This is a genomic window from Marinobacter salexigens (assembly GCF_018860765.1).
Classification (GTDB): Bacteria; Pseudomonadota; Gammaproteobacteria; order Pseudomonadales; family Oleiphilaceae; genus Marinobacter; species Marinobacter salexigens_A.
In genome coordinates, this window is record NZ_JAHKPV010000001.1 from 115,375 (window position 1) to 230,717 (window position 115,343).

At 52.8% G+C, this 115,343-nt stretch carries 101 protein-coding genes, 1 tRNA gene and 2 pseudogenes (2 of these 104 only partly in view); 52 read left to right on the top strand and 52 right to left on the bottom strand.

Features of this window, described 5'->3' with window-relative positions:
• Nucleotides 1-221, top strand: the 3' portion of a protein-coding gene (locus KO508_RS00550; protein WP_216006411.1) for a hypothetical protein. 97 nt of this gene lie to the left of the window's left edge; only the last 221 of its 318 coding nucleotides appear in the window; its start codon lies off the left edge, out of view; it ends in the stop codon at nucleotides 219-221.
• 181 nt (nucleotides 222-402) lie between these two features.
• Here the strand turns inward: KO508_RS00550 and speE are convergent, their stop codons facing one another.
• A complete protein-coding gene (speE, locus tag KO508_RS00555; protein ID WP_216006412.1) occupies nucleotides 403-1,284 on the bottom strand; it encodes a polyamine aminopropyltransferase in 882 nt (293 codons plus the stop codon).
• Nucleotides 1,285-1,488: 204 nt separating this feature from the next.
• On the opposite strand from speE, the gene speA reads away from it, so the two are divergent.
• From speA to KO508_RS00585, 6 genes are all read left to right on the top strand, one after another.
• Nucleotides 1,489-3,399, top strand: a complete 1,911-nt coding sequence (gene speA, locus KO508_RS00560) for a biosynthetic arginine decarboxylase (RefSeq protein ID WP_216006413.1) — start codon at nucleotides 1,489-1,491, stop codon at nucleotides 3,397-3,399.
• A gap of 136 nt (nucleotides 3,400-3,535) precedes the next feature.
• On the top strand, nucleotides 3,536-4,135 hold the full coding sequence (locus KO508_RS00565; protein WP_216006414.1) for a sigma-70 family RNA polymerase sigma factor: 600 nt from the start codon (nucleotides 3,536-3,538) through the stop codon (nucleotides 4,133-4,135).
• The gene (locus tag KO508_RS00570; protein ID WP_216006415.1) at nucleotides 4,132-4,770 is read left to right on the top strand and encodes a ChrR family anti-sigma-E factor; all 639 of its coding nucleotides are present in this window, start codon (nucleotides 4,132-4,134) and stop codon (nucleotides 4,768-4,770) included. The genes KO508_RS00565 and KO508_RS00570 overlap by 4 nt, the downstream gene beginning before the upstream one ends.
• Before the next feature lie 149 nt (nucleotides 4,771-4,919).
• Nucleotides 4,920-6,542: an acyl-CoA dehydrogenase gene (locus KO508_RS00575; protein ID WP_216007271.1), complete on the top strand. Its 1,623-nt coding sequence runs from the start codon at nucleotides 4,920-4,922 to the stop codon at nucleotides 6,540-6,542.
• Between the two features lie 185 nt (nucleotides 6,543-6,727).
• Nucleotides 6,728-7,519, top strand: a complete 792-nt coding sequence (gene tcdA / locus KO508_RS00580; RefSeq protein ID WP_216006416.1) for a tRNA cyclic N6-threonylcarbamoyladenosine(37) synthase TcdA — start codon at nucleotides 6,728-6,730, stop codon at nucleotides 7,517-7,519.
• A gap of 21 nt (nucleotides 7,520-7,540) precedes the next feature.
• Nucleotides 7,541-9,451: a cation:proton antiporter gene (locus KO508_RS00585; protein ID WP_216006417.1), complete on the top strand. Its 1,911-nt coding sequence runs from the start codon at nucleotides 7,541-7,543 to the stop codon at nucleotides 9,449-9,451.
• A 10-nt stretch (nucleotides 9,452-9,461) separates the two neighbouring features.
• Here KO508_RS00585 and KO508_RS00590 read toward each other — a convergent pair whose 3' ends face one another.
• From KO508_RS00590 to KO508_RS00605, 4 genes are all read right to left on the bottom strand, one after another.
• A complete protein-coding gene (locus KO508_RS00590; protein WP_216006418.1) occupies nucleotides 9,462-10,445 on the bottom strand; it encodes an NADP-dependent oxidoreductase in 984 nt (327 codons plus the stop codon).
• A 94-nt stretch (nucleotides 10,446-10,539) separates the two neighbouring features.
• Nucleotides 10,540-11,004 carry an acyl-CoA thioesterase gene (locus tag KO508_RS00595; protein WP_216006419.1) on the bottom strand — a complete coding sequence of 155 codons (465 nt, stop codon included), beginning with the start codon at nucleotides 11,002-11,004 and terminating at the stop codon, nucleotides 10,540-10,542.
• The gene (locus KO508_RS00600) at nucleotides 11,001-12,086 is read right to left on the bottom strand and encodes an SMP-30/gluconolactonase/LRE family protein (RefSeq protein WP_216006420.1); all 1,086 of its coding nucleotides are present in this window, start codon (nucleotides 12,084-12,086) and stop codon (nucleotides 11,001-11,003) included. Before KO508_RS00600 ends, KO508_RS00595 begins: the two co-directional genes overlap by 4 nt.
• 33 nt (nucleotides 12,087-12,119) lie before the next feature.
• On the bottom strand, nucleotides 12,120-12,923 hold the full coding sequence (locus KO508_RS00605) for an alpha/beta fold hydrolase (protein ID WP_216006421.1): 804 nt from the start codon (nucleotides 12,921-12,923) through the stop codon (nucleotides 12,120-12,122).
• A gap of 401 nt (nucleotides 12,924-13,324) precedes the next feature.
• Between KO508_RS00605 and KO508_RS00610 the strand changes: the two genes are divergently transcribed.
• From KO508_RS00610 to KO508_RS00620, 3 genes are all read left to right on the top strand, one after another.
• Nucleotides 13,325-14,374 (top strand): AraC family transcriptional regulator, encoded by a 1,050-nt coding sequence (locus tag KO508_RS00610; RefSeq protein ID WP_216006422.1) that lies wholly within the window; start codon nucleotides 13,325-13,327, stop codon nucleotides 14,372-14,374.
• Entirely contained in the window at nucleotides 14,374-15,804 is a 1,431-nt protein-coding gene (gene cls, locus KO508_RS00615) for a cardiolipin synthase (protein ID WP_216006423.1), read from the top strand. Before KO508_RS00610 ends, cls begins: the two co-directional genes overlap by 1 nt.
• Before the next feature lie 95 nt (nucleotides 15,805-15,899).
• A complete protein-coding gene (locus tag KO508_RS00620) occupies nucleotides 15,900-16,583 on the top strand; it encodes a GntR family transcriptional regulator (protein ID WP_216006424.1) in 684 nt (227 codons plus the stop codon).
• On the opposite strand, the gene KO508_RS00625 is transcribed toward KO508_RS00620, so the two are convergent.
• Both KO508_RS00625 and KO508_RS00630 read right to left on the bottom strand, forming a co-directional pair.
• A complete protein-coding gene (locus KO508_RS00625) occupies nucleotides 16,580-18,664 on the bottom strand; it encodes a patatin-like phospholipase family protein (RefSeq protein WP_436836608.1) in 2,085 nt (694 codons plus the stop codon). The genes KO508_RS00620 and KO508_RS00625 overlap by 4 nt on opposite strands.
• A gap of 169 nt (nucleotides 18,665-18,833) precedes the next feature.
• On the bottom strand, nucleotides 18,834-19,427 hold the full coding sequence (locus KO508_RS00630) for a hypothetical protein (protein ID WP_216006426.1): 594 nt from the start codon (nucleotides 19,425-19,427) through the stop codon (nucleotides 18,834-18,836).
• 225 nt (nucleotides 19,428-19,652) lie between these two features.
• Between KO508_RS00630 and KO508_RS00635 the strand changes: the two genes are divergently transcribed.
• Nucleotides 19,653-20,018 carry a hypothetical protein gene (locus KO508_RS00635; RefSeq protein ID WP_216006427.1) on the top strand — a complete coding sequence of 122 codons (366 nt, stop codon included), beginning with the start codon at nucleotides 19,653-19,655 and terminating at the stop codon, nucleotides 20,016-20,018.
• A gap of 41 nt (nucleotides 20,019-20,059) precedes the next feature.
• Here the strand turns inward: KO508_RS00635 and KO508_RS00640 are convergent, their stop codons facing one another.
• The 8 genes from KO508_RS00640 to KO508_RS00675 form a co-directional block, all read right to left on the bottom strand.
• Complete coding sequence (locus tag KO508_RS00640) at nucleotides 20,060-22,843, bottom strand: ATP-binding protein (protein ID WP_216006428.1); 2,784 nt, start codon at nucleotides 22,841-22,843, stop codon at nucleotides 20,060-20,062.
• 15 nt (nucleotides 22,844-22,858) lie between these two features.
• Nucleotides 22,859-24,295 (bottom strand): GGDEF domain-containing protein, encoded by a 1,437-nt coding sequence (locus KO508_RS00645; RefSeq protein ID WP_216006429.1) that lies wholly within the window; start codon nucleotides 24,293-24,295, stop codon nucleotides 22,859-22,861.
• The gene (xerC, locus tag KO508_RS00650; RefSeq protein WP_216006430.1) at nucleotides 24,295-25,218 is read right to left on the bottom strand and encodes a tyrosine recombinase XerC; all 924 of its coding nucleotides are present in this window, start codon (nucleotides 25,216-25,218) and stop codon (nucleotides 24,295-24,297) included. The genes KO508_RS00645 and xerC overlap by 1 nt, the downstream gene beginning before the upstream one ends.
• A gap of 52 nt (nucleotides 25,219-25,270) precedes the next feature.
• Nucleotides 25,271-26,017 carry a DUF484 family protein gene (locus KO508_RS00655; protein WP_216006431.1) on the bottom strand — a complete coding sequence of 249 codons (747 nt, stop codon included), beginning with the start codon at nucleotides 26,015-26,017 and terminating at the stop codon, nucleotides 25,271-25,273.
• A 19-nt stretch (nucleotides 26,018-26,036) separates the two neighbouring features.
• Entirely contained in the window at nucleotides 26,037-26,972 is a 936-nt protein-coding gene (gene dapF / locus KO508_RS00660; protein WP_216006432.1) for a diaminopimelate epimerase, read from the bottom strand.
• Nucleotides 26,969-28,219, bottom strand: a complete 1,251-nt coding sequence (gene lysA, locus KO508_RS00665; RefSeq protein WP_216006433.1) for a diaminopimelate decarboxylase — start codon at nucleotides 28,217-28,219, stop codon at nucleotides 26,969-26,971. The genes dapF and lysA overlap by 4 nt, the downstream gene beginning before the upstream one ends.
• A 40-nt stretch (nucleotides 28,220-28,259) precedes the next feature.
• Complete coding sequence (lptM, locus tag KO508_RS00670; protein ID WP_216006434.1) at nucleotides 28,260-28,439, bottom strand: LPS translocon maturation chaperone LptM; 180 nt, start codon at nucleotides 28,437-28,439, stop codon at nucleotides 28,260-28,262.
• A 96-nt stretch (nucleotides 28,440-28,535) separates the two neighbouring features.
• A complete protein-coding gene (locus tag KO508_RS00675) occupies nucleotides 28,536-31,400 on the bottom strand; it encodes a class I adenylate cyclase (protein ID WP_216006435.1) in 2,865 nt (954 codons plus the stop codon).
• 118 nt (nucleotides 31,401-31,518) lie between these two features.
• Here KO508_RS00675 and KO508_RS19000 point away from each other — a divergent pair, with 118 nt between their 5' ends.
• The gene (locus KO508_RS19000; RefSeq protein WP_216006436.1) at nucleotides 31,519-33,996 is read left to right on the top strand and encodes an EAL domain-containing protein; all 2,478 of its coding nucleotides are present in this window, start codon (nucleotides 31,519-31,521) and stop codon (nucleotides 33,994-33,996) included.
• A gap of 50 nt (nucleotides 33,997-34,046) precedes the next feature.
• Here KO508_RS19000 and argH read toward each other — a convergent pair whose 3' ends face one another.
• Nucleotides 34,047-35,450: an argininosuccinate lyase gene (argH, locus tag KO508_RS00685; RefSeq protein ID WP_216006437.1), complete on the bottom strand. Its 1,404-nt coding sequence runs from the start codon at nucleotides 35,448-35,450 to the stop codon at nucleotides 34,047-34,049.
• A 125-nt stretch (nucleotides 35,451-35,575) separates the two neighbouring features.
• Here argH and KO508_RS00690 point away from each other — a divergent pair, with 125 nt between their 5' ends.
• The 6 genes from KO508_RS00690 to KO508_RS00715 all read left to right on the top strand — a co-directional run bounded on the left by KO508_RS00690 (nucleotide 35,576) and on the right by KO508_RS00715 (nucleotide 41,518).
• Nucleotides 35,576-36,592, top strand: coding sequence for a sensor histidine kinase (locus tag KO508_RS00690; protein WP_216007272.1), 1,017 nt, complete (start codon nucleotides 35,576-35,578; stop codon nucleotides 36,590-36,592).
• Nucleotides 36,589-37,356, top strand: coding sequence for a LytR/AlgR family response regulator transcription factor (locus KO508_RS00695; protein WP_216006438.1), 768 nt, complete (start codon nucleotides 36,589-36,591; stop codon nucleotides 37,354-37,356). Before KO508_RS00690 ends, KO508_RS00695 begins: the two co-directional genes overlap by 4 nt.
• Before the next feature lie 71 nt (nucleotides 37,357-37,427).
• Nucleotides 37,428-38,369 carry a hydroxymethylbilane synthase gene (hemC, locus tag KO508_RS00700; RefSeq protein WP_216006439.1) on the top strand — a complete coding sequence of 314 codons (942 nt, stop codon included), beginning with the start codon at nucleotides 37,428-37,430 and terminating at the stop codon, nucleotides 38,367-38,369.
• Nucleotides 38,350-39,162 (top strand): uroporphyrinogen-III synthase, encoded by an 813-nt coding sequence (locus tag KO508_RS00705; protein WP_216006440.1) that lies wholly within the window; start codon nucleotides 38,350-38,352, stop codon nucleotides 39,160-39,162. Before hemC ends, KO508_RS00705 begins: the two co-directional genes overlap by 20 nt.
• 8 nt (nucleotides 39,163-39,170) lie before the next feature.
• Nucleotides 39,171-40,280: a uroporphyrinogen-III C-methyltransferase gene (locus KO508_RS00710; protein WP_216006441.1), complete on the top strand. Its 1,110-nt coding sequence runs from the start codon at nucleotides 39,171-39,173 to the stop codon at nucleotides 40,278-40,280.
• Nucleotides 40,277-41,518 (top strand): heme biosynthesis HemY N-terminal domain-containing protein, encoded by a 1,242-nt coding sequence (locus KO508_RS00715; RefSeq protein ID WP_216006442.1) that lies wholly within the window; start codon nucleotides 40,277-40,279, stop codon nucleotides 41,516-41,518. The genes KO508_RS00710 and KO508_RS00715 overlap by 4 nt, the downstream gene beginning before the upstream one ends.
• Before the next feature lie 40 nt (nucleotides 41,519-41,558).
• Here the strand turns inward: KO508_RS00715 and KO508_RS00720 are convergent, their stop codons facing one another.
• The 3 genes from KO508_RS00720 to rho all read right to left on the bottom strand — a co-directional run bounded on the left by KO508_RS00720 (nucleotide 41,559) and on the right by rho (nucleotide 45,580).
• Entirely contained in the window at nucleotides 41,559-42,563 is a 1,005-nt protein-coding gene (locus KO508_RS00720) for an FAD-binding oxidoreductase (RefSeq protein ID WP_216006443.1), read from the bottom strand.
• A gap of 1 nt (nucleotide 42,564) precedes the next feature.
• Nucleotides 42,565-44,052 carry a 4-hydroxy-3-polyprenylbenzoate decarboxylase gene (gene ubiD / locus KO508_RS00725; RefSeq protein ID WP_216006444.1) on the bottom strand — a complete coding sequence of 496 codons (1,488 nt, stop codon included), beginning with the start codon at nucleotides 44,050-44,052 and terminating at the stop codon, nucleotides 42,565-42,567.
• 265 nt (nucleotides 44,053-44,317) lie between these two features.
• Nucleotides 44,318-45,580, bottom strand: a complete 1,263-nt coding sequence (rho, locus tag KO508_RS00730) for a transcription termination factor Rho (RefSeq protein ID WP_216006445.1) — start codon at nucleotides 45,578-45,580, stop codon at nucleotides 44,318-44,320.
• Between the two features lie 362 nt (nucleotides 45,581-45,942).
• Between rho and moaB the strand changes: the two genes are divergently transcribed.
• From moaB to KO508_RS00750, 4 genes are read left to right on the top strand one after another with little or no spacing between them, the layout of a single operon-like run.
• Nucleotides 45,943-46,515 carry a molybdenum cofactor biosynthesis protein B gene (gene moaB / locus KO508_RS00735; RefSeq protein ID WP_216006446.1) on the top strand — a complete coding sequence of 191 codons (573 nt, stop codon included), beginning with the start codon at nucleotides 45,943-45,945 and terminating at the stop codon, nucleotides 46,513-46,515.
• A gap of 20 nt (nucleotides 46,516-46,535) precedes the next feature.
• Nucleotides 46,536-47,747, top strand: coding sequence for a molybdopterin molybdotransferase MoeA (locus KO508_RS00740; RefSeq protein WP_216006447.1), 1,212 nt, complete (start codon nucleotides 46,536-46,538; stop codon nucleotides 47,745-47,747).
• A gap of 1 nt (nucleotide 47,748) precedes the next feature.
• Nucleotides 47,749-48,009: a molybdopterin converting factor subunit 1 gene (gene moaD, locus KO508_RS00745; RefSeq protein WP_216006448.1), complete on the top strand. Its 261-nt coding sequence runs from the start codon at nucleotides 47,749-47,751 to the stop codon at nucleotides 48,007-48,009.
• Between the two features lies 1 nt (nucleotide 48,010).
• On the top strand, nucleotides 48,011-48,475 hold the full coding sequence (locus KO508_RS00750) for a molybdenum cofactor biosynthesis protein MoaE (RefSeq protein ID WP_216006449.1): 465 nt from the start codon (nucleotides 48,011-48,013) through the stop codon (nucleotides 48,473-48,475).
• A 163-nt stretch (nucleotides 48,476-48,638) separates the two neighbouring features.
• On the opposite strand, the gene mobA is transcribed toward KO508_RS00750, so the two are convergent.
• Entirely contained in the window at nucleotides 48,639-49,229 is a 591-nt protein-coding gene (gene mobA / locus KO508_RS00755; RefSeq protein ID WP_216006450.1) for a molybdenum cofactor guanylyltransferase MobA, read from the bottom strand.
• A gap of 71 nt (nucleotides 49,230-49,300) precedes the next feature.
• Entirely contained in the window at nucleotides 49,301-49,627 is a 327-nt protein-coding gene (trxA, locus tag KO508_RS00760; protein WP_008169901.1) for a thioredoxin TrxA, read from the bottom strand.
• Between the two features lie 212 nt (nucleotides 49,628-49,839).
• Between trxA and ppx the strand changes: the two genes are divergently transcribed.
• A complete protein-coding gene (ppx, locus tag KO508_RS00765; RefSeq protein ID WP_216006451.1) occupies nucleotides 49,840-51,366 on the top strand; it encodes an exopolyphosphatase in 1,527 nt (508 codons plus the stop codon).
• Between the two features lie 14 nt (nucleotides 51,367-51,380).
• On the opposite strand, the gene KO508_RS00770 is transcribed toward ppx, so the two are convergent.
• Nucleotides 51,381-53,360 (bottom strand): ATP-binding cassette domain-containing protein, encoded by a 1,980-nt coding sequence (locus KO508_RS00770; protein ID WP_216006452.1) that lies wholly within the window; start codon nucleotides 53,358-53,360, stop codon nucleotides 51,381-51,383.
• A 40-nt stretch (nucleotides 53,361-53,400) separates the two neighbouring features.
• On the opposite strand from KO508_RS00770, the gene KO508_RS00775 reads away from it, so the two are divergent.
• The 3 genes from KO508_RS00775 to KO508_RS00785 all read left to right on the top strand — a co-directional run bounded on the left by KO508_RS00775 (nucleotide 53,401) and on the right by KO508_RS00785 (nucleotide 55,227).
• Nucleotides 53,401-53,967 (top strand): TIGR02444 family protein, encoded by a 567-nt coding sequence (locus KO508_RS00775; RefSeq protein WP_252737746.1) that lies wholly within the window; start codon nucleotides 53,401-53,403, stop codon nucleotides 53,965-53,967.
• Nucleotides 53,961-54,344 (top strand): DUF4124 domain-containing protein, encoded by a 384-nt coding sequence (locus tag KO508_RS00780; RefSeq protein ID WP_216006453.1) that lies wholly within the window; start codon nucleotides 53,961-53,963, stop codon nucleotides 54,342-54,344. The genes KO508_RS00775 and KO508_RS00780 overlap by 7 nt, the downstream gene beginning before the upstream one ends.
• A 148-nt stretch (nucleotides 54,345-54,492) precedes the next feature.
• On the top strand, nucleotides 54,493-55,227 hold the full coding sequence (locus KO508_RS00785; protein ID WP_216006454.1) for an FKBP-type peptidyl-prolyl cis-trans isomerase: 735 nt from the start codon (nucleotides 54,493-54,495) through the stop codon (nucleotides 55,225-55,227).
• A 99-nt stretch (nucleotides 55,228-55,326) separates the two neighbouring features.
• On the opposite strand, the gene rsd is transcribed toward KO508_RS00785, so the two are convergent.
• Entirely contained in the window at nucleotides 55,327-55,806 is a 480-nt protein-coding gene (gene rsd / locus KO508_RS00790; RefSeq protein ID WP_216006455.1) for a sigma D regulator, read from the bottom strand.
• 102 nt (nucleotides 55,807-55,908) lie between these two features.
• Nucleotides 55,909-56,415 (bottom strand): disulfide bond formation protein B, encoded by a 507-nt coding sequence (locus tag KO508_RS00795; protein WP_216006456.1) that lies wholly within the window; start codon nucleotides 56,413-56,415, stop codon nucleotides 55,909-55,911.
• A gap of 114 nt (nucleotides 56,416-56,529) precedes the next feature.
• Here KO508_RS00795 and KO508_RS00800 point away from each other — a divergent pair, with 114 nt between their 5' ends.
• Nucleotides 56,530-56,973: a flagellar basal body-associated FliL family protein gene (locus KO508_RS00800; RefSeq protein ID WP_216006457.1), complete on the top strand. Its 444-nt coding sequence runs from the start codon at nucleotides 56,530-56,532 to the stop codon at nucleotides 56,971-56,973.
• 17 nt (nucleotides 56,974-56,990) lie between these two features.
• On the opposite strand, the gene rmf is transcribed toward KO508_RS00800, so the two are convergent.
• The 4 genes from rmf to KO508_RS00820 all read right to left on the bottom strand — a co-directional run bounded on the left by rmf (nucleotide 56,991) and on the right by KO508_RS00820 (nucleotide 63,088).
• Nucleotides 56,991-57,209, bottom strand: a complete 219-nt coding sequence (rmf, locus tag KO508_RS00805; RefSeq protein ID WP_216006458.1) for a ribosome modulation factor — start codon at nucleotides 57,207-57,209, stop codon at nucleotides 56,991-56,993.
• A 146-nt stretch (nucleotides 57,210-57,355) separates the two neighbouring features.
• A complete protein-coding gene (gene gshA, locus KO508_RS00810) occupies nucleotides 57,356-58,909 on the bottom strand; it encodes a glutamate--cysteine ligase (protein ID WP_216006459.1) in 1,554 nt (517 codons plus the stop codon).
• Nucleotides 58,910-58,977: 68 nt separating this feature from the next.
• Nucleotides 58,978-61,302 carry a Tex family protein gene (locus KO508_RS00815; RefSeq protein WP_216006460.1) on the bottom strand — a complete coding sequence of 775 codons (2,325 nt, stop codon included), beginning with the start codon at nucleotides 61,300-61,302 and terminating at the stop codon, nucleotides 58,978-58,980.
• A gap of 49 nt (nucleotides 61,303-61,351) precedes the next feature.
• The gene (locus KO508_RS00820) at nucleotides 61,352-63,088 is read right to left on the bottom strand and encodes a putative bifunctional diguanylate cyclase/phosphodiesterase (protein WP_216006461.1); all 1,737 of its coding nucleotides are present in this window, start codon (nucleotides 63,086-63,088) and stop codon (nucleotides 61,352-61,354) included.
• Between the two features lie 146 nt (nucleotides 63,089-63,234).
• On the opposite strand from KO508_RS00820, the gene rep reads away from it, so the two are divergent.
• Complete coding sequence (gene rep / locus KO508_RS00825) at nucleotides 63,235-65,253, top strand: DNA helicase Rep (protein WP_216006462.1); 2,019 nt, start codon at nucleotides 63,235-63,237, stop codon at nucleotides 65,251-65,253.
• A gap of 63 nt (nucleotides 65,254-65,316) precedes the next feature.
• Here the strand turns inward: rep and KO508_RS00830 are convergent, their stop codons facing one another.
• Complete coding sequence (locus tag KO508_RS00830) at nucleotides 65,317-65,730, bottom strand: c-type cytochrome (RefSeq protein ID WP_216006463.1); 414 nt, start codon at nucleotides 65,728-65,730, stop codon at nucleotides 65,317-65,319.
• Between the two features lie 198 nt (nucleotides 65,731-65,928).
• Here KO508_RS00830 and KO508_RS00835 point away from each other — a divergent pair, with 198 nt between their 5' ends.
• Nucleotides 65,929-66,267, top strand: coding sequence for a hypothetical protein (locus tag KO508_RS00835; RefSeq protein ID WP_216006464.1), 339 nt, complete (start codon nucleotides 65,929-65,931; stop codon nucleotides 66,265-66,267).
• Nucleotides 66,268-66,280: 13 nt separating this feature from the next.
• A complete protein-coding gene (locus KO508_RS00840; protein ID WP_216006465.1) occupies nucleotides 66,281-67,405 on the top strand; it encodes a phospholipase A in 1,125 nt (374 codons plus the stop codon).
• Nucleotides 67,406-67,603: 198 nt separating this feature from the next.
• On the opposite strand, the gene KO508_RS00845 is transcribed toward KO508_RS00840, so the two are convergent.
• From KO508_RS00845 to KO508_RS00900, 12 genes are all read right to left on the bottom strand, one after another.
• Complete coding sequence (locus KO508_RS00845) at nucleotides 67,604-68,956, bottom strand: phosphomannomutase (RefSeq protein ID WP_216006466.1); 1,353 nt, start codon at nucleotides 68,954-68,956, stop codon at nucleotides 67,604-67,606.
• Between the two features lie 8 nt (nucleotides 68,957-68,964).
• The gene (gene bfr / locus KO508_RS00850; protein ID WP_200362995.1) at nucleotides 68,965-69,441 is read right to left on the bottom strand and encodes a bacterioferritin; all 477 of its coding nucleotides are present in this window, start codon (nucleotides 69,439-69,441) and stop codon (nucleotides 68,965-68,967) included.
• 167 nt (nucleotides 69,442-69,608) lie between these two features.
• Nucleotides 69,609-69,815 (bottom strand): bacterioferritin-associated ferredoxin, encoded by a 207-nt coding sequence (locus KO508_RS00855; RefSeq protein WP_216006467.1) that lies wholly within the window; start codon nucleotides 69,813-69,815, stop codon nucleotides 69,609-69,611.
• Nucleotides 69,816-69,912: 97 nt separating this feature from the next.
• Complete coding sequence (gene pepQ / locus KO508_RS00860; protein ID WP_216006468.1) at nucleotides 69,913-71,205, bottom strand: Xaa-Pro dipeptidase; 1,293 nt, start codon at nucleotides 71,203-71,205, stop codon at nucleotides 69,913-69,915.
• The gene (locus tag KO508_RS00865) at nucleotides 71,198-72,112 is read right to left on the bottom strand and encodes a LysR family transcriptional regulator (protein ID WP_216006469.1); all 915 of its coding nucleotides are present in this window, start codon (nucleotides 72,110-72,112) and stop codon (nucleotides 71,198-71,200) included. Before KO508_RS00865 ends, pepQ begins: the two co-directional genes overlap by 8 nt.
• 113 nt (nucleotides 72,113-72,225) lie before the next feature.
• Nucleotides 72,226-73,236, bottom strand: a complete 1,011-nt coding sequence (locus KO508_RS00870) for an ABC transporter ATP-binding protein (RefSeq protein ID WP_216006470.1) — start codon at nucleotides 73,234-73,236, stop codon at nucleotides 72,226-72,228.
• Nucleotides 73,233-74,243, bottom strand: coding sequence for an ABC transporter ATP-binding protein (locus KO508_RS00875; protein WP_216006471.1), 1,011 nt, complete (start codon nucleotides 74,241-74,243; stop codon nucleotides 73,233-73,235). The genes KO508_RS00870 and KO508_RS00875 overlap by 4 nt, the downstream gene beginning before the upstream one ends.
• Nucleotides 74,244-74,249: 6 nt before the next feature.
• Nucleotides 74,250-75,182 (bottom strand): ABC transporter permease, encoded by a 933-nt coding sequence (locus KO508_RS00880; RefSeq protein ID WP_216006472.1) that lies wholly within the window; start codon nucleotides 75,180-75,182, stop codon nucleotides 74,250-74,252.
• The gene (locus KO508_RS00885; RefSeq protein WP_216006473.1) at nucleotides 75,179-76,228 is read right to left on the bottom strand and encodes an ABC transporter permease; all 1,050 of its coding nucleotides are present in this window, start codon (nucleotides 76,226-76,228) and stop codon (nucleotides 75,179-75,181) included. Before KO508_RS00885 ends, KO508_RS00880 begins: the two co-directional genes overlap by 4 nt.
• Before the next feature lie 92 nt (nucleotides 76,229-76,320).
• Nucleotides 76,321-77,883, bottom strand: coding sequence for an ABC transporter substrate-binding protein (locus KO508_RS00890; protein WP_216006474.1), 1,563 nt, complete (start codon nucleotides 77,881-77,883; stop codon nucleotides 76,321-76,323).
• Nucleotides 77,884-78,052: 169 nt separating this feature from the next.
• Nucleotides 78,053-78,775, bottom strand: a complete 723-nt coding sequence (locus tag KO508_RS00895) for an LrgB family protein (RefSeq protein WP_216006475.1) — start codon at nucleotides 78,773-78,775, stop codon at nucleotides 78,053-78,055.
• Nucleotides 78,768-79,133, bottom strand: coding sequence for a CidA/LrgA family protein (locus KO508_RS00900; RefSeq protein ID WP_216006476.1), 366 nt, complete (start codon nucleotides 79,131-79,133; stop codon nucleotides 78,768-78,770). Before KO508_RS00900 ends, KO508_RS00895 begins: the two co-directional genes overlap by 8 nt.
• Nucleotides 79,134-79,208: 75 nt before the next feature.
• On the opposite strand from KO508_RS00900, the gene KO508_RS00905 reads away from it, so the two are divergent.
• Nucleotides 79,209-79,748: a YaeQ family protein gene (locus KO508_RS00905; protein ID WP_216006477.1), complete on the top strand. Its 540-nt coding sequence runs from the start codon at nucleotides 79,209-79,211 to the stop codon at nucleotides 79,746-79,748.
• A 99-nt stretch (nucleotides 79,749-79,847) separates the two neighbouring features.
• A tRNA-Arg gene (locus tag KO508_RS00910) sits at nucleotides 79,848-79,924 on the top strand.
• A 747-nt stretch (nucleotides 79,925-80,671) separates the two neighbouring features.
• Here KO508_RS00910 and KO508_RS00915 read toward each other — a convergent pair.
• Nucleotides 80,672-80,944, bottom strand: a pseudogene (locus KO508_RS00915) (transposase); the annotation flags it as partial.
• A 127-nt stretch (nucleotides 80,945-81,071) separates the two neighbouring features.
• Between KO508_RS00915 and KO508_RS00920 the strand changes: the two are divergent.
• Nucleotides 81,072-82,169 (top strand): IS110 family transposase, encoded by a 1,098-nt coding sequence (locus KO508_RS00920; RefSeq protein ID WP_216006478.1) that lies wholly within the window; start codon nucleotides 81,072-81,074, stop codon nucleotides 82,167-82,169.
• Nucleotides 82,170-82,210: 41 nt separating this feature from the next.
• Here the strand turns inward: KO508_RS00920 and KO508_RS00925 are convergent, their stop codons facing one another.
• Nucleotides 82,211-83,083: a LysR substrate-binding domain-containing protein gene (locus KO508_RS00925; protein ID WP_216006479.1), complete on the bottom strand. Its 873-nt coding sequence runs from the start codon at nucleotides 83,081-83,083 to the stop codon at nucleotides 82,211-82,213.
• Nucleotides 83,084-83,372: 289 nt separating this feature from the next.
• Between KO508_RS00925 and KO508_RS00930 the strand changes: the two genes are divergently transcribed.
• From KO508_RS00930 to KO508_RS00950, 5 genes are all read left to right on the top strand, one after another.
• Entirely contained in the window at nucleotides 83,373-84,389 is a 1,017-nt protein-coding gene (locus KO508_RS00930) for a TRAP transporter substrate-binding protein (protein WP_216006480.1), read from the top strand.
• 152 nt (nucleotides 84,390-84,541) lie between these two features.
• Nucleotides 84,542-84,949: a TRAP transporter small permease gene (locus KO508_RS19005; protein ID WP_354668006.1), complete on the top strand. Its 408-nt coding sequence runs from the start codon at nucleotides 84,542-84,544 to the stop codon at nucleotides 84,947-84,949.
• 1 nt (nucleotide 84,950) lies between these two features.
• Nucleotides 84,951-86,252: a TRAP transporter large permease gene (locus KO508_RS00940; protein ID WP_216006482.1), complete on the top strand. Its 1,302-nt coding sequence runs from the start codon at nucleotides 84,951-84,953 to the stop codon at nucleotides 86,250-86,252.
• Between the two features lie 198 nt (nucleotides 86,253-86,450).
• Nucleotides 86,451-87,833, top strand: a complete 1,383-nt coding sequence (locus tag KO508_RS00945; RefSeq protein WP_216006483.1) for an amidase — start codon at nucleotides 86,451-86,453, stop codon at nucleotides 87,831-87,833.
• Between the two features lie 20 nt (nucleotides 87,834-87,853).
• Nucleotides 87,854-88,636, top strand: a complete 783-nt coding sequence (locus KO508_RS00950) for a maleate cis-trans isomerase family protein (RefSeq protein ID WP_354668007.1) — start codon at nucleotides 87,854-87,856, stop codon at nucleotides 88,634-88,636.
• A 326-nt stretch (nucleotides 88,637-88,962) separates the two neighbouring features.
• Here KO508_RS00950 and tnpA read toward each other — a convergent pair.
• Nucleotides 88,963-89,361, bottom strand: a pseudogene (gene tnpA / locus KO508_RS19105) (IS66-like element accessory protein TnpA); the annotation flags it as partial.
• A 239-nt stretch (nucleotides 89,362-89,600) separates the two neighbouring features.
• Complete coding sequence (locus KO508_RS00960) at nucleotides 89,601-91,370, bottom strand: 7TM diverse intracellular signaling domain-containing protein (protein ID WP_216006485.1); 1,770 nt, start codon at nucleotides 91,368-91,370, stop codon at nucleotides 89,601-89,603.
• A 538-nt stretch (nucleotides 91,371-91,908) separates the two neighbouring features.
• Between KO508_RS00960 and KO508_RS18760 the strand changes: the two genes are divergently transcribed.
• The 3 genes from KO508_RS18760 (at nucleotide 91,909) to KO508_RS00975 (ending at nucleotide 95,366) form a co-directional block, all read left to right on the top strand.
• On the top strand, nucleotides 91,909-93,357 hold the full coding sequence (locus KO508_RS18760; RefSeq protein WP_252737749.1) for a fibronectin type III domain-containing protein: 1,449 nt from the start codon (nucleotides 91,909-91,911) through the stop codon (nucleotides 93,355-93,357).
• A 380-nt stretch (nucleotides 93,358-93,737) separates the two neighbouring features.
• Nucleotides 93,738-94,079 (top strand): DUF805 domain-containing protein, encoded by a 342-nt coding sequence (locus tag KO508_RS00970; RefSeq protein WP_216006486.1) that lies wholly within the window; start codon nucleotides 93,738-93,740, stop codon nucleotides 94,077-94,079.
• A gap of 207 nt (nucleotides 94,080-94,286) precedes the next feature.
• Complete coding sequence (locus KO508_RS00975) at nucleotides 94,287-95,366, top strand: DcaP family trimeric outer membrane transporter (protein ID WP_216006487.1); 1,080 nt, start codon at nucleotides 94,287-94,289, stop codon at nucleotides 95,364-95,366.
• 103 nt (nucleotides 95,367-95,469) lie between these two features.
• On the opposite strand, the gene KO508_RS00980 is transcribed toward KO508_RS00975, so the two are convergent.
• Both KO508_RS00980 and KO508_RS00985 read right to left on the bottom strand, forming a co-directional pair.
• On the bottom strand, nucleotides 95,470-97,563 hold the full coding sequence (locus KO508_RS00980; protein ID WP_216006488.1) for a 3-hydroxyacyl-CoA dehydrogenase NAD-binding domain-containing protein: 2,094 nt from the start codon (nucleotides 97,561-97,563) through the stop codon (nucleotides 95,470-95,472).
• A 149-nt stretch (nucleotides 97,564-97,712) separates the two neighbouring features.
• Nucleotides 97,713-98,540, bottom strand: a complete 828-nt coding sequence (locus tag KO508_RS00985) for an IclR family transcriptional regulator (RefSeq protein ID WP_216006489.1) — start codon at nucleotides 98,538-98,540, stop codon at nucleotides 97,713-97,715.
• A 508-nt stretch (nucleotides 98,541-99,048) separates the two neighbouring features.
• Between KO508_RS00985 and KO508_RS00990 the strand changes: the two genes are divergently transcribed.
• Complete coding sequence (locus KO508_RS00990) at nucleotides 99,049-100,218, top strand: acyl-CoA dehydrogenase (RefSeq protein WP_216006490.1); 1,170 nt, start codon at nucleotides 99,049-99,051, stop codon at nucleotides 100,216-100,218.
• A 118-nt stretch (nucleotides 100,219-100,336) separates the two neighbouring features.
• On the opposite strand, the gene KO508_RS00995 is transcribed toward KO508_RS00990, so the two are convergent.
• The 4 genes from KO508_RS00995 to KO508_RS01010 all read right to left on the bottom strand — a co-directional run bounded on the left by KO508_RS00995 (nucleotide 100,337) and on the right by KO508_RS01010 (nucleotide 102,295).
• The gene (locus KO508_RS00995) at nucleotides 100,337-101,302 is read right to left on the bottom strand and encodes an arsenic resistance protein (RefSeq protein ID WP_216006491.1); all 966 of its coding nucleotides are present in this window, start codon (nucleotides 101,300-101,302) and stop codon (nucleotides 100,337-100,339) included.
• A gap of 24 nt (nucleotides 101,303-101,326) precedes the next feature.
• Nucleotides 101,327-101,716 carry a DUF6858 family protein gene (locus KO508_RS01000; RefSeq protein ID WP_216006492.1) on the bottom strand — a complete coding sequence of 130 codons (390 nt, stop codon included), beginning with the start codon at nucleotides 101,714-101,716 and terminating at the stop codon, nucleotides 101,327-101,329.
• A 147-nt stretch (nucleotides 101,717-101,863) separates the two neighbouring features.
• Complete coding sequence (locus KO508_RS01005; protein ID WP_216006493.1) at nucleotides 101,864-102,004, bottom strand: hypothetical protein; 141 nt, start codon at nucleotides 102,002-102,004, stop codon at nucleotides 101,864-101,866.
• Nucleotides 102,005-102,058: 54 nt separating this feature from the next.
• Nucleotides 102,059-102,295 (bottom strand): hypothetical protein, encoded by a 237-nt coding sequence (locus tag KO508_RS01010; protein WP_216006494.1) that lies wholly within the window; start codon nucleotides 102,293-102,295, stop codon nucleotides 102,059-102,061.
• Between the two features lie 131 nt (nucleotides 102,296-102,426).
• Here KO508_RS01010 and KO508_RS01015 point away from each other — a divergent pair, with 131 nt between their 5' ends.
• Both KO508_RS01015 and KO508_RS01020 read left to right on the top strand, forming a co-directional pair.
• Nucleotides 102,427-105,681: a CHASE domain-containing protein gene (locus tag KO508_RS01015; RefSeq protein WP_216006495.1), complete on the top strand. Its 3,255-nt coding sequence runs from the start codon at nucleotides 102,427-102,429 to the stop codon at nucleotides 105,679-105,681.
• A complete protein-coding gene (locus tag KO508_RS01020) occupies nucleotides 105,668-106,579 on the top strand; it encodes a GGDEF domain-containing response regulator (RefSeq protein ID WP_216006496.1) in 912 nt (303 codons plus the stop codon). Before KO508_RS01015 ends, KO508_RS01020 begins: the two co-directional genes overlap by 14 nt.
• Nucleotides 106,580-106,712: 133 nt before the next feature.
• Here KO508_RS01020 and KO508_RS01025 read toward each other — a convergent pair whose 3' ends face one another.
• The gene (locus tag KO508_RS01025; RefSeq protein ID WP_216006497.1) at nucleotides 106,713-107,303 is read right to left on the bottom strand and encodes a phenylacetic acid degradation protein PaaY; all 591 of its coding nucleotides are present in this window, start codon (nucleotides 107,301-107,303) and stop codon (nucleotides 106,713-106,715) included.
• 464 nt (nucleotides 107,304-107,767) lie between these two features.
• On the opposite strand from KO508_RS01025, the gene paaG reads away from it, so the two are divergent.
• The 8 genes from paaG to paaC all read left to right on the top strand — a co-directional run.
• Complete coding sequence (paaG, locus tag KO508_RS01030) at nucleotides 107,768-108,559, top strand: 2-(1,2-epoxy-1,2-dihydrophenyl)acetyl-CoA isomerase PaaG (protein WP_216006498.1); 792 nt, start codon at nucleotides 107,768-107,770, stop codon at nucleotides 108,557-108,559.
• A gap of 3 nt (nucleotides 108,560-108,562) precedes the next feature.
• Nucleotides 108,563-110,083, top strand: a complete 1,521-nt coding sequence (gene paaH, locus KO508_RS01035) for a 3-hydroxyacyl-CoA dehydrogenase PaaH (RefSeq protein WP_216006499.1) — start codon at nucleotides 108,563-108,565, stop codon at nucleotides 110,081-110,083.
• Nucleotides 110,080-110,538 (top strand): hydroxyphenylacetyl-CoA thioesterase PaaI, encoded by a 459-nt coding sequence (paaI, locus tag KO508_RS01040; RefSeq protein ID WP_216006500.1) that lies wholly within the window; start codon nucleotides 110,080-110,082, stop codon nucleotides 110,536-110,538. The genes paaH and paaI overlap by 4 nt, the downstream gene beginning before the upstream one ends.
• Entirely contained in the window at nucleotides 110,535-111,782 is a 1,248-nt protein-coding gene (gene pcaF, locus KO508_RS01045; RefSeq protein ID WP_289851815.1) for a 3-oxoadipyl-CoA thiolase, read from the top strand. Before paaI ends, pcaF begins: the two co-directional genes overlap by 4 nt.
• A gap of 95 nt (nucleotides 111,783-111,877) precedes the next feature.
• A complete protein-coding gene (gene paaK / locus KO508_RS01050; RefSeq protein ID WP_216006501.1) occupies nucleotides 111,878-113,185 on the top strand; it encodes a phenylacetate--CoA ligase PaaK in 1,308 nt (435 codons plus the stop codon).
• Between the two features lie 275 nt (nucleotides 113,186-113,460).
• The gene (gene paaA / locus KO508_RS01055; protein WP_216006502.1) at nucleotides 113,461-114,456 is read left to right on the top strand and encodes a 1,2-phenylacetyl-CoA epoxidase subunit PaaA; all 996 of its coding nucleotides are present in this window, start codon (nucleotides 113,461-113,463) and stop codon (nucleotides 114,454-114,456) included.
• 15 nt (nucleotides 114,457-114,471) lie between these two features.
• Nucleotides 114,472-114,753 (top strand): 1,2-phenylacetyl-CoA epoxidase subunit PaaB, encoded by a 282-nt coding sequence (paaB, locus tag KO508_RS01060; RefSeq protein ID WP_071267358.1) that lies wholly within the window; start codon nucleotides 114,472-114,474, stop codon nucleotides 114,751-114,753.
• A gap of 10 nt (nucleotides 114,754-114,763) precedes the next feature.
• On the top strand, nucleotides 114,764-115,343 hold the 5' portion of the coding sequence (paaC, locus tag KO508_RS01065; protein WP_216006503.1) for a 1,2-phenylacetyl-CoA epoxidase subunit PaaC. Its footprint extends 185 nt past the window's final position; the window shows 580 of its 765 coding nt (coding positions 1-580); the start codon lies at nucleotides 114,764-114,766; the stop codon falls past the right edge of the window.

Below are 115,343 nucleotides of genomic sequence, written 5' to 3' on the forward strand. Positions count from 1 at the left end.
ATGACCAAACGGGTCGTAGCATCGAACTCACAATGATTTACACGAATAATAATGATGGTAGTAAAACGGTGATCAGGCTGGAGCCTCAGGAAAAAATTAAGACCTTTTTTGATCAAGCGTGCAAAAAAGAAGAAGGCCCAAACTCCCACTTCGTAGAACCAAATGGCAATCTTCGGCTCAGTGGAACTGCCAGCTTTTCCTATACCTGCCACACCGAATAGCGACATCCAAAACCTAAGAAGTCCCGCAAGTGCTGGCTCTGGAGTGAAGGCAAAAGATGAGCTGTCGAGCATCAACAAGCGGCTCATCTAACTTGGTAGGCTTAGCAGGCATACATGCCAATTTTACCCAGACATACTGAGGTACCAGCGGGTCTGGATCGTGGAGGACTAATCGCTTGATCTAACCCTCGCCCGGCCGAACCTCGTCTTTCAATGCATCAATCATAAACTGCGGCATAGCCAAGGCACCGTGATGGGTGCCAACGTTATAGTACCGGGTTACGAAGGGTCGGTTGTTTGCATCGTCTTCACGGAAGTACTTTATTGGATTGTCTTTGCTGGCCATGGTGCAACTCCACCAGCCGGTAGGATAAACAGGCTGGGGAAATGGCAGGGTTTGCACGTGATCGAAGCCAGCTTTACGCATGTCTTCGTGAATGTCTTTTATGATGGTGTTGGTGTGCAACAGTGGCGATTCACTCTGCTGCACGATAATTCCGCCCTCACCCAGCGCCAGCATGGCGTCGCGGTAAAAATCTAGCGCGAACAAGCCCTCGGCCGGGCCTACTGGGTCGGTGCTATCAATGATAAGAATATCGATGCTGCCGGGGTCCACTTCCCGCATCCACTGAATGCCGTCACCAAAGAAAAAGTTGGCCCTCGGGTCGTTGTTGGACTCGCACAACTCGGGGAAGTACTCCTCAGACATGCGGGTAACTCGCTCGTCGATTTCAACCTGCCAAGCTTCTTCCACATCGGGATGCTTTAACACTTCTTTCAATGTGCCGCAGTCGCCACCACCAACAATCACAACCTTCTTTGGATTTTTATGAGTAAAAAGCGCGGGGTGCGTCATCATCTCGTGGTAAAGGAAGTTGTCTCGGGTAGTCAACATTACGCAGCCGTCTAGCACCATCAAATTGCCGAAGGTTTCGGTTTCGTAGATGTCCAGCTTCTGAAACGGCGTTTGCTCTTCATGCAGTTTCTTTTTTACCTGCAGGGAAAATGCCGTCCCCTGATCCTGAAAAATCTCGGTAAACCAATGGTCGTTCAGCGTTGTCATGATGCTCTCCTGAGAAATCTAGGTGCTATGCCCAAAAGGCGTATTGTAGAGGTGCCAAGCAAACAGCCAAAGCCTTTGTTGGCAATTGTTGCGGTTTGCTGCAATCAACATTCTTCAAGCCTTTCAGGTGCCAAGATCAAGCCCTACAATACCAGCCATTGAGTCGGCCTGCCCGACCCCAGCTTTTCCAGAAGGACAGCAGCCATGAGCAACACCAACACCTCCCCGGCCCACAAGATTTACAACATTACGCAATGGAGCGATGGCTACATTGGCGTTAACCCGGAGGGTGAAGTTGTTATCCGGCCAAACCGTGGCAAGAGCGAAGCTGAGATCAATTTGCCGGAACTCACCCGATCACTGGTGGAATCCGGGCTTCAGCTGCCTGTGCTAGTCCGCTTTACGGACATCCTTCATGATCGGGTGAACAAACTGTGCAACGCGTTTAACAAAGTGGCCGCAGAGCATAGCTATAAAGGGCAATACACGGCTGTCTACCCCATTAAGGTAAACCAACAGCGCCGGGTAGTTGAAGAATTGATCGCAGCAGAGCCTGCAGCCAGTAATAAGCAAATCGGTTTAGAGGCTGGCAGCAAACCGGAGCTAATGGCGGTGCTCGCTCTGGCCAAGCAGTCGGGCTCGGTCATCGTTTGCAACGGGTACAAGGATAGGGAGTACATCCGGCTGGCGCTGATTGGCCAAAAGTTAGGCCACAGAGTGTTTATTGTGGTGGAAAAGCAGTCTGAGTTGCCGCTTATCCTTGAGGAAGCTAAAAAGCTGGAGGTTTCTCCGCTGATTGGTGTACGAGTTCGTCTTGCCACCATCGGCAAGGGTAACTGGCAGAATACCGGCGGTGAAAAATCCAAGTTTGGATTATCGGCCAGTCAGGTTTTGGATGTGGTGAGTACCCTACGCAAAGCCAATTCACTGGACACGCTTCAGCTTCTGCACTTTCATCTTGGTTCGCAGATCGCGAATATTCGCGATATTCAGACCGGTTTGCGGGAGTGCGCGCGTTTTTACAGCGAGCTGCGCCAGATGGGTGCCCCGGTGAATACGGTTGATATCGGTGGCGGCCTTGGCGTTGATTACGAGGGCACGCGTTCTCGTAGCGCCTGCTCGATGAACTACAGCATGCATGAATATGCCTATAATGTAGTGCACGTATTACAAGCTGAATGCGATCGCTACGAGCTTCCGCACCCAGACCTGATCAGCGAATCCGGCCGAGCGCTGACGGCACACCACTCAGTGTTGGTAACGAATGTGATTGACCACGAGGAGCCGGAAGAACGCCCGACCAAGCAACCCAAGCAAAATGCACCAGCCCCACTACAAGATCTATGGCGCGATCTGGAAAGTCTGGAAGACCCTGAATCCCCGCGCTCGTTAGCCGAAATCTACCACGATGTGTTGCACGCCATGGCTGATGTACACGGCCAATTTGCCCATGGAACGCTCTCTCTGCAGGAGCGCGCGAATTCAGAGTTACTCTATATTCGCTGCTGCCGCTTACTGCAGACCCAACTCGACAAAAACAGCCGGGCTCACCGTGAAATCATTGATGAGCTGAATGAAAAACTAGCCGCCAAGTTGTTCGTCAATTTCTCGCTCTTCCAATCGTTGCCTGACGTTTGGGGTATTGACCAGATATTCCCGGTCATGCCCGTGAACGGCCTGAACCGCCCACTGACCCGGCGCGCAGTGATTCAAGATATAACCTGCGATTCAGACGGTCGCATCGACCGTTACGTAGATGGTCAAGGCACGGAAACTACGTTACCACTGCCAGAAGAAGTGCCCGGCGAACCCTTACTGATGGGCTTTTTCATGACCGGAGCCTATCAAGAGATTTTGGGCGACATGCACAACCTGTTTGGTGACACCCACTCGGTGGATGTGCGCCTGAACAGCACCGGAGGCTACGATACCAGCGCCCCCATCATTGGCGACACGGTTGCTCATGTACTCAGGTATGTTAATTTCGAGCCCAAGACTCTACTGAAAGCCTACCGCAACAAATTTACAGCAAGCAGTTTGCCAGAAAGCATACAAACAAACCTTCTGGAAGAACTGACCGCTGGGCTTGAGGGTTACACCTACCTCGAAGAATAACCTAGAACTTTCTTTGTTGGCCGGCTGATCCGCACTGACCAAGCGCCCGTAAGTAACAGAACTGACAAACTCGGGGCGAGTGCATAGAATGAACAAGGTAACGAATATAAATCATGCGATTGTCAAGGAGCGTCCGGTGACCACACTGGATCAAAAGCCAGCACGTGCCGAGGGCCGAAAGGACCCTTGGAGCCAGTTGTTGGTGAAGGTGGGTAAAGACCAGGATCGCCAAGCCTATCATTCTTTATTTGAGCACTTTGCGCCGCAACTCAAGTACTACGCCATGGCGAATGGTATGGCCAGTCATGCGGAAGAGCTTGTTCAGGAAGTGTTTGTTTCGATCTGGCGCCGGGCCTGCTTGTACGACTGGCAAAAAGCCGCAGCTTCTACTTGGATTTTCACCATTGCACGTAACCAGCGCATCGATATGCTGCGCAAAATGCGTCGCACCAGCGCCGAAATGCCGGTGGAAACTGAAGATTTATGGCAAATTCCCGGTGAAGACGACAATCAACCGATAACGTCACTACACCGTCTTATGTCTGAACGCCGAGTGCGGGAATCTCTGAGCCAGTTGCCAGAAGATCAGATTACAGTAATTGCAAAGGTGTACATGGAACAAAAGTCCCACCAAATGGTGGCTGACGAATTAAACATTCCACTCGGTACGGTGAAAAGCCGGGTACGCCTTGCACTGAGCAAATTGAAAGTGATTTTGCAGGATCAGAACGTATGACACGGCATCATCCTGATAGCCTAACCCTGATGGAGTACAGTGCGGGCAACTTGAGCGAGCCTCACGCCCTGTGCATTCGCCTCCATCTCGACAAATGCAGCCATTGCCGCAGCCGGGTCGACACGCTCGATAGTCTAGGCGCTGTAATGATGGAGCAGCAGCCAAAAGTCAGCGTTTCCGAGACTATGTTTGACGATATTCTTGCAAAAATAGACAGCGTTCCTGCGCTAGAACAGCCAACAAAAGCAGTGCCGAAAATTAGCCTACTGCAAAAACTGCTGGGTGAAGATATCAACAACTTACCTTGGAAGCGGCAGCTAGGCGATGTCAGCGTGCTGGATATTACTGAAAAGTTTCCGGGCCAGAAGGAGCAGGTTGTTCTGCAAAAACTGGTAGCGGGAGGCAAGGCACCGGCTCACACCCATCGCGGAACGGAAACAACCGTAGTGTTGCAAGGTGCCTTTTCCGATCAGAAAGGTGTATTTAACCAGTGGGACTTTGTAGTTTTGACCGACCAAGACGAACACAAACCTGTCGCTGTGGGCTGTGAAGACTGCATCACGCTTTCTGTATTAAGCGCCCCGGTCAAGCTGACCGGAACGTTCACCCGAATGCTGAATCCTTTTATACGCTGAGTTTGCTTGCCGATTGCTGCCTGTTACTAAGGCAGCGATGCCCCAACCCATCGCACGATACAGCCGCTATCCTTCGGCGTTAGCCTTTCTATAACTGACTGTGACTGCGCAGAGACTCAGGTGCTGTCAATGGGTCGCGACAAAGCCCGATTACTATCGTTGTCTCGTCTGATATCTCGTCCGATTCCGCATCGCGGGCCAAACATGCCGCCGATGCCACACCGGATCTTATTTCTGCAGTGATAGATGAAGCGGGAAAACTGGCGGCGGAAGTCATTCAGCCAACCAACCAAAATGGCGACCGTGAGGGCTGTCACTACAATCCGGACACTCACGAAGTGAAAACGCCGGAGGGCTTCAAAGAGGCTTACAAGAAGTTTGTTGAAGGTGGCTGGACAGCGTTGGACGCGCCCTTGGAATTCGGCGGGCAAGGTCTACCCCATACTTTGAAGTTTGTCGTGGATGAAATGGTGTGCTCCACCAACCTGTCGCTTGGCATGTACCCGGGACTGACCCACGGTGCAATCAGCGCACTACATGCCCACGGTTCCAATGAGCTCAAACAAACGTATTTGGAAAAACTGGTTTCCGGTGAATGGACCGGCACCATGTGCCTCACTGAACCCCAGTGTGGTACAGATTTGGGCATGATTCGCACCCGCGCCACGCCAAATGACGACGGCAGCTACGCCATTGAAGGCACAAAAATCTGGATTACTGGCGGTGAACACGACCTGACCGACAACATTGTGCATCTGGTATTGGCCAAATTACCCGGCGCGCCAAACACCACAAAAGGTATTTCCCTGTTTATCGTTCCCAAGTTTCTTTCGGAATCCGGTGAGCGCAACCCCGCGTTCTGCGGCGGCTTAGAGCACAAAATGGGTATCAAAGGTTCTGCCACCTGCGTTATGAACTTCGAAGGTGCTAAAGGCTGGCTGGTAGGTGAGGCCAACGACGGTATGCGTTCCATGTTCACCATGATGAACGAAGCCCGCTTGATGGTTGGAATGCAAGGTCTTGGCCTTGCCGAGATGGCCTATCAGGAGAGCCTTGCGTTTGCCAAGGAGCGCCTACAAAGCCGCTCCTTAAGCGGGCCGAAGAACCCGAACGGCCCCGCCGATCCCATCATTGTACACCCGGATGTACGCCGCATGTTGATGCGCCAGAAGGTTCTGAACGAAGGCATGCGCGCGCTCGCATTGTTCACCGGGCATCAACTGGACCTCTCGGTTGCCCATCCGGACGAATCCGCACGTGCATCGGCTGATGATTTGGTGCAGCTACTCACGCCCGTGGTCAAAGCATTCCTGACCGATGAAGGCGCCAACAATGCCAACACCGGCCTGCAAGTACTTGGTGGCTCCGGCTTCACCACCGACTGGCCACTGGAACAGCTGGTTCGTGACGGTCGTATCGCCCGCATCTACGAAGGCACAAACGGCATTCAAGCAATGGATCTGGTAGGCAGAAAACTGAGCCTAAAAGGCGGACAGCTTGTGCGCACTCTCTTTAGAGTGCTCTCCGGCTACCTGAAAGGCAACCCGGAAGCGCCTCATCGAGAAGAACTAAAGGGCGCCATGGGTGCGCTAGAGAAAGCGACCATGTGGCTGGCAACCGGAGAAGGCAACAAGCCTCTGCTGGAAAGCAAGCTCGTGTCTGCCCGCTTCTATTTTGAAAAGCTGCTACCGGAAATTCATTGGCTACTGAGCGACATCGTCAGCGGAAAGGACAGTATGATGGATATGGGAGATGACCACTGGGCTGCCTGAGCCTTAACAGAAATGGTCATGAAACCGGGTGCGGCTCCGCAACATCGCAGCTCGTACCCGAGCAACACCTTTAAAGCTGCGCTCTGCGTGGCTTTTTACAGGCATTTTCTGTCTGATCCGGCACTGGGGTATAATCGCGCCTTTGATTTTCTCCGGTCTTGTGTCCGGATCCAAACGGAGATTCCATGAACGCCGACGATTATGCCTTCCGCTTTGGCGGCATAGAACGGCTGTACGGGCGCCGCGCCCTGCATGCTTTTCGCGATTCCCATATTGCTGTCATCGGTCTGGGTGGCGTTGGTTCATGGGCAGCGGAAGCGCTGGCGCGGAGCGGCATTGGCACCATTACGCTGATTGATATGGATGATATTTGCGTGTCCAACACCAACCGCCAGCTGCATGCTATCGAAGGCCAATACGGACGCACCAAAACCGATGCCATGGCAGATCGACTCAGAGCCATAAATCCCCATGCAGATATCCGGACTCATTTCGGTTTTCTCACGCTGAAAAATCTCACGGAGCTGGTCACACCGGATATAACAGCCGTGGTTGATGCCATCGACAGCGTAAAACCAAAAGCGGCCCTGATTGCCCACTGCCAACGGGCAAAGATCCCCATCGTTTGTGCTGGAGGTGCGGGCGGCCAAATGGACCCCACCAAGATTCTGGTAGCGGATCTCAGCAAAACCACCCAAGACCCTTTGTTAGCCAAGGTTCGCAACCTTCTGCGCAGAGAGCACGGTTTCTCACGCAATCCCAAGCGACGCTTCGGCGTTGAGGCCGTATACTCAACAGAGCAGCTCACGTACCCTGCCGAAGATGGCGAAGTTTGCCTGCAAAAGCCCGCAACCGCTGGCCCCTCGCGGCTTGATTGCGCATCAGGCTTTGGCGCCGCCTGCCCGGTAACGGCCAGCTTTGGACTGTTCGCAGCCTCTCGGCTGTTAAATCGCATTGCAAAACGCACCAACCGATAACCACACGAGTATTAAACGTTTATGCCAGCCAGCACAGTCCTGATTCTCGCCAGCATTGGTGTCCTCTCACTGTCGTTTCAGTGGCTTGCTTGGCGCATGCGTGTGCCCGCGATTCTATTTCTATTGGCAGGCGGCATTTTGGTGGGCCCAGTACTGGGGTTTCTGAAACCAGACGAGGTCTTCGGCGACTTGCTGTTCCCGCTGGTGTCTTTGGCCGTTGCGGTCATTCTGTTTGAAGGTAGCCTAACTCTGCGCTTTGACGAGATTCGTGGACACGGCAAAATGGCCCGCAATCTGATACCCGCCGGCTCCGTTGTTACCGGCATTATCGGCACATTGGCGGCACACTGGGTTCTGGATATCTCTTGGGCAGTGGCTCTACTCTTCGGTGCTATCTCCATAGTCACGGGCCCCACAGTTATCGCACCCTTGCTGCGTTCTGTGCGCCCAAGCGCAAAACTGGCCAACATTCTGCGCTGGGAAGGCATCATTATAGACCCGGTAGGCGCCTTGCTGGCCGTTTTGGTGTTTGAGGGCATTGTGTCTTGGGGGCAAGGCAATGTTTTCGGCCATTCTCTATATATTTTTGGCAAAACCCTACTGATCGGCTTTGTTACTGGCGCTGTAGCCGGCTATTTGAACGGTTTGGTGCTACGCAAACACCTTATGCCGCAGTACCTGCACAACGCCGCCACACTCACCTTCATGCTAGGTGTTTATGCCCTGTCCAATGAAATGGCTCACGAATCCGGCCTGCTTACCGTAACGGTTATGGGCATTTGGATGGCCAACATGAAACAGGTATCTGTCGACAGCATTCTTGAATTCAAGGAATCCCTAAGCGTACTGCTGATTTCAGCGCTGTTTATTATTCTGGCGGCACGAGTGGAATTCGCCGCTATTGCTGATTTGGGCTGGGGCTTAGCAGTGGTGCTGGTGGTTTTGATGCTGGTCGCCCGGCCGCTAAGCGTATTTCTTTCCGCCATAGGCACAGACCTAAACTGGCGGGAGAAAGTGTTTTTAAGCTGGATTGCCCCCAGAGGCATTGTTGCTGCGGCGGTTTCCGCACTTTTCGCATTCCAGCTCCAAAATCTGGGTTACGAAAGTGCTTCTGCCCTTGTGCCCATGGTGTTCGTACTCATTATTGCGACAGTGACCCTGCAAAGCCTAACCGCACGGCCTATTGCCCGATTATTAAAAGTCACCGAACCGGCGGAGTATGGCTTCCTGATTTTGGGTGCGAATCCCGTTGCCCGCATGATTGCGCAAGCACTCAAAAAGCATGAAGTACCCGTTGCCTTAACGGACACCAACTGGGAAAACGTGCGCCAGGCACGAATGGACAACTTGAAAGTGTACTTTGGCAATCCGGTTTCCGAGCACGCTTCAACCCACCTTGACCTGACAGGGATTGGTAACCTGCTGGTTATCTCCCCTTACAAACACATGAACTCGCTGGCGACTTACCACTTTTTGGATTGGTTCGGCGACACCAGTGTATTTAGCCTTTCGGAAGGCGATCAAGATCAAAAAGCACGGCACCAAACGGCCGGAAAAATACAGATGACCCGAGGCGTTTTTGACGGCGTAAGCTATGCCAAACTTGCCAGCTTGGCCAGCCAGGGGTATTCAATAAAAACCACCCAGCTCAGCGAAGAATATGGCTACAATGACTTTTTGGAGACATACCAAGGCCAAGCTATAGTGCTGTTTGTGTTTGACAGCAAGAGCCGAATCAACCCAGTCCACAGTATGGACAACCTGAAACCGGATGACGACTGGATACTGATCAGCCTAGTGCCACCCCAAAACCGTAAAGAGCGAAAAAACAAGGAAAGTAATGGAGAGGGGGCAGAGCCTTCGGCCATGGGGAAAGAAACCTCAGCCACCGGCAAAGGTCCCTCTCCCGAAAGCTCCTCACCAAGAAGCTAAAAACTGAGGGCTAGCTGCAATCCAGAACCAGCTTACCCCGCACATGCCCACCTTCGAGCAGTTCGTGGGCTTGTGCCACCTGATCCAGCGTAAACGCTTTCTCAATGTGTACCTTCACATCGCCATCTTCAATCAGCTCCGCAATTTCTTCAAGATGGAAGACATCCGGGCGAACTGTCATACCGTGAGCCCTTAAACCCTGTGTTTCGGCAGCACTGACCACCTCATCGGCAGTAACCGTAGGAATGGTTACCAGCATGCCGCTGTCTCCCAAGGTGCGCAGTGAACGTTTACCCGTATCACCGCCGACCAAGTCCAGCACCACATCCAGCCCAAAACACTCTTCCGCAAAATCTGTGGTGTTGTAATCAATGACCTCATGAACCCCTAGCTCGGCAAGGAAGTCGCGGTTACCGGCAGAGGCCGTTGCAATAACATGGGCCCCCCGCGCCAGAGCAAACTGCACAGCAAGGTGGCCAACCCCGCCAGCACCAGCATGCACAAGGATTTTCTGGCCAGCTTCAAGCTCGGCTACTTCAAACAAGGCCTGCCAAGCTGTGAGTGCCGCCAGCGGTAAAGCGCCCGCAGTTACCAAATCAAGTTCCTCGGGAACTACGGCCAACTCGTCTGCAGCTGTCAGCGCATACTCTGCATAGCCCCCGCCATTCAGCGGAAAACCAACCAATCCCATCACCCGGTCTCCCGGCACCAAAGTGGTTACGCCGTCTCCAATGGCAACCACCTCTCCAGCCACATCGTAGCCTGGCGTCCATGGCAAGGCGTTTTCAATCTGCTGCGCCACAAACCCGAAGCCGTTGCGGGTTTTCCAGTCAATCGGGTTGAGCCCAGCACCGTGAACACGAATCAGTACCTCGCCTTCTTGTGGTGAAGGAATGTCCGAGCTCGCAACTTCCAAAACATCGCGTTCACCAAACTGGTTATAGACCACTTTTTTCATAGACAATTCCGAGTTCCGGTCAATGGGCGTATCCATGGGTATCTCCGAGAAGGGACGCTGATTAGCAACTGTTTGGTGTTGGGGCTTCTATTCTTTCTTCAGGTTACCAGAAAGCGCCTGTAATAGTGACTTACAGACCTTTTCCTCCGGGCACACAAGCCGCCTTCATGATATCGGCAAATTCTTTTGGTGCGCGGGAGGGCCGCTGGGTTTTCAAGTCCACACAGGCGTGGGTTGATACCGCCCTAACTAGAGTTTTTCCATCTTTAGGGCGCACCAGCTGGAATTGTCTGGCTGAACGGAAGCGACCGTCAAAACCGGTAAGCCAGGTACCCATCACCAGCCGATCCCCGGGGTTTGCAGCCGCAAGATAATCAATCTCTGTACGGGTGATCGCGAAGGCTTTGCCTGTGGCTTCATTCAGCTCCCAAGTCATGCCCAAGCTCTTGACGTGCGCCCAACTGATGTCTTCCAGCCAGCGCACATACACAACGTTGTTGGCATGCCCCAGCTCATCGGTATCTTCTTCAACCACCAAAATTTCAAGGGTAAAAGGGCCAGGTAGATCCCACTGTATTGGTTGTTGTTCGGTCATTTTTGCTCCTCAAGGCCCGAGATAGCCTGCAAGGCTATCCGCCCGATACGATCATTGTGCAAAGAGCCAAAGTACAGGTGCCCACCGTGCGGGTTAACCGAGGTAATTTCCTGCAAATGCTCTCCCTGCGTGTCGTGCAGACTGGTGATTACCGCTCCGTCGCTATCAAACGCTATGGCTAAACCGTACTCTTGTGGCGCAGGCTGGAAGCTCTTAGGTAATTTAGCGACCAACTCTTTGAGCCAGGGTTTTGGGTGCAAGGTATCAATACTTGCATTACGAAGCGTGGGAAAGGCCACCCAGTACCGGCCTTTTTTATCCACCGCCAAATTGTCGGGAAAGCCCGGCAGGTTATCCACGAAAATTTCCGCTTGCCCAGCTTTCGGTCCGTTTATCCAATAGCGCTGAATGCGGTATTTCCAGGTTTCATTAACCAGCACATAATCGCCGCTAGGTGCCACTGCAACGCCGTTGGCAAAATGCAGGCCGCTGAGCAAAACCTCGGTTTCACCTGTTTTTGGAGAATAGCGCAAGAGGCGGCCGTGGGGCCGCATTTCCAGCAAATCGAGCTGGTAATCCGGTTGGTAGAAACGTGAGCTGGCATCACTGAAATAGATCCGGCCATCAGCGGCAATATCAAGATCGTCGGTAAACCGGAAAGGAACGCCCTCTGCCTCACTGGCCAGTACCGTCGTTTCGCCTTCCGGGGTAATTGATATCAGCCCTTTCCAGGCGTCGGCAACAATAAGGTTGCCACTCTGGTCAAACATCATGCCTAGAGGGCGACCTCCGGTGGACAGCCAGTTTTCAACCCGGCCGTCCGGGTATACCCGCACAATGTACCCATCTTGGGTGCCCGCAAAAACCACACCATCGGAGTTAACCGTTGTGTCTTCCGGCCCATACACCTGCCCTTTTGCAAGCAGTTCTGCTTGGCGCAATTGCTCGTTCGGAGCCAACAACCCCGTCATGGCTTTCGGGCTCGGTGGCAGCCAGGCGCTGGCATCAATAGGGGATGGCGCCATAAAAAAACCGCCTAACACAATAAACAAAACCAGAAATCCGCCCGTCAACCACTTCATACGCTCAACCCGCTTGCTTGTTATTTTGAGTACTTATTCGGCATTTTGCCCGGTGAGAAACTGCTGACACAGAGCAACGAAGGTATCCGTTTCTTCGGCATGCAGCCAATGTCCAGTACCCTCAATAACTTGAATCTGGGCTTTCGGGAACAATCGGTTGATCTCTGCCTTGTGTTTTTCTTGGATGTAAGCTGAGTCAGCCCCTTTCAAGAACAGCACCGGGCCATTGTACGGCGCATCCGCAACCGGTGCGGCGGCCAGGTTGGCATAGCAGTCATCAATGGCTTTCAAGTTCAAACGCCAACGGTACACCGGGCCATCCTTTGATTGGGTTTCGTTCGGAATCCGTTCGAGGTTCATGAGCAAGAATTGCCGAACACCAGGCGTCTCCACAAACTCTGCCAGCTGCTTATCGGCATCACGACGGGAACGAACACTAGCGAGATCAACTTGCATCATGCCCTCTAGAATAGCGTCGTGGTGCGCGTTGTAGGTCACCGGGGAGATATCGGCAACAATAAGCTTTTCAACCCGCTCTGGAGCTTGCAATGCGACCTGCATCGCAACCTTGCCGCCCATTGAGTGCCCCAGCAGGCAGGCCTTGTCGAGTCCCTGTTTGTCCATATACTCAAGCACATCTCCCGCCATGCTTGGGTAATCCATAGCATCCGCGTGGAAAGAGCTACCATGATTACGCAGATCCAAGGCGTGCACCTGCCATTGAGTATGGAACTGCCGGGCGATAGCGCCCAAATTTTCTTGGGCACCAAACAAACCGTGCAGCAGGATCAGTGGGGCACCTTCTCCGGTAATTCTGTGATTCAGCATTTCACTCATGCGCGGGCCGTCTCCGTCAGGATTCATGTTATTAACGATGCCGATACATTAACACTGCCAGTCAAACGAGCAAGGGGAGGACAGTAAACGACCACTTTTTACGGCCCAAAAAAAACCGGGCATTGCCCGGCTAAATTGGTCATAGTCTTCTTCACTGCGGCTTTTAGCAGTAGTAGATATCGCCTAGATATTCTGCCAATGCCATTACGTTTTTACGCTCAAGCTCGGTTTGGGGTACAAAAATTTCGTTGCTCATCAAACACCTCCTGGTGCGTTTTCCATTACTTCAACCTGTGGGTTAAATGCTATCGTTGTACAAAACAGAAACCGTTGACAGACTGTCCCACTCGTTTGACATTTTGTATCAGCATCCATGACAACTCGTTAATGGGCCAGCTAACGTGACATCTGCACCTACGGACAACACAACAGCACCTCTCATTGCAGCATCGAGCACTCTTGCACTGGTGCACTACCTGAAGCGTCAGGGTGTTCTGGACAGGCGGCGGGTTGAACAGCTCACTGGCGTAGGCATTTCGGCACTTGAGGACCCCGACCTGCGCGTACCTGCCCATGCCCACTACGAGCTTTGGGATCACGCCGAAAAAGTGACCGGCGACCCGGCGATAGGCCTGAACGCGGGTCAGGTTATTGATCCAGACCGTATGGGGCTGGTCGGTCACGTTTTTTTCAATTGCGACACGCTTGGCGAAGCCGTAACCCAGTACGTGCGCTTGCACCGGCTGATCAACGAATCGGTCACCCTGAGCTTCGAGCAAACAGGTGATCAAGCTATTTTGACCTGGCAGGCGGACTCTCTGGAGCACTACTGCCGTCAGGATATGGACCGCACTTTGGCTGCCGCTTTGTGTAGAACCCGGCACTTTATCTATCCGGGGATACACGCTGAATGGGTAGAAGTTGCCCATGCGCGCCCGGACTATGCCGATAAGTATGAAAAGCTGCTAGGAGGGCCGGTGGCCTTCGGGGCCGCCGCAACACGTCTTGCATTCGACAGCCGCCACATGAGCCATCCGATTCCGCATCGCAACCCTTATGTGTATTCAGCGGTTTTGAAGCAGGTCAACGGCCTGCTGGCTCGCCTGCAAACCCGGCGCTCATTCGGCCGCAAGATCCGCCGGCTGATATCGCGCCAAATGTCGACCGACAAGATCGATGCGGACACTCTTGCCCGACAATGCCACATGAGCCGTCAAACCCTGTACCGAAGGCTCAAAAAAGAGGGCCTGAGCTTTCACGGGCTTGTGGAACACGTACGTAAAGACAAAGCCCTGCGCTATGTTGCGTCTGATCGCTACGCTCTGGGGGAAATCGCCTTTCTTTTGGGATTCTCCGAATTGAGCGCGTTCAGTCGGGCTTTCAAGCGCTGGACCGGCACGGCTCCTGCCCAGTATCGAGCACAGCATCTTAATCGGGAAGCGGATGAATAATGCCTGACACCTCACTAGTGGCCATAGCGATCAGCCTACTTTATTTGGGCTCGGTGGCCTGTATCTATCGCATTCTTCTGACCTATCGCACAACCCAAGGCGCTATCGCTTGGATTATCGGCTTGCTTGGCCTGCCGTATTTGGCCGTACCTATGTTCCTTGTCTTCGGCCGTTCGCGCTTTGGTGGCTATGTAAAGGCGCGGCGAATGGGGGACCAAGCTCTAACGGCCTTGCTTAACCGGTTTGAGCGGCAGACCACCTCCCTATCCATGCTACAACAACAACACCTTGATAGGCCGCTGCAAGTGCTTTGTAAGCTCGGCCGCCAGCCCTTCACAGAGGGTAACCGATGTGATCTGTTAAAAGATGGCGAGGCCACGTTCGACGCCCTGATTAAAGCGATGGAAAACGCAACGTCTTATATCCTTCTTGAGTTTTATATCGTCCGTTCAGACAAAATTGGTCAACGTATCAAAACCACACTTGAGAAAAAGCTCTCGGAAGGCGTGCAGGTATGGTTTTTGTATGATGACGTGGGCAGTTTCGGTCTGCCACGCGCCTACTTGAAAGAGCTCGCAAAAGCCGGTGCCAAGGTTGCTTCATTTGGCGACGGCAACATCCGGCGGCGCCGCTTTCAGATCAATTTCCGCAATCACCGGAAACTGTTGGTCTGCGATGGCAAGATCGGTTTTGTTGGGGGCATTAATCTGGGCAATGAGTATCTGGGCACCGTTATGGACCAAGAGCCTTGGCGAGATACCCATTGCCGCATAGAAGGCCCTGCGGTGATCGGGTTGCAACTGGCTTGGCTGGAGGACTGGAACTGGGCCAGTAACGAGTTCCCCAATCTAGATTGGTCGCCGAAGGAGAAGATGCCGGGCGACGAGCAGGTTTTGGTACTACCCACAGGCCCGGCGGACACTTGGGAAACCTGCACTTTATTTTTTCTGAGCTGCATCAACAACGCTCAATCCCGCATTTGGATTGCGTCGCCGTATTTTGTTCCAGACGTGCAGATTGTGAATGCTCTGCAATTAGCCGCGCTTCGGGGAGTGGACGTGCGAATCATGATTCCCGAAAAGTCAGACAATCTGTTCGTTGGCCTTGCAGCCTATTCCTATCTAGTCCAAGCCAGTCAGGCGGGCATTGGTATTTATCGGTATCAACCTGGCTTTATGCATCAGAAAGTCATCTTGGTTGATGACCACTATGCCGCTGTCGGCACCGCGAATTTGGACAACCGCTCCATGCGCCTAAACTTCGAGATTATCGCCATCAACACCTCGACAACTTTTGTGACCGAAGTGGACGCCATGCTCACAAAAGACCTAGCCCACTGCCGCAGAATGACGGAAGAAGACTATCAGGATCGCTCCATCATGTTCCGCCTGACATGTCGCGCAGTTCGCCTGCTTGCTCCTTTGTTATAGTCGGGCTTTTAGCTTCTCAGACACTGGCTCCATAATGGTTGAATATGCGACTATTCTCTCTACATTCTCTCAATCAAGCCTAGTGAACCTCGCCCATGAAGGCCTTCGAACCCAAAGTAACACTCACCGAACAAGTAGCCCGCCACATCGAGAATCAAATCGTTTTCGGCCAGTTCGGGTCAGGTGAACGTATTTACGAAGGCACAATGGCAAAGCAGCTGGAAGTTAGCAACGGCTCCATTCGGGAAGGTTTATTGTTACTCGAAAAGCGTCATTTAGTGAAGAACGTGCCGCGAAAAGGCGCCTTCGTTACAGAACTGGACGACTTTTTTGTGCGCAGCCTCTACGAAACGCTGGAGCTGTACCTGTCCCACACTGGGCGAAAACTGGCCCGACAGTGGCAACCAGAGGACTTGGACCGGATGGAGCGGCTTTATGAGCAGATGGAAGATCACTTCCATAATAATAATCTGATGGAGTTTTTTGCACTAGGTGTTGAATACACTAAGGCCTCCCTCGCCTACGCCAATAATTATTTTATTACCGCAGCAATTGAAGACCTATGGCCCTCGGCCAGACGCTGCGCCTTCGTCGCTTTTAAGCGCGGTGGCAAGCGAGTGTTGGAAGACAATCTTGCACACATGCGCGAATCCATCAGCGCACTTCGAGACAGGGATGAAGAAAGGCTGGCTTCGATACTCCACCACTACGCCATTCAGCAGTGTCAGCAGGTTTGTGAAGCTACAACAGCGCTCAGTTCGCTTGCTGAAACGCCTTAATAAAACAGCTGGGTAAACGAGAAACCGATATTTAGATAAGCCGTCCACTTGTCCTCATTGTTGTAGGCAGTTGCTAGCTGTACTGGGCCCAAGAAGGTGTCCACTCCGGCAAAGGCACTCCAGGACTTTACTGAACTGTGCCATCCTGCATCACTCAGTGATTCCCAAGCATTACCAGCCTCTAACCCCATGCCTGCGAACCAAGGCGTAATAGGCCCTCCAAACACTTGGCGGGCGTAAACAGATGCCATCCCCGCACTGTCGCCCGTGATCTGTCCGGGCGCATACGCGGATAGCCGCCGAAAGCCCCCAAGCCGTATTCTGTTTTCAATACCTGGATCGCCCCGGGTCACCGTATGGGCATAGAGCAGCCCCGTCAGGGTAAACTTTCTCCAACTACCTGTGCCCAAAGCCATAGCTGTTACAGCATCAAAGTGTCGGTCTGACCCTAAATCTTCGCGCTCCGCACGACCCCGAACTCCGGCAAAAGCACCACTACGGGGAAAGAACGCATCATCCAGAGAATCGTGCACCAACTGCAGGCTAACGCCGCCCTGATGCACCGCTTCTCTGGGCGCTACTGCTACGCCAACCTGTTTATCCACCGTGGCGTATCCGCGAGTGTAGGTTAAGCGTGTTTCAGCGTTACCACCCAGTTCCATCCCCAAACCAAGATCAAAATGCCGGAAGGTAACATCAAGCTCAGCAACACGCGCGCCTTCAGGGTCGTAAACACTGATGGTGTCCCGAGAGTATTCGGCTCCAGCCACCATAAAACGCTCATAACCATAATCAAGCGGTTGATACCACTGGGTGCGAATACGCGGCTCGGTACCAAGCTGCAAGCCCGTTTGCCACTCTCCCCCCAGAGCATTCAATTCAGTCACACGCAGGGAAGAGGTAAGATTGAAGCGGGTATCACCATCGAAGTTATCCTCGTAGTTGAGCCCGAAAGACAAATAGTTAGGCCCCCAGCTTTTTTCCTGCGCTTTGATAACTAACTGTGTTCCGTCAGCTGACGGGGACTGGGTGTAGGACACGGTTTCATAATAGCCAAGCCCGTAGATCCGTTTGAGATCCGCTTCCAAGACTTCTACATTTAAAGGCTCGCCGGTTTCCTGGCGTATACGCTCTCTAAGAAAGGCCCCACTCAGGCGACGGCCATATTCAACGTCAATACTTGCAACCACACCCTCTGCACCAAGGTTTGCAGAAGCCAATCGCGACCTGTATGCCTGCCACACCTCACTTGGTACAGTCAGTGGGCGTAGTTCCACTGCATGCTCCCGGGCTCCGGCGGCTCCCAGCTCAAACAACGCTGGCGCATCATAGAAGTCTGCTGAGCCGTAGTCTTTTAAATCCGGACGGATGAGGACATCTTTCTCGCCAAGCAAATCGAGCTGCTGGTCGGTATTGCGTCGGGTCATGATGGTGGTGAGTTGGCGAAACACCGAAAAAGCTTCTTGCAGCTCATCCGAGCTTACCAAGGCATCGGTAATATCAACGGCAATGATAATGTCTGCGCCCATTTCACGGGCGACACTCACGGGTAAATTATTCGCGATGCCGCCGTCTACCAGCAAGCGGCCCTCAAGGTTGACCGGGGCGTAAACGCCGGGAATGCTCATACTTGCCCGCACCGCGGTAGCAAGATTACCCTTACTAAGCACCACTATATCACCGGTTTCCAAATCGGTTGCCACCGCTCGGAAGGGTATAGGCAAACGGTCAAAGTCCTCGACCAGAGCAACATTATGGGTAAGCCCGTTGAGGATAAAGCCAAGGTTTTGTCCGGCGATGATACCTGCGCCCAGATGTAAACCGTCCAGACTAACGCCAAGGCCCGGCGTAACGGGAAAGCGCCACTCTACTTGTTTCCGGCGGACAGGCTTGTATGCCCGGCCGGGGTCATCCCGAAAGCTCGATAACCAGTCCAAATCAATAAAGCGCTGCTCAATTTCCGCGACCGACATACCCGAGGCATAGAGTGCACCCACCGCCGAACCAGCACTGGTACCCACCACCAAATCCACCGGGATATTCATTTCTTCCAGCACGCGAAGCACGCCTACATGGGCCATGCCTTTTGCACCACCACCGCTAAGCACGAGACCAACCCGAGGGCGATCATCGCCAGATGTGTCGCTAGCAGCTGTCGCGAGTGTTTCTGGGGCCGCTAAAATCAAATAGGTGAGTAATACTAACGAGAGCCACTTCAAAACCTAACAAATCCTGTGCACTCCGCGCTCATTATTTCTTTGACTCGTCATCTGCCAATGAAAGGTGCGACACATCCGGTACCATGGGTGGTGGCAAGTCCCGCTCGACGCCGATATCGCTGCCGGCAGGAGCCAGTGTCCAGTCGTCAAGATGTTGAAACATGGGCGGCTCCGCTTCCTCAGGTTCCACCAGAGTCACACCTACCGGGTCGAGCCCAAGCGCCGACCTGGCAAGAATCTCATCGACTTTTTCTCCCGCTACCGGCAAGCGATCACCCGGTTCAACACTCGGGGTGTTGGAGCTAGGCTGCGAACTTGCAGGTTGGGAGGCCGTTTTTACGGCACTGGGTGCGGTGCCAGTGGGCTCGGGGGCAGGCGCCGGCTTTTCCGGCGGCTGGCTGCCCGGCATTGGCTGAACATAGGCAACCATGCCGTGCTTGTTCAGCACCAGTCGATATTTTTCGGCCTGTTCTTCATCAAGCTTGTTGCGGATCACCACCGGACTGCCGCTGAACATGCGCTCTATCTGTTCAACACTGGCCTTGAACAAGGCGCGGGCATTGTTTCGCGCGGTGGTCATATCTGTGTCAGGGGCGCACTCGCCCTTGAATACGAGCTGAAACATGGGCAAGTCTCCTGCCGTCAGTTTTGGTTTCATAATAGTTGATAGGCGACTTTCATGGGAGCCCTTTGCAATCGAGTCAAAACCCCTAATGCATGCAAACTGCAAACAATTGAAAAAAACGGACCTAATACCACGCAATAAGCGACAGTTTTTGCAATAATCCCCGTAACGAAAAATTACAATCCGTTACAAGCATCCGGAACTTTATTCGGGGAGCAAGCCTACATGAACATCAAGAGCCTGGCCCACACCGTAACATTTGCAGCTGTACTTGCTACTCAAACTGCCCACGCGGAGAATCTGGATATCGTGATGAGCCAGGTGTTCCCGAAGGATCAGGCAACCTACATTGGCTACGAGAGTGTTGAGCGTGAAGATATTCCCGTGACCTCTGCCGTAGACCGCAAGTATCTCATCGTCGACTTCCGCCTTACGGCCAACCAGCAGGCATCGGAACAGCTTCAAGCCAGCGTTCACAAAGTCTGTATGGCTTTGTTAAAAGACCGCGAACTGATCCGCAACCTGTCTGACTCCGGCTACGATATGGTTTCTGTGGCCTTTGACCGCCGCTCCCAGTTTGATTGCCTTTAGGCGTTTGTGCCAGCTCTGAATTATGGAAGCGCCAGTTCAACTCATTCTTCACGGCCCAACAATTTAGGAAACATATCCAGCGCGCTGTTAACCGAATCGAGATTGAACGCCTCAACGTCCACCAGCAACTTCTCACCAAAACGCGTTACTGACCGAGAGCGATAACGCTCCCCCCACGCCAACACGCGGCGGGCAAAATCTCTCATTTCTTCCGGATCACCACTTTCCCGCACAGCCTCCCACTCGTCACCAAAATCTGCCGTCAGCTGCTCTCGCAACCAGCCGCGCTCTTGAATACTCAGTGTCTGTGCCAACAAGCGTTCGGATTCCTTGGTTTCACCTTCATCTTCAGCCTGCTCACCGGTCGATTGAACGTTGGGCAACGTAAGCGTAAAAACAGATCCGCTATTCGGCTCACTTTCTACTTCCAATTCGCCCCCCATCATCCGGGCCAGCTTACGACTGATGGCGAGGCCTAGCCCTGTACCACCATAACGGCGAGTGTTCTGCCCTTCCTGTTGCTCGAAAGCGTCAAAAATACGGTCACGTTGGTCGGGAGAGATCCCGATACCTGAGTCATTTACTTTGACCGTGAGCTGGTAATTTTGGTGTTCTGGCGCTTCCCCGGATTCATCTTCAACCGGTTCGACGGTTGCCCGCACCGACACGCCGCCTTCGTGGGTGAACTTAATAGCGTTACCCACGAGGTTGAACAATACCTGCCGAAAACGGGTTTCATCCAGCATCATTGCCACCGGCATGTTGGAGCCAACGCTTACTTCCAGAGTGATGCCTTGTTCCCGTGCACGCAGATCAAAAATATGCCGAACATCATCCAGCAGTCTACGCACGGATACCGGCGAATAGTCCAGTCGCATTTTGCCAGCTTCAATTCGGGAGAGATCAAGAATATCGTTGATCAACATCAGTAGGCTGCGGCTCCCGGCCCGGATGGCGTCCAAGTAGTTACGCTGTTGGGGGTCAGTCACACTGTTGCTGAGCAAATCACTGTAGCCGATGACCGCATTCATGGGTGTTCGGATCTCGTGGGACATGTTGGCGAGAAACTCACTCTTGGTGCGGCTTGCAGCTTCTGCCTCCCGGGCTAAGCGCTCCGCCTCCAGTTTAGCGGCCCTCAATTCATCTTCGCTCCGGCGCAAAGCGTTTTCAGAACGAATTCGCTCGTCCACCTCCCGCGACAGTTTGCGGTTCCAGTAAAGAAAGATCAGCACCACCACAATGGCGATCAGAACAACTCGCCGCACCACGGTGTAGTCTGCTTCCTGTTCAATATCGAGGTGAATCCACCGATTGTAGATGGCCTCTGTGTCGGTAGGCTTCAGGCTGCCCAGAGCCTTGTTAAGAATGCGATGCAGTTCTGGGCTGTCTTTAGAGACCGCTAGCCGCAGGTCATATTGGTAGGGTGTAATGCTGGTAATTCGAAGATTGGAAAGACCAAGCCTGGCTACGGTATAGCTGACTGCCGGAATATGGGTCACCATGACATCAAGGTCGCCATTAGACAGCGCTAACAGCCCATCCTCAACCGTTGCCACAGGATAAAGGTCCAGATTTGGATGGTTAATCAACAGATAGTCGTGTGCCGCATGGCGGTTTACCACACCCACGCGCTCACTCCTCAGTTCCCGCAAATCTCCGATAAAGCGCCCGTCATCCCGGATAGCCAAAGCAATTGGCACGTTCACATAGGCTCGAGTAAAGAGAAACGACTCTTGGGTTCGCGGTGTGCGGGACAAGCCAGGCAGAATATCCACGTCTCCGGAAACCAGCGCCTGCTCTGCGGTCACCCGGTCTTCCAGTATTTTCCTTTCAAACCTGACACCCAACTGGCTCTCAAGGCGCGCAACCAGATCCGGCACAAGGCCCGTGGGGCGGCCGTCCTGTGCGTACTCGAACGGTGGCCAGTCGGAGCGATAAGCGACTGAAAGTTCAGGGTGGCGTTTAAGCCAATCAACATCAGAAGCTGACAGTTCAACCCCGCTCTGCTCCAACGCAGAAAGATCCACCTGTAGCCAAGACTGCCGAATAACCCGGTGCTCGTTGTGGGTGATGGCCCCTACAGTCTGATCCAGCACTCGGAACAAAGAGCCATTGCTTTCATCCACCTGAAACACCACATCGACAGATTTCTGATCAAGCAGCAACGAGAGACCAATGCCGTTTATCATGGCTGATTGTAGGTAATCCGACACCACTGGCACCGGCCCGAGAAAGGCATCGGCTTGACCCGACAACACACGGCTAACGGCTTCACCAAGGCTCTGTACCGGCACTGGTGTAAAACTCTCGACAGAATCAAGCATGTCATACTGGTTGGGGTCGCCCTCTACAACCGCTATGCGACCATTCTCAAGGTCTGCCAATGAACGGATTGCGGCATCGCCTGCACTGACAAACAGGCCATAGGTAAGTGTCATTAATGGGCTGGTGAACCGGATGCCATTCGGCACAGGTGTTCCCGGAATTCTTGTAGTTAGCAAAGCATCGATGTTGGGCTGCGCAAGCTGTGGTTCGGCATTATCGCCGGTGCTCGCTACTACTGGCTCAATTGGTAGGCCGAGCTTGCTGGAGAGGCGGGCAAGGTAGTCAATATAGGTCCCTGCAAGGTCGCCGTTGCCGGTGTCGAAAACGAGAGGCACTTGCTCGGCGCGCACACCAATTCGGAGTATTTCCTGTTCGCCGACCCAGCTCAGGTCTTCATTGCCCAATACCGGCGCAGGTGATGTCTGGGGCGGGTCTGCCTGTGCCGCAGGCTGGCAGGTTAGAAGCAGCCAGAAAGCTAAAATAAAAGGGGTGACCTTCACGGGATATCCTCAGATCTAACCGATCTTAATACAGTTCCGGCCATTGTCCTTGGCAACATAGAGTGCCTTGTCGGCTCTATCAAAGACCGATTCCTCAGTGTCATCGGGGTTGAAGGCCGCCAAGCCGCTAGAGAAGGTGATGGTTACAGGCTCGCCGCCAAAGTGGAACGGCAGCGCGCTGACATGGGCACGCAGCTTGTCCAGTACTGCGCGAGCATCTTCAGCGTGTGTTTCCGGGAAAAGCAGTGCAAACTCTTCGCCACCAAAGCGCGCAACGAAATCCGTTTCGCGCAACCGCTTTTTGATTTCTCTAGCCACCAGTTGGAGCACCCTATCGCCAGCTTTGTGTCCATAGGAGTCGTTCACACGTTTGAACAAATCGATATCCAAAACCCCAATGGTTAGTGGATACTGATAACGCCTCCAGCGATTGAATTCAAAAGACAGGCGCTCTTGCCAGGCTTCACGATTGGGCAGCTGTGTAAGCAGATCGGTAATGGCTCGCGCACGTTCCTTTTTTACCTGCCCCTGCATTTGTTCAGAGTGTGCTTCCATGGCCGCCATTTTTTCCTGCATAGCCGCGAGCTGTTCAGACAACACTTTTTCCCGTTCCGTTTCTTCAACCCGGAAACGTCCGACGGCTTGACCAATAGACTCTAAGTGGCTAGTGACAGACTGTTTTAGCTCGTTAAGGTCGCCACCTGCTTCAATGTGCCGCCCAACCTGCTCGATCTCATCACGGATATTGCGGTCCAAGGTTTCGGCTGCCGCCTGACGGCTAGACTGCGCCGATGATTGCTGGAAAAAATGCTCCTGCAAGGACTCAAGTCGCTCATCAAGGCGCTTGAGAAAGGCTTCAAACTCGCGCTGACTGCGGGTTACAGCGGCCACAATCAAGTCTGCCACCTGATTCAACCCGTCCCGTAATTCATCCCAGTTGCCGCTCGAAAGCAGTGCTTTTTGAAGGTTTCGCGCCCGCGACTCCGCACTCGAGTCCAGAGAAACCTGACTGAGCAGTTGCCCAAGTAGGTGGCCCACACGCCGGGCGATTCGCAGCCGCTGGCTCTGATCTTCAATACCGGGGGCCGGCTCAAGCGGACCTGTCTCGCTCGCCTTCTCACTTACAGCGCTTTCGCCTTCAACCATCGCCACAGAGGGCTTATGGGAATGACTAGCTGCCGCAGCGGGCATCTCGTCCAACAAAGCGATCTGGTGATCTATTTGCTCCTGCAATTGCCGCCAGCTATCCACCTCAACTTTGCCTTTGCGCAGGTCAGACCTTATTAGATCAAGCAAACGATCCAACTCGGGTGTTTGGCCTGCAGACGCAAGACTGGTGCGCACCAGCATACGCTCCAGAATATTGCGCTCAGCTTTCCAATGTTCTTCCCTCTGCTCTGCAGATTCAAGTTCCTGAAAGTACTTGTCCTTCCAGGTCTGATCCGATGACATCAAGTAGTTCCTTCTTGTCCGGCGTTCTGGTCGTCGTAGTCACGCGAATTGCGTCGACGCGCTCTGGGGTGGCTCTGGTCGTAAACCCGGGCCAAATGCTGGAAATCAAGATGAGTATAGACCTGAGTTGTAGCAATGTCCGCATGACCCAGCAATTCCTGAACCGCTCGTAAATCACCACTGGATTCAAGCATGTGGCTGGCAAAGGAGTGTCGGAGCATATGTGGGTGGAGTTTCTGGTCTGCACCTTTTACAACGCCCCAGCGGCTCAGACGGGCCTGAATACTGCGATGACTGATGCGATCGCCCCGGCGGCTTACAAATAGGGCGGGTTCAGCTTCCGGGGCAAGGCCTGCGCGAAAGGGCAACCACTGAGCTATAGCTTCCAGCGCTTTTCGTCCAACAGGGAGCAGCCGTGTTTTGCCGCCTTTCCCGACAACCCTCGCTTCGCCACCAATGCAATCAACGGCATTGACATCCAAGCTGGCCAGTTCCGCCAAGCGCAGGCCCGAAGAATACATCAACTCAAACATGCACCGGTCGCGAACTTCCAAAGGGTCGTCCGGTGCGGCATCCAGAAGAGAATTGAGCTGATCGACGTCGGCCACACTGGGCAAACGCCGGCTGCTTTTCGGCGCACGAATGTCGAGGGCGGGGTTGTCTGTGGCTAGGCGTTCCCGCAACAAATATTGGTAAAAACGTCGTATGGCGGACAGGTGCCGGGCAATGCTGCGACCACTCAACCCCGCACGGCTAAGGTTGGCTACATAACGGCGCAGATCGTAACCGCTAACGTTGCGCCACTCGGGGTTGCCCTGCTCCACAAGCCAGATGGCCAACCGCTGCAGGTCGCGCTGATAGCTGTCACAGGTTCGGGGCGAATGGCGCTTCTCGGATGCAAGGTGTCGTATAAAGGCGATCATGCACCCGCTCAACTCATCAGGCACGAGAGCTGGGGCGGGCGAAGCGGTCACTCTAGCGGGACTCCGTCGCGAGATCGGTAACTGGAGCGGCCGTAGTATGGCGGCGCACCATGGGTGGCAGTAATCGGCTTAGGGTGTCACTGATGTAACTGAGAAACAGTGAACCCATGCTTTGATCAAAGTAACCAGGCTGGCAACTTCCGACCGCGAACACTCCTACTAGTTCGTCATGGCGCAAAGGAACCAAGGCAACAGAAGCAATGGGCTCGTCCCGATCCGGGAACAGGAACTCCCGCTCGTTCTCACGGAACTGGCCACAGACTGCGCGACTGCCTTCCAAAAGATTACCGAGGCGCTCTTGTGCATCCGCAGGGCTTACAACATGCAGAGCGCCCTGAGAGTTTCCGAGCACATCCCCATCGGCAAATAAAATGACCGAAGCCGCATCTAACCCGAAGTCGCCGCGGATGCTGTCATCAATAGCGGATGCCATATCCATTAGATTGCGGGCTTCAATCACTTGCATCAACAACCGCTTGCTCTTTTCAAACAGGCGGTCGTTGTGGCGAGCAATGGACACCAGCTCTACAAGTTCATGGCGGAGCGTGTCCCGCTGTTCGCGAAACAGGTGCACCTGCCGCTCAACCAAGGAGATCGCCCGGCCACTGTCGTGGGGCAATGTTAGGCTGCGCAAAAGCTCATCCTGATCGACAAAAAAATCAGGGTTATGCTTTAAGTACTCAGCCACGGCCTCGCGGGTGAGCTCTCCGGCCTTCTGGTGGGCCGTTTGGTCTGTCATTGTGCACTCCTGGCTGTCGTCAGATCCGTTGTTTGTTTGGGCGGCTGGGCTTTCGGCGCCGGCTACCACTTGAATCACCAGGCAGTCTCAACTGCCCTTCAAATACACTCGTAGCAGGCCCTTCCATCATAACAGGCGCCCCCTCACCCTGCCATTCGATGACTAGCCGCCCACCAGGCAGTTCAACCTCCACGCGGTCATCTAGCAGGCCCCGTAAACGACCCGCCACCACTGCTGCGCAAGCTCCGCTTCCACAGGCAAGGGTTTCGCCCGAACCACGCTCATAGACCCTCAGGCGCACATGGTTGCGACTGACTATCTGCAAAAAGCCAATATTGGCTCGCGAGGGAAACCTTGGGTGATATTCCAAACGCGAGCCAAGCTCTGACACTGGCGCAGAGTCCACATCCTCAACCACAATGACCGCATGGGGGTTACCCATAGAGACAGCACTGAGTTCAACGGGCTCCGTACCCACGTCTACGGTGTAAACGTCTTTGCGGCGCTCAGCAGCAAACGGAATCGCCGCCGGATTCAGCTCCGGCACGCCCATATTGACCATCACCATGCTATCTTTAACCGCACGTAACTCAATCACGCCATTGGCCGTTTGCACACGGATGATCTTTTTATTCGTCAGACGCTGGTCGCGCACGAACTTGGCGAAGCATCGGGCGCCATTGCCACACTGCTCAACTTCCGAGCCATCGGCGTTGAAGATGCGGTAACGAAAGTCCACATCCGGCAGCCCGGGCGGCTCTACAACCAAAAGCTGGTCAAAACCGACACCAAAATTCCGGTCTGCCAGTTCCCTAATCATTTCCGGGCGCAGCCTAAACGGTTGACTGATGGCGTCGATTACCATGAAGTCATTGCCCAGCCCGTGCATCTTGCTGAACCTTAACAGCGGGCCCTGGTTGCGGCGCTGCTGGCCCGTTTCCTGTCCGCCGCTCATTCTGGCAGGCAGTTTTCAGGTGCAAGCTGGTCCTGAATGGTTTCACGACGGCGAACTACGTGTACCTGATCACCATCCACCATCAGCTCAGGCGGGCGGTTTCGGGTATTGTAGTTAGAGCTCATCACAAAGCCATAGGCACCGGCAGAGCGCACAGCCAGAAGGTCCCCGGCATTGAGCCTGAGGGGGCGGTCTTTACCAAGAAAATCCCCGGTTTCACACACAGGGCCAACCAAATCCCAGACCTTTTCTTCCGCATCCAGATGGGGTTGTACTGGAACAATGGCCTGCCAGGCGCTGTAGAGAGCCGGGCGAATCAGGTCATTCATAGCGGCATCAATAATCGCAAAATTGCGGTGCTCAGTGCACTTCAGGAATTCCACGCGGGTAATCAGGATACCGGCGTTCGCCGCAATGGACCGCCCCGGTTCAAGAACCAACTCCAACTTACGGTCACCAATGCGCTCATGCAAAGCGCGGACATAGTCAGAGGGTTTGGGCGGCTGCTCATCGTGGTAGGTAACGCCCAGACCACCGCCCATATCAAGGTGCCGAATATGGATGCCACTTCTTGCCAATTCATCGACCAGAGCCAAGACCCTGTCGAGGGCATCCATAAACGGAGAGACAGAGATAAGCTGCGAGCCTATGTGGCAATCCACGCCTTGGATATCCAGATTCGGCAGGGTTGCGGCACGAGCGTAGACTGCTGGCGCCTCTGTGATATCAATACCGAACTTGTTTTCTTTCAGGCCCGTAGAGATGTATGGGTGCGTTCCGGCATCGACATCCGGATTCACACGAAGCGAGACGGGGGCTTTAACACCCAACTCGCCAGCCACCGCATTGAGCCTGTCCAGTTCGGTATCAGACTCCACGTTGAAGCAACGAACACCAACCTCTAGGGCCCTGCGCATTTCCCATTCCTGCTTTCCGACACCGGAAAACACAACCTTGCTTGCATCGCCGCCTGCACGCAGAACCCGCTCCAGCTCACCGGCAGACACAATGTCAAAACCTGCGCCCAAGCGCGCAAGTACATTCAGCACGGCCAGATTACTATTGGCTTTAACGGCATAACAAACAAGGAGCTTGCGCCCCTTCAGGACATCGTCATAGGCTTTGTAATGCTGTTCAATAGCCGCTCGGGAATATACATAAGCTGGCGTACCAAAGCGCTCGGCAATGGAGGAGACAGATACATCTTCGGCGTAAAGCTCGCCGTCACGGTAGTTGAAATGATCCATTTGATTCCTGATTCGTGTCTCGGTGCTGGTATCGGCAGAACTATTGCTCGTCTGGCTTGCGGTCGCCCGAGCGCTCGGTTTGCACTTCGGCGCTGACGGGTTTACCGGCGACAGATCCGGATACATCCGGATTCTCACGGTATAGCGGCCCTTTTTGGCCGCAGCCACCCAGCGCAGTTGCCACAACCAGTATCACGATCGGCATGTTCACTGCCCGCATGCTTGGCACCTTTCAGTTTATAGTAAGAATTCATATCGAGAGTTGATAATAACGAAAGTATACCTGACCCTCGCCCTGCACCGCGAGAACGACAGGCTATTGAAGCGTGTCCAATTCACGGTTTAAGGCTTCCTCCAGAAAAGCGCGGTAATAGAGGTATTGACTGGTCTGTATGTCCCGCTGATATACCCTTGGATCCAAATCGTGAGGCAAGTGCACGTCCGTAAGGTAGATTGGATAGCGGTCACCGCTCTGGCGCAGCGAATGGATGTAGTGGGCAACTGCCGGAACTAGCTGGTCGCCGTATTGCAGCACCGTAAACTCCTGCTCTGCACAGTACAGGTCAAAGCGAACACGGCTATTACCCTCCTGAATGCCGACGGCTTGCACTTCAAAACCCGGCAGCCGACCCTCGGTATCCGGTTGCGGCCGAAACTCCGGCCGCCAAAGCCCATCACTTACAACCAGCTCGTAGCAGCGCACTCCAGCCAAAGCGACGGGCACATCGCTGGTGCGCAGCATGCGTCGCTCAATCAGGTTCTCCAAAAAGCGCAGCAAGGGTGTCATAAGATGGCGGCGACTAGCGATCCGCTGACTCCAACTGAACAATGAGCCGCGCTCATCAATCACCCAAATCTGAACCTGCCCACTGCGAATAACATAAAAAACCTGAATGCTGACTGGCTCGCTGGCTTGGCAGACCGCCCGCAGAGCCGGTTGATCCAGCAGCGCATGGCGATCAAACACAATGGGTAGATAGATATCCCGTGGCTGGGCGAGGCAGTCCATCAGTGCGGACAAGCTTTCAAGCACCACAAATCCGGGCTCCGAGCCACTGAATTCCAGCAAAAAGTACCGGCGATCCATTTCAATAACATAACGCAAGGGATGCGGCCCGGTACCGCCCGCAAAAAACTGGCGCAACACATCGGCAAACAGTTCGCGCACTCTACGTGCAATCGCGCCACCATGCCCTCGGTTATGGCTATGCACGCTCATGTCGGGAATGTTGTGGGGCGCCAATGCCACTGAGGCGAGCACATTCTTCAAACACTGTATTAAAGTGTCACCGGAAGCATAGTGCTGAAGACTAACCTCGTGCCAACTATTGAGCGTAATGTGATCGATAGTAACAACCAGATTCTCCCGCCCACCACTAAATCCCAGAGAATCATGCCGGGCACTCAATTTGTGCAACCCTAACTCTGTAAGATGAGCCTGCGGATCAACGCCCACGTTGATCAGTAGAAGGTTACGCAGCGGACGAACGCCTCGGGCCAGAGCTTCGCGCTCTGCTGGCGGCACAGGAAAAGGCACAAAGCTTGCGAGCGCATCCAGCATTTCACGCAATTCACTGACAGAGACAATGCCCCGCAAAGCACGGACATTGAGGCGGGTTGAGCGTGTCAGCAAACCATTGAAATAGCACCAAGCCACCAGCTCAGAAAGGTTACCGGAACGCCTTATTGCCGCCTGCCAGAAGGCATCCTGAGGGTCTTCCAGATCACGATACAGCAGCCACCCGGATCCTCCCTCGCCCTGATCCGATCGATAGTGGAAAGCAAGATTTTCTTCTGCCAACGATGGTGCCAATCCAGGGTTAACCTGCTCAATCTTCCCTGCTTTTCGCTGAAAAGCGGCGTAGAGCTTTCGACCAAGAAGGTTGAGATCATTAGCGCTAATCGCGGACTGCTCGCCATCATCGCGGGCCATTTTCGAAAGCAGCCGATAGCTGTGTGTCAGTTCCGACACCATCGCCCGGCGCAGGGATGCAACTTCTTCCGCCCGCCAGCGCTGTCGATTATCCAGCACTTCAATCTGCTTTTTCTGCCAGCCCCAACGGCTTATCAGGTTCTGTAGCAACCCGACTCTCCAAACTTCTGCCCCCTGCTCACCCTCTATGCGAGTGAGCGGTAGCCCCGCTTTGATGTACAAACTGCGACGGACCAAATCCAGCCGGGCATGCGCTCCCGTCTCAGTTAACCAATGTTCAAGTCGGTGGTACAGCATCACGTAGGGGTCCAACACATCCACATCGGTGATACCGTTGAACACTGCCTGCTTGAAAGCACGAGACAACACCGGCAGCTCTTGCGTTTGGGCATAGCATTCAATCAACAACAATTTCAGAATCGACTTCCAGGGCGCATCAATTCCCTTGTAGAGCTGCCACACCCCCGCACCGAGAAACTCAGTGGTGGGTATAAACGGCACAGCACCAAAATCGATGTATTCGTCGCCCCGAATAAAACGATAATCCACCAGTCGGTTTACACACTGCCGATAGTGCTGCTCCTGCTCTGAGGGGACCAACCACCAAAGAGGGTAACACCCTGCTAAATGTATGCTAGTGCGGTAAAACTCATCCAATAAGAGGTAGTGCTGGGCACTACCGCAGCTCTCGCCGCTTATCTTTGCACGCTGCCGCCCTTCGCGCCAATCGACGGCAGAAAAGACAAACACATGCAGCTCGATACCAAAAGACGACGCCCACTCCGTCAGTTTCTGTGCCTTGCGCTCGAGACGACAAATACCCGGTTCCGGGAGGTCATCGCGATGGCACAACCAAACATCCAGATCACTGGCGACAGAATGGCCCAGAGTGCCGGGGCTACCCATCAAGAACAACGCCTGCAAATCGGGCCGACGTTTGCCTTCGTCTCGAAGGCTGAACGTCCGCGCCAAACGCCGCGCTGCGCCAAGAGTGGCGACATCCGGCTGATAATGGCTCAGGCCATAGGGGCAATTCACATCCAGATAACCGGGCAAGGCCGGGTGGTTTGTATGAAACACCAGAGGCAGAATTTCGAGCACCACCTGCTGCCTGTATGTAAGCGATAAGTGGGCTCGCTGCCAACGCCGGCGGTTAACCATGAGGAACCTGTCCCGCAGACGACGCAGGGTTTTGCGGTCAATACCCTCATCGAAATCTAGGGCTATGGGTGCGGCATGGGCAGTCAAGGCAGCTCCGGGAGAGAGGTTCTTTCCGGTTTATTTATTAGTATGATGAACTCATCGTTGCAAAACCATCAGAAAAACAAAAGCGAAGTACGCTTAAGAGAATCCGAGGCCCTGCCCAGTGAAAGAGTTTGTCATACAGCGTTATCGTGCAGACACATCCACCGGTTCCGATCGTCAAACCCTATTTCGTGTCGACGACGAAGGTAAGGTGCTATTCGCTGACAACAATGCTGAGGCAGTACTGGGATACAACGCCAGCGAGCTACAGGGCGTTGCAGCTCATATGATATTAGCATCCAGAGAGGATGACCCTTTCGCGCCAGTGAACCGTCACCGCTTAGAGAGCGGGCAAACCGTGATGGTCACTTTTCGCCACAAAGAAGGTTTTTTCTACACGGCTAGCCTCTCATTGCGTGTCAGTATGCGCGATTCAGACGAAGCAGCCAGCGCCCGTATTACCCAAGAGGCAAGCTCTGCCATAGACCCCCGCCTGCTTCGTTACGCCGAGAGCGCAGCAGGCTTCGGTATCTGGGAGCTGGATATCGCCAGCAACCGAATTATTTGGACAGAGGGTTTGTACCAGTTACTTGAACTAAAGCCGGGCACAGGCATTACGCCAGAGCAGGCCCTGTTTTATTGTCCAAATGGTCAGGACCGCGTTCGGGCTCTATTCCGGCGATGCGCCCATACCGGCGCGCCCTTCACTATTGAATTAAACCTGATTACCGCTAAAGAAAAAAAGATCCGTGCCACCCTGAACGGCCGCGCGCTCAATGTTGGCGGTAAAGTACGAAAAATGGGTGGAACCCTGATTGACCGCACAGGCGAAATGCAACGGGACCAAGCCCGTATCAGAACTGAAAAAATCCTAAGTGCCACCACCGCAGCAAGCCCCGGGTTGATAGCAGCGGTGGATAAAAATCTGAATCTGCTGCACTTCAACACCCCCTATGCCCGTCTATTTGCCAGCATATACGGCGTTACACCCAGAGTTGGCGACAACCTGAGCCAGTTGTTGGAAAAGCACCTCAATGAACGGCATTTGGCGGAACGACTTTGGCGCAGGGCTTTCGAACAAGACAGCTTCGTTGTCGACATGCCCATCACCCAACAAAGCGGTGAGTGGCCGGTATACGAATTCCATTACCAGCGCTTGACGGATCATCCAGCGGGATCCCGTAATGCTGGCAAGGATGCTACCAAGGGCGAAACCGCGGGCGCAGTCGTTGTGGCCAGTAACATCAGCAACCGCGCCAGCAACTCCGGTGATAGCGAGTACCGTTACCGACACGACCCGGTAACCGGGCTAACAAACCGGAGGGAGTTTATCGCCCGCCTCCAGCGCAGCCTGGAGCAGAAAGAGGACAAAGCCAGCGACACAAGTCTTTTATATTTGAATCTGGATGCGTTCGGGCATTTCAACAGCACTGCTGGCAACGGTGCTTGCGACCGCTACCTTAGGGAACTGGCTGGCACCCTCGGTGTTCGCAGCCGTCCACAAGACACCGTATCGCGGCTTTCTGGCGACACCTTCGCGTTACTCATTGAAAACTATACAGAGTCTGGCGCCCGTAAACTCGCAGACGACATTCTAAACGTCATCCAGAGTTTTGTTTTCGAGTGGCAAGGCCATCAATTGCAAACCACCGCCAGCGGCGGCTTGCTCATTATAGGCAAAAACACACCTGCCGACCCCGAACAACTTCTGGGGCAAGCGGCAGACCTATGCCACGATGCGAAGACATCCGGGCGCAACCGGATTCACACCGCCCACGCGTCTCGTCTTTCAGACAGCAACGACAGCAATGAATACGTCGACCAGATACGCAATGCTCTGGACCAGCAATCGCTGGTTCTTGAATTTCAGTCTCTCAGGCCGGTTGCCAGTGTTACTTGGGGCGACCACATAGAAATTCTCTGCCGCATCCCTGGCTATCACAAGCAGGACCAACGGCTGCAGCCGGATCAGTTTCTTCCGGCAGCGGAGCGGTTTGATCTAGCGAAGCGGCTGGACAGACAAGTGATTCTACAAACACTCAGTTGGCTGGACGACCACCGTCTGCTGGAACCCAGGCTCAAATACTGCGGATTCAACCTGTCTCTTGCCAGCGTTCTGGATGACACGTTTGCGGATTTCGTAGAGTCTGTGGTCAGGGTTACCAACTACCCAGCTGAAAGTTTCTGCTTTGAAATCCGCGAAGCCCACGCCACCCAGTACCCTGATGAGGTGGCCGTTCTCTGCGACGACCTACACAGGATTGGTTGTCGTATCGCTCTGGACGGTGCGGGCGCCTCGGTGGAAAGCTTCAGCCTTGCAGCAAGGCTGCCGGTAGACGTTATTAAACTCGATCGTAGCCTAATGCTCAGGCTTGGAGACGATCCCGTTCAACAGATAATGGTGGAAGCTCTGCAGCGGATCGCTCAAGAGGCGGGGAAAATAACGGTGGCTACTTATATAGAAAACGACGAGATTCTCCAGAAGGTCCGCACTCTAGGCATTCACTACGGTCAGGGCTTCAGAATTAGCTCGCCAAAACCTCTTGCCGAGCTAAGGCCCGTGGCTGTAGACCTTTCCACTGGGCGAATTGGCGGCTAACCCTGTGCTTATTGGCCTATAAGCACAGGGTTAGGTTCATGAAGTCTGCCTTACAGCTTACGCGCGCGTGCAACAGCGTCCCGTACCTGATTCGGAGCAGTACCGCCCAGATGGTCACGGGCCTGAACTGAACCTTCCAGCGTCAGCACATCAAACACATCTTCTCCTATAGTGTCGGAGAAACGTTTCAGCTCTTCCAGTGTCATATCAGAAAGGTCCCGCGCTTCAGCCACGCCGAAAGCCACTGCCTTGCCGACAACTTCGTGGGCGTCGCGAAAGGGCATGCCCTTCTTGACCAGATAATCCGCCAAATCCGTCGCCGTAGAGAAGCCGCGTTTAGCCGCTACGCGCATGTTTTCAGCCTTGGCGCGAATGGCCGGAACCATGTCGGCGTAGGCCTTTAAGCAACCCTTAACGGTATCTACGGTATCGAACAAAGGCTCCTTGTCCTCCTGGTTGTCCTTGTTGTAGGCCAGTGGCTGGCTTTTCATCAGGGTAAGCAGGCTGATCAGATGGCCGTTCACCCGGCCCGTTTTACCACGAACCAGCTCCGGAACATCCGGGTTCTTCTTCTGGGGCATAATGGAAGACCCGGTGCAAAAGCGATCGGGCAAATCAATGAAATCAAACTGAGCAGATGCCCACAGCACCAGTTCTTCGCTGAAGCGCGAAAGATGAGTCATCAGCAGGGCCGCAAAGCCGCAAAATTCAATGGCAAAATCCCGATCGCTGACGGAATCAAGAGAATTTTCCGTGGGTCGATCAAAGCCAAGCAGTCGAGCGGTCATGGCCCGATCGATGGGGTAAGTGGTGCCCGCCAAAGCCGCCGCCCCCAGAGGCATAACGTTCACCCGTTTGCGGCAATCTTGCAAACGCTCAGCATCACGCACAAGCATTTCATACCAAGCCAGCAGGTGGTGCCCGAAGGTTACCGGCTGAGCTGTCTGAAGGTGGGTAAAGCCGGGCATGATGGTATCGGCTTCACGCTCCGCCAGATCCAGCAGCCCCGTTTGCAAACGGCGAAGCTCCTCCGCAATCACATCGATTTCATCTCGCAGGTACAGGCGAATGTCCGTAGCTACCTGATCGTTCCGACTTCGCCCGGTGTGTAACTTTTTACCGGTGATGCCAATACGCTTGGTTAGTTGGGCCTCTATATTCATGTGCACGTCTTCAAGGCTTACCGACCACTCAAAGCGCCCTGCTTCAATGTCTTCTTTCACCCCGCTTAAGCCATCAATAATACTGTCACGCTCCTCCACGGTGAGCACGCCAACTTCAGCGAGCATAGTCGCGTGTGCAATAGAGCCAGTGATATCATGGTGGTACAGGCGCTGATCAAACCCTACAGATGCGGTAAAGCGCTCCACAAATGCGTCTGTAGGTTCACTGAAGCGTCCGCCCCAAGGTTTTTCAGAGCTTGTGGCCTGATCAGGTTTTTTCTGGTCCGTCATGGTCTATATTTCCTGCTGACAGCCCGGCATTATCTGGCGGGAACTGGGTAGATTAAACGTTGCGGGAGTATAACATTCTGATTGGGAGAAAAGAGACTCCACTGAGCAAATCCAAATCCGTCGTGATGCGGGATTTTTTCGTGCCGGATCTGTGCCGGGTTCGTTCTGTGTTCATGCTACTCATCACCAGCGAACTAATGGTGCTGGTACTGGCCATTGTTCAGGCGAACGACGGCTGGATTGACTGGAACTATTTCGCGCTCCTGTCATTATTTGTGCAGTGGACAACCCTTACCAGCGCCGCGCTGATCTGCCTTTTGCGCTCGCGCCTAGCCAAGCTATCTGTAGCCCGGGCCACCCTTGCCATTGCACTTATAGTGCTGTTGGATGTGCTGGCATTCAGTCTTTTCGCCGACAGCGTGTTACATCCGCAACCGGGTATCATCGGCTGGCAAGCTATTGCCAAGAAGCTACTTCTGGCGCTACTTATTGTTCTAATGGTACTTCGTTATTTCTATTTGCAACACCAGTGGCAACAGCAGCGAGAAGCAGAAATGCAAGCGCACCTAACAGCACTGCAAGCGCGTATACAACCGCACTTTCTATTCAACAGCATGAACACAATCGCCAGCCTTATCGCCACAGACCCCGAGTTGGCAGAAGACGCTGTTTTGGATTTATCTGAACTCTTTCGGGCCAGCTTACGCACCGGCGACCAGCTTATCCCACTAGCAAAGGAGCTAGACCTCTGCAAACGCTATCTCGCCATTGAGTCTCTGCGCCTTGGCCCACGCCTGAAACTGGAATGGCATATCGCCGACGGCTTGGAGCGTCAGGCCATTCCTCCGCTTACTCTTCAACCACTAGTTGAGAATGCGGTTTATCACGGCATACAGCCACGGCCGGAGGGCGGCACCGTGCGCATCGAAGTAGAAGAGCGCGGTAGCTTTGTGTATTTGTTGGTACAAAACCCCAAACCCAAAGAAGATTGCGACCAGCACAAGGGCAACCGCATGGCCTTGAGTAACATTCAAGCACGATTGCATGCACTATTTGGAGAGGCTTCCGTTTTGAAACACAGCCATCAGGGAGAGGTTTACACGGTAACCTTAAGGCTGCCAAAAACCATAAAGCATTCATGACTAAACAGAAGATACTCATCGCCGATGATGAGCCTTTGGCCCGGCAACGTCTCAGGCGCTTGGTCGAGGGCATGCCGGACTATCAGGTATGCGGTGAAGCTGGTGATGGTGAAGCGACACTTGCGAACGTTGCCGAGCTGCACCCAGACATTCTATTGCTGGATATAAGAATGCCCGGCATGGACGGGATGGAGGCCGCCGCAAATCTAAGCCAACTTAACAATCCACCAGCTATTATTTTCTGCACCGCCTACGACAACTACGCCATTCAAGCGTTCGATGTGCAAGCCGTGGCCTACCTGCTCAAACCTGTGCGCAAGGACGCACTTGCTGAGGCGCTGGGCCGCGCCGGTCGGGTCAATCGCGTACAAATACAAACGCTTTCCGCCAGCATTGCGGGAAATAACACGGATCGTGAAACAACCGAAGATGAGCAACTGGCCGTTCGCACACACAGGGGGACTGAGCTGATTGATATAGCCGGGATCCGCTATTGTCAGGCCGATCAAAAATACGTGACCATTCATCATTCCCGTGGTGGAACTGTTTCCGATTACACCTTAAAAGAACTGGAAAGCGCTTACCCTAACCAACTGCTTAGGATTCACCGTAACACGCTGGTGGGTGTGCGTTTCATACAGGCCTTGCGCCGAACACCGGATGGCCACAACCTCTTGCAGCTAAGAGATGGTCTGGGCGAACTACCAGTAAGCCGCCGACACTCCAGCAACGTTCGCCAATGGCTTCAGGGTCTGCAAGGCTAGGGTCCCACGGGACTTTTTCGGCGCCACAGGGTAACCTTGGCGGACATTTTTCAGAATCGACAGTGAGCATCATGTCTAAACGAACCCTTCGTGTCGCAACCCGCAGCAGTGCCTTGGCGCTGTGGCAGGCAGAATTTATTAAGGCCGAATTGGAACGGCTCCACGACAACGTGGTTGTTGAGCTGATAAAGATCAAAACTCAGGGCGATAAGATCCTTGATGTACCACTCGCCAAGATCGGCGGCAAAGGCCTGTTTGTAAAAGAGCTGGAAGAGGCCATGCTTGATGGCCGCGCTGACCTCGCCGTGCATTCGATGAAGGATGTGCCCATGGCCTTTCCCGAGGGTCTGGGTCTGGTTGCAATCTGTGAACGGGACGACCCGACCGACGCCTTCGTTAGCAACCAATACGCTAACGTTGACGCCCTTCCCCAAGGTGCAATAGTTGGCACCGCCAGCCTGCGCCGGGAATCTCAGCTCCGGGCTTACAGACCCGATCTGGAAATTCGAGTGCTACGGGGCAATGTTAACACCCGTCTGGCAAAGTTGGACGCCGGCGATTACGACGCCATTGTACTAGCCAGCTCTGGCTTAAAGCGTCTGGGCTTTCATGAGCGGATTCGTTACTCCATGCCAGACACCGTATCTCTACCCGCCGTAGGTCAAGGTGCCCTTGGTATCGAATGTCGGCTCAATGATGACGAGCTTCGCGCGATGCTTGAGCCGCTGAACCATGCGGACACAGCCGATCGGGTTAAAGCTGAAAGAGCTCTTAACCGTCGCCTTGAAGGTGGCTGCCAAGTGCCTATCGCTGCCTATGCGTTGCTGGAAGACGACAACACACTGTGGCTACGTGGATTGGTTGGCGCCGTTGACGGCACTCAAATACTCCGAGTTGAAGGCCGAGCACCCCGTGCTGAAGGCGAGCGCTTGGGCCGTGAACTGGCAGAAGACCTTTTAGCATTGGGCGCAGACAAAGTGCTGGCTGAAATTTATGGTCACACTCCCCACTGAGTCCTACAAACTGGCTGGCCGACGCGTTTTGATATGTCGGCCAGAGCCGGAAGCATCTCGATTGGCTCGGCAGTTCCAAGCTGCGGGTGCTGAAGCGCACGTGTTTCCGCTGGTTGAGCGAGAACCCCTACCGGAAACTCCGGAACGGCGCAGCACTATCCTTAGCCTTGATGAATTTTCCCACGTCATTGCTGTTAGCCCATACGCAGCCCGCCTTCTGCTAGACGAACTCGATATCTGGTGGCCTCAACTACCTGTTGGGCTATATTGGTATGGCGTAGGAGCTGGCACAGCCAAAGCTCTTGCAGAGTATGGATTGAATCCCCGCAAACCAGACGAAGGCTGGACCAGCGAAGCCTTGCTCAAATTGCCCTCTTTGGCGCATTTTGAAGGAGAGCGTGTTCTGGTTGCCAGAGGAGAGGAAGGCCGGGAGCTAACCCGGAAAACGCTTGAGGCGCGCGGTGCACGTGTCACTGTGATGCCGCTTTATCGCCGATTCTGTCCAAACTACACCTCCGCACAGATCCACAATGCACTGAAAACGTTTGCACCGGACGCCATTATTGCGCTCTCCGGAGAAACCCTGAACAATCTCATCGCACTATGTTCGAATTGCAGCCATAATCTATACGATAGCCCCGTTATTGTACCCGCCCGGCGTATTGCCGATCAGGCCCGTGCAGCGGGATTCAATGCTCCGTGTATACCAGAAAGCCTTGCCGACAACGACATTGTGGCCGCCGTAGCAGAACAGTTGACCGGCCGCGACGGTGACACCGGAAGAGCTAAGTAAGGACGCCCGTGACTGAAACAACAAAACAATTACCCGCACCGATTGCCAAAGAACAACCCACACGGCAGAAAGTCTGGCCAATCTGGGTTATCGCCATCATTGCACTGATCAGTGTTGTCGTACTGGCGTTGTGGAACTGGCAACAATGGAACGGAAACCAAACGACAATGCAGGCACTGAAAAGCCTACAACAGGATACCGCGCAACTCGAAAGCCTGTATGGCGACAGGGGTGGCCAGCAGAGCCAACGCTTGCAAGCTCTGGAAGATAAGCTGGCGTCCCAGCGCGAGCTGATTGCTACCCAACAGCGGCAAATCGATCACAATGCCCGCGAGTTGCTTGAAGCTGGAAACCGCACTCGCACCGACTGGTTGTTGGCAGAGGCGGAATACCTGCTACGCATTGCAAACCAGCGCTTAATGATAGAGAAAGACATTCGTGGAGCTTTGTCGGCCCTTGAAGCCGCAGACGACGTACTGACTGAATCGGACGACATCGGCGTCTACCCTGTACGCCAGCAGCTCGCGCGCGAAATCCTATCCCTGAAAGGCATTAGTAACGTCGACAGAACTGGGCTTTACCTTACTCTTGAAGCCGCCATCGACAGCGTACACCAGCTTACCGATCAGGCTCTTATTAGCGAACAGGCGCCCGGGTTTGTCGGCAATTCACAGCCCGGAGCAGAGCCCGAAGAAGGCGGTGAGCCGGGCATGCTGATAAAAGGCTGGAGAAAGTTCAAGTCTACCTTGATGCAGGTCGTTGTCGTTCGCCGCCTTGATGAGTCGGTAAAACCGCTTCTGTCGCCGGACCAAAGCGCCTATGCTCGCCTAAACCTGCAACTGATGCTCGAAGAAGCCGAAATGGCAGTGCTCAGGGGCAACCAACCATTGTATGAAAGGGCCCTCGTCAAAGCGCAAGCTGCGGTTGAAGACTGGTACGATGCAAGCAACCCACGGGTAAGCGCCCTCACTAAAACCCTCGGTGAACTGAGCGCCCGCAACGTAGCCCCAGACTTGCCTGACATCAGTAAATCTCTGGATCTGCTCAAAGAGCGGCTTGCAGGCCGTCTCAGCAATAGCAACGGCAACAGCGAAGCAAATGGAGGCCGTGATTCATGATCCGCCTGCTTCTGATCGTTCTGTTCGCCCTGCTTATCGGCACCGCGCTCTCCCTCGGTTTGCAGTATGATCTGGGGTACATTCGCATCAGCCTCGGCAATTATCTGGTAGAAACCAATTTCTGGGTGGGGCTTGCCCTCATTGTCGTTGTGGTTGCACTCATTGTGCTCACGATCAACATGCTCCGCCGCATGCGAGAAGGCACCGGATTGGTGGCCAACTGGCTATCCCGCAGCAAGGAGCGTCGCGCCCGCCGCCGAACCACTAAGGGCTTGCTGGCATTGGCGGAAGGTAATTGGCCAAGAGCCCGCAAAATGCTTACCTCGGCAGCTGGCCACGCAGACACACCTCTTATCAATTACTTGGCAGCAGCTCAGGCAGCTTTTGAGTGCAGCGACCACGAGGCTGTCGATGAACTATTGCGAAAAGCGTACGAGAGCACGCCCGGGTCGGATATGGCCGTGGGTATTACTCAGGCTCAGTTGCAGCTTTCCGGCAACCGCCTGGAACAGGCTTTGGCAACGCTCGTGCGCTTGCGCAAGCAATCACCGCATCACCCTTTTGTACTCAAACTTCTGAAAAATACTTATCTTCGCCTAGAAGACTGGCGCGAGCTTTCAAAGCTCTTGCCAGAATTGCGTAAACGCAGTGTGATGCCAGAATCCGAACTCATTGAGCTGGAGCGCTTGGTATGGCACAACCTGCTGGAGAAAGCCGCTGAGGACTGTCGGCGTCAGCAAAAGGACGATGCTAACGCATCTTTAGAACCGCTCACCAGCCTTTGGGACGAGCTGCCGAGCTTTTTGCGTAAAGATGAGAAGACCATCGGTGACTATGCGCACCAACTGGCCAGTCTTGGCGATGAAGCCCAGACCGAAACGTTGCTACGCAAGGTTTTACAAAGCCATTGGAGCGATGAATTGGTTAATCTGTATGGCCGCATAGAGGGCCGCAAACCGGATGAGCAGCTTCTTACCGCAGAGCAGTGGCTTAAAGACCGCCCAAATAATGCAGAGCTACTGTTGGCGTTAGGCCGCCTTAGCCTCAGAAATGAGCTGTGGGGCAAAGCCCGGGAGTACTTCGAAACAAGTTTGAAGTTACGTCGAAGCCGGGAAGCTCTAGCAGAGCTAAGCCGTTTAAGTGCTCACATGGGCGAAGAAGAGCTAAGCATCAAACTTATGATGCAGGGACTAGCAACCGACAATGGGCTTCCGAAACTGCCCATGCCCAGAGCCTAACCCAATACGGCGCTTTCTCTTTAAAGTCGGCAACAGCACCTCAATTACGAGGTGCATACTCCAACACATCAGAAAAGAATGCCTCGGGTGGTAGGCCTGCCTCCACCAAGGCATCCATCAGCGTGTATACCATGGTTGGCGACCCACTAGCGTGCACATCAACGTTACTCAAGTCCATGCCGGAGGCTAGCACAACCCGCACGAGTTGATCGTGGTGACCACTCCATTCACTGTCATCATCGTCACCAACAACCGGCTGAAAACTGAATTCCGGCCAGTCTTCCTCCCACTGCCGAGCCATAGACCTGAGATACATGTCCTCATGGCGGCGCACGCCCCAATACAGGCTCACCGGCTGGGAAAAAGATGTACCTCGCAAATAATCCACCAAGCTTTTCATCTGAGCGAATCCGGTACCTGCAGCAACCAATAGCAATGGTTTATCCGGAGCGCAGTCCAAACATGCCTTGCCGTGGGGCAGCTCCAAATTGACTGTTTGGCCAGACCTTAGCGCATCAATTACCTTTTGTGCCGACACCCACTCGGGAGAAGCCTGAATATGCAGCTCCAAATTTTGCTCTGCAGGGCTACTGGCAATGGAGAAATAGCAAGGTTCAGCATCCGGAAGATTAACCGACAAATATTGACCAGCATGAAAAGACAACTCCCGCCGGCGTGGTAACTGAAGCTCTACCCGGTATACATCGTGATTGATAGAACTTACATCCACCACGTTTGCCTGAAACTTGCGGGGCTGGTTATTTCCTGCGGCCATAACGGCACTTATCTCCAGTTCAAGATGGTCGAGCGCTGCGGTTCTACACATCATCAGCCGAGCGCCGACCGGAATCATTTGTTGGTTTCGGGTGTTCAAAGCAGAGCCGCTGAGCAAACGCGCCTCACAGAGCTCGCATACGCCATTTTTGCAAGCGGATGGAACAGCTACGCCTGCATCTACTGCTGCGCTCAGTAAATCCTTATCAGCGGTCGTCACGTAGTGAATGCCGGACGGCACAAGGCCAACCTGCCACCGACTGCTATCCATATCAGTCGGGGCGATTAACCGGGGTTTCAATGCCCAGGCTACCCCAGAGTTCATCCACACGCTGTTTTACAGCGTCTGTCATAGCAATCGGCTCGCCCCACTCGCGGGTCGTTTCACCCGGCCATTTATTGGTGGCATCCATACCCATTTTGGAGCCAAGACCAGAAACAGGCGAGGCAAAGTCCAAATAATCAATGGGCGTATTTTCCACCAACAGAGTATCGCGGGCAGGATCCATACGGGTGGTAATAGCCCAGATTACATCTTCCCAATTGCGGGCATCCACATCGTCATCAGTCACAATGACAAACTTGGTGTACATAAACTGGCGCAGAAAAGACCATACACCCATCATCACGCGCTTAGCATGGCCGGGGTACTGCTTCTTCATGGTTACAACTGCCATGCGGTACGAGCAACCTTCCGGCGGGAGGTAAAAGTCCACGATTTCAGGGAATTGTTTCTGCAAGATGGGAATAAACACCTCGTTCAGCGCCACTCCGAGAATAGCGGGCTCATCCGGCGGCCTGCCGGTGTAGGTGCTGTGATAAATAGGGTCTTTGCGGTGGGTAATCCGCTCAACAGTGAACACTGGGAACTCGTCCACTTCGTTGTAATAACCTGTGTGATCTCCAAACGGGCCCTCCGGCGCATGATCGTCGGGGTAAATAAACCCCTCCAAAACAATCTCTGCACTGGCCGGAACCTGTAAATCGCTGAGTCCACATTTTACAAGCTCGGTGCGACTGCCCCGCAGCAAGCCTGCAAACGCATACTCGGAGAGCGAATCGGGCACAGGCGTTACGGCCCCAAGAATCGTGGCAGGGTCGGCGCCGAGGGCGACTGCAACGGGGTAGGGTTTGTCTGGATTGTGTTTCTGAAACTCCTGAAAATCCAACGCGCCACCGCGGTGGCTCAACCAGCGCATGATCAGCCGGTTGCGGCCAATCACCTGCTGCCGATAAATCCCGAGATTCTGTCGTTCTTTGTGGGGACCGCGGGTAATCACCAAAGGCCAGGTCACCAACGGCCCGGCGTCTCCCGGCCAGCAGTGCTGTACGGGGATCTGGTACAGATCAACATTATCTTTATTAATCACCACATCCTGACAGGGCGCAGACCTGAGCTCTTTTGGACTCATGCGCATAACTTGCCTAAGCAATGGCAACTTCTCGATAGCGTCTTTGAAGCCTTTAGGGGGATCCGGCTCCTTGAGGTAAGCCAACAGCTTGCCGATATCCCGAAGCGCGGTTACGTTTTCCTGCCCCATGCCCAAGGCGACTCTTCTGGTGGTGCCAAACAGGTTGGCAAGCACGGGCATGTCGTAGCCTTTCGGGTTTTCAAACAACAACGCAGGCCCACCTGCCCGCAGCGTGCGGTCACAGATTTCGGTCATTTCCAGATGGGGGTCTACTTCCACTGAGATGCGTTTCAGCTCGCCCAGCTTCTCCAACTGGTCAATAAAATCCCGCAGATCGTTGTATTTCATCGTTGGCTCCGTTTCCGGTTAGCTTCTTAATACGGAGTTCGCCGCCTTCCAGACTTCTTGCCCGGTGCCAGAACGCAATGAGGGCCTGCTTTCCCAGACACGCCGTAAACCCATCCTTGGAGGCTTGGTCTTGCCATCCTTGGCAAGACACAGTCTGGAAAAGCAGGCCCTCACCGCGTTCACAAAATCACCCGTTAACTCAAGGCAAAAACACCAAAGCTAAACCGTAATCCAACAAAAGCGCGCGCCCATAACTTGATCGGCATTACCGGCGCTTCATAGACTGGAAGAACTCATCGTTGGTCTTGGTGTCTTTGAGCTTGTCCAACAAGAACTCGATGGCCGCAGTATCGTCATCCATGGAGTGCAGCAGCTTACGCAGAATCCACACACGCTGAATATCCGCTTCCGTCATCAGCAAATCTTCACGACGCGTGCCCGAGCTGCGAATGTTGATGGCAGGATACACACGCTTCTCCGCAATTTTGCGATCAAGGTGGATTTCCATGTTACCTGTGCCCTTAAACTCTTCGTAGATCACTTCGTCCATTTTGGAACCCGTGCTCACCAAAGCCGTCGCAAGAATTGTTAGGCTGCCACCCTCTTCTACATTACGGGCTGCACCAAAGAAACGCTTGGGCTTTTCCAATGCGTGGGCATCCACACCACCTGTCAACACCTTGCCCGACGATGGGATAACTGTGTTGTAAGCACGAGCAAGACGAGTAATGGAATCCAGCAGGATAACCACATCTTTCTTATGCTCAACCAAACGCTTGGCCTTCTCGATGACCATTTCAGCAACCTGAACGTGACGCGCAGGCGGCTCATCAAAGGTGGAGGCTATCACTTCGCCGCGCACGGTGCGCTGCATTTCAGTGACCTCTTCCGGACGCTCATCAATCAACAGAACAATGATGTGGCATTCCGGATGATTACGAGTAATAGACTGCGCAATGCTCTGCATCAGCAGGGTTTTACCAGCCTTGGGTGGCGATACAATCAAACCACGCTGCCCCTTACCGATAGGTGCAACCAGATCCAACACACGGGAAGACAAGTCTTCCGTGCTGCCGTTGCCGGTTTCAAGCGCCATGCGCTCATCGGGGAACAGCGGGGTCAGGTTTTCAAACAGGATTTTGTTACGGGCGTTATCCGGCTTGTCGAAGTTAATCTCTGCGACTTTCAGCAAGGCAAAATAGCGTTCGCCGTCTTTCGGCGGGCGAATCTTGCCAGCAACCGTATCACCGGTACGTAGGTTAAACCGGCGGATCTGGCTGGGCGAAACGTAAATGTCGTCTGGCCCAGCCAAGTAGGAGGCGTCCGCGGAGCGGAGGAAGCCGAAACCATCCTGCAAAATCTCCAGTACGCCGTCGCCGTAAATGTCTTCGCCGCTTTTGGCATGCTTCTTCAGTATGGTGAAGATAACATCCTGTTTACGCGAACGTGCCAGGTTATCGAGGCCCATCTGTTGCGCGATGTCGAGCAATTCGGGCATGGAGTTCTGCTTGAGTTCAGTAAGATTCATAGGTTATTAGATTTTTCAGGAATGGAATTAAACGGAAGTTGGTATGACAGGGGTGCCCCTGAACAGATTATAAAATTCATTGTCAAAACAGATGCTGGCCAGATGAAGCAACCGGTGTGGATGTAATCCGGAAAATAACAGAAGCCAGTAGAGTGGGTACAATCGTTCGTAGGGCAGGAACGATAATCTGCTACCTTGCTGGGCAATGTCAAGTGCAGTAGCGAAATTAGAGTCAACTTTTCGGTTAAAACGCCTACAAGTGAGGCTTCAGGCCTCCCCCTGATGGGTTACTCCCTTCCATTCCCTATCTCTGACAAGGATACTGGTGCATAGAATTTTTCTGTGATTTTCGGAGCCCGCCCATGAGCAGTGAAAGCACCAGCGAACTCAAACCTCTCAATATCGCCATCCTTACGATTTCCGACACCCGAGGCCCGAACGAGGATTCCTCCGGTCAGTTTCTTGAAGACAGCGTGCTGGAAGCCGGACATACGCTGATTTCACGGCGCATTCTCCCGGATGACGTCTACTTAGTGCGCGCTGCTATGTCAGTCTGGATTGCAGATCCGGATGTCCATGCAGTGATCATTACAGGTGGCACTGGTTTCCACGAGCGCGACAGCACACCAGAAGCCGTTACACCTCTGCTGGACAAAACGATTGAAGGATTCGGTGAGGAGTTCCGCCGACAGTCAGCCACCGAGATCGGCACATCAACCATTCAATCCCGAGCCTTTGGCGGCCTTGCCAACCATACAGCCATTTTCTGCCTACCCGGCTCCACCGGAGCATGCCGTACGGGATGGAATGGCATTTTGAAGACACAGCTCGACAGCCGCCACGGCCCTTGCAATTTTTCAGCATTGGTAGGCCGCAAGCCAGAGCGCGCTATAGAACGCCTGCAGCAGGTTATTGGCACTCGCGCCGAACGTTAATTCTGAATACGGAGAAAGACATGGCAGCCAATCTGACACCGGTTGAAGAGGCTATTGCTCACCTCCTGAGCGGGGCCCCGGTGGTAACAGGAAGCGAGCGCTTGCCGCTCACTGAAACCCTGGGGCGCATACTGGCGCAAGATTATCGAGTGCCTGCAGATGTGCCACCTGCGGACAATAGCGCGGTGGATGGCTACGCCCTGCGCACTGAGGATTATTCGCCGGGTCAAACTCTGTCGGTATCAGACCGAATCCCTGCTGGCTCTGCTCCCGGCCCGTTAAAGCCCGGTACGGCTGCGCGCATTTTTACCGGCTCAGAGGTTCCCGAGGGCGCCGATACGGTGATTATGCAGGAGCGAGTGGATGTTATTGAAAATGGCATTCTGATCAACGCAGAAGTAAAGGCCGATCAAAATATCCGCAGGCGCGGTCAAGATCTTGCCGAGGGTAGTCTAGCGCTAGCACAAGGCACGAAAATTCGAGCGCAGGAAATGGGCCTTTTGGCATCTATGGGCATAGCCGACGTTACTGTGGTGAAAAAGCTCCGGGTTGCGATTCTATCCACGGGTGATGAGTTAGTTGACCCAGGTAATCCGTTGGGCCCGGGGCAGATCTATAATACCAATCGGTTCACTCTGCTTGGTCTTCTGGCTGAGGCTGGTTGTGAGGTGGTGCTGTGCGAAACCCTGCGGGACACTCGCTCTGTTACTCGCGAGACACTAGAGCGCGCGGCAGCAGTGTCAGACCTGATCATTACCAGCGGGGGCGTCTCTGTAGGTGAGGAAGATCACGTTCGCGCGGTGCTGGAAGAGTCCGGTGAGCTGACGCTTTGGCGTATGGCAATCAAGCCCGGCAAGCCTTTGGCGTTCGGCTCGATTAACGGCACGCCGGTGCTTGGTTTACCCGGTAACCCGGCGGCGGTTCTGGTTACGTTTTTGGTTGTGGGCATGCCTTACATACGTACTTGTCAGGGGCGCCTTGAAGTTCACCCTGTGGGACAGCAGGTTCCCGCCGCGCTTAATGTGACGTCTCCGTCTGTGCGCAGAGAGTTTTTGCGCGCCCGCACCGAGCTTATTGAGGGTAAGGTTCAGGTAACCGCTTACCCTAACCAAAGCTCGGGCGTTCTCAGTTCCGCCTGCTGGGCCGGAGGTTTGGCTGTGGTTCCGGAACACGAGATGGTTGCAGAGGGCGACTTGATAACCTATTACCCATTCACAGAGCTATTGAGTTGATATGACTAACCAAACCCTAACTGTTCGTTTTTTTGCCCGCCTCCGAGAGGAGTTGGGCACTGAGCAACTCACCTTGCCGGCAGAAAAGGATCAGACCGCCGGTGATTTGCTGGCTGAGCTGGCTAGGCGCGGCGGCCCTTGGGCGCAACTGCAAAGCGGTCAGCCGGTGATGATTGCGATTAATCAAGCTATGGCGAAGCCTGCCACCCCGGTTAGGGCCGGAGATGAAGTGGCTTTTTTCCCGCCGGTAACGGGGGGCTAACATGATCAGCATTCAATCTGAGGATTTTGATTCAGGTTCTGAGTATGAGGCACTGCGGGATAGCGGTGCCGGTACGGGGGCTATTGCGACGTTTACGGGGCTGGTACGGGATAGTGGAGATACTCAAAACGTTTCCGGATTGTTTTTGGAGCATTATCCGGGGATGACGGAGCAGGTGATTTCTGGGCTGATTAAGGAGGCTTCGCGGCGCTGGGATGTACGCAAGGCGCGGGTGATTCATCGAGTTGGGCGGTTGCTATTGCAGGAGCAAATTGTGTTTGTGGGAGTTTGCAGCGCCCATCGGGGGGATGCATTTGCGGCTTGCGAGTTTATTATGGACGCTTTGAAGACATCGGCGCCGTTTTGGAAGAAGGAGCTTTCAGAGGCTGGGGAGCATTGGGTGGAGCAGAAGGCTTCGGATGTTGCTCGGGGGGATGCTTGGGACACTGGCGATCGGCAGCCGTAACTTGGGAGAGTGCCAGCCGGACTTTGACGGAGAACTCCTTCCCGAAAAACGCTGTTGATACGTCCTTGTACGCTTGGCTCCGCCATCCTTGGCTACGCACACTTTCGGGAAGGAGTTCTCCGCCAAAGCCCTAATTTGTACCAAGCCCTCTTGCCTTTCTCCCCTAACTCTCTAGGTCTTCTGGCCGGTTTCGATTTTGGAACGTTTCCTCGGCATCGGGGTAATCCAGAATTCTCGCGCCTGCACTTTCAGCGAACACCATTACCCTTCGGTTGTCGTCTCGTAGCTGGGTTTCCAGCAGGTTAATAAGTGATACCGGGTAAACACCGTGCAAGGGGTGGGTTCTTCCGGCACATTGGGCGATAACGGGGTATTCAGGCTGTTCGTGCCACGCAGTTGTTAACTGCTGAAATACCTCTGGCTGTATACCCGGAGTGTCGCAGGGGCATATGAGTACGGCGTCGAAGCCGCGTTTTCGGGCTTCGGTTAGGCCCGCCAGTAGTCCAGCGAGGGGGCCTTGGCCTTTTAGGTCCGGGGCATCTTGCAGCACGTGGCCAAGCAGGCGGTAGTCTTTTAGGGATCGGTTGGCGCTGATGAGTAGTGGCGTGGTAACAGCGCTGAGGGCTTCTGCTACCCAGTGGGCCATGGGGCGGTCGCGCCAATGCAATAGGCCTTTGTCTTTGCCGTTCATTCGGGTTCCTGCACCGCCAGCCAGTAGCAGGGCGCAAGTTTTTTTGGGGGCGGTTTCGGTCATGGTGAATCCAGGCCTAAAAAAACCGCCCAAGAGCAGGGCCCAGGGGCGGTTTTCAGGCTTTCAGGATGCAATCAGAGATTGCTGTCCAAGAAGGCCGCGAGCTGAGACTTGGACAGTGCGCCTACTTTGGTGGCGTCAACGTTGCCATTTTTGAACAGCATCAGCGTGGGAATACCTCGGATGTTGAACTTAGGCGGGGTCTGCTCGTTTTCGTCGATGTTGAGCTTGCAAACCTTCAGTTTGCCATCGTATTCGTCGGCAATTTCTTCGAGTACGGGTGCGATCATCTTGCAGGGGCCGCACCACTCCGCCCAGTAATCAACCAGTACGGGAACGTCAGATTGAAGTACGTCCTGTTCGAAGGAAGCATCTGTTACGTTTACAATATTTCCGCTCATTTCGTTTTTTCCTGATTAGTGCTTTGGTTGCTACTTTACGCGATTGATCCCGCGTATGTGAAGCGGTAGATCCACCACCTTGATTGCTCAATGTTCTGACCCCAGTCAATTCGGTCAACTTTCCACTAGAGCCAAACCCGCGCATTGACTGACATATCCTATGATTATGGCTTATAGTACGCGCAGATTCTTACCACAGGATTCAGACCACCGTGACGGCCACCTCTTCCGCCGAAATCGCAGCTACGCCACCGGATATGCTTGCGGCCATCGATATGGGCTCAAACAGTTTCCATATGGTTGTGGCCAGACTTGTCCAGGGCGAAATCCGCACCATGGAAAGAATGGGCGAAAAAGTTCAGCTAGGCGACGGCCTTGATTCTGAAAACAATCTAACAGAAGCGGCGCAACAGCGTGGCTTGGACTGCCTGCGGCGGTTTGCCCAGCGCCTTAACGGTACGCCTCCCGAGGGTGTTCAGATTGTAGGTACAAATGCGCTCAGGGTGGCGCGTAATGCCAACCAGTTTATCGCACGAGCAGAAGAGGTGCTGGGTTATCCGGTAGAGATCATCGCCGGGCGGGAGGAGGCCCGAGTGATCTATCTGGGCGTCTCACACACACTCTCAGATGACGCCGGGCGGCGTCTGGTGATCGACATAGGCGGAGGCAGCACGGAACTCATTATTGGCGAGCGATTTGAGCCACAGGAGCTGGAAAGCCTACACATGGGATGCGTGTCTTTTCGGAACCGGTATTTTTCCGATGGCCGAATAACCCGTAAACAAATGGACAAAGCCATTACCCACGCAGAGCAAGAACTATTAGGCATTCGCCGGCGCTTTCGTTCAATAGGCTGGGAAAGTTCGGTAGGAGCATCCGGGTCTATCAAGGCTATTTGCAACGTTTTGAAGACGCTTAAAATCACCGATGGTGCCGTTACCTGGAATGCCATGGAGGAGCTACGCCGACGGCTTGTGGATATGGGCAGTGTCGAGAAGCTAAGCGATTTGGGGTTGCGGCCAGACCGACAGAATATTTTCCCCGCCGGATTTGCCATCCTTATGGGGGCGTTCCAGTCTTTGAACATTCAGGAACTCATCTATACTGACGGAGCACTTCGAGAGGGTCTACTATACGGAATAGCCGGGCGAATCCAGCATGAGGATGTGCGTGAGCGCAGTATTTCAGCGCTGCAGGAGCGGTATCAGGCGGATCAAAACCACGGGGCCGCTGTAGAGGCAACGGCGGTCGCTGCTTGGGAGCAGATTGCGGAACACTGGGGGCTAAACACACCTACAGACGAAGAGACCCTGCGCTGGGCCTGCAGGTTACACGAAATCGGTCTGGCAATTTCCCATAGCCAATATCACAAGCACGGCGCTTATCTGTTGCACTACTCTGACCTCGCTGGTTTTACGCAGCAGGCGCAACGGGAACTGGCCATTTTGGTGCGCGGCCACCGCCGAAAATTCAGCTCGTCCATTTTCGATGGCGTCGACCCCAGCGATCTAGGGCGCCTGCGGCACTTATGTATACTGGTACGCTTGGCCGTACTGATTCAGCACTCCCGCAATCTGGAACCGCCACCGGCTTTCACTCTCCAACCTAGGGAGCAAGGCCTTTTAGTGACGTTTCCGGAAGGCTGGTTTGATGAGCGACCTCTGACCTATGCCGATCTGATGAATGAACAGGACTACCTTGCCAAGCAAAACTTTGTGCTTGAGCTGGCTGGCGGCTGACGGAGCGCTTCGCTTCACTGTCCCGCCAGCTCACCCTCCATTGCCTCGACCGTTTCGCTGACATCAAGCCACTGAGCTTCAACATCTTCAAGTTGACCTTTCGCCGCCGACTGCTTACCTAGCAGGTCTTTTAAGCGGCCTTTGGACTCATCACCGTAAAGGGCAGGATCTGCAAGCTCAGACTCCAAGTCGTTCAGCGTCTCATGCAGAGTTTCCATCTGCTTTTCCAATGTCGCCTGCTTCTTACGGTATGGGCTCAGCTTCTGTCTGAGCGCGGCTTCCACTCGCTTGCGGGCCTTTCTGTCTTCAGCACTTTCCCCTACAGCAGCGTCTGCTTGTGCCGGTGCTGTATCTGAGGAGCTAGCAGCACTGCCAAGCTGACGCTTTGGTGGTTCGGCATCGTCTTTTCGGCGATCCGCCAACCAGCTCTCGTAATCTTCAAGATCACCCTGATACTCCGCAACATGGCCATCGTTCACCAGCCAAAATTCGTCAACGGTATTACGCAACAGGTGCCTGTCGTGAGATACCACCACAATAGCGCCTTCAAAATTCTGCAGCGCCATAGTCAAGGCTTGACGCATCTCCAGATCAAGATGGTTAGTCGGCTCATCCAACAAAAGCAGATTGGGCTTTTGCCAGGCGATAACCGCCAAAGCAACACGGGCCTTCTCTCCACCAGAAAATGAGCGAATGGGGCTCAGGGCTTCATCACCATGGAAATCAAAACCACCGAGAAAGTTGCGAACGCTTTGCTCAGACGCTCTGGGCGACAACCGTTGCAAGTGGAGAAAAGGGCTTGCATCAAGATCGAGTGATTCCAACTGGTGTTGCGCAAAGTACCCTATCGCCAGATGCTCGCCGCAGGTGCGCTCACCGGATAACAGGGTGCTAGCTGTACCTTGCTCGCCCTGCCCTAGCAACGCATCCATCAAAGTTGATTTGCCAGCACCGTTAGGACCCAGTAATCCAACACGGCTCCCTGGCAGAAGGGTTAAATTAATGTTGCTCAGTACCTTGGTGTCACCATGCCCGGCTTGTCCGTGTCTTATCGAGAGCAACGGGTTAGATACTTTATCTGCCATGGGAAATTCGAAGCTGAACGGTGAATCTATGTGCGCAGGGGCAATTTTCTCCATCCGTTCCAGAGATTTTACCCGGCTTTGTGCTTGCCTAGCCTTGGTGGCTTTCGCTTTGAATCGATCAATAAAGCGCTGGATTTCGGCAATTCTCGCTTGCTGCCGTTCAAAGCCGGCTTGCTGTTGCGCAATACGTTCGCTGCGCTGCCCTTCAAACGCTGAGTAGTTACCCGTATATAGCTCCAGCTTCTGCCGATCAAAATGTACTATGTGGGTGGCCACCCTATCCATGAAGTCACGATCGTGGGAAATAAACAACAGGGTTCCATCGTAGCGGCGCAGCCAGTTTTCTAGCCAAAGGCAGGCATCAAGGTCTAAGTGGTTGGTTGGCTCGTCGAGCAACAAAAGATCGGAAGGCCGCATGAGCGCCTGAGCAAGGTTCAGACGGATACGCCATCCGCCCGAGAATGCGGAAACTGGCCGGTCTGGGTCTTCATTCCGGAATCCTAGCCCCCGGAGCAAAGATTCTGCACGCCGCGCCGCAGACCAAGCCTCATGTACATCTAACTCACCATGTATGTGCGCAACGGCGTTGTCATCGCCCCGGGCTTCCGCCTGCTTGAGTTCGCGCTCAAGCCGCCGCAAATCCAGATCTCCATCAAGAACGAAGTCTCTGGCGCTTCGTTCTGTCGCCTCCACTTCCTGCGCCATGTGCGCAATACGGCAGCCGCCGGGAAGAGACACGCTGCCCTGCTCCGGCGTCAGTTGTCCTAGCAGTAACTGGAAGAGGCTGGATTTGCCTGCACCATTGGCACCAACAACCGCCACACGTTGGCCGGATTGAACCGTTAGGGCGACGGAATCTAGCAACCAGGCGCCACCCCGTTGTAAACTGAGATCGGTTATCGTTAACATGTTGTCATATAATCAAGGTGAAATTGTCAGGGACGGTTCAATGCTCATGTCAGCCAGCTCGCTCGTCTCCCAAGATTTACCATTAAAAACCATGGAGTTACCGGAAGACTTAGAGCCGGACAACCCTCTTTGGCAATTTGCACTGGCAATTTGGCAGCACTCCGCGGCGCAAGAAGCCTGTTTGGCACTTCAGGATGAGGGCTGGAGCGTAACACGAATTTTATGCGCCGGCTGGCTTGCCCTTAACGGCATAGCCTACACCGGAATCGAGGAGGCTACGGTAACAGAGTGGCGCAACCGTGTAACCGGCAGCTTACGCGGCATTCGCAGATCTGTGCCGAAAGCGCAGAGAGCTTACTTACCTCTGCGCACAAACCTCGCCAACCTTGAGCTGGAGGCAGAACGAATAGAACTGGCCTTAGTCTGGCGGAATTCTCAAGCCCCCCACCCGGAACCAAGCACTATGTATACAAGTGACGAGCTGATTCAGTCTAATCTAACGACTGCAGCACCGGCAGCTGGTACAAGCCCGGAAGCCAAACAATTGCTTGGTATTTTGCGCGACATCATTTCCACCCTTCAACCCGGAGGCGCAACGCCATGCTAATCAAATGGCTTGTTCGGCTCTCGTTCCCAGCTCTCGGTTTATTGATGCTCCTGATAGTCTTTGGCCTAAATGAGCCAGACCAAATATCCGAGCCTGTAGCGGAAGAAGCGCCAACGGAAATACCCGCATTTGAGGGGCTGGTCCCCTCGCCGATCCCGACAGAAGGCCCCGACATAGTTTTCAAATGGAAAGATACCGACGGCAACTGGCACTACGCCGACCGGCCGCCGGAGCAAGGCCCATGGAATACACTCGCCATCGAGAGAGCTGACAAAAGCCGAGCGCCTGCGAGAATCTCGAATCCTGAGACCGATTGGCAATCCCCCTATAGCGCGCCCTTCACGCTTAGCCCAAACGCCGGCAGTAATGAAAGCTGACGGCATATGCGCATCTTCACTGAACAATCTGTAACGCCTTAACAGATGTTCAGTGGAATCTGAGCTCTGAACCCGCTACCTTTTGCCCTTTGGCAAACACAATACGTGGGTTTCAGCCCACTCCGTACCAACCCGAAAGGATGATGTAATGAAAAAAACGCTACTTGCACTGGCGATGACTGGCGTGGTTGCTGGATGTTCAACGCCCCCTGAGACTCCAGCAGACCCGAAGCTGGACTCTACCGATGAGAAAGTTAGCTATGGCATGGGTCTTGTGCTGGGTGAGCGGATGGGTAACGACCTGCCAAACCTTCAAATGGATCAATTCCTTCAAGGGATTCAACACGGACATGCCGGCGACGACGAATCCAAGCGTATGAGCCGCGAAGAGATCCAGAAGGCTTTGATGGAATACCAACAGTCGCTGCAAGAAGAGCAAAGCAAGCAAGCTGAAGAGTTGGCGGAGAAAAACCGTGAAGCCGGTGAGTCCTTCCTTGCTGAGAACGCTGAGCGCGATGGTATCGAAACAACCGACTCCGGGCTTCAGTACGAAGTTTTGGAAGAGGGTAACGGTGAGCAGCCGGGTGCAACCGATACCGTACAGGTGCACTACACAGGTGAACTGCTTTCCGGTGAGGTCTTTGACAGCTCCCGCGAGCGCGGCGAGCCAGTTACATTTGCCCTGAATCAGGTTATCCCCGGCTGGACCGAAGGCCTGCAGCTCATGAGCGAAGGCGCCCGCTATAAGCTATACATTCCGTCTGATCTAGCCTACGGCCCGGGCGGAAACCGTTCAATTGGCCCTAACGAAACCTTGGTTTTCGATGTGGAGCTACTGGCAGTAAACCCAGACGCAGACAAAGAAGACTCTGCGTCCGAATAATCTAGAAAGGAAGCTTCAGCCTGCCTGAAGCAAAAAAAGCCTCAGCAACCAACCGTGTAAGTGCTGAGGCTTTTTTGTGATCGCCTATGCCAAATCAACTCAGGCCGGGGCAACTTTGTCTCCATGCACGTTGTGCAGATGCTCAATCAAAAAGTCCTCCATCTCAAAGCGACTTTCCAGCGTTTCACCCAGATGGGAAAGTTGTTCAAACAGCGCTTTCACATCTTTTTCAGACAAATCAGCTTCGTCCAACTGGTCGTTAAAATTAAGCGCCACTTCTGTGGTTTCTTCAATACGCGGGTATACCTTGGCTGCCAGCTCCAACCCGCCATCGTTGAATTCACGGGCCTCCCTCACAAGCTGCTCATAAATCTCAAAGTGGCCGGTAGAAACATAGTCCACCAACACTTCACATAGCCGTACAAACTTGTTTTTAAGGGCTTCTGTTTGCGAGAAATCGCTTTCGCCGGACAAATCGCAGTAGTGAACCAGAAGCTCTTGACGATCCTTGAGCCAACGGTCAATAAGCTCGCTGACGCCACCCCAGCGCTCCCTGGCATTTCGGCAGTTTTCCAACATAACGCCTTATCTCCGCTTGAAAGTCCTACTGTTCAGCCATGGTGCTGATTTTTGTTAAGTTCGAATCAACTTACCCCATGCTGGCTTCCGGTCGCAACCGTTTCAACCCGCGATTTGGCTTTTCGGGTTTCCCCGGTGGAAGAGCATGATCAAACCCGAAATTATCAACAGCGCAAAAAACACAGCACTCCAACCCGGAATGCTCAAACCAAGAAATCGCCAAACAACAGCGGCGCAGTCGCCTGTTCCTTTGAGTGCGGTCGTCAGCACGTCCATAAACGGCAGTACTTCCAACATATAGTCCACCGAGGGGCCGCAGGCAGGCACCTGATCCGGAGGCAAGTTCTGGAGCCACAACTGTCGGCCCGCAACGCCCAGCCCGGCGCCGGCCGTTGCTACCAGCAACATGCCATATACTCGCACCCCTAGCGACTTTGGCCCATGCAAAGCCGCCACAAAGCTCACCAGCCCAACCCCCATAAAACCAAAGCGCTGGAGCCAGCACAGCGGGCAAGGTTCAAGCCCCATAACGTGCTCCATATAAAATGCCACACCCAATAACCCGGCGCAGACAACAAAAACGAGTGCAAAGAGTGCTCTTACTTTCACAAAGTTTCCTCAGTTTTACACAAATGCGTTGCCTGGCCTGCTATTCTCGGTTTATCCGGCGGAAACGCTGCTGAATTTGTCACTAAACCCTAAACCACGACGAACTGCAAGCTTATGACACCTCAGCCAAAATTCGTTTTATTCATTATCTTGTTGCTATTTCTACAGCTACCTAACGCCTGGGCAGAAGACGCCACCAATGGCAACGACGGAGCCGCAGAAAAATCGGGCGTTACGGATTACATCGCCATGGAACCGGCCTTCGTAACTCACGTTGGAAGCCCGGGCGGAAAATTAACCTACCTGAAAGCAACCATCAGTCTCAGGGCTTCAAAGCAGACTACAAGGCCCGCGGTGGAAGCCCATATGCCAAGGCTGCGCCATGAGTTGGTGATGCTGTTTGGCGAGCAAACAGATACAGACAAGCTGACCACTATGGAAGGTCAGGAGGCGCTGCGTGAGGAAGCCAAATCAAGAATAAACACAGTGCTGGAGGAACAGCAAACCGGCGAAGCGATAACCGGCGTGCTGTTTACAGAATTCGTGGTGCAAAAGTAGGGCGGAACCAGAGCGTTTTAGGCAATCCGGGAGAACAGATCATTTTCCGCTATGGCGGCTTCTTCCCGGAGACTTTCACCGGCGTCATCCCAACCTGCCTCCCAGGCAGCAACAACCACTTCGCCACGATAGGGGCAACGGCTTTTATCCATACCCATGGAAGCGGCCAAGTGGCCCTGACGATAGGCTTTATTCAAGGCTTCGATGCCTAAGCCGAGTTTCATGTCCTTTACCATATCGCGTCTCCCTCAAACTGATGCTACTGACGTTAGCACCAGCGTCAGAAAGTGACAAATTTTTGTTCTGCTTCTGTGAAGCATGTCCGCCAATGATGAGAACTAACTGAAACTACCTAACATAACGACACGTTCTGCGCCCCGTTTCAGGAGCGCAGGTATTGTTCAAGAAAGTCATTGAACGTCAGAGTGTCCGATGCCTCAATTCGTTTCTGCTCGTCTATTGAGCTCTTACTTGCCGCAACAAAGGCCGCTTCTACACCGGCATCCATACCTTCTTTGCGAAGCGTGCTCTGATGTTTTAGCGCCATATCCATGGTCCAGTCCTTGTGGCCAAGCCCGGAAGCCCGCATGGCATCAACAACCCGGGCAGACGGCGCTTGGCTATCGCCGGATAAAACACCCCGCTGAGCTGAAAGAGCCTTACGATACACGTCACCTCCATTCCAGCCGTCAAGCACGCCTGCCAGCGGCTCTAGGCGATCAAGTATGTCGGTAGCCGCTTCACCAATGGGCGTGCGCTCGCCAGCCCTGCACAGGGCCAGCTCATGATTACGCCCTTTGGACACAACATCTTTGTAGTTATCATCCAACAAACTACACTCTGCATCGTCGATTCGCGGCGACTCTGAGAGCAAACAGTCCAACAGGAAAAGATCCAGAAAATCGATCTGAGCTTCATTAACCCCTACCGGCGAAAAGGGGTCGAGATCCAAACAACGCACTTCAATATATTCCACACCGCGAGATTCAAGCGCATGAATCGGCTTTTCTCCGCTTTGAACAGTGCGCTTAGGCCGAACGGCACTGTAGTACTCATTTTCTATCTGCAGCACGCTGGTGTTGATCTGGATAAACTGACCGTCACGCTGGGTACCCAAAGCTTCATAGGCTGGCCAATTGGTATGAATAGCTCTATCCAGAGTTTGGGTATAGGTACTGAGCTTGTTGAAGCAAATATTCAACGACGACTGGGCGTTGTTGTGATAACCCAAATCGCCCATGCGCAATGAGGTGGCATAGTCACCAAACCAGCTACGCTCGTCAAACCGGCTAAGGTCGTGACGCACGCCATCAACAAAGCTTGCGTCCAAAGCTGGTGAGGCGCCGAAGAGCAACATCAGCAGCCAGCTTCTGCGGCGGAAATTACGAATTAACCAGAAATATTGCTCAGACTTGAAGTCTTTCATGCTTTGCTGGTCGCCCAGCGCGCCCTGCCAGATATCCCAGAAGCTGTCCGGCAGCGAGAGGTTGTAATGGGTGCCGGCGATACTTTGCATCATGCGGCCGTACCTAACCGCCAGACCTTGGCGGTATACGTGCTTTAGCCGTCCGGTGTTGGAAGAGCCATACTCCGCGATGGGAATACTGGCGTCGCCGTCCAATTCGCAAGGCATGCTCGCGGGCCAGAAAACCTCATCTCCGAGATTCTGCTGCACAAAGCAGTGGGTGTTACGCAAAGACTCCAGCATCTCGGGTGTACTGCTGCACACCGGGGTAATTAGTTCAAGCAAAGCTTCAGAGTAATCGGTTGTGATAGACGGATGCGTCAGCGCTGAGCCCAAAGCCTCGGGATGGGGTGTCTGAGCGATAAAACCATTGCGGTCAACGCGCAGACCTTCCTTCTCTACTCCTTTGAGGAATCCATTCCAATCGCTCGCAGCGAATTGACGAAAAATAGAGTGCCGGGATTCGGCCATGTTTGACTCCTGCTGCAGCCAGCGGTGCCTTATGGGCTCTACTGGCTGGTGGAAATAGTTGAAACCGCTTAACGCTTGCCTTTGCTGGCCGACGCAAACGCCTGCGCCAAGGCACCGGCCATAGCGCCTTGATCCGCGCCTTTATTTTGGCCGCGGGGCGCTGATTTAGCAGTAGGACGAGGTGCCGAAGCGCCCCGTTTCGGTTCTGCTTTTTCACCGGGCTGATCATCCATCCGCATAGTCAGCGCAATCCGCTTACGGGGGATGTCCACTTCCATCACTTTCACCTTCACAATATCCCCGGCCTTAACGACCTCCCGGGGATCTTTTACAAAGGTGTGGGAAAGTGCCGATATATGCACCAGACCGTCCTGATGGACCCCAATATCCACAAACGCACCAAAATTTGTGACGTTGGTGACAGAGCCCTCCAAGATCATACCGGGTACCAGATCGCCCAGAGTTTCCACACCGTCTTCAAAACTAGCAAAGCGGAACTCGGGGCGTGGATCCCGGCCCGGTTTTTCAAGCTCGGAGAGAATGTCGCGAATTGTCGGCAAGCCGAATTGATCTGTTACATAATCTTGAGGATTCAGACCACGCAGAAACGCTGCATCTCCGATAATTCCTTCAACCTTACGGTTATTCTTTGCCGCAATGGCCTCAACAATACCGTAGGCCTCGGGATGCACAGATGAGCGGTCTAGCGCATTCTCTCCACTGGCAATGCGCAGAAAGCCTGCAGCTTGTTCAAACGTCCGGTTACCCAACCGAGCTACTTTCAACAACTGCTTGCGGTTAAGAAAGACGCCGTTCTGGTTACGGTACTCAATAATGTTTTGAGCGATGGTGTGATTGAGGCCTGACACCCTCGACAACAGAGGTGCGGACGCAGTGTTCAAATCAACACCGACACCGTTAACGCAATCTTCAACCACCGCATCAAGGCTGCGGGAAAGCTGAACCTGAGACACATCGTGCTGGTATTGGCCAACGCCGATGGATTTGGGCTCGATTTTCACCAGCTCGGCCAAGGGATCCTGCAACCGGCGGGCAATGGAGACGGCACCGCGAATGGTTACGTCCAGATCGGGTAATTCTTTGGAGGCAAACTCCGAGGCGGAATAAATCGAGGCACCGGACTCGCTTACAACAATTCTTGCCAACTTCAGTTCCGGATAGCGTTTACTGAGATCACCAACCAACTTTTCGGTCTCACGGGAGGCGGTTCCATTGCCAATAGCCACCAACTCAATGCGGTATTCGCGACACCAGGCAGCGAGTTTTTCAATAGAGCTGTCCCACTGGTTTTTGGGAGCATGGGGGAATATAGAACCATGCCCAACCACTTGGCCGGTGCCATCGATAACGGCGACTTTTACACCAGTACGCAGCCCGGGATCCAACCCGAGGGTTGGGCGAGGCCCGGCAGGGGCCAGTAGCAGTAAATCTTTCAAGTTGGCGGCAAACACGTTGATCGCTTCGGTTTCGGCAGCCTCGCGCACCTGCGCCATAAGGTCCGTTTCTATTTGCGTAGACAGCTTTACCCGCCAGGTCCAGCGCACCACTTCCGACAGCCATTTATCAGCAGCGCGTCCGTTATCTCGAATATTGTAGCGCGCAGCAATGCGTTGCTCGGCGGGATGCGGCTGGCGACGATCGTCGTCAGCGTCGCCCACTACAAGCGTGTAGGAGAGAACACCTTCATTGCGTCCACGTAGTATGGCCAGAGCCCGGTGCGAGGGCACCTTCTTCAGAGGCTCCACATGATCGAAATAATCCCGGAACTTGGCGCCTTCGTTCTCTTTACCTTCTATTACTGTGACTTTTAGCTGCCCTTGCTGCCAAATGAAATCACGCAGTTCACCCAGCAATTCAGCATCTTCCGCGAAACGCTCCATCAGGATATAACGGGCACCGTCGAGGGCGGCCTTGGTATCAGCAACGCCTGCGTCTGCGTTTATATAGCCTTTCGCGACCGCCTCTGGATCCTGAGTCGGGTCGTCATACAGGGCATCAGCAAGAGGTTCTAAGCCCGCCTCCCGCGCGATTTGAGCCTTGGTGCGACGTTTGGGCTTGTAAGGTAAGTACAGATCTTCTAGACGGTTTTTGGTGTCCGCATCTTGAATGTTATTGCGTAGTTCGTCAGTCAGCTTGCCCTGCTCCTCAATGCTCTTAAGGATGGTGCCACGGCGATCCTCCAGTTCCCGAAGGTAACGCAGGCGCTCTTCAAGGGTGCGCAGCTGACTGTCATCCAAAGACCCGGTTACCTCTTTACGGTAACGGGCAATAAACGGAACCGTGGAGCCTTCGTCCAGCAGGGCGACGGTGGCATTAACCTGTTGTTCGCGTACACCGAGTTCGTCCGCAATGCGCCTGAAGATACTGTTCATGCAACCTCTGTCTGATACGTTTCTAGTAAAGCAGCAAAGGTACAGCGGCTTACAGTTGCAGGCAAGCGGACTCGCCACGCTTGTTCAGGAATTGCAAAAGGTCGGCCCAAGGCATAGGGCGCGCATAAAAGTAACCCTGAATTTCATCGCAGTGTTGCTGTCGTAGAAACTCTAACTGGCTTTCAGTCTCAACGCCTTCAGCCACCACACTCATTTGAAGACTATGAGCCAGACTGATAATCGCACGAATAATGTGCTCTGCATCTGCAGATTGACCAAGTGCCTGAACGAACGATTTATCAATTTTAACCAGTGATATAGGCAAATGCTGGAGATTACTGAGTGAAGAAAAACCAGTGCCAAAATCATCCAACGCAAAGCTAATACCCAACTGGTTGAGCTCTCGCAGGCAGCGCTGAGCGTATTCCGGATCGTGCATCATGGCGCTTTCCGTTAGCTCCAACTCCAGCAAGCTGGTATCAACATTAGCGTTGAAGATGATACGGAATATGGTTTCGGTCATTTTGCGATCATGGAACTGACGAAACGAAAGGTTGACGGCAAACACCAGCCCGGGGAACCCAAGCTCAGCGGACTCTTTTAGCCGCTTGCAGGCCTGCTCTATGACCCAATAACCGATAGGAACGATCAAACCACTTCGCTCAGCAACCGGAATAAACTCATCTGGCCCCACAAGGCCTCGCTCTGGGTGATTCCATCGCAACAGACATTCGACGCCACGCACGTCGTTGCTGGCAAGATCAATTCTTGGCTGGTAATAGAGTTCCAACTCATTGCCGCGAAGGGCATTACGGAGGTCCGCTTCCAATCTGAGCTGATAGCCTGCTGAGATATGAAGTTGCCGATCGTAAAACCGGTAACTGGTGCCTGGGTCCCGCTTTGCCTCAAACATTGCCCGATTCGCACGGCGCATGAGATTTTCAGGGCCATTCCCAGCTTCAGGGTAGGTGGCAACACCTAAGCTGGCACTGACAACCACGCTTTGGCCGTCAATCGTTACCGGCTCGTCTAACGCATTAACAATCTTGCGTATGACTTGCGTAATATCCAAAGAGTCTTCTATTTTTTCAACAATTATGGCGAGCTCGTCACCACCTATTCGCATTAGGGAATCCACGCGGCGTAGCCCCTGACGCACCTGAGCAGCCACTTTTATCATCAGTTGGTCACTTTTTTGGTAGCCAAAAGACTCGTTGATACTGCGAAAATCATCAATATTGAGATGCAAAAGCGCCAGCCGATGGTTGCCACGCTTAGCTCGGTGCAAGGCCTGCTGCAACCTATCAAAGAATAGGTCCCGGTTAATAAAGCCGCTTGCGACGCCACGGCCTAACTGACTGTGGGCGGAATTTGCCAACTGCTCGCGATACCAAAGGCACTTTACTGCCCGACGAAAGTTCCAGTGATTAAGTTCCTGACGACTCAAGTAATCCGCTGCGCCACCGTTTAACAAATCACTCGCTCGTTCCTCTGGCGTTTCGGCACTTAGTGCCAAAATCGGGCGATCGCCAGTGGCAACGGCCAAATACTGCAAGAACGCGGTTTCTGAGCCACCATGAACCACACAGTTCCACACCACAATGTCGAATTTCGCATTGTGGATAAGATCGTCACAATCCAAAAGATCTGGACACCAGGTTGCGTCCGCAGTGATCTCCGTATCCTTCGCCAGCAACGCATTGACCCAGAGAAAATCAGTGTATTCTGGCGTCAGGACCAAAAGGCGAAGCTGGTCGTGTTCGAGGGTTTCCTGTGGCAAGATCATTGAGCAAAGTCCATGGGTGCGTGAGCAACAAACCTCTTCTGTTAAAAGGATAGCTGATAGATCGGCAAGGTACAGTAAGTCTGGCTGGTGTAGACTATTGTCTTAGCGAGAGAACCTCCGTATCAAACCATTCTGGCAGTGTATTCGTGAACAAACTCAATCCGCGACAAAATGAAGCTGTCCGCTACACGGACGGCCCCCTGCTTGTGCTGGCCGGTGCAGGCAGTGGAAAGACCAGTGTAATCACCCGAAAAATCGCCTACCTCATTGAACATCTTGGCATTCCGGGGCGCCACATTGCTGCAGTTACCTTCACCAACAAAGCCGCCAGAGAGATGAAAGAGCGGGTGGGAAAGATTGTGGATCGCAAGTTAACCCGGGGTTTGATCGTTTCCACCTTCCACAACCTTGGGCTGAACATAATTCGCGAAGAACACATTCATCTAGGTTATCACCCCGGCTTCTCCATTTTTGATGCGGAAGACGCCAAAGCTCTTCTAAGAGACCTGATGATGCGGGAGGCCAGTGCCGACGCGGGCGATGAACTGAACGATGTACAGATGACCATCTCGTCGTGGAAAAATGCCATGCGGGGGCCTGCGGAAGCATACAGCAAAGCTGCCGACGAACGGGAGCAACGCATTGCCATCGTTTACAAACACTACAGCGAATACCTTAAGGCCTACAATGCCGTCGATTTTGACGACCTTATTCTGCTACCAGTGCAACTGTTCCGGAATAATCCCGAGGCGTTGGCAAAGTGGCGCAGAAAAATCCGCTACATGCTTGTGGACGAGTATCAAGATACCAACATTTGCCAGTACGAGTTGGTGCGAATGCTGGTTGCGGAGCGCGCGGCGTTTACCGTGGTTGGCGATGACGACCAGTCGATTTATGCCTGGCGCGGGGCACGGCCGGAAAATCTAGCCCAACTGAAAGACGACTTCCCAAGCCTGAAGATTGTAAAACTTGAGCAGAATTATCGCTCCACATCACGCATTCTTAGGGCCGCTAACACCGTTATCGCCAACAACCCTCATGTGTTCGAAAAATCTCTGTGGAGTGACCACACCATTGGCGACGAAATCCGTATTGTGCGTTGCCGTAACGAAGACGCCGAAACCGAAAGAGTAGCCACGGAAATTCTCGACCAAAAGCTGAAGAAGGGGCTAGCATTCAGGGATTTCGCTGTGCTTTACCGGGGCAACCATCAGGCTCGCTTGCTGGAAATGAAGTTGCAGGCTTACCAGATTCCCTATCGCATTTCGGGTGGCCAGTCTTTTTTCTCGAAGAACGAAATTAAAGATGCCATGTCCTATCTGCGCCTTCTGATTAACCCGGATGATGATGCCGCGTTCCTGCGTGTGGTGAACGTGCCCCGGCGGGAAATTGGCCCGCGTACCCTGGAGCAGCTAAGCCATTATGCCCGAGCGCGCAACGTTAGCCTGTTCAAATCGCTGAGTGATATGGGGGCAGAGTCCCACGTAACCGAAAAGGGGCTAGATCGGCTGCGGCGCTTTGCCCACTGGGTGGACTCCACCTGTGAGCGCCTGCACAGCGAGAACCCTGTGCCCGTTATAAAGCAACTGTTCACCGACATTGAGTACGAGGAATGGTTGCATCAGAACTCCGGCACACCGAAGCAGGCCCAGCGGCGCATGGAGAATATCTGGTATTTGGTGGACTCCATTCAGCGCATGCTGGACGACGGCAAAGGTACTGCGGATGAGCTGGGCATAGAAGATGCGATTACCAAGTTGATTCTGCGCGACATGATGGAGCAGCGGGAAGAAGAGGATGACAGTGACAAGGTACAGCTGCTGACGCTACACGCATCCAAGGGTCTGGAGTTCCCTCATGTATTTATTCTTGGGCTTGAAGAGGAAATTTTGCCCCACCGATCCAGCATTGAAGAAGGTAACATTGAGGAAGAACGGCGATTGATGTATGTGGGAATTACCCGCGCAAAAGAAACCCTAACCCTAACCTTTGCCGCCCAACGCAGGCAGTATGGAGAAAAAATCGAAACCATCCCCAGCCGATTCCTCGATGAGTTGCCGCAAGACGATGTACGCTGGGAAGGCACGGGGGATTTGGACGTTGAGGCCAACCAGAAAAAAGGCAAGGCGACATTGAGTGCCCTACTTGGCGATTTGGGACTATAAAACGCAAAAAACCCCGCACTATATATAACGTGTGCGGGGTTTCTGGAAATAAGAGCTTTAGCTTTACTTACTCTCAGCCACGATATGCTCCACTGCGGCTTGTATTTCCTCATCCGGGCAACTTGCACAGCCACCTTTCGCGGGCATAGCATTGAAACCGTTGAGAGCGTGATTGATCAGCGTTTCCATGCCTTGGTCAATACGCGGAGCCCAGTCACTCGCATTGCCAATAACAGGTGCACCCGCTGCGCCGGTGGTGTGGCACGCCATGCATACGGCATCGTACACTTCGCTACCTGAACGGGGCCCAGAGCTGGCAGTTTCAGTGGCAGCAGCGGCTTCACCGCATTCCTCACCCTGCAGGCAAACTTCGCCAACCGGCTGAATTCGCGCACGGATTTCGTCGTCAACACTTGCCATGACGGCACCAGCAGTAATACCGAAACCGAGCAATACAACAGCCAGGACTCTCTTCATCTTCACAATGCACCTCGCATTTGAGCGTTATAATCTTTGGTTGCCGCATTATAGCGACTGAATCCCGGCAAAAAAACCGAATAGCAAAATCATAAATTGATTTCCACCATTTTTATTGCCATTTGGTATGTGTGGAGACTCTTTCACCACATCCGGTTACCATGTTGGAGCATACCCCAGAACCTCAGGATTCAACCCATGAATAACTTGGAGAAACCCTCCCCACATCCCTTGCGTATGGCGCTCCTGATTACAGAGTTTAGCTCGCTGGCTGTGCTACTGGCGGCTATGGGTTGGTTCTCAAGCCAAACGGACACCGGCCATACGATTCACCCTGCATGGCTGCTGATACCCGCCTTTGCAAGCCTTGGGGTTTTTATCAGTTTTATTGGCCTTATGTACTTACGCTGGGTTGTGGCGGCAAGTGCAGCCAACCAACTTCGGCATAAATTAGTTTTTTCACTGCTGGCACTTACCCTCATCAGCGTTTGGGTTTACGGCATTGCCAGTACGTGGCTTAGCCTTAATGCGGCATAGAGAGATCCAAAGAATGCAAAAACCTCCTTACCTGTGGCTCTCAACGACAGCTGCACTTGTTTTGTTGTGGCCAGCACTAACTCTCGCCAAGGAAGGTGGATCATCCGATGACATTCAGGCGTCCTCCTCGGAAGACTGCGCGCTGATACACGAAGGTGTGCAACGGCTTGCCTGCTATGACTCATTCAACAACCCGAAAATAGCAAGGGAAAACGCTACTGAGCAGAAAGTTGAGGAGACTGAGCGAGCCGCTGAAACCTTGGCCCCTTCGAGTGAGAGCCAAAATCGTGCCACCAAAGCGTCCGACGGGGGTGATCCTGATGCGGACGTGATGACGAACATGGTAGAGCGCAGTGTAAAGGCGGAAAGAGCGCTGTTTTCTTTTTCGGGTAGTTTTATCAGCCATCGACCGTCATATATCCTGCCGGTAACTTGGATGGATGACACGAACCAAACGCCGACTAGCCCTAGGCTGGGCACGACCGGTTACGACTATGATCTGGAGAATGAGGAGGCCAAGTACCAGATTAGTTTTAAGGTGCCTTTGCTGACAGGCTGGCTGGAGGACGACACTACTTTGTGGTTCGGTTATACCCAGCGTTCGTTTTGGCAGGTTTACAATCAGGATGATTCCGCACCTTTCCGTGAGACGAATTATGAGCCCGAGATTTTCCTGCGCCATTTGGCCAACTTGGATCTAGGCTTTGTGACGCTCAGTGGTATGTCGGTTGGTATCAATCATCAGTCGAACGGACAGTCAGAGCCTCGTTCAAGGAGTTGGAACCGAATTATGGCGGGCGCTGCTTTTACTCGAGGGCGCTGGCTGTTCAGTGTGCAGCCCTGGTATCGGATTCCTGAGGACAAGGAAAACGATAACAAAGATATTCAGCGTTACCTTGGATACGCCAATTACAATGTTGTTTATAAGCTTGCGGAAGATCGGACGTTTTCACTTAGGCTGATGAATAATCTGCACTCGGATAACCGTACGTCATTGGAATTTGGTTATAGTTTTCCTTTAGGGGATACGATTAAGGGGTTTTTCCAGTACTCCAATGGGTATGGGGAGAGTTTGATTGATTACAATCATCGGATTGAGCGATTCGGGATTGGGATTATGTTGAACGACTGGCTCTGAGCTTCACGCTTAGCCGCAGGTTTCGTGCAAGACCGGAGTGCCGGAGAAGTGTCCGAAAACACGCTGTGAATACGTCCGTGTACGCTTGGCTACGCCATCCATGGCTTCGCACAGTTTCCGGACACTTCTCCGGCACTCCAGCCCCAAACTATATTGCAAGAGCACTGTTTTCGGTTCTAACTAGCTCCGCTGAGGCAACTAACCATTCAACTGCTCCATTTCCGCAAGAAGTTCTTCCGTTTTCTCTTTCATCAGCGGTATGTCAGCACGGGATTCCACGTTCAAACGAACCACAGGTTCAGTGTTGGACATGCGTAGGTTGAAGCGCCAGTTGTCGAACTCGATGCTCAAGCCATCGACGTAGCTGACGCTTTTCGCACCGTGCGAGTACTTTTCTTCGATCGCGGCGATGACTTTCGCCGGGTCGTTGATGGTGCGGTTGATTTCACCGCTAGCCGGGTAGGCTTCGATTCGAGCATCTATAAGGGATGAGAAGGGCTTACCGGATTGGCATAGGCGTTCTGCAAGCAGCAACCACGGAATCATCCCGCTGTCGCAGTAAGCGAAGTCGCGGAAGTAGTGGTGAGCGCTCATTTCGCCACCGTAGACAGCGTCTTCGTCGCGCATGCGTTGTTTGATGAAAGCATGGCCAGTCTTGCTTTCAATGGCTTCGCCACCGGCTGCTTTTACCAGATCTTGGGTGTTCCAGATTAGCCTGGGGTCGTGGATAACGTTGCCCGGGCCGGTTTTACGTAGGAATTGGTCCGCCAGCAAGCCGACGATGTAATAGCCCTCAATAAAGCGGCCGTTTTCGTCAAAGAAGAAACAGCGGTCGTAATCGCCGTCCCAGGCGATGCCCATGGCGGCGCCGTGTTCGATGACGGCGTTGGCTGTAGCTTCCCGATTTTCTTCGAGAATGGGATTGGGCACGCCGTTTGGGAAGTTTCCGTCGGGCTGATGATGCACTTTGATGAATTCGAAAGGCAAGTGCTTTTCGAGTTGGTCGATGACCAAGCCAGCGCCGCCATTGCCAGCGTTAACAACGATTTTAATCGGCGCCAGTGCGCTCGCGTCGATGTACCCCAACAAGTGGTCTATGTAGGCACTGGTGACTTCCAGTGCCTCGTATCTGCCCTGCACCGGCGCGTCCGAAAAGGGCTCGCGTACCCTATCCCGAATATCATTCAAACCGTTGTCAGAGCTGATGGGGCGGGATTCCGGCCCTACCATTTTCATGCCGTTGTGGTTTTTGGGGTTGTGGCTGGCGGTAACCATGATGCCACCGTCCATTCCATAGTGGCTGGTGGCAAAGTACACGTATTCTGTGCCACACAAGCCAATATCGAACACGTCTGCGCCCGCTGCCATTAGCCCGGAGCTTAGGGCTTCGGTGATTTCTTGGCTTGAGAGGCGAATGTCGTAGCCGACGATGACTTTTTTTGCGCCCGTGATTTCCACATAGGCGCGCCCTATGCGCTCGGCCAGAGCAGGGTTTAGCTGCTCTGGCACGCTACCGCGCAAATCATAGGCTTTGAAACAGGACAAATCCATTGTCTGGCTCACTCCGAGGCAGCTGACTGAAGCTGAATATAGTTTTGTATGCCCATCTGGTTAATCATCTCAAGCTGGGTTTCCAGCCAGTCGATGTGTTCTTCTTCGCTATCGAGAATGCTGCGGAACAGTTCACGACTAGTGAAGTCCTGAACTTCTTCGCAATACAGAATCGCTTCTTTCAGGTCCACGTGAGCGATGTGCTCGATTTTGAGGTCACAGGCAATCATTTCCTCAACGTTCTCGCCAATCATCAGCTTGTTCAGGTCTTGCAAGTTGGGCAGGCCTTCCAGAAACAGAATGCGTTCGATCAACTGATCCGCATGTTTCATTTCGTCGATGGATTCTTCGTATTCCTTGGCCGCGAGCTTGGTGATACCCCAGTCTTTGTACATGCGCGAATGCAAGAAATACTGGTTGATAGCGGTCAGTTCGTTGGCAAGAACTTTATTCAAGAATTGTATGACTTTTTTGTCGCCTTTCATTGCAGCACTCCTTGAGCTCAGCCAGCTAACTCACCCTTCTCTAACAAAGGCCTATCTGGCTGATTGGGTCGGGTTCGGTGAGCTTTCAAAGCTCTCTCATCACCTAACAAGGATAGCGCGTTAAGGCGCATTACAAAATTGCGGAACGGAAATAAACGTTAATTGCGTCAGGCAGGGGTGGCCAGCATGTTTGCAAGCGCCAAATAGTCCGGCGAGCGGCTTTCGCGCAGTATGCCCCGCGCCATGGAGGCGCAACGCCCGCATTGGGTACCTACGCCAAGCTCTTTACCAAGCTGGCGCATGGATGACACACCATTTTCTGAAGCTTCACGGATGTCTCGGTCTGTGACTCCGTGGCAAAGGCATACATACATAACGCAACTCCACCAACGACAACAATGTTAGTGATAATTATTGTCATTAGTATCACGGATTGCAAGCCCCCTATGTTAATTTGTGCAACGGGTTGTTTTAGGCTTCGGCCTCCCTCGTCAGATTTCGGTAGCCGGAGTCCGTCACCATCAGGTTATCTTCTATGCGAATTCCACCACAGCCTTGCAACTCGTCAAGCAATGACTGGTTGATGTGGCGCCCAAGAGGGCTAGATAACAGCGGCTCAAGTAACGAGGGAATGAAGTACAAACCCGGCTCTATGGTCACCACCATCCCCGGCTCCAGAGTTCGTGTCAGGCGCAGGAAAGGTGCATCGGCGGGAGGCGCTACAGGTTTGCCGGCAACATCGTGCACTTGTACACCAAGAAAGTGGCCAATCCCGTGGGGAAAGACAGCACGGGTAACGCCCTCAGCAACCATATCTTCATCGCTCAGGTCGCTAACCAGCCCCGCCGCACCCAGTAACGCAGCAATGCCCAGATGGGTTTTACGGTGTATATCCACATAATCAACGCCGGGAGCCACCATTTTGCAGAGCCGAAATTGTAACTGTTCAAGCCCTTGCACGAGTGCGGCAAACCGCCCCTCCCCAACACCCGCTGTAGTACGAGTAATGTCTGAGCAATAAGCCCGGTATCGCACGCCAGCGTCTATGAGCAAGCTACGGGATTTAGCGGGAGCTGCTGTGTCGTAATATTGATAATGCAACGTGCCAGCGTGCTCATTGACTCCGATAATGCTGTTGTATGGCGCATCAACCTCACGCTGTTGCGTTGCCCGCTGGTACGCCAGATTGATCTCGAACTCGCTGCCGCCCGCCAAAAACGCATCCCGCGCCGCGCGATGGCCTGCCATTGCCAGCTTGTTGGCGTGTGCCAAACAAGCAATTTCGTATGCCGTTTTGTGCACTCGGGTTTCGTTGACTGCCGCACAAAGGGCACCCGGATTTTCATCGCCCGATAGGCCTGCCAGCAAAGACGGTTCACCGAGAATGGCTAGCTGGCTCAGGCCATCCAGTTCGGGTGCCGAGCGGCTTTCGCTGAAACGAAGCTCAAATTCGTCGAGCCACGGTTCTTGGGCTAATTCGAGACTTGCATGCCAAAAGTCGACCAGCTGATAAAGCGAGAGCAAAGGCTTTCGGCCTTTGCGGATCAGCAACCAAGCATGCTCATACCCGGCCAACCCGGTCCAGTGCAGGAACGGGCCATAACCTTGAAAGTGCCACGACTGATCGTCGTCATAACGCATCGGAGCCGCGCCTGAACTGATCAGTAAACCGTCGTAACCATGGTCTTCCAGAACCTTCTCATAGCGGCTCTGAAGAATACCCACATGATCAATCTGGAGAGTTAAAAGCTCAGTGTCAGGCATGTTGGTTTTCCAGTGTTGTCCAGAGGGTTAGAAGATCGTCTGTACGCGGCTCTCGCAAGCGGATCAGGCGGATGTCCAGCGGCACATCCCAGCGTTCGTCGCCAGCCCTTGTAAGCCTGCCAAAATGCTCGCTCTTTTCCGTCATCCGGCTGGGCAACCAGCCCATGCCAAAACCCTGCTTCACCAGTGCCTTGATGCTTGTCGATTGGGTGTTCTCGTTCAACGGCAAGAGGTTTACAGACTCGTTGCTGCGCGACAGATGCGCCTCAATAGCAGACTGCAAAAAGCCCCGCGAGTGATAGGCAATCAGCGGTACGGTTTGGCCCGCGACTCCCGGCAAAGGAAACCTAGGTTCACCACTTTCGGCAGCAACACTCACCGGCACAAGCCATTCGCGGGCGATAACGATGGATTCGTAGTCGCCACGGCCCAGCCGCTCAGCCCATGGTAAATCTTGATGCCAGTAACACAGCACCAAATCACACTCACCACCATCGAGGGCATCTAGAAACTGCTCTCCCACCCAACTAGTCGCCTTGAGGTTGAGTTGAAGGCGGTCTGCAACACCTACTTCGCTAGCCCAGCCTTGATAAAAATGTGAGAAAAGCCCTTGGGTAGATCCCACGCTAATACGTGCAGATACTTCCGCCTCCATATCCGCGATCTGGCTGCGCACATCGCGAACATCCCGGGTTACTCGTTGGCACAATTCAAAAAAACGTTCGCCAGCGGGCGTCAAAGACAAAGGTAGGGTCTGCCGATTAATCAAAGTGGCGCCCATGGATTCTTCAAGCAGTTTGATGCGGCGACTGAATGTGGGCTGACTGACATGTTGCAGCTCAGCAGCACGAGAAAAATGGCGCGCGCGGGCCAGTGCCATGAAGTCTTCCAGCCAACGTATTTCCATGGATTCCCCAGCGAATAACGGTAAAGAGGACAGATAAAGGGTGATGGTCTTTCATAGGCTACTCACTGCAAGCATCATAGCCTATCGCATTCACACTCTTAAAACCTGCACTCTTATAGCCGCCCCTCTTCCACAGCATGGCAAGCCACCTGCGAGCCACCATCCGTGACAATCAGCCGGGGTATTTCTTGGCGGCAACGCTCGTTGGCGTACGGACAACGACCGTGAAACACGCACCCTGACGGAAGATTTACCGGTGTGGGCACTTCGCCCTGCAGCCTTATGTAGTTAGGCCTGTCGTCCTCTAGCCTAGGGATAGCCGAGAGCAACGCCTGAGTATAGGGATGGCGAGGCTCAGAAAACAGGGTTTTGGTTTCTGCCAACTCACACACCCGTCCCAAATACATCACAGCAACCCGGGTGCCAAAATGTTCCACAACAGCAAGGTCGTGAGTAATGAACAGGTAGGTCAGATTTCGGGTTTCCTGAGCTTCCATCAGCAAGTTCAGCACCTGAGCCTGAATGGAGACATCCAGTGCCGAGATGGGCTCATCCGCTACAATAAACTCTGGGTCTACCGCCAAAGCTCGGGCAATCGCGATACGCTGGCGCTGACCACCGGAGAACTCATGGCCAAAGCGGCTGCCCCAATCCGGGTCTATTCCCACAGATTGCATCACTTCCTGAACTTTTTCGCGCACCTCGCTGCGGGCCAACTCCGGTCGATGGAAATGAATCGGCTCCTCCAGCGTTTGCTGGATCGTCATCCGGGGGTTCAGAGAGGCGTAAGGGTTCTGGAAGATCATTTGCATTTTACGACGGTAAGGCAGTACGTCCCCACCTTTCAGATTATCAATGCGCTGACCACCGTAATGCACCTCGCCTGCGCTCGGCGATAGCAAGCCCATAACTGTACGGGCCACCGTGGACTTGCCACAGCCGGATTCGCCCACCACACACAGGGCCTCGCCCTTTTGCACCTGCAAATCCACGCCGTTGATGGCATGCACAGCTTCCTGCTTACGCTGAAAGCGACCACCTTTGAACGTAATTTGCTCCAGAAAACTACCAGAGAGATCAAAACGCTTCTCTAGACCACGAATATCTACCAATGGGGAGGTCATGACCCGGCCTCCTGCATGCGTTTCTCCTGCTCAATCAAGTTGCTAACCTCGTAACACGCCACATCCACGTTTCCGGAGCGGACATACTCAGGCATGACTTGCCGACACTGGTCTGTGGCGAAATCGCAGCGCGGGTTGAACGGGCAGCCGGAGGGTACATTTTTTAGGGACGGCATGGAGCCGGGTATTTGGAACAATCGCGCGCCAGGCTCGCCCATCTGTGGCAAAGCGTTGATCAGGCCTTGGGTGTAGGGGTGTTGGGCATCGTTGATGATCTCCCGTGTGGGCCCTTGTTCAATAATCCGACCGGAATACATAACCAACATGCGCTGGGTCACTTGCGAGACAACACCCAAATCGTGCGTGATCAGGATCAATGCAACGTTTTCCTGCTCACACAGATCCAGCAGCAGCGCCATTATCTCCGCCTGAATGGTCACGTCCAGCGCGGTTGTAGGCTCGTCTGCCACAATAATTTCCGGGTCAAGCAACAAAGCAATAGCAATAATCACCCGCTGGCGCATACCGCCCGACAACTCGTGAGGGTATTGATCAAGGCGTTTTTCCGGCGAGGGGATTTGCACTTTGCGCAATTTGCTCAGAGCAATTTCTCGGGCCGCTTTGGTGCTGACCCGGCGATGCGCTTTGATCGCTTCAACCATCTGCGTGCCAATACTGAGCACCGGGTTGAGCGTCATCATGGGGTCCTGAAAAATCATGGCAATACGGTTGCCGCGAATTTTACGCAGTTCCCGCTCGCTCATGGCCGCCAAATCCTTGCCTTCAAACAAAATCTGCCCACCGGCAATATATCCTGGGCGTGCAATCAGGTTGAGAATCGAGAAGGCCGCCACGGATTTGCCTGCACCGGACTCTCCCACCAGCCCTAACCGCTCGCCTTTATCTAGACTAAAACTAATGCCGCGCAAGGCTGTAAGATCGCCGCCGCGAACGGCAAACCGGACATCCAGATTTTTCACTTCCAGCAGTGGTGTGTTGCTTTTCATGGTGGTTTAGCCCTTGTACAGCCGTGGGTTCATAACATCCCGTAACCAGTCACCTAATAAATTGATGACTAGCACGAGCACGACCAGCACTAGGCCGGGAATCAGCGTAATCCACCAGGAGCCGCTTTGGATGTAGTCAAAACCGGATTTGATTAAAGAACCCAGCGACGGCTGGGTTTCCGGCATACCTAACCCAAGGAACGACAAAGCCGCTTCAGAAATAATCGCATTGGCGATCTGTACGGTGGCAATAACAAAAATAGGAGACAAGGTATTAGGCAGAATATGTCGGAACATAATGCGGTTGGTACGAAAGCCCATCACCTTGGCGGCATCCACGTACTCTTTCTTCTTCTCCGCCAGCACAGACGCCCGAACAGTTCGGGCAATTTGTGGCCATTCAGCCACACCGATAATGAAAATCAGCATATAAATGGCGATTTCACCAAACATTAGGTTGCCAAAGCTGGCCTTGAACACCGCGCCCACAATGATCGCCACCATCAACGTGGAGAAGGAGAGCTGAACGTCGGCAATGCGCATCAAGATTGAGTCTACCCGGCCACCCAAGTAGCCCGCCAATAGGCCGAAGAGTATGCCGAGAGCTGCCTGCAGCACCACTGCCCCAAAACCGATCAATAGGGATACGCGAGTACCGTAAAGAATGGTGGAGAGCATGTCCCTCCCCTGAGCATCTGTACCCAGAGGGAAAGCCGAATCCGCTCCCGGCATTCCTACCGGCGGCAATTCTGAGTTCATGATGTCAATTTGCGCCAAATCGTATGGATCCGTTGGGGCAAACAGAGGCGCAAAAACGGCTGCTAAAACCATCAAAAGCAGCACGATGGAGCTAGCAATCGCCACCTTGTCGCGCTTGAAGCTGTACCAGAGGAAGGACTCGCGAAAGCGATTCCAGCGTGAAAGGGTCGCTGTTGTCATGCTTTCTTACCTGTCAGTTTCACCGTGGGATTCACTAGCCCGTAAACCAGATCCACCAGCGTATTGGTGATCACAAAAATCAGCCCCACCACCATCAAGTAGGCAACGATCAAAGGAATATCACTGCGGGTGATGGCTTCCAGAAACATCAGCCCGACTCCGGGCCATTGAAAAACGGTTTCTGTAAGAATGGTGTAGGCCACCATAACGCCCACCTGCACACCGCCTACGGTAATAACCGGCAACATGGTGTTTTTGAGGGCGTGGAGAAAGTTGATTCGCACAGAGCTGAGGCCTTTGGCGCGAGCATAACGAATGTAGTCGCTTTGCAGCACTTCCATCATTTCTGCGCGGATTAAGCGAATAAACAACGGCAGCATAATGGATGCTAGCGATACGCATGGCAGCACCAGATGCATGATCCCATCCGTGGAAAAAAAGCCTGAGTACCAAGTACCAAACAGGTGGGTAAGCTCATCACCACGCCCGTATGACGGCAACCCACCTTCGGTTGTTAAAGCACCGTTTAACCACCGGCCCCAACCAGTGTCTTCGGGGAACCACTCAATGGTTATCCCGATAGAATAGATCTGGATAAGAACAATGGCCGTGAGGAATACCGGGATGGAAATACCCACAGTGCTCACGCCCATAAAAAACTTGGCCAACCATGCCTGTGGCTTTATGGCGGCATATACACCAATAGGAACAGACAAGAACATAATGATTAAACTGGCCCCGATCACCAGCTCCAACGTGGCTGGTAGGTGCTCGGCAATAACCTCAAGAGTCGGCTTGCCGTAAAAATAGGAGTTACCCAAATCGCCTTGGAGTGCATTGCCAGCGAAGCGCAGATACTGGACCACCATAGAGTCATTTAGCCCCAGCTCCTCACGCAAAGCCTCCCGCTCCTCCATAGAGACAGACATGCCCACCATTTCCTGAAGCGGGTCACCAAGGCCGTCTTGAATAGCAAAGGCGATCACACTGATCACAAACATGACCAGCACTGCCTGGGATATGCGCTGAACCAAAAACGCTAACATGCAGGATTTACCACTGATGAGTATTTAAAAGCCTCTCTCCCTGTTACCCCGTAAAGGGCGGGAGAGAGGTTGGAGAGAGGGAGAGCCCCTCGTTACTCTATGACCAGATCACCCAAGAAGGGGAAGTTCATAACGTTCAGAATCGGCTCGATCTTTACGTTCTTCTTGCTGGCCCAAGCCAAATCCTGCCAGTGCAGCGGAACGAAGGCGGCATCGTCGTACAAACGCTTCTCTACCTCTTGCAGCATAGCAGTGCGTTTTTCTATATCGGTTTCTACATTGGCTTTGGCAACCAGCGCATCGATTTCCGGGTTACAGTAGTTACCGGCATTGTATTGGCCTGCGCCGCTACCAGCTTCTGGACAGAAGGTTAGGAACTCAAAAAAGTTAGCAGAGTCTTCGGTGTCTGCGTGCCAGCCAATCAGCATCATATCGCCGGAACGATTATCATACTCGGGCCAGTACTGAGCTTTCGGCAGGGTTTTAAGGTCTACCTTAATGTTGATGCGTGCCAGCATGGCAGCGGCAGCTTGTGCGATTTTGTCGTCGTTAACATAGCGATTGTTCGGCGCCATCATGGTGATGGTAAAACCATCCTCATAACCCGCTTCTTTCATCAGCTGTTGAGCTTTTTTTACATCATAGCGGGGCTTTAGGGACTCGTTGTGGCCCTGATAGCCCGTTGGCGACATTTGGGCAGCAGGTGTGGCAAAGCCTTTCATAATCTTGGCCGCAATACCTTCCTGATTGATGGCGTAAGCGACAGCCTGACGAACCTTAGGATTTTTGAAAGCCTCCACTCGCTCCTGATTCATGTGAAACAGGATAATACGAGTACCACTCATGGTGACCAGCTCCGAGTTCTTATCGCGTTTGATGCGGTCGAGATCCGTAGGTGGAACCGGGGCAATAAAGTCCACACCGCCAGAGAGCAGTGCTGATACCCGCGTGTTGTTCTCCTTGATCGGAGTTAGCACAATCTTCTTAACGTTGCCGGGGGATTCTTCATCCCAGTAATCTGAAAAACGCTCAAACTCCATGCGCACGCCCTGCTGGCGAGACTTGACCACGAAGGGGCCGGTACCAGACAGGTTATCGGAGGCAAACGAGTTGCCGTGTTTCACAATCGCGCTCTTCTTTTTGCCATCGGCTGTCTCGCCGGAATAGAACTGACTGTCGAGGGGAAAGATGTAAGTGGCGGTATTGAGGAGCAGCGGGAAAGGCTCACTAGTGACCAGTTCAAAGGTGTAATCATCAATAACGTTAATGCCACTGAACGGCTGGAAGATGGCTTTGAAGTCCTGACTTTCTTTTAGCCGGTCGTAAGTAAACTTCACATCCTTGGTGGTGAACTCATTACCAGAATGGAATTTTACACCTTCACGGAGTTTGAAACGCATGGTTTTGTCATCAACACGCTCCCAGCTTTCCGCTAGGCGGCCTTCGAAACCAAGGTCTTTCGTCCAACGCACAAGCGGATCAAAAGACATATGAGACAACTGCAGAATGCCTCCCGAGAGCTGCTCGTGAATATCGAGGGTGACCGGGTCGGCGTCGTACGCCATTTTAAGCTCTTTCGTCGCTTCAGCAGACAGAGCAACAGGTGCCGTGGCAAGCGCCATGGTACCAACTAAAGCTGCAAGTAGTTTTTTCATTGCGTTTCCCGTCGTTGTTTTAAGAATATTACGGCACTTTATTTGGGGCATACCGACACTCAGGCGCCCCGAACGTCTTCCATAGAAACTAGTCCCGGAAACTACGTACCGCAATCGAAATTACAACTTACGGTTATTCGTGAGCTGAATAGCGGCTTGCGCCCGCCTCTTAAAGACGAAATACCAGAGGCAAGATAAGTGCTGTAAAAACACCCGTCAGCCCCATACCCAAAGAGGCAAAGGCGCCTGCAGTATGGCTAATCTCGAAGGCTCTGGCCGTACCTATGGCATGGCCATTGAGGCCCAGAGCAAACCCAACAATGCGCTCATCATCAATCTTGAGCCATTGCGCTAACAGGTCAACAAATAGGGCCGCAACAACACCCGTAATCAACAGCCCACCCATCATTAAAGGCACAGACCCACCCAACTGCTCTGTAATACCGATAGCAATGGGGGCGGTCACAGATTTAGGCGCAAGGGATGCCAGCACCTCCGGCGTGGCCCCCATCGCCCAAGCGATCACAACCGCATAAACAGCAGCCATGGTTGCCGCCAGCGGCAGCGTAACCACAATCGGCTTCCACATGGCCCGAATGTGGTGAATTTGCTGATACAGAGGAATCCCCAAAGCTACGGTGGCAGGACCAAGCAACACAGTAATCCAAAGCGCCCCTTCCTGATAACGAACATAGTCCAACGACAAAACCGCGATGACTGCCGCTAGCATAACGGCAGAGAGCACCACCGGCGGCATCCATAAGGGCTTGCCTAGGCGCGCAAACAGCCAGTTACCGGCAAAAAATGCACTCAGCGTCAGCCCGATTGCGAATATTGGGCTAGCTGACAGAACATCAGGAATAGCCATAAAACGACCCGCTAGTTCAGTCATTTGCTCGGCTCCGCGCAGACAAGCGTACCATCTGCTTCATCAACAACAAGGTCGTTAAAACACTAAGAAAGGTGCCCAGCAACAAGGCTGCTGAAACCGCCAGCCATTGCCCCGAAAACTGCGAAGCCATAAAGAACACCCCAACGACACCGGGCATGATCAGCAACACTAGAACGGAAATGAGCGCTTGGCTGGCCGACGCCAGCGCATCGCTCACTTTCCCCCGCAGCATTAGCGTTAATGTCATCAGAATCATGCCCAGCACCCCACCGCTAACTGGTATCAAAAACACCAGCCTCAGGGCTTCGCCAATCAGAAAAAAAAGAACCAATATCAGAAAACCGCGCAACATCGACATATCGCCCTGCTCACCCTCTGAAGAATTGCTTTACACTAGCGCATACCAATACCTTGATACCAATGCAGGACGGCCATGGCGCTCAAAGCAACCATCTTAAAAGCCACGCTCAATATTGCCGACATGGACAGGCACTATTATGCAGATCATCAGCTCACCATAGCTCAACACCCGTCAGAGAATGACGAGCGCATGATGATTCGCCTACTGGCGTTCGCCCTAAATGCACATGAAGATCTGGAGTTCACCAAGGGCCTAAGCACAGACGACGAGCCGGAGCTTTGGAAAAAAAGCCTAAGTGACGAGATTGAACTGTGGATTGAACTGGGCCTGCCCGACGAAAACCGCCTGCGCAAAGCCTGCAACCGCGCGCGTCAGGTTATTCTGTACGCTTATGGTTCACGTGCTGTGCCCATATGGCTGGAGAAAAATCAGAGCAAACTGAGCCGCTTCGGTAACCTGCGAATTGTTGAATTGCCGAGTGAATCCACAGAAACCCTTGCCAAACTGGCTGAGCGCAACATGAGTTTTCAGGTGACTATTCAGGATGGTGAAGTGTCTTTCAGCAATGAGGGCGCACTGGCAAGTATTACCCCGGCCCCGCTATTTCCGTGACGAAAGGCTGCCCCGACCAGCGCGCCGGGGCTGGACAGCGTAGGCTTGCACACGTAAGATTGCGCACTCGAAATTGACGCTCAGTCGTCTCATTCGAATGCGCCCGTAGCTCAGCTGGATAGAGTACCGCCCTCCGAAGGCGGTGGTCACAGGTTCGAATCCTGTCGGGCGCGCCATATTTTTCAAGGTCTTACGTGAAAGCGTAGGGCCTTTTTTATTTGGCTGTGCCCAAGCGGGGCCTTGGCTGTGTCCAAAATGTTAAACAGCTATTTGCTTTCTCTGGAATTATGATCCCTGCCCTGAAACGGGACATCAGCCCTTTGGGCACAAGAAGTGCTGACTCAGCGAGTTATATAGCCTTTCCCCAACAATTAAAATAACACAAGTTATTCGGATGGTTAGCAAGCACCCCGTCCAACCAATACCAACAGTAATGCAATGACACTTCTTGTCGCTGGAGGCGGTACTTTTTCCTGGCGCTTTGGAGATCATCGTGGAGCTCGGGAATGTCGCCTATCGGGAGAATGGTATTTTCGAAACGGAACGGGAGTATATTTGCCCTCCTTCTGCGAGACGTCTAAAGGTCGCATGCACAGAACTTACGGTGAGGGCGTTTTTGCACAAAAATCTATCATCAGCTCTCACAAGTTGTACATAAAAGTGCCTGAGATGCTATAGAAGCAGTTTTGCCACTACCTCTCAGTCGTCAGAACGTCTAAAAAATACTCCCAAACTTACTCCTCTCCGGAATGGTTCAGGCCTTTCAGGATATCGGCCGAGGTTCCTTCTTCTAATCCATCCCAGACCGACTTAAAAGGCTAATCATAGCGTTTCACCGAGCCTTTCAAGCGCTCCAATGGCCCAAGTTCTTTGGGAAGTGGAATGGTAATCCCCCTATTATAAGAGGGCATCAAAAGTAGAGTTCAGGCCACCATGGCCAATTTCTGTTGTGGGGTAATGCCTCCGAGAGCCATGTTGGGCCGTTCATTATTGTAGGTCCATAGCCACTGTGTTGCATATTCCTGAACCTCTTCAACTGAGTGGAACAGGTATTGGGCCAGCCAGTCATAACGCACGGTGCGGTTGTAACGCTCGATGTACGCATTCTGCTGTGGGTTGCCGGGCTGGATAAAGACCAGTGTAATATCGTGCCTCTTAGCCCACGCGGCCAAGGTAGCACTGATGTATTCTGGGCCATAGCACCTGCGGAAGAAGCCCCTTTGACTTCGAGTCGCAGTTACAAATAACTAGCCTAGAAGACTGGAAATCCATGTCATTTCTCGGTTCATTTAGCTACCACCAAGCAGCAAATGAGGTCCGACAATGACTGATCAAAATAAGACACACAGTGATACCGTGATTGTGGCTTTGGACATCGCTAAAAAATCCCATGACGCTGTCGTTTTGATGCCCAGCGGAAAGCGGTTTTACACCAAAGTCGCCAACTCGCACGAAGGATATCAGCAATTACTCGCTCGGACCGGTGTTGGTCCTGACCAAGTCAAAGTCGGCTTCGAACCAACAGCGGATTATCATCGCAACATTGCGTATTGGCTAGCGGAGGCAGGTTGTCAGTGTTTTTTAGTCTCGTCACTGGTAAGCAATCGAGCGCGGGAAATGCATTACCAGACTTGGGACAAAAATGACCGTAAAGATGCACGAGTCATTTTGTATCTGATGGAACAGAACATCATGGAGCCATTTCATGACCCGCTCAGGTCAGGTGTGGTGGATGTTCAAGAGTTGTCAAACACCTACCATCAAATCTCCATGGCTCGAACCCGTATTATGAATAGCCTGTTTAATCACTATGTCAGCCTGTACTTCCCAGATATAGAACGATTTTTCAACTCAACTCGATCAGAGTGGTTTTGCAGGTTTATGCTGAAATATCCAACACCGGCATCAGTCACTCGTTACAAGCTAGAAACGTTCATCAAACGTGCCTGGGAGGTTGTAGGTCGGAAGGTCTCCAAAACGCGTCTGCTGACCGGGCTGTATGATGCTGCCTCCAACAGCATAGGCATCCCAGTGGATGCCAATAGCGTCGCAGTAGAAACGTTTAAGCTGCAAGTACAACGCTTTTACGATCTTACCCTACAGCGAACCGAGCTTGAAGGTAAAGCTGATCAGTTTTTGAGCGAACGAGAGGACTACCACCACCTGCGAAGCATTCCCGGCATCGGGCCTATCGTGGCGATGATTATACTCGCAGAGAGTGGTGATTTACGCCGGTTTAAGCATTACCGCCAACAGCCTCATGCGCCCAGCGGTGGCATTTCACCAATGGCAACTGAGGTAAACCTTCAAATATTGTCCGGGATTAGTTGGCCACTACGTGCCAACCCGCTATCTTACTCGAAACCCATGCCCCTACAAAGAAAAAACCCACACTCGCCGACGAGCGAGCACAAGCTTTGAAACCATTTGGCGCTTTGCGCGCAATCAAAAGACGGGAAAACTCAACTTGAATTTCGTAGCATATGAACGAGACCTTCTATCACTGAAGTCGTTTTGTTTTTCTGTTGCACAACATAAACCGATGATTTCGGCACATCCCCTGTTAACGCCACCAAATCTAACAAGACCGTAGTCGTATGGCACAAGGAGCGCGGAATTAACCCTACACCTAGCCCAGCTGAAATCAGACTAATGATCGCTGGTATTTCGTTAACCCACTGAACGACCTTAGGCGTAAAACCAGACTGAACACAACAATCGTATATGTGTTGCGAATAAGCCGAAGAATCCAAGCGCAACATGACGAACTTTTCGTTCTTTAGGTCGTTTAAATAAACGCTATCCCGTCCACCCATGGGATGCCCACTTGGAAATGCGGCAAACAAAATATCGTGCCACAGGAATGTGCTTTTAAGATCGTCGTCGTTTACCGGTGTCCTTGAAAGGCTGAGGTCAATGCGACCACTCCTGAGTTCATCAATTTGAGTTGAAGGCTGGAGTTGGTGCATTGACAGCGATACGTTTGGATTTTTTTTCATGTAGTTCGCGAATATCGAGGTCAAGGGTGATTGCAAATGTGAGCCGGATAAACCAATGTCTACCTGCCCAGCCTCTATCCCGGAGTTACGAGCTCGCTCAAGTGCAGTTTGAGCGAGGCTCAAAATGGCGCGTGCATCGGTCAGAAACTCCTTACCTGCCGATGTCAACTCCACCTTTTTATTATTCCGGATAAATAGAGGAACACCGACGTTTTCCTCCAGCGCACGAATCTGCCGACTTAACGGAGGCTGTGAGATACAAAGACGTTGAGCCGCACGAGTAAAATTAAGCTCATCCGCAAGCATTACAAAATAACGTAGGTGCCTTAGCTCCACAGATTTCCCCTAAAGTATAGTTCAAACCATTGCGTATTAGATTTTAAGTTTCCAGACCATCTTTAGAGACCACGCCTAGCGTCGCGACACCCCTAATGAACCACTTCCCCCTAGGTCCAGTCACAAGGCAACACGCAGCCATCCATACCTTTTAGGTATAGAAGGTAATAAAAAAACGTATTGGACGCAAGTTATTTTTTTCCATAGCTTTAGCCTTAAGACTTTCTAGAGTAGTCCTGAGTTTTTAAAAAAAATGAAAACAATAGCTGTCAACAAGAAAGGGAAAAACATGAAAAAAATTAAAGTTAACGTTATTTGTGCAGCAACCTGTCTCTTTGCGAGCTTAACAGCAAGCAATAGCGCACTGGCTCAAAAAACTCACGAACTTACATTTTCGACATACCTCCCACCTGCTTACGAGTACGTTTCCAAGCCTATCGAACAGTTCATCAATGAAGTAGAAACAGAAAGTAATGGGCGAATAAAAATAAATTACTTCCATTCAGGCCAGCTTTACGATGGCTTCGGCGAGTTGTCTGCAGTTTCACGTGGTGATGTCGATATCGTTAATATGACCGGTGTTTATCCGAGCGGCTCTGTCCCAGCACTTAATATTTTCACACTTCCATTTTTATATGACGACACTGCTCACCTCAGGCGTTCGATTGATGCTGGGATACTTGACTTAGGCATTCGACAGGAGCTAAGCGAAAAACATAACACCGTCATCCTTGGAGTCGGCCCTTGGGATCCTTACGAATTTTATAGCAAGAAAAAGCCAATCATAAAAGCCGACGACATTAAGGGACAGCTTTGGGCAACATCGGGATCTGGGGATGCTCGCGCATTCCAATTGCTTGGAGGTGCTCCAGGCAGCCTGTCTTCCTCCGAACTATATTTAGCATTTGATCGCGGCGTCATTGATGCAACGGTTCGCCCACTCCTAACAGGAATTGGCCGCAACCTTTATGAAGTTGTTGACTATGTTTCCTTATCTACTTTTAGTATCGACATTTCTCTTTTAGCCATAAATAAAGAAAAGTGGGAGAGTTTGCCTTCTGATCTTCAAGCGATCATTGTCCGTGCAGCAAAAAACCGAGACAATGACCAATATGCTCGCGTCGATTCATTCATAGATGAGGCTATCTCGACTTACAAATCTCATGGACTTAAAGTTAATAAAATTGCACCCGCCGAAGTCTCAAAGATGAAAGAACTTACAGCACCTGCGGTGGATGAATGGTCAAGCAAAGTGAACAGAAGCGAAGAATACTTCGATATCATCGAAAAAACCAAAAGCCACTAAGCTGCACTACAGTCGCCCTCAGGGGCGACTTCTAATTAACTAGTCTAGCTCATGGTCACACTATGAAGAAAAAAACAAATCATATCACAAAAATTTCGAACCTTCTTAGTAATTCTGGAATATTTGCCTCTGAACTATCATTGCTAATATTAATGATAATAACAGCATACTCTGTAACTTCTCGGTATGTCTTTAATAGTCCTAGCATCTACGCTCTAGAAATAAGCATATACTTTCTAATTGCTTGTACATGGGGGGCCGTCGGTTGGATTCATAAAATAGATAGACATGTAAGCGTTGATTTTTTCATCCTTAAACTGCCTGGCTTCTGGGGATCTTCCGCTCGTATAGTTTCTGAACTAGCTGTATTAACATTTTGTACAATGTTGATTTTCGCAGGCACCGATAAGGTTATAGAGAGCTTCGAAAAATCATACCGATCGACCTCTTTACTAGAAATGCCTTTGTGGATACCGTACGCCGCGATGCCAATTGGTGGTTTTTTATTAGCAACAGTTACCATTGCACGCCTTACCACCAAATCCGGCGAGGAGGTGTGATATGGAACCTGTTTTTATTTTTTATTTAGTTGTTATTTCCTTTGCGATCCTAATGGTGGCAGGAACACCAATTTTTGCCTCTCTGGGTGTTGCAAGCATGCTAGGCATTTTTATCTATGGAGGTATATCTGCATTAGGGGGCATACCTGACATTCTGTATCGTGGACTTTCTTCATACTCACTAATATCAATTCCTCTATTTATTTTAATGGGGGAAGTTATAGCTCGAACTAGTATTGGGGGAAAGCTATTTAACGCATTCATACTATGGCTCAACCGCCTACCGGGCAACCTCGCTGTTGCCAGTGTGGGCAGTTCGGCGGTATTTGGCGCAATGAGTGGGGTTAGTGTGGCTGGTGCGGCGACAATTGGACGATTTGCAATACCAGAGATGCTTAAACGCGGCTATGCGCCAACTCTTGCCTCTGGAACAGTTGCGGCGGCAGGAGCGCTAGCACTGTTAATCCCCCCCAGCATTGGCTTTGTACTATATGGTGAGGTAGCGGGTCAATCGATTGGAAGACTGTTCACTGCGGCCGTAATACCTGCAATATTAATTACTGGACTTATGGTTCTTTATGTATCCGTTATAAGCAATATAAATCCAAACGCCGCACCCCGAGTTAGCAGAGACGTTCTTTGGTCTCAACGTTTCCGAGCCATTGCTGATATTTGGTCAGCTGTATTACTGATACTTATTGTTCTGGGCACCATTTACTTCGGGATCACGACACCTACGGAAGCTGCAGGTTTAGGTGCCGTCGGTGCATTCTTTATTGCGGGTATTTTTTACCGTGAACTTAGTTTTGCTAAGGTTTTTGAAATATTCAGATCAACAGCCGTAACCAGCGGTATGATCATGCTCATATTGATTGCGGCCTTGCTATTTGGATACCTACTGACTCGTTTAATGATCCCTCAGCAACTAGTGATTTTAGTGACGGAGCTCTCTCTTCCTGCTTGGGCTACTCTGATTTTAGTAGTATGTTTTCTACTCATTATCGGAATGGTACTTGATATAGTATCAGTTATAGTAATAACAACACCTATATTGCTACCACTCATGATATCTCTTGGGTATGACCCAATATGGTTTGGAGTCATTATAATCATTAGCTGTGAAGTAGCTGCTATAACTCCACCTGTAGGACTTAACTTGTACGTCATCAAAGGAATTGCACCGTCCGTATCTCTCAATGACATTATTCGTGGAGCAATGCCATTCGTTGTTCTACAAATTATTGCTATCATTATACTGGCCCTGTTTCCAAGTCTTGCGTTATGGCTTCCTTCGATGATGTAAAATATCAGCAAGTATAAATTCGAAAACATATATTAAAATTGGCATTGCAACGCAAAAAAAGGAAATATCATAGCGCCAAATAAATCCAGTGCATTAATACTCAAAACCCATAAAATCTCAACGTATCATACGCTTATACGCTTTGTATTTTTTGCCCAGTAACGCGAAAAATAGGTTTGAATCCTAGGAGAGCTCTCAATGGATACTGAACTGACGAAAAACAAAAGTAATCGTAATAATGAAAATAAAATGTTGACCTTTTACGACCACGTCCCGAGGTTTTTGGAAGGGAGTGATAGTCCCCGCGCGTACCTTGAGCGCTGTATAAATACCATAATCAAGCGCGAGGCAGAGGTACAGGCATTTGTTTCAATGAACTTAGTCCGTGCACGAGCGGATGCTGACGCATCAACAATGAGGTATGCAGCAGGAAAGCCGCTTTCACTCGTAGACGGCATGCCCATAGGAGTTAAAGACCTTTTTGAGACTGAAGATCTGCCAACCGAAGTCGGTAGTCCTTTATTTAAGGGAAAATGCACCGATCGAGATGCCGCGGTGGTTCAAGGCTTACGCGAAGCTGGCGCTATTATACTCGGGAAAACGGTCACTGCTGAGTTCGGTTTTTATAGCCCTGGGCCAACGCGCAACCCTTTAGATATAACCCGGACTCCAGGGGGGTCATCTAGTGGCTCAGGGGCTGCCGTTGGAGCAGGTATGGTCCCCGTGGCAATTGGCACTCAAGTTGTCGGCTCATTGATTCGTCCATCAAGCTTTAATGGCAACTTTGGCTTCAAGCCAACTTTTGGGGCGATCAATAGCTCCGGCGCCCACTCTAACCTCAGCCAGTCGGTTCTCGGCATGCATGCCGGATCTCTGACAGATGCGTGGATAGCGTCATTTGAAGCTGCGCGTTTTGCGGGTGGAGACCCTGGCCACCCTGGGCTTTACGGTATCGATGAACCCATGATGAGCACAAAGCCAAAGGCGCTTGCTCGGATTGAAACTGCTGGCTGGCAGAAATGCAGCCCCGAAGTAAGGGAGTTATTTGAAAGATTGGTTAAGCGCATAGAAGAGAAGGGCGTAAATATAACTGACCGCTTTTGCGATATTAATGTCGAATCTTTTGAGTCCTCAGTAGAGCCTGCTTTGGATATTACAAACGATATATGTGGATATGAGTTTCGTTGGCCTCTATCCAGTTATCAACGGCGTGGGCCGAATGCTATTAGTAGCAATATAGCACAACGCCTAGAACGTTGGAAAAGCATTGAGAATGAAACCTACCGCAACCTTTTACAACAACGTGAAAAAATACGGAGCCAGCATGAACGCCTGAAAGATAGTGTTACCGCACTAATCACTCTTTCGGCAACAGGTGCAGCGCCGAAGGGCCTAGAATACACTGGAGATCCCATTTTCGCGGTTACATCCTCAATCCTAGGTGCTCCAGCGATCAGCCTTCCTTTACTTGAGGTCGATGGAATGCCGCTCGGAATTCAAATAATTGGCTATAAACATCGTGATGCAGAACTCTTCGGCATTGCACGCTGGATCATGAGCATCTTCGATCATAAAGTCTAACTTCAATTAATAGGGGATAAATAATGCGCAACTATCGAATCGGACAAATTGTTCCAAGCTCCAACACAACTATGGAATCAGAAGTATCTGCAATGCTGCGTGCCCGCGAAGCTTTGGCACCGGAGCGGTTCAGCTTCCATTCCAGTCGCATGCGTATGAAGCAAGTCAATACCGAAGAACTTGCGCGAATGGACTCAGACTCAGATCGCTGTGCGCTTGAGCTTTCGGATGCCCACGTTGATGTATTGGGCTATGCCTGTCTTGTCGCTATTATGAGCATGGGAAAAGGCTACCATAGAGTATCCGAAGAGCGCTTGTTAAGGCGTACAAGAGAAAATGGAGCTGAAGCCCCTGTGATTACGAGTGCCGGCTCTTTAATCAATGGGTTGAATTTAATCAAGGCTAAAAAAGTTGCAATTATCACTCCTTACATGAAACCGTTGACTAAGGTTGTTGTTGATTATATAGAGAACGAAGGGATAGAGGTCGTTGACGCAATAGCGTTAGAAATCCCTGATAATATAGAAGTCGGCCGCCGCGACCCGAATGCACCGGCTGAACTAGCAAAAAAGCTGAATTTAGCTAACGTAGATGCGATAGTAGCGTCTGCTTGCGTTCAAATGCCCTCCCTCACATCAATTAGCACAATTGAACGTGAGCTGAATCTGCCAACAGTCACTGCTGCCAGTTGCACTACATACTTCATGTTGCGCTCTCTTGGTCTGAAGGAGTTCGCGCCTGATGCTGGCGCTCTTCTAAATGGAGACTATATAAGCAACACCTCTCACCAATCCGTTAAGTAGATCTGCTTAAATATTTATAAATGGGTTCATCTTATCTGAGTTTGAATTGCCTGATGAACCCATTTGATGTCTATCCGTGATTCTAGATGTTCCAGACTACCCGTATAGATTAATGTTAGAAAATTATGGCTCTGCAGGTGCCATGGACTCAACGGCCAGTTTCCCAAGTTACACCCGAGAACAGATTCGGGTGGTCTTTAGCGAAGGCAAGAATCTACTGTTTCATGCTGCGCGCCTAGAATTTGTGGTGATGGTCAGCAGCCACCAACACCGCTTGCCCGTCACTACCATGATGCTGATTATTGGCGATGATTTGATCAAACATTTTAATCAGGCTGTCCACTGCGCCGTGTCTGACCCAGCATGCATATCCAAAGGTTCTGTGGCCAACCAGATTTCGTCAATGTGGATCGTGGCAACAGTTCGCGCAGAAAGGCCGCGCACTGATCAGATTGCTCGGCCGGCCATTCCACCACAATCGGGCCACCGGCGCGGGGAATCTCGATGCGGATGGCGCGATGCTTTTCCACAACTGGAGGCGTTGCTGCAGGAACCCTGACCGGCACGCACACGGGCGCTGTTGATGACCCATTGCCGGCGCGTCGTGCCTCATTGATCCACCGTCGGAGCATGTTGGCACTCAGACCATTATCCAGAGCAATGCGAGAAACGGACGCTCCGGGCTTTTGACACTCGGCCACCAGCCTGGCTTTGAATTCCGGGACGTGCCGACGACGCGGCCGGTAGGTTTGGTTACGCTTAAGTTACTCATAGTAGGTGTCCACTAAAGAATAAGTGGACACTATCCTGACGGCTTTGGAGCCAGGCTCAAGATGGGTTTGCCGGACGTTTACACTCTTAGTGACTGAGAGCTTGCCAGATCCCCCCCCTAATGACCCGGCTGAACGAACACTTCATCCTGCTGAAAGAGCCCGCTGACCGCGGCGGTCAGCGGTTCATGGCCCTAAGTAAATAAGCAAACATCATTCTTGCGCGCCTTTTTGACCTGATACATTGCTTCATCCGCACCTCGTATCAGCTCACGACTTGTCAGCTCGCCTCCCCAACCAATTCGAATTCCCACGCTGGCACCAACGCTTACCACCTCTCCCGACGGCAGAGTCACCGGTTGGGTAATCGCTTCGCGCAACCGGCGGCCGATTTCCAGCGCACTAGCTTCGGAGGCGACGTTCTCGGTGACCACTACAAATTCATCGCCTCCCATCCGGGCTACACGGTCACTGCCCCGGGCTTCCTTCTGCAGGCGACGCGCTATGGTTTGAAGCAATAGATCTCCGGCCTCATGGCCGTATAGGTCATTCACTTGTTTAAAGCCGTCTAAATCGACCAAGATCACTGCTAGAAGCTCATCTCGGCGCTGCGCTCTCTGTGTGAATTCTTCCAGATGAGTCATTAGACCATAACGGTTGTAGAGCCCGGTGAGTGGATCTTTCACTACCTGAAGTTCCAGTTCGGCCTTGGCAACCTCCAACTCTGAGGTTCGCTGAACAACCCGGTTTTCCAGTTCGCGCTCCTGCAGTTGTAGCGACACCACAAGCTGGCGCTGGGCCTCTTCCTTTTGACGTTTGAGTTCGTTAAATCGAGCCGCCAAACCAAAGGACAACAAAACCATTTCAATTGCGGAACCGATTTGAAGGCCGTAAACGGTGAAAAAGTTGGATGGTATCCAGCCCAGATTACGGACCGACAGTAGTGCAGCTCCTACCAATAGCAGTAACCAAGCCACCAAATATATTCGGGCAGCAGGAATACGATAGCGTGCGGCGCTAATCCCACTGATGATGAGAAATACGGTAGTCAACACACCCATCGCCGACATTATTTTGAGGGCGCCCTGTACTGGAACCACTAATGTCGTCAGAGTCCCGCACCACCAACAGATCGCCATGATCAATAGTGCTTGGTCCCAGCGTGGAGCAATCCGACGCATATTCAGAAAGCTGCGGGCAAACATCACCGCCAGAGTGGCAGCCAAGGTGTACCCAGTTGGCAGAATGCGGTTTCCCCATTCACCAACCAGCCCTGGCCAAAGCAGCAAAGGTCCCAGATCGTTCATGCTAGAGGCGGCAATACCAAAACTGAGCACAAACAGCGAATACAGCAGAAAAGAACGCTGACCGGTTCCGAGAAACAGCAGGAAATTATAGGTTCCTAGCGCCACCAGCATGCCGAAGTACAAAGCCAACCATACGTACTCCTGATCACTGTCCTCGTAGAACTCAAAGATCGGCGCCAGCCGAGCATTCAGCGTCATGCTGGCATGGGTACTCACCCGCAGGTACAGCGTCGCCCGCTCTCCGGGCTCAAACGAAATCGGGAATACCGGCTTGCGATGGGCCACCACGCGATCCATCGGCGCTAGGTTGCGCCCAGACTGCATATGCTCAACCGCGCCATTGGCGCTCACCCGATAAAGCTGAATGTCATCCAAATAGGCATAGGTAAACTCAAGGATTCGGTCCAAACGCTGGCTCGAATGGGATTCCACTTCAATCCGCATCCAAAACACGTCAGGTGTGTAGCCCTGATGGAGATCACCTGACGTGACTGGGCCGAAAGGCTTGATTCCGCTGCGCACCTCTTCGAACGTCAGCTCACCACTGGTGTCTCGCAGCAAGGAGATAAATCCGTCCAATGGCTGAGCCATGCGTTCGTCCAGCGCCAGCACACGGTCTGCGCTCCAGCCCGAGACCGTCGCCAGCAGCAACCACACAAGGACCAAGCACCGACTTGTCAAACGGCAACCACCCGACAGCAAACGCATCTCTCCCTTAGAACTACACTGCCGGATCAAATGATCGAGGCAGAAGAATTATAGCGGCTATTCGGTAATACAGACAGAACGGTCAACAACGAGTCAGGTAGCTATCGGTAAAAAGAGACCTGCTGGGCGCTTTATAAAAAAATAGTATTCTAGCGCCTCAGTTCAATTGTAAATTTCTTTATCTCAACGTACGCTAAATCGCCTTTTTGTGTACGGAAACACTATGAAATTCAAGAACGAAAGAGCGCCTTGGCAATTGACGTCTGACGTTTTGCGAGCATTTCAGTTTGAGCGCTTGGCTAACAGGTACCGCTGGCCCGGCCTTAGCGCTGAGTCCTGAGAGGACATAGCGCGGTAGCCGAACGCATTGATACATCGCGAGCGACGGTAAATTGACTCATTTAGTAACCAAACAGCGCCATATTTTACACCATTTAACACCTTGGCCGGATAGGATTGCATTGTCCACTTTTTCCGGAGATGCATAATGCCCTTCCCAACCAACACACGGCTAAGCTACCTTGCCATCGCGCTAAGCGCGCTACTGACAGCCTGTGGCGGCGGTGGCTCGTCATCCTCTACAGCTGAAGCTCCCGATACATCGGCGAACACGCCAGACTCCAGCGCACCCGATACTAATCTCCCCCCTGTCGAAACAACGGATCGAAATTTTTGGGTAGAGGGGTTTGCGGTGAAGGGTGCAATTGACGGAGGGCTGATCTCTATTTGGTACCTCAAGCCTGATTTCAGGACAGATGATGGATGGGAGCAGATAGGCGAAACCACTAGAACCACCCAGAATGGCGCATTCCGTATCTCAGTGCCTGAGGTTTATACCTCTCAGCCGTTAAAAGTGGTTCTAAAATCCGATACGCAAACCCTAATGCGTTGCGACGCCAAACCAGCATGTAATACACCCTCTGGTGTCAGTGTGGGTTTTGGCGAGTGGTTTTGGCCGGGAAACAACTTGGAACTTAAGTCCCTCGTGAATACGGCTGATGCAAGCCAAAGCGTGGTTTTAACACCGCTGGTAACCCTAGTATTTGAAAAGTTCATTAAGTCTACGAGCCGCAGCTTTTCCAAGTTTGCAGAGCTGCTCCGGTTTCAGGAAGACCGTTACGGCCTCGACGCTGGCGCGCTTTGGAGAAAGCCCATCGATCTGGCAGCACCCGACTTGAACAACGTTCAAGCGTCGGACTTGAAAACGGCCCTATTGAATATTGCCTTTCTGAGTCTTGCAGATGGTCAAGAGTGGAACACGTTAGGCGATGTGCTTAACGCTGCCCGAGAAACCGCTGACCCCAATGGTGACTTGCCCCTTGAAGCGGGAAACAATCTGGGCCTGAGTGTTGAGCTGTTAACGCTTGCAGGTATGCTTCAAGCGGATTATTTACAGGACTACCTGAGAACTGCAGGTGTTCACAGTGGGGTTATCACCGCAGCGGTGGCTGGCCTTGAGGAAACTCTGATATCAACCGGAAATACACCTGCACCTCAGCCAACTCCGGAACCAGCGCCTACGCCTGAGCCAACACCTCTACCTACTCCAGAGCCTGAGCCCACGCCCGAGCCAACACCTGCACCCACTCCAGAGCCAGAGCCTACTCCCGAGCCAACACCTCTGCCCACTCCTGAGCCTGAAACCCCACCGGTGGTGGTAACTGGCTCTGCGACAATGAGCTGGACCGCACCTGGAACCCGAGTAAATGGCGTGTCGCTGACAATGGGTGAAATTGAGAAGTATATTGTCAAGTACGGCCAAGAGCAGAACGTTGAAGACAGAGCCAACGAAAAAGTGGTTGAAGATGGCCAAGCAATGGAATACCAGATTACGGGCCTTACGGAAGGCACCTGGTACTTCGCAATCAAAACCATAGATACCAATGGCCTTGAAAGTGACTGGTCAACCTCTGTGAGCAAAACGATTTCCCGGTAACTCCGAGACATCAATCTCTGACTTTTCAACACTGCATAAAAATAAGCCAGCCTGTCTATTATGACAGGCTGGCTTATTTTTACTTATTGCGTGAGTGTGTGCACCAATGGATCCGCGAACAGCGTGCGTTCGGGCACGCCTATCAGTTGATTCCGGTCTCCCGCAATATTCAACTCGGCCCTGGGGAAATCAGCACAATTTTCCGCAGGTACAAAGCGAAACCAGTCCTCATTGCCTGCACTTTGCGCAAAAGGAGAAAGCCCCTATTTTCTTAAACATCAAAGCTATAACATTATCGCTTCAACAAACCGTGCGACCTGCAAACCCCATGTAGCAGGCAAGCTACTTGATGCAATGCACCTTTAGATTAAGGATAAAATATGGAACATTTCACGGCAGCATTCAGCAATTTCGCCAACTTCAGTGGTCGTGCAACACGCACGCAATTCTGGATGTTCATGCTGATCTACTTTTTGATCATCATCGGCCTGACCATCCTTGAAGTGGTCATCGGATTCCCAGCCATACTATCTACAGTGTTTTCGTTGGTAATGCTTGTTCCCAGTCTTTCCTATGGTGCCCGCCGCCTCCACGACATGGGCCGCTCTGGCTGGTGGCAACTGCTCCTCTTTATACCTATTCTTGGTTTCATCATCTTATTGGTAATGTTTTGTATGCCAACCAAGCCCGAATCTATTGAGGTGTACCCTCCCCAAAAATAAAACGCACCAAGCCGCCAGCGCGGAGCTGGCGTGCACTGGCGGCTATCTAACCCCCACAGGTGCGCAGGCACCTGTATAGAAAAGAAAAAAGACCTCATAGACATTCGTCTAACTAATAGAAAAATTTATTTGAATTGTCATGAATTGGTAACTATCTTGACTGCGAGTCCTACAAAAATAATTATCTAATGTGTGGAGACAAGAATAATGCAAAGCAACAAATTGAGAATGGCCATTCGTGCGACCGCGACTGTGGCAGTTTTGGGTATGGCTAGCCAGGCACACGCTTTTGACTTCAAAGCAGGCGATGTAGATGCAAGTGTTTATGGCTACGCTCGGCTGAGCATGAGTTATGATATTGATGAAAATCTCGCCAACAACGTTCAATCCGCTAACCCTAACGGCATAACTGGCAGTGACATTGGCGGGCATTTTGGAGCCTCAGCTGCTCAAAGCCGGATTGGTGTAAAAGCCACCAACGCAAACGGCGTTAAGTTTAATATTGAAGGCGATTTCGCACCCGGTAACTTCCGCCTGCGTCATGGTTATGGCTCATACAAGGGCGTTCTAGCCGGTCAGACCTGGTCAAACTACAATTCCTTTGTTGGCAGCACCCCGACGTTAGATTTCAACGGTGTAGTAGGCAACGCTGGTTATCAGGCACGTACGGCACAGCTCCGTTACACGACAGGGGCGATGTCTTTCTCAGTGGAAGATCCGCAATCCAGTGTCAACTCCCCCGCCGCACTCGACAGCACTCCGGCGTTCACTGCCCGGTTTGAGAATAGCTCCGGCGGCATGGGCTTCTCCGCAGGTGCAGTGGTTAAGCAAAACTCTTACGACGACGGCACGAATGACGATTCAACCCTCGGCTTCGGCGTGTTTGGCGCAGCCAGCTTCGCAATATCGGACATGTTCAGCATTCGTGGTGCTTTAAACTACGTTGACGGTGCGACCAACTATCTTTACCTTTCCGGTGGTTCCGATGCGGTTGTGCAGGGCACAAGTCTGGAAAATAATTCAGGCATGGGCGGAACTCTTGGTACCTCCATCAAACTCGGCGGTGGCAGCAGCATTAACGTTGCTTACGGTATGACCACTCTGGATGACGAGAATCTGGCTGCTAGCGATACAGAAGCCAACCAAAACCTCTTCGTCAACTACATGTGGACCCCAGTTCAGAATGTCATGATGGGTGTTGAGTACGGCTATTTTGAGAATGAAAAGCAAAGTGGCGCTAGCGAAGACGCCAGTCGCGTCATGTTCGCAGCCCAGTACAACTTCTAAATCGTACTGCTAAGCTAGTAATCATACGCCCCGGAATATACCGGGGCGTTTTTTTGGCTCTGTCATATCTCGGCTTTTTGGCACCGGTGACCAAATAACGACCTTACAAGTCGCCTAACTTCCGACCATCAGCAACCAACTGCTTCAGCAACGAAGCAGGCTTCCACTGCTCCCCGCCAACCGACGCGTGATACTTCTCCACCGCAGCCAGAATCACATCCAAACCAATCTGGTCCGCCCAGAACATAGGCCCACCGCGATAAGCCGGGAAGCCATAGCCATAAATCCAGACCACATCGATATCCAGAGCCCGATCAGCAATTCCCTCCTCCAGAATCTTCGCTGCCTCATTCACCATCACATACATACAACGCTCAAGAATTTCCTGATCCGTAATCTCACGGGAAGCGATGCCCTGTTCCTTACGGAAATCCTCAATAATCCGCTCCACTTCAGGATCGGGAATCGGATTACGACTGCCCTCTTCGTACTTATAAACACCCGCCATGGTCTTCTGGCCCAGACGACCTTGTTCAGCAAGCTTATCCATCCAGCTGGGTGGAACATTCTCGCCAGCATTACGCAGCTCTTCACTAATGCGGTAGCCCACATCAATACCGGCGAGGTCCGACATGGCAAACTGGCCCATGGGGTAACCGAGATCCGTTAGCACCTTGTCGACCTGCTGCGGTTTAGCCCCTTCGTCAACCAGCGCCATGGCTTCAATGCCACGCTTGTGCAGCATACGGTTGCCCACAAAACCGTGGCAATTACCTACCAACACGCCTACCTTCTTGATCTTCTTAGCCACGGCCATCACTGTCGCCTTCACCTCATCTGAGGTCTTGCTACCGCGAACATTCTCCAGCAGCCTCATCACGTTGGCAGGGCTGAAGAAGTGCATACCTACAACGTCTTCCGGGCGCTGAGTAGTAGAGGCAATTTCGTCAATATCCAGAGTGGACGTGTTGGAGGCCAGAATGGCTCCGGGCTTACAGATGCTGTCTAGCTTCGCGAAAATCTCTTTCTTGACCGCCATGTTTTCAAACACGGCCTCGATCACCAAATCCACGTCTTTGAAATCATCATAGTCCAAGCTTCCGGTGATCAGCGCCATCCGGTCGTCCATCTGCTTCTGGGTGATACGTCCTTTTTTGGCAGAGTTCTCGTAGTTCTTACGGATAATCCCCAGACCCTTGTCCAGAGCTTCCTGTTTCATTTCTACGATGGTGACGGGGATACCAACATTGGCAAAGTTCATGGCGATGCCACCACCCATGGTGCCTGCGCCAATAATACCAACGCTGTTTACGTCACGTACCGGTGTATCCTTCGACAACCCTTTCACTTTGGAGGCTTCGCGTTCCGCAAAGAAGGAATGAATTTGCCCTGCCCGCTGCGGCGAGTTCATACACTCTACAAACAGCTCGCGCTCGCGTTTTAAACCTTCTGGGAACGGCAGGTTAAAGGCCGCCTCAACAGCGTCCACGCACTTGAATGGAGAAAACTGGCCGTGGGCCGTTTTTTTCAGTGAAGCGCGGAATTGCTCGAACACGTCGCGGCCTTTATCTGCCGCAATCTTGTCGGTCAGGTCCCGTACCCGGCGTACAGGCATGCCCTCATCTACAACTTTTTGGGCAAAGGTCATGCCAGCCGCTTTCACATCCTTGCCTTCATCAACTGCATCCACAATACCAAAGCCCAATGCGTCCTTGGCTGGCACAAACTGCCCTGTTGTAATCATCTCCAGCGCTTTCTGAGCCCCCGCCAACCGTGGCAGGCGCTGGGTGCCGCCAGCTCCAGGCAGGAGGCCGAGCTTTACCTCCGGCAGACCAACTTTGGCACTGCTTAGCGCAACCCGGTAATGGCAACCCAGAGCGGTTTCCAGCCCACCACCTAGAGCGGTGCCATGGACCGCGGCAACCAGAGGTTTACCGCTGTTCTCATACCGTTCAACCACCGAAGCCAACCCGGGCTCCTGCATAGGCTTACCAAATTCGCGAATATCAGCACCTGCTATAAAGGTGCGACCCGCACACACCAACAAAAGCGCCTTGGCATCAGAATCCTTTTGCCCCTGTTCCAGCGCGGCAATCAGGCCGGAACGCACTGCATGGCTGAGGGCATTGACTGGCGGGTAGTCCACTGTAATTACGCCAATATTGCCTTCACGACTGTAAGTTACGACTTCAGACATAATCTCTTCCTCGCTCTATATGGAATTTAGTTTTAACAAGCGAAATTTTTGTACGACTTAATATAAGTTCTCTCAGGATTTCAGCCACCCTTTATAATCCCCCATAAAAAAACCGCAGGGGGCATCCTGCAGTTTTTTATGTGGGCGCTTTAAACGCCTAGCGATTCTATGTCACTCGCCAGCATGGCCAACTGGTGTGCAATCGAGTCGCGAAGCTTCTCCGCAGGCACCAAGTAAGACGGAGCAGCGCAGGTTAGCGCCATGATTGTTCCGTCCTGCAAATGAACGGGAACACCTGCAGAATTGATATTGCGATCCCATTCACCGAGCGAAAGACAAAAGCCGTACTGCTTGTAGTCTTCCATGGCACGATCCAAACCTTCCTTTTTCTGGGGCCAGGCTTCTGAGCCATATTTTATCGCCATCGCGTCATCAATGACCTTTCGTCCTTTGTCTGAGATTGCGCAGTAATAGGCCCGGCCCGCAGATGTAGTCGCCAATGGCAGCCTCTTACCTATATCCATTCGCAACAACGAGGTTTCCGGCGGCAAACGGTTTTCTACGTAGATCATGTGCAGGCGATCCCGGCAAGTCAGGCCAATAGACATGTTGTTGTGACGAGCAAATTCATCCATGTAAGGCTTGGCCAACTGGCGAACTTTCAGATTGGACACATACGCATAACCCAACGCGAGTACACCGGAGCTAAGCTGGTATTTTTCCAGCTGAGTGTTGTAACTCAGATACCCCAGCTTGGTCAGCGTGTAGGTCATACGGGATATCGTCGGCTTGGGCAGACCAGTAATCCGGGCAATATCCTGATTACCAAGAATGACAGAGCCTTGGCTAAAAGCGCGCAACACATCCAGACCACGGGACAGTGCCTCGACGAACTTGCGATCCTTCTCCGGCTTCGCCGGTTCGCCGTCACTGGAGGCTGCCATGAGTTCGGGTGAAGTGGTTTTTGCTTTGGGCATAGTGTCGTGTCCTCCAACAACGTCGCCTGCTCCCGAGTTCCGGGGGATCAATTTCATGCATATAAAGTGAGCGGCATTTTGATCGCCGATGAACTCAACCACCACTAACTCGGGGCAAGACAAGAATTTCAAAAGCTAATACCGTCAAAGGTAACAGCCAGCGATCTGCCGTACTGATACTTGCCTAGCCTTTGGCAGGACCACATAGTTAGACGAGGTCTCTGCTTGCATTTCACACACAGCCTGATTAGTCTTTTTTCAACCATTACAGAACTGCGTTTCGCTTAATGAAACTACACTAGCGAAAATAACAAGACAACCCGGCATTTATTTGCGGTGGGCTTTCGTTAACTCAGACTGGGATTAATGCGAAGTTTGCCGCTCAGGCTCTCGAATGTACCACTAGACTGACTATGCGCCCTATCGACAGGCCCGGCTGATCCCGAACGGAGGTCACACTGCCACTGTGATTGAACGAGTTAACAACTGTTTTAATGAGGAGAAGAACATGGCTTCTGCACCTTGGAACGACCTACTGCAGCTTGAAAAACAACTGGATGAAACCGAACGTCAGGTCCGGGACAACATTCGCGGCTTTTGTGATCAGCGCCTAATGCCCAGCATTGTCGAGGCCAACCGTCACGAAAAGTTTGATCGGAGTATCTTCACCGACATGGGCAATCTCGGCATGCTGGGCGCCACCCTGCCGGAAGAGTACGGCGGCCCGGGCCTTAATCACGTCTGTTACGGACTGATCGCCCGTGAGGTGGAGCGTGTTGATTCTGCCTACCGCTCCGCATTGAGCGTTCAATCTTCACTGGTTATTCACCCGATTCACGCCTTCGCTCAGGAAGCCCTGAAAAAGCGTATCTTGCCTAAGCTTGCCTCCGGCGAATGGGTGGGTTGTTTTGGCCTGACCGAGCCCAACCACGGATCTGACCCGGCTGGCATGGAAACCCGCGCCAAAAAAGTCGACGGAGGCTACCTGCTGAGCGGCTCCAAAACCTGGATCACCAACTCACCCATCGCAGATATTTTCGTGGTGTGGGCCAAACTGGACGGCAAAGTAAACGGCTTTGTTATCGAGCGTGAAGGCGCCAAAGGTCTGGAAACTCCGAAGATTGAAGGCAAATTCTCGCTGCGCGCATCTGATACCGGCTCTATCTTTATGGATGAGGTGTTTGTACCAGAAGAAAACAAGCTTGACGTAGAAGGCTTGAAGGGCCCCTTCAGCTGCCTGAACAAAGCTCGCTTTGGCATCAGTTGGGGTTCACTCGGCGCAGCCGAATTCTGCTGGCATGCAGCCCGTAACTACACCCTAGAACGCAAGCAGTTCGGCAGGCCCTTGGCTGCCAACCAGTTGATCCAGAAAAAGCTGGTCGATATGCAAACCGAAATTACTCTGGGCCTGCAGGCCGCATTGCAACTGGGCCGAATGATGGACAGCGGCGACGCGACGCCGGATGCAGTCTCCCTACTCAAACGCAATAACTGTGGCAAGGCTCTGGATATCGCTCGCGTTGCCCGCGATATGCACGGCGGGAATGGCGTAGCTGACGAGTACCACGTAATCCGTCACGTAATGAACCTCGAAGCGGTGAATACATACGAAGGCACTCATGATGTCCACGCCCTGATTCTTGGCCGTGGCCAAACCGGTATTGCAGCATTTAGCTGAAGCCCAACACGACGAGGCTACCCAGTGAATATGAAATACACCACTGAGGAGCCCGCTTTCCGGGACGAAGTGCGAGCGTTTCTGGCTGGAAAGCTGCCGGGAGTGTTCTTCTGACCCATCACTCAGGTGTACCAAAAAGGCGGTCAGTGAATTTCACATACCAAGCTGCCGCCTGCACCTGAACAATGTACGCCAGTGCTATCAACAACGCGGCATCCGCGCCTTCTTCTCCGAAGACACCCATGGCGATAGCCAGAGCTATAGAGAGGTTACGCATAACCGTGCCGTACACCAGCGCAATCGCGTCACCTCTGGGGAATAGCGCCTTGCCAACCAGTGTACTGATTACAAAGTTCAGGGCGTAAATAAGTAACAAAGGTGTCAGATACGCCAACAACGAGCCGGGATTGTTCAGAATATCCTGCGACTTCAGCGCCATGGAAACAAACACCACGCCCAACACCCCAAGGGTAGAAAACGGCGGGAATTTTGGTTTTATGTCCTTCTGAAAACGCTCCTGACCATGCTTTGATATTAGCGCGCGCTGAGTGAGATAACCCAGCACCAATGGCAGAAACACAATCAGCGCAATCTGCATGAACACCTGAGAAACCGGAATTTCGATCACCGCGCCCAGCAGCCCTTTGAGATAAAGCGGCGCAAGCAGGGAACCAGCAATCAGGCCAACCACTGTCATTCGAACCGCAGCGGGCACATTACCTTTTGCGAAGCCTGTCCAGGAAATGGTCATGCCGGAGGTTGGGAGCAACGATGTTAATAGAAGCGCCAGTCTGGCGAATGGCTCAGCCGGGAAGAAGAGCAAGCCCGCACCGTATCCGATTGCAGGTATCAGAATAAAGTTGAGCAACTGGGTTGCCCACATCAGCTTGCCACCACCCGGTTGCAACAACTGGCGTAGGTTCATGGTGACCATCATCGGGTAAACCATCAGAAAGGTAAGCGGAAGTATCGCCCAGCGCAACGGGCTTGGCTCAACAATCTGCCCGGCTAGAAAGCCGGCAACCATGGAGAGCGGAATACTCCAAACCAGATGCTTCTGCATCCAGAATAGTAATGGCCACATACGTCTCCCTCCCCCAAATACAGGTTAACTGTTACGAAGCGACAGTGCCCAGGCACGCATGGCTTCGTTGGCTGGTACCTGCGGGGCATCCATAAAACTCACCACAAAATGCTCCCCCATATCGGCAATGCCAATGGAGCGGGGCCTTACCGCCAGCACAAAGGGGTTCGGAAGCGCTCGCCCAAAGCAGAACACCACGTTTATTGCGGCTTGAATATCAGGTGCGACGTCTCCTTCGATCTCACGGCTGTGGGTTAGGTGATCAAAGGTGGTGATATAGGAGACTCTGGGAGCCTCTTCAATGCAACGTTTAAAGTAATCTGCAATCTGCTCTGCGGATTCATATTGAGTTTCAGACTTCTTGATATCCAAAACGGTGATGGGATACTTTTCCTGAAAGTTCAGTTGCTTCATGCTGGCCTCAATAGTTTGTCAGCGAAATGCGAATGACGACCGCATTGCTGAGCGACCCTGTCCTGATTCACGCTTAAGGTCTCCCAGCCCTTTCCATAAGGCTAGGCCAGAACTCTACGAAGCACAGTGACAAAGTCACCAAGCAAGCTACGCAGTTTGTGGGCTACCTCCGGTAGTGATCAGCACTGGACTATCTGCCAGCAGCAACTCAGTGACCGGCATAGGCTCCAGACGGGTGTGGCAACCTTCGTCCACCACTATACCGTTGACCACCTTAAGACTAGCCATCTCAGCGCGTTCCGTATTCGGCAGCAGTAGGTGCTTTATCAATACATAGCGGAGCTATTGCGTGCCATCACCTCGCACGCCCAAACGGTCAAGATAAACGTGCAGCTCTGCCTCACTCATATCAACATACTCCAGCACCCTCCCATATAGCATCACGGTAGGTACGTTGCGCCCATTCCGCTCTTTCTGGGTTTCATGGATCAAGTACAGAATCAGCCTCTCAGTACGTGTGAGTCCGTCACGTGCGTCTGGAATCACCTCCAAAACCTGCTGCCACTCTTCAGGGCTCATAAGCTTCCTTTGTTTCACGCCGATACACACTCACGTCCAGCTCCCCTAACTGTTTGTCTTACTGGTACTTTCCAGAATCCTCGGCTAACCTGAATCTTGGTACTGAAACTCACTGCTTAACAGATCAGTATATGGCAAAGACCCGGCGCGCCGCAGCTCAGATAACCAAACTGCATTGGATAGTGATCTGCCTTTCCTTTCTGCTCACCGTAGCAGCCTGGCAAATCTCTTCACAGATTGCCGATGCCAGAGCGGAAGACCAGTTTGAGCAAAGAGTTGAACAACTCAATGAACTGTTATTGGACCGGATGCAGAAATACGAGTTTGCGTTGATTTCCGGGGCAGGTGCCATCCGCGCAAACAATAACAGCCTCTCGCTCACACAGTGGCGACAATTTGCAGAGGTTCTTGCCGTGCAAGACCGCTTGCCGGGGGTTCGCGGTATTGGCGTTATCAAAAGAGTGCCGGTAAGTGACCTTGAGACCTATCTTGCAGAAGAACGGAAAGCACGTCCGGATTTTCGTATTCACCCGCCTCACACAGGTTCAGACTTTTGGCCCATCACCTACCTTGAGCCTCTAGCCGGAAACGAAGCCGCCATTGGCCTTGATATGGCACACGAATCAAACCGCTTCACTGCCGCTCAAAAAGCGATGCGCACAGGCCAAACACAAATTACTGGCCCGATAGCACTGGTTCAGGACGATGAGAAAAAGCCGGGCTTTCTGTTTTTCCACCCCTTCTATCGTACTCAGGAAGCACAGCATCAAGCCAACAAGGAGGCTGATTTCCTTGGTCTTGTGTACGCGCCTTTTCTTGTTTCCCGGCTGATGGAAGGCACTTTGGCAAACACGAACCGGCTGCTGCACTTTCAGATCAGTGATGGCGACCACCAGCTTTACAGCGAGTTCAGTGAAACAGCGGAGAATAACTACGACACCTCACCCATGTTCCAGACCTCCTATTCTCTCGATATCTATGGGCGGGAATGGCAATTTGAGGTACAGACAACCCAGCTTTTCGAGAAATACAACGTCAGCAAACAGCCTGCAGCCATTTTGGTGAGTGGCCTGATTATCAACGGGCTCATACTGGCGGCCTTCCTCCTGCTTTCCAACGCCAAACGGCGGGCCGAACAGGAGGTTATTGAAAAGACGGCTGAGCTGAACATGCAAAAGCTGGAAGCCGAGTCTGCTGTTAAAGTGAAAACGGCCTTTCTTGCTAATATGAGCCACGAAATCCGTACACCAATGAACGCGATTATCGGCATGTTGGTGCTTTTGAAAGAGGCCCACCTTAACGACCACTCCCGCCGTCTGGTAAGCAAGGCATTCTTAGCTTCCGAGGTGTTGTTGCAGCTTTTGAATGACATTTTGGATCTGTCCAGAATCGAAGCAGATCATATCGAGCTGGATTATCAGCCGTTTGAAATAGAAACTCTGGTTCAACGCAGCGTTGAGTTGTTCGCCATCACTGCCGAAGAGAAAGGGCTGAAACTGCGGGTGAACATTGCGCCGTCCACGCCTAAGTGTGTCACAGGCGACCTCCTGCGAATCTCTCAGATATGCACCAACCTGGTCGGGAACGCAATCAAGTTCACTCAAGAAGGCAGCGTGAGTGTGAGCATCGGGTTTAGCAGCACTGACGAGACCCACGGAGTGCTCAAAATCACCGTAAGCGATACCGGCATCGGGATCAGAGAAGAGGACCAACAACGGGTTTTCGAGAACTTTCGTCAGGCCGATGAATCCACCAGCCGTGTGTTTGGTGGCTCAGGCCTTGGTTTGGCAATCAGCAACCATCTCGCCAAACTCATGGGCGCAACGCTCAGTCTGGAAAGCGCTGAAAATCAAGGCTCCAAGTTTACTCTGATGATTCCGACTGCTCTGGCCGAGAACGAGAAAAGCATCGGTACTCGACATATTACAAGCCCTATCCAAGTCTATCACTATGGCATGAACCACAACCTTTCCCTTCTGGAAACCTATCGCGAACACTGGTCTCTGGAACTGACAAAAGCTGCAACCCTGAATGAGATCAAGTCGGTATTGGCAGGGGGGGCTGGCGAAGGGGGTGCCAAGCCTTCAATGGTGATCGTCGATATGGAAGATGTCGAAACAGAGGTTGCTAAAGGGTTTGTGCAGGAGGTGTTGGCGGCACAAGAGCAATACCAGATGGAGGGCCTGCTGGTGGTTGTACCCGCTGGCTTCAAGCATAGCTGGATAACTGAGTTTCAGGATGCCGGAGGCCGCACCGCCTATGAACCTCTAACTCCCTCCAAACTATTCGAACATCTCGCGCCGAAGCAGTTGGAAGAGCACACGCTCTCATCGTCTCCTCGCGCCCTATTCCACAACCTGAGGGTACTGATCGTTGATGACGTACAGCTCAATTGCGAAATTGTTGCAAGCTACCTAAGCTCGTTTGGTGTGCAGTCCGAGTCTGTCCATAACGGAGCCGACGCCATGCAACGTCTGGAAAGCCGCCCATACGATCTTGTTCTAATGGATCTTCATCTGGACGGCGAAACGGGACAGGACATTACCCGACAGATTCGAAGCCACAGAGGTATCAGCCAACCGATCATAGCTGCGCTTTCTGCCTCTATATCCGAACACGACCGAAGCAGCGCTTACAGCGCGGGTATGAACGACTATCTGACCAAACCTGTTCTTCCAGGAGACATTCAAAGGTTGCTGCAAGCCTTTTTCAAAGAGCATGCTGACAGCAGCCAACTATCAGCCCCAGCTGATGCTGTAAGCCCCTCGAATCAAACATCTGAAGCTAAGTTGCCCGATTTCATATCTCGGTCTGCGTACCAAGTCATGTTCGGATCCGATCCCGCTTTCTTTAATCGTTGCCTGCGCAGCTTTTTAGCCAGTTCTACAGAAATGATCGCTGACCTCAAACGCTGTGTTCAGCATAGCGATCCCGCAGCGGTCAAACTCATTGCCCACAAGATAAAAGGGGCGGCGGCCAATATTGCCGATACTGAACTTGCAAGTATCGCAGGCCAGACTGAGAAGGCCGCTGAACAAGGTCAGTCAGAACCCAATGCCGAAGAGCTTCTGGCAACCCTGCTGGAGCACGCTCAACAACTTTCCCAAATAGCCGGGCCTGAAGAAGCTCCGACGCCAGCCAACAACAAGGCTACAGAGCCCGTCACACAGGTCATTGCGCGAATGGCGCAGCGACTGGCCGGCAATCGTATTGCGAGCGACGGCGACATCGATCAGGTGTTGGAATTTCTGCGCGAGAATGACGAAACTACCCTTGCATCACGCCTGCGCCGGGCACTTGAAACTTACAAATTTAGAGAGGCCACCGACCTGCTGTCGAAGATCAAAGCCGACGGCAGAGGCAATCAACCTGATGAGCATAAATAGAGTACCAACGGTACTGATCGTAGAAGATGAACCTGTAGGCATTGCCAGCCTCGTTGGCATTCTAGGGGACGCCTGCGAGCTGATCATCAGTCAGAGCCTGTTAGAAGCAAAAGAGCTACTTTCTGATGAGATAGACATAGTGCTTCTCGACGTTTACCTACCCGACGGCTCTGGACTCGTTTTCCTAGACGAGCTGAGGGAGTCCGAACGGTTTGCCTACGTGCCTGTGATCTGCATTTCTGCTTCTGACAACACACAGGATATCGAGGAAGCGTTTCGGCGTGGCGCAACAGACTATGTTCTGAAGCCATTCAATAAAACCATACTAAACTCAAAAGTATCGACATTTATTGACCTTAAACGCAAAACCGATATGTTGGCAGAAGCAGCTCTTATTGACCCCTTAACCAGAGTTGGCAACAGGCGGCTGTTCAACCAGCAGTTTGATCTGGAATGGCGACGAGCTTGGCGCCAGAACAACTCCATAGGGCTGGTGCTGGTTGATCTGGATCGTTTCAAACAGATCAACGATCAACATGGCCATGCTCAGGGCGATGCGTGCCTACAAACGCTCGCGTATACCATGAAAACCAGTTTTGCGCGGGCTGGTGAGGTGGTTGCACGCATAGGAGGTGACGAGTTTGTGGCGATTATACCCGGAGCCGGTTTGCAAAATACCGTGCTAGCAGCAAACAACCTGATGCAGTCCATTCGGGCAAAATCCCAGAACCGCCCACAGCTTGCGAAAGCTTGCCCACCTTTCACTATATCCGTCGGTTGCTCGGCAATTCAGCCGCCATCGCTGTCAAATGCCGCCGAGTTGGTCGAAGCCGCAGACAGGAGCCTTTATGAGGCGAAGGCGGATGGAGGGCGCAACTGTGTCAGGCCCTTACTTTGAATTAACCGGGCAATATGGTTGTGCGAATTGGCGAAACCATGGGTGCCCGGGTTGTGGCTGAGGGCGTGGAAACCCAAGCCCATGCGGACTTTCTGGCCTCCAGACACCCGCAAGTGTAGCTGCAGGCGGGCGCCTACTGATCCTTCAGGTCGTGCTCGCCAATCTGAAGCTTTGGCCTACCTGCATCCACTTCAGCCAGTGGCGCACACTCCCGCATGTTTTCGAGACACCGGCGGGTTAGCCTCTGATACTCCTCAGTGCCCCGATGCTTCCAGCTGACTTCTTTATCGCTTAACTGGCGCAGCACTTTGGCTGGAGAACCTACAATCAGGGAGGCCGGTTCGCAGGTGAAGCCGCTTTTCACAAATGCTGCTGCGCCCACGATAGATTTTGTCGCGATAACAGCTTCATCCATAACAACGGCGTTCATCCCTACCATGGCACCTTCTTCGATCACGCAGCCATGCAACACAGCGCCGTGCCCAACGTGTCCGTTGCGCCGGATAATGGCATCACGCCCAGGAAATGCATGCATCACGCAGGTGTCCTGAAGGTTGGCTCCCTGTTCCATCACAATTCGGCCAAAATCTCCACGCAAAGACGCACAAGGGCCTACATAGCAATCAGGGCCCACATGCACATCTCCAATAAGCACGGCAGTAGGGTGGACATAAGCCGTGGGGTGAACCACTGGCGTTACACCGTCAATTCGGTAACAAGGCATAAAGCCTCCTTATAACGTGTTTGTTTTTGGAATTTTTAGCTACATCTTTTGTATCAGAATAAACATTGCATAGCTTACACAGTGGCGGTGAAGGTTATAGCCCTTCTCAAGGCCTTCTAAGACTAAAGGCTAACAAAAAAAATAGCCTTTAAAATCATTATCCTATGAGGCCAACACTTATATCACACATAAAGTGATACAAAAATTCGATTTGAGATTCTTGACCGGTATCAATTCGAACCTATACTCTTTCCTTAAATCAATAAGGCGGATCACCGCCCTGCGGCTGCCGCCTTGATAACCGTCAGGCCTTACCGACAAACTCTTAGAACAATGCAACGCCGGAACCGCTACACCACAGATACTGCTCCCGGACAGACCGGGTAAAGGCGGTAGTCTGTCTGGTTTAAACCCCCACCCGAAGCGATCAAAACGGGTTTCACTGCTATAACAAGGACTCCCCCATGACAGAGCAGAGCGTACTTCTCGATATCGATCAGGGAATTGCCAAAGTAACCCTGAACCGCCCCAAAAGCCTAAACAGCTTCAACGTTGAAATGCATGAGCAAATGCGCGCGGCGCTTAAAACCATTCGTAACGACCACAGTGTGCGGGTCATGTTGCTTACTGGGAATGGTCGCGGCTTCTGTGCGGGGCAGGATCTTTCGGATCGCAATGTTAAGCCCGGTGCCGAGGCGCCAGATTTGGGGTACTCCATTGAGACCTACTACAACCCGATGCTGCAAGCCATTCGGGACCTGCCTATGCCGGTTATCTGTGCCGTTAACGGTGTTGCTGCCGGTGCAGGCGCAAACATTGCCCTCGCCTGCGACATCACATTGGCTGCTCGCTCCGCAAACTTCGTGCAGGCATTTTGCAAGATTGGCCTAATTCCAGACTCCGGCGGCACATGGACGCTCCCACGCGCAGTGGGAATGGCCAGAGCAAAAGGCTTGGCCATGCTGGGAGACAAACTCAGCGCCGAGAAAGCAGAACAGTGGGGCATGATTTGGCAGTGCGTGGAAGACGACGCACTTCAGGATGAAGCCATGAAGCTGGCACGCCACTTCGCGTCCCAGCCCACCAAAGGTTTGGCGATGATCAAGCGCGCGTTGCACGCCAGTACAGACAACAGTTTTGAAGAGCAAGTGGTCTTGGAAAGAGATCTTCAGCGCGAGGCAGGGCGCACAGACGACTACCGTGAGGGTGTTGCCGCGTTCATGGAAAAGCGTGCGCCTGAGTTCAAGGGGCAATAAACCATGCAGCCAATGACTACCCACACTCCCATTGCAGTAATCGGTGCTGGCGCTATGGGGTCTGGCATTGCTCAGGTAGCCGCACAAGCCGGCCATCAGGTTTTTTTACTCGATCAGCGCGATGGCGCCGCAGAAGCCGGGCGCCAGAGTATCGCCAAACAACTGCAGCGTAGGGTCGATAAAGGAAAAATGGATCAGCAGGCGTTGGATGCGCTTCTGGCTCGCATTAAGCCGATCGAGATGCTCAGTGAGTTGGCCGAGGCAGGTTTGGTGATCGAAGCTATTATTGAAGATCTCGACATCAAGCGCAGCCTACTGGCAGACCTTGAAGAGGTCTGTAGCGATAACGCCATTCTGGCCACCAACACATCCTCCATATCCGTGACCGCCTTGGGCGCCAACATGAAGCACCCCGGGCGCTTGGTGGGCATGCATTTCTTCAATCCGGCACCATTGATGGCTCTGGTAGAGGTTATCAAAGGTCTGGCCACCAGCGACGAAGTTGCACAGCGCGTTTACGCAACGGCAGCCCAGTGGGGCAAAAAACCGGTCACCGCAACTTCTACCCCCGGCTTTATTGTTAACCGGGTAGCACGGCCTTTTTACGCAGAAAGCCTGCGTCTGTTACAAGAGCAGGCGACGGACAGCGCAACCCTAGACGCCATCGTGCGCGAAGCCGGTGGCTTTCGTATGGGGGCTTTCGAGCTGACCGACCTTATCGGCCACGATGTGAACTACGCGGTAACCTCCTCGGTGTTCAATTCCTACTATCAGGACACCCGCTTTTTGCCTTCACTAGTGCAAAAAGAGCTGGTTGAAGCCGGCCGGCTGGGGCGCAAGAGTGGGCAGGGCTTTTACAACTACGCTGAAGGCGCACAGAAACCCGAACCGGCAACAGCCGCTGCTGCCAGCTGCGAAGCCGGTACGCTGATCGTGGAAGGCAACCCGGGGCCATTGGCAGAACTGGTCACGCGCCTGAGCGAAAGCGGCGTCAAAATCATCGAGCGGGACGGCCCGGGCCGCCTGTATTTCGGCGACGCCGTGCTGGCACTGACCGATGGCCGCATGGCGAGCGAGCGCGCTTCAGCAGAAGCCTGTAACAACCTGATTTTGCTGGATCTGGCGTTTGACTATGCCAAAGCTAGCCGCCTCGCTATAGCTACCGCCGATCAGGCATCTTCACAGGCCACAAACGACGCCTGTGCCCTGCTGCAAAAAGCGGGCATTGCTGTGAGCCAGATTGAAGACCGACCAGGCCTGGTGGTTATGCGCACCGTCGCAACTCTGGCCAATGAAGCCGCCGATGCGGCTTTGCACGGAGTGGCATCGGTCAGCGATATCGATCTCGCCATGAAAGCCGGCCTCAACTATCCGGAAGGCCCGCTGCGTTGGAGCGACAACCTTGGCTCCAGTCTTCTACACACCGTGCTGACGCACCTCCAGCAAAGCTATGGCGAGGACCGTTATCGTCCCGCGTTGCTGTTGAGGAAAAACCGGTTCGCTGAAAAGGGGTTCTACTCATGAGCAACGAACATCACGCACCTGATGCGCAAAAACTGGCACAGGACTGCGCCGAATCCATGTACGAACGGGATCAGGCCAGCCGCAACCTCGGCATGAAAATTACCCACGTTGCCCCGGGCAAAGCCACGGTAACCATGCCAGTTACCAGCATCATGATTCAGGGCCACGGGTCTTGCCATGGCGGCTACCTGTTCACCTTGGCGGATTCGGCATTTGCCTTTGCCTGCAACAGCTACAACAAAGCCACCGTGGCATCCGGTTGCTCCATTGAGTATATGGTCGGGGCCCGTGAGGGTGACATGCTCACCGCCAACGCGGTCGAGCAGTCCCGTGGCAACCGCACCGGCGTATACGACATTACTGTCACCAACCAGAACGGCCATGTAGTCGCCCTGTTTCGCGGGAAGTCCTATCAGGTGCGCGGCGAAGTTATCCAGTCGGAGAAAGATCAATGAGTAACGAAAAACGCTTGCAAGATGCCTATATAGTAGACGCGGTTCGCACTCCCATCGGGCGCTATGGAGGCGCTTTGGCTGCGGTACGCGCCGACGATCTTGGCGCCATTCCCATGAAGGCCCTTGTAGAGCGCCACAGCGGCTTGGACTGGTCGGCAATCGACGATGTGCTCTACGGCTGCGCCAACCAAGCCGGTGAAGACAACCGTGATGTTGCGCGCATGTCTCTCCTTTTGGCGGGCCTGCCAATTGACGTTCCCGGCTGCACCCTCAATCGCCTGTGCGGCTCGGGTATGGATGCCATCGGCAGTGCCGCCCGCGCTCTGCGTACCGGCGAGGCTGGTCTGATGCTGGCCGGAGGTGTGGAATCCATGTCCCGGGCGCCGTTTGTAATGGGCAAGGCCGACTCGGCCTTCAGCCGCAAAGCCGAAATGTTCGATACCACCATCGGCTGGCGTTTTGTGAATCCGTTGCTCAAAAAACAGTATGGCATTGACTCCATGCCCGAAACTGCCGAAAACGTCGCTGCTGATTTCAATGTTTCCCGGGAAGATCAGGATGCCTTCGCCCTACGCAGCCAACAGCGCACTGCAGCAGCCCAAAAAGCAGGGCATTTTGATAGTGAGCTCGTGCCGGTAAGCGTTCCGCGCCGCAAGCAGGAACCGCTGGTTGTGGATACCGACGAGCACCCTCGTGAAACCACTCTGGAAAAGCTCGCGAGCCTGGGAACCCCCTTCCGTGAGAACGGCAGCGTCACTGCTGGCAACGCTTCCGGCGTAAACGACGGCGCCTGCGCCCTGCTGCTCGCCAGTGGCGATGCTCTGAAGCAGCATAACCTCAGGCCCCGTGCCCGGGTTGTTGCCATGGCCACTGCCGGTGTCGAGCCGCGCATCATGGGCATGGGCCCTGCCCCCGCTACCCGCAAGGTACTGAAGACAGCCGGCCTAGAGTTGGCCGATATGGACGTGATTGAGCTGAACGAAGCCTTCGCTGCCCAGGCATTGGCCGTGCTACGCGATCTAGGCCTGCCGGACGATGCCGAACACGTTAATCCCAATGGTGGTGCCATTGCTTTGGGCCACCCCCTGGGCATGAGCGGGGCTCGTCTTGTGACCACAGCACTGAATGAGCTGGAGCGCCGTCATCAGCAGGGCCAGAGTGCCCGCTACGCACTTTGCACCATGTGCATCGGCGTCGGCCAGGGCATTGCTCTGATCATCGAGCGCGTAGACAGCGCTGAATAATAATTGAAAGCGCCCAGATTACTCCGGGCGCCCAATAAAAACAGATGCTAAACCGGCAACACGCCGGGGCAACAAGAACAATACAGGAAACGACCATGAGCCTACCCATGCACAAACTCGGAAAACTGGACCGGATGGAGACCGCCAGTGTCGACGAACTTCGTCACGAGCAACTTCAACGCCTGCGCTGGAGCGTTTGGCATGCCTATACAAATGTGCCCCATTACCGCAAAGCCTTTGATGCCATTGGCCTCAAGCCAATGGACATAAACAGTCTGGAAGATATTGCCAAGATTCCGTTTACCGGCAAAAACGACCTTCGGGATAACTACCCGTTTAATATGTTTGCAGTACCCATGAAAAAAGTTGTCCGGGTACACGCATCCAGCGGCACCACCGGCAAACCTACCGTTGTTGGCTACACCCAAAGTGACATCGAAACCTGGGCCGACATCGTTGCCCGCTCCATTCGCGCCGGAGGCGGCAGCGCCGGGGATAAAATTCACGTGGCCTACGGCTACGGCCTGTTTACTGGTGGTCTGGGAGCCCACTACGGAGCAGAAAGACTGGGCTGTACGGTTATTCCCATGTCGGGAGGACAAACCGAGAAGCAGGTGCAGTTGATTCAGGATTTTGAGCCGGACATCATCATGGTTACACCGTCCTACATGCTCAACATAGCAGACGAACTGGACCGGCAAGGTATCGACCCGAAAAAACTCCCGCTACGACTGGGTATTTTCGGTGCCGAACCATGGACCAACGAAATGCGAACAGAGTTGGAAGACCGTTTGGGCATTCAGGCGCTGGACATCTACGGACTTTCTGAAGTGATGGGCCCAGGCGTTGGTATGGAGTGCTTGGAAACTAAAGACGGCCCAACCATTTGGGAAGATCACTTTTATCCCGAAATCATCGACCCCGATACCGGCGACGTATTGCCCGACGGTGAATACGGTGAACTGGTATTCACCTCCCTAACCAAAGTCGCTATGCCGGTATTGCGCTACCGCACCCGCGATCTCACGCGCCTGCTGCCCGGCACCGCGCGCCCCATGCGCCGAATCGACAAAATCACCGGCCGCAGCGACGACATGCTGATCATCCGTGGGGTAAACGTGTTCCCGACTCAGATTGAAGAACAGGTCCTCAAGTGTCGCGCGCTGGCACCTCACTACGAAATCGAGGTGTACAAAAAGGGCAATCTGGACTGCGTGGATGTGCGGGTTGAGCTGAAAACCGGCGCAGATGGCGCAGACATAAAAGAGCACGCGGCCAAAGAGCTTGCACATCACATCAAGTCTTACATCGGCATCAGCACCACAGTGCAGGTACAGGACGCAGGAACCCTGAGCCGCTCTGAAGGAAAGGCCAAACGGGTATTTGATCGCCGTAAGGGCTGATGCTGCTAGCCGGGGTGCTCAACCTCCACACCCGGTTATTTATTTTTTCTTCGACCTATATAAAAGCAAAAGAAATCATTAGTAGAAATAGAATAACTTATAGTTTTCATAGAGTTAAATGAAACCAAAAATCTTTACAGAGAAAACATGATACAAAATGTCATTCCTTGATATTTATTCAGTGTCATATAATATGAATTCATGGCCCGTGATGCCTCGCGGTGCACATCTGTCTGAAGACAGAAGACCAAATAAGTCGAATTCGGAGAGAGTTTATGTACGCACAAATGGTTGAGACCGGTACAAAGCGCCTCAAGACCCTGGAAGAAATGTCTCCCGAAGAAAGGGACTTTCAGGAAAAGGTAGACGCCGAAACCAAGATTGAAGCCAAGAACTGGATGCCGGACGGCTACCGCAAAACGCTGATCCGCCAGATCTCCCAACACGCCCACTCGGAAATCGTTGGCATGCTGCCGGAAGGCAACTGGGTTACCCGCGCGCCGACGCTCAAACGCAAGCTGCAGTTAATGGCGAAAATTCAGGACGAAGCGGGCCACGGCCTGTACCTGTACAGCGCCATGGAAACCCTTGGCGCTGATCGTGATGAAGAAATCCAGAAGCTGCACGATGGCAAAGCCAAGTACTCAAGCATCTTTAACTACCCGACCCTGAACTGGGCTGACATGGGCGCAGTGGGCTGGCTGGTAGATGGCGCTGCCATTGTGAACCAGGTGGTTCTGCAGCGTACGTCTTATGGCCCCTATTCCCGCGCCATGGTGCGCATCTGTAAGGAAGAGAGCTTCCACCAGCGTCAGGGCTACCAGATCCTGCTGGACATGATGCGTGAAGGCACTCAGGAACAGAAAGACATGGTTCAAGACGCCATCAATCGCCTGTGGTGGCCGGCGCTGATGATGTTCGGCCCGCACGATGACGAATCGCCCAACTCCCAGCAATCCATGGTCTGGAAGATCAAGCGCAAGAGTAACGATGAGCTGCGCCAAATGTTTATTGATCAGACCATTCCACAGCTCGAATTCCTGGGCTGCACCGTACCTGACCCGGATCTGAAGTGGAACGAAGAGCGTGGTCACTACGACTTCGGTGACATCAACTGGAAAGAGTTCTACGACGTACTCAAGGGCAATGGCCCTTGCAACCGTGAGCGGATTGCCACTCGCAAGAAAGCTATTGATGACGGTGCCTGGGTACGCGAAGCCGCCGTTGCCTACGCAGCAAAACAAAAACAGCGCGCAGACAAAGCTGCGTAAACAGGAGAAGAGACAATGTCAGAATGGCGCCTTTACGAAGTATTCGTACGCAGCAAGCACGGCCTCAACCACAAACACGTGGGTAGCGTGCACGCTGCCGACAATGAAATGGCTATGGAAAACGCTCGTGAACTTTACACCCGTCGCAACGAAGGTGTGAGTATCTGGGTTGTTCCATCCGAAACCATCACAGCCTCTGCTTCTGACGAAAAAGAGATTCTTTTCGATCCGTCCGAAGACAAGGTTTACCGGCACGCTTCTTTTTATAAGCTGCCTGACGAAGTCGGGCACATGTAAGGAGCAAACCATGACACAACAAGAAGTTTTACAGGAATACCTGCTACGTCTGGCCGACTCCGACATGATTCTCGGCCAGCGTCTAAGCGAGTTAACGGGCAAGGCTCCGGCAGTTGAAGAAGAGCTTGCCGTGATGAACGTCGCTCTCGACCTGGTGGGCCAGGCCCGCAACTGGTACGAGTACGCCGCGGAACTGATCAATGATGGCCGCGACGCCGACAAGCTGGTTTTCCTGCGGGATGCTCACGAATACCGCAACCTGCTAATGGTGGAACAGCCGAATGACGACTACGCCGTCACCATGGCGCGCCAGTTTTTCTTCGATGTGTGGCACTACTTCACATTGAAGAGCCTGGTCAACGCCAGCGATGAGCGTGTTGCCACCATTGCAGCCAAAGCCGTTAAAGAGGCGACCTACCACCTGCGCCGTTCTTCCGAGTGGGTAAAACGCATGGGCGACGGTACGGAAGAAAGCCACCGCCGCATTCAGGACGCCTTCAACCTGCTTTGGCGTTTCACCGGTGAGCTGATAACTCCGGATGAAGTCGACCATGCCATGTTCAAGGCAGGCATTGGCCCGGACCCTGAGC

Excerpts from the sequence above, each read along its gene's own strand:
- speE (WP_216006412.1), bottom strand. The coding sequence starts at position 1,284 with ATGACAACGCTGAACGACCATTGGTTTACCGAGATTTTTCAGGATCAG.
- speA (WP_216006413.1), top strand. The coding sequence starts at position 1,489 with ATGAGCAACACCAACACCTCCCCGGCCCACAAGATTTACAACATTACG.
- KO508_RS00570 (WP_216006415.1), top strand. The coding sequence starts at position 4,132 with ATGACACGGCATCATCCTGATAGCCTAACCCTGATGGAGTACAGTGCG.
- tcdA (WP_216006416.1), top strand. The coding sequence starts at position 6,728 with ATGAACGCCGACGATTATGCCTTCCGCTTTGGCGGCATAGAACGGCTG.
- KO508_RS00585 (WP_216006417.1), top strand. The coding sequence starts at position 7,541 with ATGCCAGCCAGCACAGTCCTGATTCTCGCCAGCATTGGTGTCCTCTCA.
- KO508_RS00590 (WP_216006418.1), bottom strand. The coding sequence starts at position 10,445 with ATGGATACGCCCATTGACCGGAACTCGGAATTGTCTATGAAAAAAGTG.
- KO508_RS00595 (WP_216006419.1), bottom strand. The coding sequence starts at position 11,004 with ATGACCGAACAACAACCAATACAGTGGGATCTACCTGGCCCTTTTACC.
- KO508_RS00600 (WP_216006420.1), bottom strand. The coding sequence starts at position 12,086 with ATGAAGTGGTTGACGGGCGGATTTCTGGTTTTGTTTATTGTGTTAGGC.
- KO508_RS00605 (WP_216006421.1), bottom strand. The coding sequence starts at position 12,923 with ATGAGTGAAATGCTGAATCACAGAATTACCGGAGAAGGTGCCCCACTG.
- cls (WP_216006423.1), top strand. The coding sequence starts at position 14,374 with ATGCCTGACACCTCACTAGTGGCCATAGCGATCAGCCTACTTTATTTG.
- KO508_RS00620 (WP_216006424.1), top strand. The coding sequence starts at position 15,900 with ATGAAGGCCTTCGAACCCAAAGTAACACTCACCGAACAAGTAGCCCGC.
- KO508_RS00625 (WP_436836608.1), bottom strand. The coding sequence starts at position 18,664 with ATGGCCCATGTAGGCGTGCTTCGCGTGCTGGAAGAAATGAATATCCCG.
- KO508_RS00630 (WP_216006426.1), bottom strand. The coding sequence starts at position 19,427 with ATGTTTCAGCTCGTATTCAAGGGCGAGTGCGCCCCTGACACAGATATG.
- KO508_RS00635 (WP_216006427.1), top strand. The coding sequence starts at position 19,653 with ATGAACATCAAGAGCCTGGCCCACACCGTAACATTTGCAGCTGTACTT.
- KO508_RS00645 (WP_216006429.1), bottom strand. The coding sequence starts at position 24,295 with ATGTCATCGGATCAGACCTGGAAGGACAAGTACTTTCAGGAACTTGAA.
- xerC (WP_216006430.1), bottom strand. The coding sequence starts at position 25,218 with ATGATCGCCTTTATACGACACCTTGCATCCGAGAAGCGCCATTCGCCC.
- KO508_RS00655 (WP_216006431.1), bottom strand. The coding sequence starts at position 26,017 with ATGACAGACCAAACGGCCCACCAGAAGGCCGGAGAGCTCACCCGCGAG.
- dapF (WP_216006432.1), bottom strand. The coding sequence starts at position 26,972 with ATGAGCGGCGGACAGGAAACGGGCCAGCAGCGCCGCAACCAGGGCCCG.
- lysA (WP_216006433.1), bottom strand. The coding sequence starts at position 28,219 with ATGGATCATTTCAACTACCGTGACGGCGAGCTTTACGCCGAAGATGTA.
- lptM (WP_216006434.1), bottom strand. The coding sequence starts at position 28,439 with ATGCGGGCAGTGAACATGCCGATCGTGATACTGGTTGTGGCAACTGCG.
- argH (WP_216006437.1), bottom strand. The coding sequence starts at position 35,450 with ATGACGGACCAGAAAAAACCTGATCAGGCCACAAGCTCTGAAAAACCT.
- KO508_RS00690 (WP_216007272.1), top strand. The coding sequence starts at position 35,576 with ATGCGGGATTTTTTCGTGCCGGATCTGTGCCGGGTTCGTTCTGTGTTC.
- KO508_RS00695 (WP_216006438.1), top strand. The coding sequence starts at position 36,589 with ATGACTAAACAGAAGATACTCATCGCCGATGATGAGCCTTTGGCCCGG.
- hemC (WP_216006439.1), top strand. The coding sequence starts at position 37,428 with ATGTCTAAACGAACCCTTCGTGTCGCAACCCGCAGCAGTGCCTTGGCG.
- KO508_RS00705 (WP_216006440.1), top strand. The coding sequence starts at position 38,350 with ATGGTCACACTCCCCACTGAGTCCTACAAACTGGCTGGCCGACGCGTT.
- KO508_RS00715 (WP_216006442.1), top strand. The coding sequence starts at position 40,277 with ATGATCCGCCTGCTTCTGATCGTTCTGTTCGCCCTGCTTATCGGCACC.
- KO508_RS00720 (WP_216006443.1), bottom strand. The coding sequence starts at position 42,563 with ATGGATAGCAGTCGGTGGCAGGTTGGCCTTGTGCCGTCCGGCATTCAC.
- ubiD (WP_216006444.1), bottom strand. The coding sequence starts at position 44,052 with ATGAAATACAACGATCTGCGGGATTTTATTGACCAGTTGGAGAAGCTG.
- rho (WP_216006445.1), bottom strand. The coding sequence starts at position 45,580 with ATGAATCTTACTGAACTCAAGCAGAACTCCATGCCCGAATTGCTCGAC.
- moaB (WP_216006446.1), top strand. The coding sequence starts at position 45,943 with ATGAGCAGTGAAAGCACCAGCGAACTCAAACCTCTCAATATCGCCATC.
- KO508_RS00740 (WP_216006447.1), top strand. The coding sequence starts at position 46,536 with ATGGCAGCCAATCTGACACCGGTTGAAGAGGCTATTGCTCACCTCCTG.
- moaD (WP_216006448.1), top strand. The coding sequence starts at position 47,749 with ATGACTAACCAAACCCTAACTGTTCGTTTTTTTGCCCGCCTCCGAGAG.
- KO508_RS00750 (WP_216006449.1), top strand. The coding sequence starts at position 48,011 with ATGATCAGCATTCAATCTGAGGATTTTGATTCAGGTTCTGAGTATGAG.
- mobA (WP_216006450.1), bottom strand. The coding sequence starts at position 49,229 with ATGACCGAAACCGCCCCCAAAAAAACTTGCGCCCTGCTACTGGCTGGC.
- trxA (WP_008169901.1), bottom strand. The coding sequence starts at position 49,627 with ATGAGCGGAAATATTGTAAACGTAACAGATGCTTCCTTCGAACAGGAC.
- KO508_RS00770 (WP_216006452.1), bottom strand. The coding sequence starts at position 53,360 with ATGTTAACGATAACCGATCTCAGTTTACAACGGGGTGGCGCCTGGTTG.
- KO508_RS00775 (WP_252737746.1), top strand. The coding sequence starts at position 53,401 with ATGCTCATGTCAGCCAGCTCGCTCGTCTCCCAAGATTTACCATTAAAA.
- KO508_RS00780 (WP_216006453.1), top strand. The coding sequence starts at position 53,961 with ATGCTAATCAAATGGCTTGTTCGGCTCTCGTTCCCAGCTCTCGGTTTA.
- KO508_RS00785 (WP_216006454.1), top strand. The coding sequence starts at position 54,493 with ATGAAAAAAACGCTACTTGCACTGGCGATGACTGGCGTGGTTGCTGGA.
- rsd (WP_216006455.1), bottom strand. The coding sequence starts at position 55,806 with ATGTTGGAAAACTGCCGAAATGCCAGGGAGCGCTGGGGTGGCGTCAGC.
- KO508_RS00800 (WP_216006457.1), top strand. The coding sequence starts at position 56,530 with ATGACACCTCAGCCAAAATTCGTTTTATTCATTATCTTGTTGCTATTT.
- rmf (WP_216006458.1), bottom strand. The coding sequence starts at position 57,209 with ATGGTAAAGGACATGAAACTCGGCTTAGGCATCGAAGCCTTGAATAAA.
- gshA (WP_216006459.1), bottom strand. The coding sequence starts at position 58,909 with ATGGCCGAATCCCGGCACTCTATTTTTCGTCAATTCGCTGCGAGCGAT.
- KO508_RS00815 (WP_216006460.1), bottom strand. The coding sequence starts at position 61,302 with ATGAACAGTATCTTCAGGCGCATTGCGGACGAACTCGGTGTACGCGAA.
- KO508_RS00820 (WP_216006461.1), bottom strand. The coding sequence starts at position 63,088 with ATGATCTTGCCACAGGAAACCCTCGAACACGACCAGCTTCGCCTTTTG.
- KO508_RS00830 (WP_216006463.1), bottom strand. The coding sequence starts at position 65,730 with ATGAAGAGAGTCCTGGCTGTTGTATTGCTCGGTTTCGGTATTACTGCT.
- KO508_RS00835 (WP_216006464.1), top strand. The coding sequence starts at position 65,929 with ATGAATAACTTGGAGAAACCCTCCCCACATCCCTTGCGTATGGCGCTC.
- KO508_RS00840 (WP_216006465.1), top strand. The coding sequence starts at position 66,281 with ATGCAAAAACCTCCTTACCTGTGGCTCTCAACGACAGCTGCACTTGTT.
- KO508_RS00845 (WP_216006466.1), bottom strand. The coding sequence starts at position 68,956 with ATGGATTTGTCCTGTTTCAAAGCCTATGATTTGCGCGGTAGCGTGCCA.
- bfr (WP_200362995.1), bottom strand. The coding sequence starts at position 69,441 with ATGAAAGGCGACAAAAAAGTCATACAATTCTTGAATAAAGTTCTTGCC.
- KO508_RS00855 (WP_216006467.1), bottom strand. The coding sequence starts at position 69,815 with ATGTATGTATGCCTTTGCCACGGAGTCACAGACCGAGACATCCGTGAA.
- pepQ (WP_216006468.1), bottom strand. The coding sequence starts at position 71,205 with ATGCCTGACACTGAGCTTTTAACTCTCCAGATTGATCATGTGGGTATT.
- KO508_RS00865 (WP_216006469.1), bottom strand. The coding sequence starts at position 72,112 with ATGGAAATACGTTGGCTGGAAGACTTCATGGCACTGGCCCGCGCGCGC.
- KO508_RS00870 (WP_216006470.1), bottom strand. The coding sequence starts at position 73,236 with ATGACCTCCCCATTGGTAGATATTCGTGGTCTAGAGAAGCGTTTTGAT.
- KO508_RS00875 (WP_216006471.1), bottom strand. The coding sequence starts at position 74,243 with ATGAAAAGCAACACACCACTGCTGGAAGTGAAAAATCTGGATGTCCGG.
- KO508_RS00880 (WP_216006472.1), bottom strand. The coding sequence starts at position 75,182 with ATGACAACAGCGACCCTTTCACGCTGGAATCGCTTTCGCGAGTCCTTC.
- KO508_RS00885 (WP_216006473.1), bottom strand. The coding sequence starts at position 76,228 with ATGTTAGCGTTTTTGGTTCAGCGCATATCCCAGGCAGTGCTGGTCATG.
- KO508_RS00890 (WP_216006474.1), bottom strand. The coding sequence starts at position 77,883 with ATGAAAAAACTACTTGCAGCTTTAGTTGGTACCATGGCGCTTGCCACG.
- KO508_RS00895 (WP_216006475.1), bottom strand. The coding sequence starts at position 78,775 with ATGACTGAACTAGCGGGTCGTTTTATGGCTATTCCTGATGTTCTGTCA.
- KO508_RS00900 (WP_216006476.1), bottom strand. The coding sequence starts at position 79,133 with ATGTCGATGTTGCGCGGTTTTCTGATATTGGTTCTTTTTTTTCTGATT.
- KO508_RS00905 (WP_216006477.1), top strand. The coding sequence starts at position 79,209 with ATGGCGCTCAAAGCAACCATCTTAAAAGCCACGCTCAATATTGCCGAC.
- KO508_RS00920 (WP_216006478.1), top strand. The coding sequence starts at position 81,072 with ATGACTGATCAAAATAAGACACACAGTGATACCGTGATTGTGGCTTTG.
- KO508_RS00930 (WP_216006480.1), top strand. The coding sequence starts at position 83,373 with ATGAAAAAAATTAAAGTTAACGTTATTTGTGCAGCAACCTGTCTCTTT.
- KO508_RS19005 (WP_354668006.1), top strand. The coding sequence starts at position 84,542 with ATGATAATAACAGCATACTCTGTAACTTCTCGGTATGTCTTTAATAGT.
- KO508_RS00940 (WP_216006482.1), top strand. The coding sequence starts at position 84,951 with ATGGAACCTGTTTTTATTTTTTATTTAGTTGTTATTTCCTTTGCGATC.
- KO508_RS00945 (WP_216006483.1), top strand. The coding sequence starts at position 86,451 with ATGGATACTGAACTGACGAAAAACAAAAGTAATCGTAATAATGAAAAT.
- KO508_RS18760 (WP_252737749.1), top strand. The coding sequence starts at position 91,909 with ATGCCCTTCCCAACCAACACACGGCTAAGCTACCTTGCCATCGCGCTA.
- KO508_RS00970 (WP_216006486.1), top strand. The coding sequence starts at position 93,738 with ATGGAACATTTCACGGCAGCATTCAGCAATTTCGCCAACTTCAGTGGT.
- KO508_RS00975 (WP_216006487.1), top strand. The coding sequence starts at position 94,287 with ATGCAAAGCAACAAATTGAGAATGGCCATTCGTGCGACCGCGACTGTG.
- KO508_RS00980 (WP_216006488.1), bottom strand. The coding sequence starts at position 97,563 with ATGTCTGAAGTCGTAACTTACAGTCGTGAAGGCAATATTGGCGTAATT.
- KO508_RS00985 (WP_216006489.1), bottom strand. The coding sequence starts at position 98,540 with ATGCCCAAAGCAAAAACCACTTCACCCGAACTCATGGCAGCCTCCAGT.
- KO508_RS00990 (WP_216006490.1), top strand. The coding sequence starts at position 99,049 with ATGGCTTCTGCACCTTGGAACGACCTACTGCAGCTTGAAAAACAACTG.
- KO508_RS00995 (WP_216006491.1), bottom strand. The coding sequence starts at position 101,302 with ATGTGGCCATTACTATTCTGGATGCAGAAGCATCTGGTTTGGAGTATT.
- KO508_RS01000 (WP_216006492.1), bottom strand. The coding sequence starts at position 101,716 with ATGAAGCAACTGAACTTTCAGGAAAAGTATCCCATCACCGTTTTGGAT.
- KO508_RS01005 (WP_216006493.1), bottom strand. The coding sequence starts at position 102,004 with ATGGCTAGTCTTAAGGTGGTCAACGGTATAGTGGTGGACGAAGGTTGC.
- KO508_RS01010 (WP_216006494.1), bottom strand. The coding sequence starts at position 102,295 with ATGAGCCCTGAAGAGTGGCAGCAGGTTTTGGAGGTGATTCCAGACGCA.
- KO508_RS01015 (WP_216006495.1), top strand. The coding sequence starts at position 102,427 with ATGGCAAAGACCCGGCGCGCCGCAGCTCAGATAACCAAACTGCATTGG.
- KO508_RS01020 (WP_216006496.1), top strand. The coding sequence starts at position 105,668 with ATGAGCATAAATAGAGTACCAACGGTACTGATCGTAGAAGATGAACCT.
- KO508_RS01025 (WP_216006497.1), bottom strand. The coding sequence starts at position 107,303 with ATGCCTTGTTACCGAATTGACGGTGTAACGCCAGTGGTTCACCCCACG.
- paaG (WP_216006498.1), top strand. The coding sequence starts at position 107,768 with ATGACAGAGCAGAGCGTACTTCTCGATATCGATCAGGGAATTGCCAAA.
- paaH (WP_216006499.1), top strand. The coding sequence starts at position 108,563 with ATGCAGCCAATGACTACCCACACTCCCATTGCAGTAATCGGTGCTGGC.
- paaI (WP_216006500.1), top strand. The coding sequence starts at position 110,080 with ATGAGCAACGAACATCACGCACCTGATGCGCAAAAACTGGCACAGGAC.
- pcaF (WP_289851815.1), top strand. The coding sequence starts at position 110,535 with ATGAGTAACGAAAAACGCTTGCAAGATGCCTATATAGTAGACGCGGTT.
- paaK (WP_216006501.1), top strand. The coding sequence starts at position 111,878 with ATGAGCCTACCCATGCACAAACTCGGAAAACTGGACCGGATGGAGACC.
- paaA (WP_216006502.1), top strand. The coding sequence starts at position 113,461 with ATGTACGCACAAATGGTTGAGACCGGTACAAAGCGCCTCAAGACCCTG.
- paaB (WP_071267358.1), top strand. The coding sequence starts at position 114,472 with ATGTCAGAATGGCGCCTTTACGAAGTATTCGTACGCAGCAAGCACGGC.